This is a genomic window from Rhodococcus sp. USK10 (assembly GCF_019378875.1).
GTDB lineage: Bacteria > Actinomycetota > Actinomycetes > Mycobacteriales > Mycobacteriaceae > Rhodococcus_F > Rhodococcus_F pseudokoreensis.
Genome location: NZ_CP076048.1, coordinates 965,001 through 1,078,459, shown reverse-complemented (window position 1 = coordinate 1,078,459; position 113,459 = coordinate 965,001). Strand labels below are relative to the sequence as shown.

General features: G+C 68.6%; 113 protein-coding genes and 1 tRNA gene (1 of these 114 only partly in view). 77 read left to right on the top strand and 37 right to left on the bottom strand.

What is annotated here, in order from left to right; all coding sequences use genetic code 11:
- Window positions 1-393, top strand: partial view of an 8-amino-7-oxononanoate synthase gene (locus I1A62_RS11885; RefSeq protein ID WP_219458767.1) — the 3' portion only. It extends 762 nt beyond the left edge of the window; 393 of the gene's 1,155 nt are visible here — the last part of the coding sequence; its start codon lies off the left edge, out of view; it ends in the stop codon at window positions 391-393.
- Entirely contained in the window at window positions 390-1,085 is a 696-nt protein-coding gene (gene bioD / locus I1A62_RS11880) for a dethiobiotin synthase (protein WP_219458766.1), read from the top strand. Before I1A62_RS11885 ends, bioD begins: the two co-directional genes overlap by 4 nt.
- A gap of 9 nt (window positions 1,086-1,094) precedes the next feature.
- On the opposite strand, the gene I1A62_RS11875 is transcribed toward bioD, so the two are convergent.
- Together I1A62_RS11875 and I1A62_RS11870 are read right to left on the bottom strand one after the other, a co-directional pair.
- On the bottom strand, window positions 1,095-1,469 hold the full coding sequence (locus tag I1A62_RS11875; RefSeq protein ID WP_219458765.1) for a VOC family protein: 375 nt from the start codon (window positions 1,467-1,469) through the stop codon (window positions 1,095-1,097).
- A gap of 30 nt (window positions 1,470-1,499) precedes the next feature.
- A complete protein-coding gene (locus tag I1A62_RS11870; protein ID WP_219458764.1) occupies window positions 1,500-1,886 on the bottom strand; it encodes a VOC family protein in 387 nt (128 codons plus the stop codon).
- A 172-nt stretch (window positions 1,887-2,058) separates the two neighbouring features.
- Between I1A62_RS11870 and I1A62_RS11865 the strand changes: the two genes are divergently transcribed.
- From I1A62_RS11865 to I1A62_RS11850, 4 genes are read left to right on the top strand one after another with little or no spacing between them, the layout of a single operon-like run.
- Complete coding sequence (locus I1A62_RS11865; protein ID WP_219458763.1) at window positions 2,059-2,343, top strand: hypothetical protein; 285 nt, start codon at window positions 2,059-2,061, stop codon at window positions 2,341-2,343.
- The gene (locus tag I1A62_RS11860) at window positions 2,340-3,164 is read left to right on the top strand and encodes a hypothetical protein (RefSeq protein WP_219458762.1); all 825 of its coding nucleotides are present in this window, start codon (window positions 2,340-2,342) and stop codon (window positions 3,162-3,164) included. The genes I1A62_RS11865 and I1A62_RS11860 overlap by 4 nt, the downstream gene beginning before the upstream one ends.
- A 21-nt stretch (window positions 3,165-3,185) precedes the next feature.
- On the top strand, window positions 3,186-5,120 hold the full coding sequence (locus tag I1A62_RS11855; RefSeq protein ID WP_219458761.1) for a fumarate reductase/succinate dehydrogenase flavoprotein subunit: 1,935 nt from the start codon (window positions 3,186-3,188) through the stop codon (window positions 5,118-5,120).
- Window position 5,121: 1 nt separating this feature from the next.
- Window positions 5,122-5,874 carry a succinate dehydrogenase/fumarate reductase iron-sulfur subunit gene (locus I1A62_RS11850; RefSeq protein ID WP_087556274.1) on the top strand — a complete coding sequence of 251 codons (753 nt, stop codon included), beginning with the start codon at window positions 5,122-5,124 and terminating at the stop codon, window positions 5,872-5,874.
- Window positions 5,875-5,917: 43 nt separating this feature from the next.
- On the opposite strand, the gene I1A62_RS11845 is transcribed toward I1A62_RS11850, so the two are convergent.
- The 4 genes from I1A62_RS11845 to I1A62_RS11830 all read right to left on the bottom strand — a co-directional run bounded on the left by I1A62_RS11845 (window position 5,918) and on the right by I1A62_RS11830 (window position 9,216).
- Window positions 5,918-6,589, bottom strand: a complete 672-nt coding sequence (locus tag I1A62_RS11845; protein WP_124390000.1) for a sterol desaturase family protein — start codon at window positions 6,587-6,589, stop codon at window positions 5,918-5,920.
- A complete protein-coding gene (locus tag I1A62_RS11840; RefSeq protein WP_124390001.1) occupies window positions 6,586-7,323 on the bottom strand; it encodes a FadR/GntR family transcriptional regulator in 738 nt (245 codons plus the stop codon). Before I1A62_RS11840 ends, I1A62_RS11845 begins: the two co-directional genes overlap by 4 nt.
- Window positions 7,324-7,378: 55 nt before the next feature.
- Complete coding sequence (locus I1A62_RS11835) at window positions 7,379-8,509, bottom strand: lipase family protein (protein WP_219458760.1); 1,131 nt, start codon at window positions 8,507-8,509, stop codon at window positions 7,379-7,381.
- A gap of 77 nt (window positions 8,510-8,586) precedes the next feature.
- The gene (locus I1A62_RS11830; RefSeq protein WP_206010866.1) at window positions 8,587-9,216 is read right to left on the bottom strand and encodes a TetR/AcrR family transcriptional regulator C-terminal domain-containing protein; all 630 of its coding nucleotides are present in this window, start codon (window positions 9,214-9,216) and stop codon (window positions 8,587-8,589) included.
- A gap of 154 nt (window positions 9,217-9,370) precedes the next feature.
- On the opposite strand from I1A62_RS11830, the gene bioB reads away from it, so the two are divergent.
- From bioB to I1A62_RS11815, 3 genes are read left to right on the top strand one after another with little or no spacing between them, the layout of a single operon-like run.
- On the top strand, window positions 9,371-10,384 hold the full coding sequence (bioB, locus tag I1A62_RS11825; RefSeq protein WP_087556279.1) for a biotin synthase BioB: 1,014 nt from the start codon (window positions 9,371-9,373) through the stop codon (window positions 10,382-10,384).
- Window positions 10,385-10,389: 5 nt separating this feature from the next.
- Window positions 10,390-10,629, top strand: coding sequence for a hypothetical protein (locus tag I1A62_RS11820; protein WP_095865328.1), 240 nt, complete (start codon window positions 10,390-10,392; stop codon window positions 10,627-10,629).
- A gap of 10 nt (window positions 10,630-10,639) precedes the next feature.
- Window positions 10,640-11,197, top strand: a complete 558-nt coding sequence (locus I1A62_RS11815) for a DUF2567 domain-containing protein (RefSeq protein WP_206010868.1) — start codon at window positions 10,640-10,642, stop codon at window positions 11,195-11,197.
- Here I1A62_RS11815 and I1A62_RS11810 read toward each other — a convergent pair.
- Complete coding sequence (locus tag I1A62_RS11810) at window positions 11,187-11,999, bottom strand: SDR family oxidoreductase (RefSeq protein ID WP_219458759.1); 813 nt, start codon at window positions 11,997-11,999, stop codon at window positions 11,187-11,189. The two genes, I1A62_RS11815 and I1A62_RS11810, sit on opposite strands and share 11 nt — an antisense overlap.
- Window positions 12,000-12,082: 83 nt before the next feature.
- Here I1A62_RS11810 and I1A62_RS11805 point away from each other — a divergent pair, with 83 nt between their 5' ends.
- Together I1A62_RS11805 and I1A62_RS11800 are read left to right on the top strand one after the other, a co-directional pair.
- A complete protein-coding gene (locus I1A62_RS11805) occupies window positions 12,083-12,682 on the top strand; it encodes a TetR/AcrR family transcriptional regulator (RefSeq protein WP_124390007.1) in 600 nt (199 codons plus the stop codon).
- 71 nt (window positions 12,683-12,753) lie between these two features.
- Complete coding sequence (locus tag I1A62_RS11800) at window positions 12,754-13,122, top strand: SDR family NAD(P)-dependent oxidoreductase (protein ID WP_124390008.1); 369 nt, start codon at window positions 12,754-12,756, stop codon at window positions 13,120-13,122.
- Between the two features lie 9 nt (window positions 13,123-13,131).
- Here the strand turns inward: I1A62_RS11800 and I1A62_RS11795 are convergent, their stop codons facing one another.
- Window positions 13,132-13,866, bottom strand: a complete 735-nt coding sequence (locus tag I1A62_RS11795) for an NUDIX domain-containing protein (protein WP_124390009.1) — start codon at window positions 13,864-13,866, stop codon at window positions 13,132-13,134.
- Between the two features lie 78 nt (window positions 13,867-13,944).
- On the opposite strand from I1A62_RS11795, the gene nadA reads away from it, so the two are divergent.
- Genes nadA through nadC form a run of 3 tightly spaced genes read left to right on the top strand, consistent with a single transcriptional unit; the run spans window position 13,945 to window position 17,416 of the window.
- Window positions 13,945-14,982 carry a quinolinate synthase NadA gene (nadA, locus tag I1A62_RS11790; protein ID WP_219458758.1) on the top strand — a complete coding sequence of 346 codons (1,038 nt, stop codon included), beginning with the start codon at window positions 13,945-13,947 and terminating at the stop codon, window positions 14,980-14,982.
- Window positions 14,979-16,547 (top strand): L-aspartate oxidase, encoded by a 1,569-nt coding sequence (locus tag I1A62_RS11785; protein ID WP_219458757.1) that lies wholly within the window; start codon window positions 14,979-14,981, stop codon window positions 16,545-16,547. Before nadA ends, I1A62_RS11785 begins: the two co-directional genes overlap by 4 nt.
- Window positions 16,547-17,416, top strand: a complete 870-nt coding sequence (gene nadC, locus I1A62_RS11780; protein ID WP_124390012.1) for a carboxylating nicotinate-nucleotide diphosphorylase — start codon at window positions 16,547-16,549, stop codon at window positions 17,414-17,416. Before I1A62_RS11785 ends, nadC begins: the two co-directional genes overlap by 1 nt.
- A gap of 51 nt (window positions 17,417-17,467) precedes the next feature.
- On the opposite strand, the gene I1A62_RS11775 is transcribed toward nadC, so the two are convergent.
- Together I1A62_RS11775 and I1A62_RS11770 are read right to left on the bottom strand one after the other, a co-directional pair.
- Entirely contained in the window at window positions 17,468-18,097 is a 630-nt protein-coding gene (locus I1A62_RS11775; protein WP_219458756.1) for a LysE family transporter, read from the bottom strand.
- A 35-nt stretch (window positions 18,098-18,132) separates the two neighbouring features.
- Window positions 18,133-19,410, bottom strand: coding sequence for a glycoside hydrolase family 1 protein (locus tag I1A62_RS11770; protein ID WP_219458755.1), 1,278 nt, complete (start codon window positions 19,408-19,410; stop codon window positions 18,133-18,135).
- An 87-nt stretch (window positions 19,411-19,497) separates the two neighbouring features.
- Between I1A62_RS11770 and I1A62_RS11765 the strand changes: the two genes are divergently transcribed.
- From I1A62_RS11765 to I1A62_RS11705, 13 genes are all read left to right on the top strand, one after another.
- Entirely contained in the window at window positions 19,498-21,441 is a 1,944-nt protein-coding gene (locus tag I1A62_RS11765) for an acyl-CoA dehydrogenase family protein (RefSeq protein ID WP_124390014.1), read from the top strand.
- 228 nt (window positions 21,442-21,669) lie between these two features.
- Window positions 21,670-22,998, top strand: coding sequence for a histidinol dehydrogenase (gene hisD, locus I1A62_RS11760; RefSeq protein ID WP_124390015.1), 1,329 nt, complete (start codon window positions 21,670-21,672; stop codon window positions 22,996-22,998).
- Entirely contained in the window at window positions 22,995-24,137 is a 1,143-nt protein-coding gene (locus I1A62_RS11755; protein WP_124390016.1) for a histidinol-phosphate transaminase, read from the top strand. The genes hisD and I1A62_RS11755 overlap by 4 nt, the downstream gene beginning before the upstream one ends.
- Window positions 24,134-24,748, top strand: a complete 615-nt coding sequence (gene hisB, locus I1A62_RS11750; protein ID WP_005247522.1) for an imidazoleglycerol-phosphate dehydratase HisB — start codon at window positions 24,134-24,136, stop codon at window positions 24,746-24,748. Before I1A62_RS11755 ends, hisB begins: the two co-directional genes overlap by 4 nt.
- Before the next feature lie 13 nt (window positions 24,749-24,761).
- Complete coding sequence (locus I1A62_RS11745) at window positions 24,762-24,914, top strand: hypothetical protein (protein WP_007297398.1); 153 nt, start codon at window positions 24,762-24,764, stop codon at window positions 24,912-24,914.
- Window positions 24,914-26,095, top strand: a complete 1,182-nt coding sequence (locus I1A62_RS11740; RefSeq protein WP_219458754.1) for an MFS transporter — start codon at window positions 24,914-24,916, stop codon at window positions 26,093-26,095. The genes I1A62_RS11745 and I1A62_RS11740 overlap by 1 nt, the downstream gene beginning before the upstream one ends.
- A gap of 9 nt (window positions 26,096-26,104) precedes the next feature.
- Window positions 26,105-26,740 (top strand): imidazole glycerol phosphate synthase subunit HisH, encoded by a 636-nt coding sequence (hisH, locus tag I1A62_RS11735; protein WP_124390018.1) that lies wholly within the window; start codon window positions 26,105-26,107, stop codon window positions 26,738-26,740.
- On the top strand, window positions 26,737-26,994 hold the full coding sequence (locus I1A62_RS11730; RefSeq protein ID WP_124390019.1) for a hypothetical protein: 258 nt from the start codon (window positions 26,737-26,739) through the stop codon (window positions 26,992-26,994). Before hisH ends, I1A62_RS11730 begins: the two co-directional genes overlap by 4 nt.
- 19 nt (window positions 26,995-27,013) lie before the next feature.
- On the top strand, window positions 27,014-27,748 hold the full coding sequence (priA, locus tag I1A62_RS11725; protein WP_219458753.1) for a bifunctional 1-(5-phosphoribosyl)-5-((5-phosphoribosylamino)methylideneamino)imidazole-4-carboxamide isomerase/phosphoribosylanthranilate isomerase PriA: 735 nt from the start codon (window positions 27,014-27,016) through the stop codon (window positions 27,746-27,748).
- Between the two features lie 9 nt (window positions 27,749-27,757).
- The gene (locus tag I1A62_RS11720) at window positions 27,758-28,591 is read left to right on the top strand and encodes an inositol monophosphatase family protein (protein ID WP_087556295.1); all 834 of its coding nucleotides are present in this window, start codon (window positions 27,758-27,760) and stop codon (window positions 28,589-28,591) included.
- Window positions 28,588-29,361: an imidazole glycerol phosphate synthase subunit HisF gene (hisF, locus tag I1A62_RS11715; protein WP_072945236.1), complete on the top strand. Its 774-nt coding sequence runs from the start codon at window positions 28,588-28,590 to the stop codon at window positions 29,359-29,361. Before I1A62_RS11720 ends, hisF begins: the two co-directional genes overlap by 4 nt.
- Complete coding sequence (gene hisI, locus I1A62_RS11710; protein WP_087556296.1) at window positions 29,358-29,702, top strand: phosphoribosyl-AMP cyclohydrolase; 345 nt, start codon at window positions 29,358-29,360, stop codon at window positions 29,700-29,702. Before hisF ends, hisI begins: the two co-directional genes overlap by 4 nt.
- A gap of 52 nt (window positions 29,703-29,754) precedes the next feature.
- Window positions 29,755-29,934, top strand: coding sequence for a 2-hydroxymuconate tautomerase family protein (locus I1A62_RS11705; RefSeq protein WP_005247502.1), 180 nt, complete (start codon window positions 29,755-29,757; stop codon window positions 29,932-29,934).
- Window positions 29,935-29,941: 7 nt separating this feature from the next.
- Here the strand turns inward: I1A62_RS11705 and I1A62_RS11700 are convergent, their stop codons facing one another.
- Window positions 29,942-30,451: a MarR family winged helix-turn-helix transcriptional regulator gene (locus I1A62_RS11700; protein WP_219458752.1), complete on the bottom strand. Its 510-nt coding sequence runs from the start codon at window positions 30,449-30,451 to the stop codon at window positions 29,942-29,944.
- 203 nt (window positions 30,452-30,654) lie between these two features.
- Between I1A62_RS11700 and I1A62_RS11695 the strand changes: the two genes are divergently transcribed.
- Window positions 30,655-31,434, top strand: a complete 780-nt coding sequence (locus tag I1A62_RS11695; protein WP_124390023.1) for a dioxygenase — start codon at window positions 30,655-30,657, stop codon at window positions 31,432-31,434.
- Here the strand turns inward: I1A62_RS11695 and I1A62_RS11690 are convergent.
- Window positions 31,422-31,886 carry a peroxiredoxin gene (locus I1A62_RS11690; RefSeq protein ID WP_219458751.1) on the bottom strand — a complete coding sequence of 155 codons (465 nt, stop codon included), beginning with the start codon at window positions 31,884-31,886 and terminating at the stop codon, window positions 31,422-31,424. The two genes, I1A62_RS11695 and I1A62_RS11690, sit on opposite strands and share 13 nt — an antisense overlap.
- 59 nt (window positions 31,887-31,945) lie before the next feature.
- On the opposite strand from I1A62_RS11690, the gene I1A62_RS11685 reads away from it, so the two are divergent.
- The 13 genes from I1A62_RS11685 to I1A62_RS11625 all read left to right on the top strand — a co-directional run bounded on the left by I1A62_RS11685 (window position 31,946) and on the right by I1A62_RS11625 (window position 50,223).
- Window positions 31,946-33,532, top strand: a complete 1,587-nt coding sequence (locus I1A62_RS11685; RefSeq protein WP_192581724.1) for an anthranilate synthase component I — start codon at window positions 31,946-31,948, stop codon at window positions 33,530-33,532.
- Window positions 33,529-34,233 carry a TIGR02234 family membrane protein gene (locus tag I1A62_RS11680; protein WP_219458750.1) on the top strand — a complete coding sequence of 235 codons (705 nt, stop codon included), beginning with the start codon at window positions 33,529-33,531 and terminating at the stop codon, window positions 34,231-34,233. Before I1A62_RS11685 ends, I1A62_RS11680 begins: the two co-directional genes overlap by 4 nt.
- 86 nt (window positions 34,234-34,319) lie before the next feature.
- Window positions 34,320-35,129, top strand: coding sequence for an indole-3-glycerol phosphate synthase TrpC (gene trpC / locus I1A62_RS11675; RefSeq protein ID WP_124390027.1), 810 nt, complete (start codon window positions 34,320-34,322; stop codon window positions 35,127-35,129).
- Between the two features lie 62 nt (window positions 35,130-35,191).
- Entirely contained in the window at window positions 35,192-36,511 is a 1,320-nt protein-coding gene (trpB, locus tag I1A62_RS11670; RefSeq protein WP_124390028.1) for a tryptophan synthase subunit beta, read from the top strand.
- Complete coding sequence (trpA, locus tag I1A62_RS11665; RefSeq protein ID WP_124390029.1) at window positions 36,508-37,311, top strand: tryptophan synthase subunit alpha; 804 nt, start codon at window positions 36,508-36,510, stop codon at window positions 37,309-37,311. The genes trpB and trpA overlap by 4 nt, the downstream gene beginning before the upstream one ends.
- The gene (gene lgt / locus I1A62_RS11660) at window positions 37,308-38,366 is read left to right on the top strand and encodes a prolipoprotein diacylglyceryl transferase (RefSeq protein WP_124390030.1); all 1,059 of its coding nucleotides are present in this window, start codon (window positions 37,308-37,310) and stop codon (window positions 38,364-38,366) included. The genes trpA and lgt overlap by 4 nt, the downstream gene beginning before the upstream one ends.
- Window positions 38,359-39,198 (top strand): TM2 domain-containing protein, encoded by an 840-nt coding sequence (locus I1A62_RS11655; RefSeq protein ID WP_219458749.1) that lies wholly within the window; start codon window positions 38,359-38,361, stop codon window positions 39,196-39,198. The genes lgt and I1A62_RS11655 overlap by 8 nt, the downstream gene beginning before the upstream one ends.
- Before the next feature lie 274 nt (window positions 39,199-39,472).
- On the top strand, window positions 39,473-44,056 hold the full coding sequence (gltB, locus tag I1A62_RS11650) for a glutamate synthase large subunit (protein ID WP_219458748.1): 4,584 nt from the start codon (window positions 39,473-39,475) through the stop codon (window positions 44,054-44,056).
- Window positions 44,049-45,551, top strand: coding sequence for a glutamate synthase subunit beta (locus tag I1A62_RS11645; protein ID WP_219458747.1), 1,503 nt, complete (start codon window positions 44,049-44,051; stop codon window positions 45,549-45,551). Before gltB ends, I1A62_RS11645 begins: the two co-directional genes overlap by 8 nt.
- Window positions 45,552-45,588: 37 nt before the next feature.
- Window positions 45,589-47,007: a pyruvate kinase gene (gene pyk / locus I1A62_RS11640; RefSeq protein WP_074933926.1), complete on the top strand. Its 1,419-nt coding sequence runs from the start codon at window positions 45,589-45,591 to the stop codon at window positions 47,005-47,007.
- Window positions 47,008-47,886 carry an acyl-CoA thioesterase II gene (locus I1A62_RS11635; protein WP_124394331.1) on the top strand — a complete coding sequence of 293 codons (879 nt, stop codon included), beginning with the start codon at window positions 47,008-47,010 and terminating at the stop codon, window positions 47,884-47,886.
- A 105-nt stretch (window positions 47,887-47,991) separates the two neighbouring features.
- Window positions 47,992-48,237 carry a hypothetical protein gene (locus tag I1A62_RS11630; protein WP_124394332.1) on the top strand — a complete coding sequence of 82 codons (246 nt, stop codon included), beginning with the start codon at window positions 47,992-47,994 and terminating at the stop codon, window positions 48,235-48,237.
- A gap of 198 nt (window positions 48,238-48,435) precedes the next feature.
- A complete protein-coding gene (locus I1A62_RS11625) occupies window positions 48,436-50,223 on the top strand; it encodes an ABC transporter ATP-binding protein/permease (protein ID WP_124394333.1) in 1,788 nt (595 codons plus the stop codon).
- Here I1A62_RS11625 and I1A62_RS11620 read toward each other — a convergent pair.
- The 3 genes from I1A62_RS11620 to I1A62_RS11610 all read right to left on the bottom strand — a co-directional run bounded on the left by I1A62_RS11620 (window position 50,150) and on the right by I1A62_RS11610 (window position 52,773).
- On the bottom strand, window positions 50,150-51,247 hold the full coding sequence (locus tag I1A62_RS11620) for a DUF4185 domain-containing protein (RefSeq protein ID WP_219458746.1): 1,098 nt from the start codon (window positions 51,245-51,247) through the stop codon (window positions 50,150-50,152). The genes I1A62_RS11625 and I1A62_RS11620 overlap by 74 nt on opposite strands.
- A gap of 42 nt (window positions 51,248-51,289) precedes the next feature.
- Entirely contained in the window at window positions 51,290-51,793 is a 504-nt protein-coding gene (locus I1A62_RS11615; protein WP_124394335.1) for an SRPBCC family protein, read from the bottom strand.
- Between the two features lie 104 nt (window positions 51,794-51,897).
- On the bottom strand, window positions 51,898-52,773 hold the full coding sequence (locus I1A62_RS11610; RefSeq protein ID WP_124394336.1) for a sigma-70 family RNA polymerase sigma factor: 876 nt from the start codon (window positions 52,771-52,773) through the stop codon (window positions 51,898-51,900).
- Between the two features lie 129 nt (window positions 52,774-52,902).
- Here I1A62_RS11610 and I1A62_RS11605 point away from each other — a divergent pair, with 129 nt between their 5' ends.
- Complete coding sequence (locus tag I1A62_RS11605; protein WP_124394337.1) at window positions 52,903-53,358, top strand: carboxymuconolactone decarboxylase family protein; 456 nt, start codon at window positions 52,903-52,905, stop codon at window positions 53,356-53,358.
- 82 nt (window positions 53,359-53,440) lie between these two features.
- Here I1A62_RS11605 and I1A62_RS11600 read toward each other — a convergent pair.
- A tRNA-Leu gene (locus I1A62_RS11600) sits at window positions 53,441-53,514 on the bottom strand.
- 100 nt (window positions 53,515-53,614) lie between these two features.
- On the opposite strand from I1A62_RS11600, the gene I1A62_RS11595 reads away from it, so the two are divergent.
- On the top strand, window positions 53,615-54,244 hold the full coding sequence (locus tag I1A62_RS11595) for an ANTAR domain-containing response regulator (protein ID WP_206010895.1): 630 nt from the start codon (window positions 53,615-53,617) through the stop codon (window positions 54,242-54,244).
- A gap of 45 nt (window positions 54,245-54,289) precedes the next feature.
- Here the strand turns inward: I1A62_RS11595 and I1A62_RS11590 are convergent, their stop codons facing one another.
- Entirely contained in the window at window positions 54,290-55,138 is an 849-nt protein-coding gene (locus I1A62_RS11590) for an oxidoreductase (protein WP_219458745.1), read from the bottom strand.
- Between the two features lie 108 nt (window positions 55,139-55,246).
- Between I1A62_RS11590 and I1A62_RS11585 the strand changes: the two genes are divergently transcribed.
- Both I1A62_RS11585 and I1A62_RS11580 read left to right on the top strand, forming a co-directional pair.
- Window positions 55,247-55,807, top strand: coding sequence for a TetR family transcriptional regulator (locus I1A62_RS11585; protein ID WP_219458744.1), 561 nt, complete (start codon window positions 55,247-55,249; stop codon window positions 55,805-55,807).
- Window positions 55,808-55,973: 166 nt separating this feature from the next.
- Window positions 55,974-57,296, top strand: a complete 1,323-nt coding sequence (locus I1A62_RS11580) for an ABC transporter substrate-binding protein (RefSeq protein ID WP_124394341.1) — start codon at window positions 55,974-55,976, stop codon at window positions 57,294-57,296.
- A 69-nt stretch (window positions 57,297-57,365) separates the two neighbouring features.
- Here the strand turns inward: I1A62_RS11580 and I1A62_RS11575 are convergent, their stop codons facing one another.
- The 4 genes from I1A62_RS11575 to I1A62_RS11560 are packed head-to-tail and all read right to left on the bottom strand — an operon-like array spanning window position 57,366 to window position 61,530.
- A complete protein-coding gene (locus I1A62_RS11575; protein WP_124394342.1) occupies window positions 57,366-58,160 on the bottom strand; it encodes an ABC transporter ATP-binding protein in 795 nt (264 codons plus the stop codon).
- Complete coding sequence (locus I1A62_RS11570) at window positions 58,157-59,176, bottom strand: ABC transporter ATP-binding protein (RefSeq protein ID WP_124394343.1); 1,020 nt, start codon at window positions 59,174-59,176, stop codon at window positions 58,157-58,159. Before I1A62_RS11570 ends, I1A62_RS11575 begins: the two co-directional genes overlap by 4 nt.
- Window positions 59,169-60,158, bottom strand: coding sequence for a branched-chain amino acid ABC transporter permease (locus I1A62_RS11565; protein ID WP_124394344.1), 990 nt, complete (start codon window positions 60,156-60,158; stop codon window positions 59,169-59,171). Before I1A62_RS11565 ends, I1A62_RS11570 begins: the two co-directional genes overlap by 8 nt.
- A 4-nt stretch (window positions 60,159-60,162) precedes the next feature.
- The gene (locus I1A62_RS11560; protein WP_124394345.1) at window positions 60,163-61,530 is read right to left on the bottom strand and encodes a branched-chain amino acid ABC transporter permease; all 1,368 of its coding nucleotides are present in this window, start codon (window positions 61,528-61,530) and stop codon (window positions 60,163-60,165) included.
- 225 nt (window positions 61,531-61,755) lie between these two features.
- Here I1A62_RS11560 and polA point away from each other — a divergent pair, with 225 nt between their 5' ends.
- A complete protein-coding gene (polA, locus tag I1A62_RS11555; RefSeq protein ID WP_219458743.1) occupies window positions 61,756-64,500 on the top strand; it encodes a DNA polymerase I in 2,745 nt (914 codons plus the stop codon).
- Window positions 64,501-64,541: 41 nt separating this feature from the next.
- Here the strand turns inward: polA and trxA are convergent, their stop codons facing one another.
- Together trxA and I1A62_RS11545 are read right to left on the bottom strand one after the other, a co-directional pair.
- Window positions 64,542-64,910, bottom strand: coding sequence for a thioredoxin (gene trxA / locus I1A62_RS11550; protein ID WP_005247443.1), 369 nt, complete (start codon window positions 64,908-64,910; stop codon window positions 64,542-64,544).
- A gap of 70 nt (window positions 64,911-64,980) precedes the next feature.
- Window positions 64,981-65,979 carry a helix-turn-helix domain-containing protein gene (locus I1A62_RS11545; RefSeq protein ID WP_219458742.1) on the bottom strand — a complete coding sequence of 333 codons (999 nt, stop codon included), beginning with the start codon at window positions 65,977-65,979 and terminating at the stop codon, window positions 64,981-64,983.
- A gap of 194 nt (window positions 65,980-66,173) precedes the next feature.
- On the opposite strand from I1A62_RS11545, the gene I1A62_RS11540 reads away from it, so the two are divergent.
- On the top strand, window positions 66,174-67,079 hold the full coding sequence (locus I1A62_RS11540) for a DMT family transporter (protein WP_124394348.1): 906 nt from the start codon (window positions 66,174-66,176) through the stop codon (window positions 67,077-67,079).
- Here the strand turns inward: I1A62_RS11540 and I1A62_RS11535 are convergent, their stop codons facing one another.
- A complete protein-coding gene (locus tag I1A62_RS11535; RefSeq protein ID WP_124394349.1) occupies window positions 67,080-67,601 on the bottom strand; it encodes a 2'-5' RNA ligase family protein in 522 nt (173 codons plus the stop codon).
- 19 nt (window positions 67,602-67,620) lie between these two features.
- Between I1A62_RS11535 and I1A62_RS11530 the strand changes: the two genes are divergently transcribed.
- The 4 genes from I1A62_RS11530 to I1A62_RS11515 all read left to right on the top strand — a co-directional run bounded on the left by I1A62_RS11530 (window position 67,621) and on the right by I1A62_RS11515 (window position 71,557).
- Window positions 67,621-68,718, top strand: coding sequence for an isocitrate/isopropylmalate dehydrogenase family protein (locus tag I1A62_RS11530; protein ID WP_219458741.1), 1,098 nt, complete (start codon window positions 67,621-67,623; stop codon window positions 68,716-68,718).
- Window positions 68,719-68,865: 147 nt separating this feature from the next.
- A complete protein-coding gene (locus I1A62_RS11525) occupies window positions 68,866-69,795 on the top strand; it encodes an ABC transporter substrate-binding protein (protein WP_087556330.1) in 930 nt (309 codons plus the stop codon).
- A 20-nt stretch (window positions 69,796-69,815) separates the two neighbouring features.
- Entirely contained in the window at window positions 69,816-70,799 is a 984-nt protein-coding gene (locus I1A62_RS11520; RefSeq protein ID WP_124394382.1) for an amino acid ABC transporter permease, read from the top strand.
- On the top strand, window positions 70,796-71,557 hold the full coding sequence (locus tag I1A62_RS11515) for an amino acid ABC transporter ATP-binding protein (protein WP_124394351.1): 762 nt from the start codon (window positions 70,796-70,798) through the stop codon (window positions 71,555-71,557). The genes I1A62_RS11520 and I1A62_RS11515 overlap by 4 nt, the downstream gene beginning before the upstream one ends.
- A gap of 50 nt (window positions 71,558-71,607) precedes the next feature.
- Here I1A62_RS11515 and I1A62_RS11510 read toward each other — a convergent pair whose 3' ends face one another.
- Complete coding sequence (locus tag I1A62_RS11510) at window positions 71,608-72,489, bottom strand: class I SAM-dependent methyltransferase (RefSeq protein WP_124394352.1); 882 nt, start codon at window positions 72,487-72,489, stop codon at window positions 71,608-71,610.
- A 250-nt stretch (window positions 72,490-72,739) separates the two neighbouring features.
- Between I1A62_RS11510 and rpsA the strand changes: the two genes are divergently transcribed.
- A complete protein-coding gene (gene rpsA / locus I1A62_RS11505; protein ID WP_012687956.1) occupies window positions 72,740-74,224 on the top strand; it encodes a 30S ribosomal protein S1 in 1,485 nt (494 codons plus the stop codon).
- Between the two features lie 152 nt (window positions 74,225-74,376).
- Here the strand turns inward: rpsA and I1A62_RS11500 are convergent, their stop codons facing one another.
- Window positions 74,377-74,595: a hypothetical protein gene (locus tag I1A62_RS11500; protein ID WP_124394353.1), complete on the bottom strand. Its 219-nt coding sequence runs from the start codon at window positions 74,593-74,595 to the stop codon at window positions 74,377-74,379.
- Window positions 74,596-74,764: 169 nt separating this feature from the next.
- Between I1A62_RS11500 and coaE the strand changes: the two genes are divergently transcribed.
- Window positions 74,765-75,979, top strand: a complete 1,215-nt coding sequence (gene coaE, locus I1A62_RS11495; protein ID WP_219458740.1) for a dephospho-CoA kinase — start codon at window positions 74,765-74,767, stop codon at window positions 75,977-75,979.
- A 1-nt stretch (window position 75,980) separates the two neighbouring features.
- Here the strand turns inward: coaE and I1A62_RS11490 are convergent, their stop codons facing one another.
- Entirely contained in the window at window positions 75,981-76,499 is a 519-nt protein-coding gene (locus I1A62_RS11490; RefSeq protein WP_219458739.1) for a DUF402 domain-containing protein, read from the bottom strand.
- A gap of 79 nt (window positions 76,500-76,578) precedes the next feature.
- Here I1A62_RS11490 and uvrB point away from each other — a divergent pair, with 79 nt between their 5' ends.
- From uvrB to I1A62_RS11475, 3 genes are all read left to right on the top strand, one after another.
- Entirely contained in the window at window positions 76,579-78,741 is a 2,163-nt protein-coding gene (gene uvrB, locus I1A62_RS11485) for an excinuclease ABC subunit UvrB (protein WP_206010905.1), read from the top strand.
- 46 nt (window positions 78,742-78,787) lie between these two features.
- The gene (locus tag I1A62_RS11480; protein ID WP_124394356.1) at window positions 78,788-79,660 is read left to right on the top strand and encodes a hypothetical protein; all 873 of its coding nucleotides are present in this window, start codon (window positions 78,788-78,790) and stop codon (window positions 79,658-79,660) included.
- A gap of 188 nt (window positions 79,661-79,848) precedes the next feature.
- Complete coding sequence (locus tag I1A62_RS11475) at window positions 79,849-80,301, top strand: universal stress protein (RefSeq protein ID WP_005247414.1); 453 nt, start codon at window positions 79,849-79,851, stop codon at window positions 80,299-80,301.
- 11 nt (window positions 80,302-80,312) lie between these two features.
- Here I1A62_RS11475 and I1A62_RS11470 read toward each other — a convergent pair whose 3' ends face one another.
- From I1A62_RS11470 to I1A62_RS11455, 4 genes are all read right to left on the bottom strand, one after another.
- Entirely contained in the window at window positions 80,313-80,699 is a 387-nt protein-coding gene (locus I1A62_RS11470) for a DUF732 domain-containing protein (RefSeq protein ID WP_124394357.1), read from the bottom strand.
- On the bottom strand, window positions 80,696-82,978 hold the full coding sequence (locus I1A62_RS11465) for an ATP-binding domain-containing protein (RefSeq protein ID WP_219458738.1): 2,283 nt from the start codon (window positions 82,976-82,978) through the stop codon (window positions 80,696-80,698). Before I1A62_RS11465 ends, I1A62_RS11470 begins: the two co-directional genes overlap by 4 nt.
- 146 nt (window positions 82,979-83,124) lie before the next feature.
- Complete coding sequence (locus tag I1A62_RS11460) at window positions 83,125-84,054, bottom strand: DoxX family protein (RefSeq protein ID WP_072949293.1); 930 nt, start codon at window positions 84,052-84,054, stop codon at window positions 83,125-83,127.
- Window positions 84,055-84,222: 168 nt separating this feature from the next.
- Complete coding sequence (locus I1A62_RS11455; RefSeq protein WP_219458737.1) at window positions 84,223-84,912, bottom strand: MBL fold metallo-hydrolase; 690 nt, start codon at window positions 84,910-84,912, stop codon at window positions 84,223-84,225.
- Window positions 84,913-85,063: 151 nt separating this feature from the next.
- Between I1A62_RS11455 and uvrA the strand changes: the two genes are divergently transcribed.
- Entirely contained in the window at window positions 85,064-88,057 is a 2,994-nt protein-coding gene (gene uvrA / locus I1A62_RS11450) for an excinuclease ABC subunit UvrA (protein WP_206010911.1), read from the top strand.
- A gap of 6 nt (window positions 88,058-88,063) precedes the next feature.
- On the opposite strand, the gene I1A62_RS11445 is transcribed toward uvrA, so the two are convergent.
- Window positions 88,064-88,810 (bottom strand): alpha/beta fold hydrolase, encoded by a 747-nt coding sequence (locus I1A62_RS11445; protein ID WP_219458736.1) that lies wholly within the window; start codon window positions 88,808-88,810, stop codon window positions 88,064-88,066.
- 120 nt (window positions 88,811-88,930) lie between these two features.
- Between I1A62_RS11445 and I1A62_RS11440 the strand changes: the two genes are divergently transcribed.
- Window positions 88,931-89,632, top strand: a complete 702-nt coding sequence (locus I1A62_RS11440) for a YafY family protein (protein ID WP_219458735.1) — start codon at window positions 88,931-88,933, stop codon at window positions 89,630-89,632.
- A 6-nt stretch (window positions 89,633-89,638) separates the two neighbouring features.
- Here the strand turns inward: I1A62_RS11440 and I1A62_RS11435 are convergent, their stop codons facing one another.
- Together I1A62_RS11435 and I1A62_RS11430 are read right to left on the bottom strand one after the other, a co-directional pair.
- Window positions 89,639-90,052 (bottom strand): DUF1801 domain-containing protein, encoded by a 414-nt coding sequence (locus I1A62_RS11435; RefSeq protein ID WP_124394363.1) that lies wholly within the window; start codon window positions 90,050-90,052, stop codon window positions 89,639-89,641.
- A 34-nt stretch (window positions 90,053-90,086) separates the two neighbouring features.
- Window positions 90,087-90,470: a DUF1844 domain-containing protein gene (locus I1A62_RS11430; RefSeq protein ID WP_192582014.1), complete on the bottom strand. Its 384-nt coding sequence runs from the start codon at window positions 90,468-90,470 to the stop codon at window positions 90,087-90,089.
- Between the two features lie 342 nt (window positions 90,471-90,812).
- Here I1A62_RS11430 and infC point away from each other — a divergent pair, with 342 nt between their 5' ends.
- From infC to I1A62_RS11345, 17 genes are all read left to right on the top strand, one after another.
- Window positions 90,813-91,520, top strand: a complete 708-nt coding sequence (infC, locus tag I1A62_RS11425; protein ID WP_124394384.1) for a translation initiation factor IF-3 — start codon at window positions 90,813-90,815, stop codon at window positions 91,518-91,520.
- Window positions 91,521-91,578: 58 nt separating this feature from the next.
- Complete coding sequence (gene rpmI, locus I1A62_RS11420) at window positions 91,579-91,773, top strand: 50S ribosomal protein L35 (RefSeq protein ID WP_005247390.1); 195 nt, start codon at window positions 91,579-91,581, stop codon at window positions 91,771-91,773.
- Between the two features lie 64 nt (window positions 91,774-91,837).
- A complete protein-coding gene (gene rplT / locus I1A62_RS11415; protein ID WP_005247385.1) occupies window positions 91,838-92,227 on the top strand; it encodes a 50S ribosomal protein L20 in 390 nt (129 codons plus the stop codon).
- A 53-nt stretch (window positions 92,228-92,280) separates the two neighbouring features.
- The gene (locus I1A62_RS11410; protein ID WP_219458734.1) at window positions 92,281-93,090 is read left to right on the top strand and encodes an RNA methyltransferase; all 810 of its coding nucleotides are present in this window, start codon (window positions 92,281-92,283) and stop codon (window positions 93,088-93,090) included.
- Window positions 93,091-93,184: 94 nt separating this feature from the next.
- Window positions 93,185-94,270 (top strand): phenylalanine--tRNA ligase subunit alpha, encoded by a 1,086-nt coding sequence (pheS, locus tag I1A62_RS11405; RefSeq protein ID WP_219458733.1) that lies wholly within the window; start codon window positions 93,185-93,187, stop codon window positions 94,268-94,270.
- A 67-nt stretch (window positions 94,271-94,337) separates the two neighbouring features.
- On the top strand, window positions 94,338-96,824 hold the full coding sequence (pheT, locus tag I1A62_RS11400) for a phenylalanine--tRNA ligase subunit beta (RefSeq protein WP_219458732.1): 2,487 nt from the start codon (window positions 94,338-94,340) through the stop codon (window positions 96,822-96,824).
- A gap of 43 nt (window positions 96,825-96,867) precedes the next feature.
- Window positions 96,868-97,266, top strand: coding sequence for a hypothetical protein (locus tag I1A62_RS11395; RefSeq protein WP_219458731.1), 399 nt, complete (start codon window positions 96,868-96,870; stop codon window positions 97,264-97,266).
- A 68-nt stretch (window positions 97,267-97,334) separates the two neighbouring features.
- A complete protein-coding gene (gene argC, locus I1A62_RS11390; protein ID WP_124394368.1) occupies window positions 97,335-98,390 on the top strand; it encodes an N-acetyl-gamma-glutamyl-phosphate reductase in 1,056 nt (351 codons plus the stop codon).
- On the top strand, window positions 98,387-99,631 hold the full coding sequence (argJ, locus tag I1A62_RS11385; protein WP_072949272.1) for a bifunctional glutamate N-acetyltransferase/amino-acid acetyltransferase ArgJ: 1,245 nt from the start codon (window positions 98,387-98,389) through the stop codon (window positions 99,629-99,631). Before argC ends, argJ begins: the two co-directional genes overlap by 4 nt.
- Entirely contained in the window at window positions 99,628-100,554 is a 927-nt protein-coding gene (gene argB, locus I1A62_RS11380) for an acetylglutamate kinase (RefSeq protein ID WP_219458730.1), read from the top strand. The genes argJ and argB overlap by 4 nt, the downstream gene beginning before the upstream one ends.
- Window positions 100,551-101,750 carry an acetylornithine transaminase gene (locus I1A62_RS11375; protein WP_206010923.1) on the top strand — a complete coding sequence of 400 codons (1,200 nt, stop codon included), beginning with the start codon at window positions 100,551-100,553 and terminating at the stop codon, window positions 101,748-101,750. Before argB ends, I1A62_RS11375 begins: the two co-directional genes overlap by 4 nt.
- Window positions 101,747-102,694, top strand: a complete 948-nt coding sequence (gene argF, locus I1A62_RS11370; protein ID WP_219458729.1) for an ornithine carbamoyltransferase — start codon at window positions 101,747-101,749, stop codon at window positions 102,692-102,694. The genes I1A62_RS11375 and argF overlap by 4 nt, the downstream gene beginning before the upstream one ends.
- Window positions 102,691-103,203 (top strand): arginine repressor, encoded by a 513-nt coding sequence (locus I1A62_RS11365; RefSeq protein WP_124394373.1) that lies wholly within the window; start codon window positions 102,691-102,693, stop codon window positions 103,201-103,203. Before argF ends, I1A62_RS11365 begins: the two co-directional genes overlap by 4 nt.
- Window positions 103,204-103,250: 47 nt before the next feature.
- A complete protein-coding gene (locus I1A62_RS11360; protein WP_005247359.1) occupies window positions 103,251-104,450 on the top strand; it encodes an argininosuccinate synthase in 1,200 nt (399 codons plus the stop codon).
- 2 nt (window positions 104,451-104,452) lie between these two features.
- A complete protein-coding gene (gene argH, locus I1A62_RS11355) occupies window positions 104,453-105,901 on the top strand; it encodes an argininosuccinate lyase (protein WP_124394374.1) in 1,449 nt (482 codons plus the stop codon).
- A gap of 106 nt (window positions 105,902-106,007) precedes the next feature.
- On the top strand, window positions 106,008-108,998 hold the full coding sequence (locus I1A62_RS11350) for an acyl-CoA synthetase (RefSeq protein WP_124394375.1): 2,991 nt from the start codon (window positions 106,008-106,010) through the stop codon (window positions 108,996-108,998).
- A 38-nt stretch (window positions 108,999-109,036) separates the two neighbouring features.
- Window positions 109,037-109,249, top strand: coding sequence for a Trm112 family protein (locus I1A62_RS11345; RefSeq protein ID WP_124394376.1), 213 nt, complete (start codon window positions 109,037-109,039; stop codon window positions 109,247-109,249).
- Here the strand turns inward: I1A62_RS11345 and I1A62_RS11340 are convergent, their stop codons facing one another.
- From I1A62_RS11340 to I1A62_RS11330, 3 genes are read right to left on the bottom strand one after another with little or no spacing between them, the layout of a single operon-like run.
- On the bottom strand, window positions 109,250-109,876 hold the full coding sequence (locus I1A62_RS11340; RefSeq protein ID WP_124394377.1) for a TetR/AcrR family transcriptional regulator: 627 nt from the start codon (window positions 109,874-109,876) through the stop codon (window positions 109,250-109,252).
- Entirely contained in the window at window positions 109,873-110,628 is a 756-nt protein-coding gene (locus I1A62_RS11335) for an ABC transporter permease (RefSeq protein ID WP_124394378.1), read from the bottom strand. Before I1A62_RS11335 ends, I1A62_RS11340 begins: the two co-directional genes overlap by 4 nt.
- Window positions 110,628-111,359 (bottom strand): ABC transporter ATP-binding protein, encoded by a 732-nt coding sequence (locus I1A62_RS11330; RefSeq protein WP_124394379.1) that lies wholly within the window; start codon window positions 111,357-111,359, stop codon window positions 110,628-110,630. Before I1A62_RS11330 ends, I1A62_RS11335 begins: the two co-directional genes overlap by 1 nt.
- A 39-nt stretch (window positions 111,360-111,398) precedes the next feature.
- Between I1A62_RS11330 and I1A62_RS11325 the strand changes: the two genes are divergently transcribed.
- Both I1A62_RS11325 and tyrS read left to right on the top strand, forming a co-directional pair.
- Window positions 111,399-112,070, top strand: coding sequence for a DNA-3-methyladenine glycosylase (locus I1A62_RS11325; RefSeq protein ID WP_124394380.1), 672 nt, complete (start codon window positions 111,399-111,401; stop codon window positions 112,068-112,070).
- Between the two features lie 8 nt (window positions 112,071-112,078).
- Window positions 112,079-113,356 carry a tyrosine--tRNA ligase gene (gene tyrS / locus I1A62_RS11320; RefSeq protein WP_219458728.1) on the top strand — a complete coding sequence of 426 codons (1,278 nt, stop codon included), beginning with the start codon at window positions 112,079-112,081 and terminating at the stop codon, window positions 113,354-113,356.
- Window positions 113,357-113,459 lie beyond the last annotated feature (103 nt).

Here is a 113,459-nt window from a genome sequence, read left to right as displayed (position 1 = left end):
GCACATCTCGTCGACGCCGCGCGCACGTTCATCTTCGACACCGGACTGGCCCCGGCGGCCGTCGGTGCGGCCCGGGCCGCCCTCGCCGTTCTGCGGCGTGAACCGCACCGCGCCGACTCCGTCCTGGACCGCGCCCGGGATCTCGCGCGGTTCACCGGTGCCGCGGCACCCGAGTCCGCCGTGGTCTCGGTGATCCTCGGGGACCCGCAACGCGCCTTCGACGCCGCGGCCGCCTGCCGCGAGCAGGGGCTGCACGTCGGCTGCTTCCGGCCCCCGTCGGTGCCCGAGGGCACGTCGCGATTGCGGCTCACCGCCCGCGCGACGCTCGATCCGGACGAGCTGGCCCGGATCGAGTCCGTGCTCACCGACGTCCTGGCGGGGGCGTCGGCATGAGCATCCTGATGGTCACCGGAACGTCGACGGACGTCGGCAAGACGGTGGTGACGGCGGCACTCGCGGCGGCCGCGCGCGAAGCCGGTCTGTCCGTCGCGGTGTGCAAGCCCGCGCAGACCGGCGTCGCGCCGGGAGAACCGGGCGATCTTGCGGAGGTGACCCGGCTGTCCGGCGTCACCGCGGTGGTGGAACTCGCCCGCTACCCCGAACCGCTGGCCCCCGACACCGCCGCACGCCGCAGCGGTCTGCCGATGCTGCGGTGCGACGACGTCGTCGAGGCGGTCCGCGCGCTCGCCGACCGGCACGATCTGGTCCTCGTCGAGGGTGCGGGCGGGTTGCTGGTGCGGATGGGCGCCGAGGGCTTCACGCTCGTCGATCTCGCGCTCGCTCTCGGCGCACCGGCTGTCGTGGTCGCGGCGGCCGGACTCGGCACGCTCAACCACACCGAACTCACGACCCGGGCGCTGGCGGCGGCCGGCGTCGCCTGTGCAGGCACGGTGATCGGGTCGTGGCCGGACGAGCCCGGGCTCGCCGAGCGGTGCAATCTGGACGACCTGCCCGCCGTGACGGGTGTCGACCTGGCCGGCTCGATCCCGGCGGGCAGCGGCCGCCTCGACCCGGCGTCGTTCGCCGCGGCCGCGTCCACGTGGTTCGACGGCACCTGGCTGAAGGCGACGGTCACGGCCGGCTGACCCGGTCGGTCAGGATTCCGCGAGCACCGACAGCACGTTGCCTGCCGGGTCGGTGAACCACGCGATGTCCGGCCCGTTGCCGCGCATGATTCCCTTGTCGTCCTGCTCGAAACCGTCGTACCGCAGGAACCGGATCCCGCGTTCGGTGAGCGCGTCGACGGCCTTCTCGACGTCGTCGACCGCGAAGTTCAGGATCGTGAACGTCGCAGGCGTGTGGTCGGGTTTCGGGTAGATCAGCACCACGGGACCCTGGGGGAGATGCAGGCCCAGCAGGCCCATCTCCTCCTCGGTGACCTCGAGACCCAGGGTGTCGGTGTAGAAGGACTTGGCCGCGGCGATGTCGTCGACGGCGAATCCGCTGAATGCTCTCGCGTTGTTCAACATGGCTCTGTCTCTTTCCTGCCGGTGGGTGGGTCAGGACATCTCGGCCCGCGCCTGCGCGCTGAGCTGGATGATCTGAACGAAATTGCCGTCGGGGTCGACGGCGGTGCCGAACCAGCTGCCGTCGCGATCCTCGAGCGGGGACAGCCACGTGGCCCCGAGGTCGTCGAGGCGACCGGCCGCGGCGCGGGCGTCGGCGACCTCGAAATTGAGGAGGACACGCCCGGGTTCGGGATTCGTGTCGCCGACGTCGTCGCGCCGGTCGAGCATGATGTAGAAACCGTCGAAATCGAGGACGTCGTAGCCCGGTTCGCCGGGCGTGCGGTCGACCTTCGGCGAGAACGCGGCCGTGTACCAGTCCCGCAATCGTTCGGGGTGTGTGCTGGCGAGCAGGATGCTTCCGATCGTGGCGTCGGCCATGATTTCCTCCCGGTGAGGGTTCGGTTTCGGTGGTCCTACAGGTATCGACTCGGCCGCCCGGCGAAATTCATCGCCCCCGGTTTTCCGCGGGCCGAAAGCTGCCCCGGTTCCCCGGAATATCGGTAGTGTGATTCAGGTCACGGCTACATCCGGCTGGGTTGGGAGGGGTCACATGTCGACCTCCGAAATGCTCGAATTGAATCGCACCATCGACCGCCTTCGGCGCGCTGTCGGTTCGTTGCGAACGATGTACGGCGACGCCGCGTCCGTGCGGCGACTGAGCAATGATCTGGAGCGCCTCGAGATCGACGCGCGCGACCTCGACTCCTCGCCACCGAACGTCGTCCATCGCGAACCGGTGGAACGAATCAAGGTGTCGGACACCCCGTACGACGCGTCGATGTGGCTCGGTGTCGATGACGAGGGGCTGGGCGGGCTCCACTACGAGCGCGGATGAGCGCGCCGCCGAAGAATTCCGAAAGTGCCGGTGTGGGGGCGCCGACGCGTGCCCGGATCGTGGAACGCACGCTCCGCACCGACCGGTGGTGGCTGGCGCCGCTGCTGACGGTGCTCGGCCTGTCCGTCTTCGTGGTGTACGCATCGGTCCGGTCGTGGGTCCGCACGGCGTACTTCGTCGAGGACTACCACTACCTGACCCCGTTCTACTCGCCGTGCCTGAGCGATTCGTGTGTGCCCGGTTCGAGCGACTTCGGGACACCCATCGGCGAGTTGCCGATGATCATCCCCCTCGGATTCCTGGTGCTGCCGTTCCTGCTCGGCTTCCGCCTCACGTGCTACTACTACCGCAAGGCCTACTACCGGTCGGTGTGGTTCTCGCCGCCCGCGTGCGCGGTCGCGGAACCGCACGGCAAGTACACGGGGGAGACGCGGCTCCCGCTGATCGTCCAGAACGCGCACCGCTACTTCTTCTACGTAGCCCTCGTCGTGTCGCTGATCAACACGTACGACGCGATCCGCGCGTTCCACGGCGCCGACGGCGGGTTCGGGATCGGGCTCGGCACCCTCATCATGGTCGGCAACGTGATCCTGCTCTGGGCGTACACCGTGTCCTGCCATTCCTGCCGGCACGTCACGGGCGGCAGGCTCACCCACTTCTCCCGGCACCCGATCCGATACCGGCTCTGGACCGGGGTCAGCAAACTGAATACTCGGCACATGCAGCTCGCCTGGACCACGCTCGCCACACTGATCGTCACCGACTTCTACGTGATGCTCGTGGCCAGCGGCACCATCTCCGACCTGCGCCTGATCAACTGACTTCACCGAAGAGGGAGTGGAATGACGGAAGTCGAACGGCACCAGTACGACGTCGTGGTCATCGGTGCCGGGGGCGCCGGACTGCGAGCCGTCATCGAGGCCCGGGAGCAGGGCCTGTCCGTGGCCGTCGTCTGCAAGTCGCTGTTCGGCAAGGCGCACACCGTCATGGCGGAGGGCGGTTGCGCCGCCGCGATGGGAAACGCCAACGAGAAGGACACGTGGCAGACCCATTTCCAGGACACGATGCGCGGCGGCAAGTTCCTCAACAACTGGCGGATGGCCGAACTGCACGCCCGGGAGGCCCCCGACCGGGTGTGGGAACTCGAAACGTACGGCGCCCTGTTCGACCGGACCCCCGACGGCCGGATCAGTCAGCGCAACTTCGGCGGTCACACCTATCCGCGGCTCGCGCACGTCGGTGACCGCACCGGACTCGAACTGATCCGCACCATGCAGCAGAAGATCGTGTCGCTGCAGCAGGAAGACTTCGCCGCCACCGGCGACTACGAGGCCCGCATCAAGATCTTCGCCGAGTGCACCGTCTCCGAACTCACCAAGGACGGCGACCGGATCTCGGGCGCCTTCGGATACTGGCGCGAGAGTGGACGATTCGTCCTGTTCGAGGCGCCCGCCGTGGTGATGGCCACGGGGGGAATCGGCAAATCGTTCAAGGTGACGTCGAACTCGTGGGAATACACCGGCGACGGGCACGCCCTCGCCCTCCGCGCGGGCGCGAACCTCATCAACATGGAATTCGTGCAGTTCCACCCCACCGGGATGGTGTGGCCGCCCAGCGTCAAGGGGATCCTCGTGACCGAGGGTGTCCGCGGCGACGGCGGGGTCCTGAAGAACTCCGAGGGCGAGCGGTTCATGTTCTCGTACATCCCGCCGGTCTTCAAAGGCCAGTACGCGGAGACCGAGGATGAGGCCGACGGCTGGTACAAGGATTCCGACAACAACCGCCGCACACCGGACCTGCTGCCCCGCGACGAGGTGGCCCGCGCCATCAACTCCGAGGTCAAGGCGGGACGGCAGACCCCGCACGGCGGCGTGTACCTCGACATCGCCTCGCGGATGCCCGCCGACGAGATCGTCCGGCGCCTGCCGTCGATGTACCACCAGTTCAAGGAACTCGCGGACGTCGACATCACGAAGGAGCAGATGGAGGTCGGACCCACCTGCCACTACGTGATGGGAGGCATCGAGGTCGACCCCGACACCGGATCGTCCAGCGTCGCCGGTCTGTTCGCCGCGGGGGAGTGCTCGGGCGGAATGCACGGCTCCAACCGGCTCGGCGGCAACTCGCTGTCCGACCTCCTCGTGTTCGGCCGTCGCGCGGGACTCGGCGCCGCGGAATACGTGAAGTCGCTGCGGGAGCGGCCGGTCGTCTCCGCCGACGCGGTGGACGCGGCGGCCCGGATGTTGTTGTCGCCGTTCGATCCGGCGGTCGGGGAGGGCGGCATCACCGAGAATCCGTACACGCTCCACACCGAACTGCAGCAGACCATGAACGACCTCGTCGGCATCATCCGGAAGGAAGACGAGATCGCGCGCGCCCTGGAGAAACTCACCGAGATCAAGGGCCGGATCGGGGGTGTCGAGGTGGAGGGGCACCGCCAGTTCAACCCGGGCTGGCACCTCGCCGTGGATCTGCGGAACATGGTGCTGGTCAGCGAATGTGTCGCGCAGGCGGCCCTGCTGCGCACCGAAAGTCGCGGCGGGCACACGCGCGACGACCACCCGAGCATGGAGGCGGAGTGGCGCAACACCCTGCTGGTGTGCAGCGTCGTCGGCGACATGTCCACGCACCCCGATTCCGTGGTCCCCGACGTCACGGTCACCCGCGAGCCCCAGCTCCCGATGCGACCGGAACTGCTGGAGCTGTTCGACATCGACGAACTGGCCAAGTACTACACCGACGCCGAACTCGCGGAACATCCGGGAAGGAAGGCCTGAGATGGGATACGACGCGCAGTTCCGGGTATGGCGCGGCGACGCCGACGGCGGCGCCCTCGAGGACTACTCCATCCCCGTCAACGAGGGTGAGGTGGTGCTCGACATCATCCACCGGTTGCAGGCGACGCAGACTCCGGACCTCGCGGTGCGATGGAACTGCAAGGCGGGCAAGTGCGGGTCGTGCTCCGCGGAGATCAACGGCCAGCCGCGGCTGATGTGCATGACCCGGATGTCGACGTTCACGGAGGACGAGGTGGTGACGGTGACGCCGCTGCGGGCGTTCCCCGTCATCCGCGACCTCGTCACCGATGTGTCGTTCAACTACCAGAAGGCCAGGGAGATCCCGTCGTTCACCCCGCCGCCGGGACTCGGGCCGGGTGAGTACCGGATGCAGCAGATCGACGTCGAACGGTCGCAGGAATTCCGTAAGTGCATCGAATGCTTCCTCTGCCAGAACACGTGCCACGTCATCCGTGATCACGACGACAACAAGCCGGCGTTCTCCGGGCCCCGATTCTTCATCCGCGTCGCCGAACTGGAGATGCATCCACTCGACACGGCGGACCGTCGTGACGCGGCGCAGGAAGACTTCGGTCTCGGACTGTGCAACATCACCAAGTGCTGCACCGAGGTGTGCCCCGAGGGGATCAAGATCACCGACAACGCCATCATTCCGATGAAGGAGCGGGTGGTCGACCGGCGGTACGACCCGATCGTCTGGTTGGGCAACAAGCTGCGGCGTCGCCGCCCGTGAGTACTTGTTAACCGCGGGCGGTTAAGAAGTACTCACGGGTGCGTCAGTGCACGGCGTGCAGGTTGCGGGCGGTCGGCGACTTCTCGACCGACTCGGGGTCCGGGTCGGTGCCGAGGATCCGGTCGGCGGTTCCCGAGGTGGTGACGGTGAACCAGTAGTGCTCGTTCTTGTAGTGGTGATGGCGGTGGTTGCGCCAGATCGCGCGGTAGAGGCGGGAGTTCGGCTTGTAGTCGCTGTGGATGAGGTAGTGCGTCCATTCGTAGAGGACGCCCAGGACGCTCAGCACCACGAGGAACGTCAGCCCGAGCCCGGTGCGGGGGAACGTGAACACTGCGAGCGCCACGAGAACCGGGATCAGCCACATCAGGGTCTGCCACGGAATGAAGACGAGCGGCACGTCGCGGGGATCGACGTGGTGCTCGCGATGCTTCCGGGCGAGGAGCGAATCGACGGTCAGGCCCAGGACCTTCCGGGGCTTCCAGTGCAGGATGCAGACGTGGATGACCCATTCGGCGAACGGGAACACCGCCAGCATCACCAGCGGCACGACGGCATCGGTGACCTGCCAGTCGCCGACGACGACGCGGGCGACCGCTGCAGCGGCGAGCATGCCGCCGATCATCCACGGTGACGGGTGGCGGCGGAACTGGTCCGCGGCGTCGCGGAGGGTGATCGACCTGCGTTGGCGGCGATCTGCGGGAGGTGTCGTGGTCATGTGTCCTTCTCCGAATCGTGGTGTTGCAGTGTGTCGATCACGGCGGTCACGGCCGCCGTCCCGAGGTCGAGCAGGGTGGTGGCGGTGTGCGCCGCGAGGTCTTCGTCGTGTGCGGAGATGGCGTCCGCAAGCCGGTGGTACAGGTCGGCGCGGCCGACCTCCGCGACCATCACGGCGGCCATCGCGGTCATGGTCGGTTCGTACGCGTTGCGGAGGCTGTTGAAGATGAGCCGGAACGCGATGGAATCGGCGGTGTCGACGACGCGCTCCCAGAACGCCAGCGCGCCGACCTGCTGCGCGACCGGATCGCTCTCGGCAGCAAGGTGATCCACGGCCTCGCGGAGAGCTGCGGCCGACTTCTCGGTCGCCCGGTCCGCGGCGAGCCGGGCGACCTGCACGCCGATCATCCGCCGCGCCTCGAGGATGCTCCGGACCACCGCCCAGTCGGGTTCACCGCCGCGGATCAGCAGCTGGGACAGCAGTTCGGGCCCGCCGTGCTGCCGGAAGTCGCGGACCGAGGTGGCGTCGCCCTGCCGGACCTCGACGAGCCCGGCCTGGGCGAGTTTCTGGATCGCTTCCCGGACCGCGGGCCGGGACACCCCGAACGCCTCGGCCAGGCGCCGCTCGCTGGGCAGGGCCTCGCCGGCGGCGAGGTCGCCGCCGAGTACGCGCGCGGTGATCTGGTCGAAGACTTCGGTGGAGGCGGATTTCCGCGCGATCGGCTCGAACATCATGACCCGACACTAGAACGGCTACAGGTAAGAGGTCAAGTGGTCTTACCAGTGATTGTCAGTCGAACAAGCTCCGGACGAACGCGGTGGTGTCGGGCAGGGACGCGGGCATGGTGGTGAGGTGGCCGGTCGGATACGTCCGGAAGAGGAACTGCTGCCCGTTCGCGGTGAGGTCGGCGGTGAACTTCCAGGTGAGAGGGATGGGGACGACGTCGTCGAACAGTCCCTGTCCGATGAACAACGGCCGGTCGTAACCCCGGACGGGGACCCCGAGCGTGGTGCGCAGTGCCGCCAGGATCGCCGGATCGTCGAGGGGGCGCGACATCAACTGTCCGATGGAGATGCCCGCGAGTTGCGGGGCCGCCTCCTCGTAGCAGAGCGACTCGACGCGATTGAGGACGTCCAGGCCGAGCGGGGTGAGGTAGCTGTCGACGTCCAGGTCGGGCCGCGACGCGCGCAGTCCCGCGAGCGCGTACGCCACGAATACCGTGCTCCCGGTGAGGGGGATCTGCGGGAAACCAGGGCCGACGAGCGGCGCGAGGTTCTCGAGATTGGACGGGGCGCCGGTGGCGACGGTGCCGCGGAAGTCGAGATCGGGTGCGTAGGCGGTGGCCATCGAGGCGGCGACGAGTGCGGCGTGACCGCCCTGCGATTGACCGATCGCGACCCACCGGTTCGACAGGGACGGCGTGACGGCCCGCGCCGCGCGCACCATGTCGATCACACTGTGCGCCTCGGTGGGACCGTCCAGGTACGGGTGCACGCCGGGTGTGCCGAGACCGACGTAATCCGTTGCGACGATGGCGTACCCCTGATCGAGCCAGGCCTGAACGTACGGTCCGGCGATTTTCCCCGTCACCGTCGGCGCGCACGCGTCCGCGATGCCGACCGTTCCGTGGGCCCAGGACACCACGGGCCACCCGCCGGGCGGCGCGTCACCGGGTGGCAGCAGGACTGCGCCGGTGCTGAGCGCGGGTTCGTTCATCGGCCCCGTCGTCCAGTACGTGATGTAGGTGGCCTCGGTGACGCCCGGCGGCCGCGCGTCCGGCGCCACTGGCGTCACGGCGACGACGACACCGGGATCGCCCTCCGCGGTCTGCGCGGGCGCCGGAGTGGGCGCACCGAAGAGCGACAGTGCGAGTGCCGCCGCGAGGACCGTTCCGGCGCGGCGGCCGAGCGAAGACGTCATCGCGTCCGTCCCTGGGCCGTCGGAGGCGCCGCGCTGTCCGCGAGTGGCCGGCGCGGCGTCCACTCAATTGTGCCCGCTCAGGGGTGGTGGGCGGAGTCTTTCAGTCGCGCGCGAATTCCGTCCACGAACAGCGACAACCCGAAGTCGAACCGGACCGCCGGATCGCCGTCGAGAAGATCCTCGTCGTACGCCGCGATCTGCGACTGCGGCGCGTCGGGGGAGAGCGCGGCGCGGGTGAGGGCGCCCGCCGATTCCATCTGCGCCCGCGACTGCTCGTCGACCGTGTGGCCGAGGACGTAGTACAGCAGCGAATAGGACGACAGCTCGGCGTGTTCGCGGGACAGCCCGGATCGCAGACCCACCGCCGCGAAGCTTTCCCGGACCCGGGAGTTGGTCATGCGTGACGCGTAGGTGGCGGAGACCAATTCGGCGCCGTCGCGGTGGGCGAGCAGCGCGGTGCGCAGCCGGTGCGCCAGTTCGGTGAACTCCGCGTCCCAGCCGGGCGCCGTGACCGGGGCGTCGACGTCTTCGAGGATCTTGTCGGCGAGGGCCCCGAGCAGCGTCTGCTTGTTGGGGAAATGCCAGTACAGGGCGCCGGGCTGCACGCCGAGGGCCGTTGCGAGTCTGCGCATCGTGAGGTCGGCGAGGCCGAACTCGTCGAGGATGGCCATTGCGCCGTCGAGTACGTCGCCGCGTCGCAATTGCACTGTGTGATCTCCCAATCTCGTCGAAAAGCTTGCTCCGGCTTTGACAGTATTCCATCACGGATCTAACGTGAACACCGTTCAACTTGTACGGTGTTCAATTTTTCGGTTCCGTCGACTCACGGCACGTGATCGGCCCGTTTTCCAGGAGATGCGTGTGACCTCGGCCCCGGTACAGACAGACATCCTCGCCCTCGCGCGTGAGCAGGTTCTCGAGCGCGGCGAAGCGCTGAACGAGAGCCAGGTGCTCGAAGTCCTGCAACTTCCCGACGACCGGCTCGAGGACCTGCTCGCCCTCGCGCACGACGTGCGGATGAAGTGGTGCGGCCCCGAGGTCGAGGTCGAGGGCATCATCAGCCTCAAGACCGGCGGCTGCCCCGAGGACTGCCACTTCTGCTCGCAGTCCGGGCTGTTCCAGTCGCCGGTGCGCGCGGCATGGCTCGACATCCCCTCGCTCGTCGAGGCCGCCAAGCAGACCGCCAAGTCCGGCGCCAGCGAATTCTGCATCGTCGCCGCCGTCCGCGGGCCCGACGAGCGGTTGCTCGCCCAGGTCGCCGCCGGAATCGAGGCGATCCGCAACGAGGTCGACATCCAGATCGCGTGCTCGCTGGGCATGCTCACCCAGGAGCAGGTCGACCAGCTCGCCGCGATGGGGGTGCACCGCTACAACCACAACCTCGAGACCTCGAAGTCCCACTTCCCGAACGTCGTCACCACCCACACGTGGGACGAACGCTGGAACACTCTCCGCATGGTCCGCGAGGCCGGCATGGAGGTGTGCTGCGGCGGCATCCTCGGCATGGGTGAGAGCCTCGAGCAGCGCGCCGAGTTCGCCGCCAACCTGGCGGAACTCGAACCCGACGAGGTCCCGCTCAACTTCCTCAACCCGCGTCCGGGAACCCCGTTCGGCGACCTCGAGGTGCTGCCGGCGAGCGAGGCCCTCAAGTCGGTGGCCGCCTTCCGGCTCGCGCTGCCCCGCACCATCCTCCGCTTCGCAGGGGGCCGCGAGATCACCCTCGGCGACCTCGGGGCCAAGCAGGGCATCCTCGGCGGCATCAACGCCGTCATCGTCGGCAACTACCTGACGACCCTCGGCCGCCCGGCCGAACAGGACCTCGACCTGCTCGTCGATCTGCAGATGCCGATCAAGGCCCTGAACGACACCCTGTGACGACCATGGAGACGACCGCGGGCGACGCCGACGGTCTGGAGGAGCGCTACAACCCGTACACCGGCCGCCGCGTGGTGGCCGGTGTGGACGACGCCGTCCCCACCGCCGCGCAGCTCGGGCTGGAACCGCCCCGCTTCTGCGAGGCGTGCGGCCGCCGGATGGTGGTGCAGATCAGCCCCGACGGCTGGTGGGCGAAATGTTCCCGCCACGGTGTGTTCGACTCGATCTGCCGCGGACGGCGGTAGCGTCGAACGCGTGACCACGCTCCCGCGCTTCAGGCTTCGATCTGCCGCCGGAATCTTCTGCGGGACGGTGGTGGCGAGCGCGCTCGCCGGGGTGCTGTGGGGACTCCTGGCACCACCCGAACATCTGCTGGTGGTGTCCCCCGACCGCGGGGTGTCGCTGACCGGGGAGAGCGTGCACCGGTTCGACGCGATCGGGATGTTCGCGTGTGCCGGCCTGGTGGTCGGCATCCTCACCGCGGTCGCGGCGTGGACGGCGCGGAAAAGTCGCGGTCCCGTGGCGCTGGGCGCCGTACTCTCCGGCAGCGTGGTCGGGGCCTGCGTGATGGCCCTCGGCGGCATCGGCGTGGCGGCCCTGCGCTTCCCCGACCCCGACACCTCGACCGCCGGCGCCGTCGTCGCGGTCGCGCCGGGGATCGGGACCCCGCTGGTGCTGATCTTCCAGCCGCTCGTCGCGTGCGTCGTGACGTTGGTGCTCGCCGCGCTCAACCCGTACGACGATCTCGGTGTCGGCGATGGGCCGGTCGAACTCGACGAGCCGGAAGAGCGCGACGCGACCGTTACTTCGTGACCGAGGCTCGCATTCGCACGTCGCCGAGCAGGCGACCGCTGGCGAGAGCGCCGATGCGGCGGGTCGCGAAGCGAGTGCTGACCGACGACACCCAGTTCATCAGCCCGGAGACGACGCTCGGCGGTGTGCTGCGCCGGTCCAGCGCCCGCAGCGCCGTCGCGACCACCTGGTCCGCGGTCTGCAAGCGGCCGACGGCGGCGTCCTCGGAGCCGACGACGTCGAAGAACTCGGTGCGGGTGGGGCCCGGGCAGACGGCGAGCACGGTGAGGCCGGTGCCTCTCGCCTCCGCCCACAACGCCTCCGTGAAGTTCAGGACGAACGCCTTCGTCGCCCCGTAGACGGCCATACCCGGGGTCGGCTGGAACGCCGCGGTGCTCGCCACGTTGACGAGTGCGCCGCGCCCGCGGAGCAGGTCGGGCAGAAACGTGTGCGACAACTCGACGAGGGTGGTGACGTTGAGCTGGATCTCGGAGGTCAACCGGTCCAGGTCGGCGGACGCGAAATCTCCGTGCGTCCCGAATCCGGCGTTGTTGATGAGCGAGTCGACGCGGATGTCGCGCGCGGCGAGTTCGCTGCGCAACCGCGCGCCTGCGCCGGGTGCCGCGAGGTCGAACGGGAGCACGGTGACCGTCACGTGGTGTGCGGCGCGGAGTTCGGCGGCGAGTTGTTCGAGCCGGTCGGCGCGCCGCGCGACGAGGACGAGGTCGGCGCCGCGCCCGGCGAAGCGACGGGCGAATTCGGCACCGAGGCCCGCGCTCGCGCCGGTGATGAGGACGGTGGTTCCGGATGCGTCGAAAGGCATGTCTGCTCCTAGCGGTGGGGTGATTCCGAATGTAGTCAGTGCCATCTATGTAGTCAATGACAACATTTTGCTAGGCTTGCGCCGTGTCCGCCGCCGAACAGCCCTACCACCACGGGAGTCTTCGTCAGGTGCTGCTCGCACGCGCGGAGAGCACCCTCGAGCGGGACGGCGTCGACGGCCTGTCCCTGCGACAGCTCGCCCGTGAGGCCGGGGTCAGTCACGCCGCACCGAGCAAGCACTTCCGCGACCGTCAGGCGCTGCTCGACGCGCTCGCCGAATCCGGTTTCCGGCGGCTCACCGCCGCTCTCGAACGCGCGGTCGACCTCGCCGAACCCCACGCCCGGGCCCGCTTCGCGGCGCTCGCCGACGCGTACGTGACCTTCGCGCTCGCGCACCGGGAGTTACTCGCCCTGATGTACGGCAACAAGCACGCGCCCGGGGCCGCCTCCCAGGTCGTGGAGGCCGGTCACGCCTCGATGGACCTGACGGTCCGGATCGTCACCGAGGCCCAGGCCGCGGGCGACATCGGGCCCGGGGACGCGTCGCGCATCGCCCTCGTCGCGTTCGCCACGTTCCACGGGATCGCGACCCTCGCCGCCGGCGGGATGCTCGACGACGCGCCGGTGGACGAAGTGGTCACCGCCGCATCCGACACGTTCTGGCGGGGTCTCGCCCGGGCGTGACACGTCTCCCGGCGATCTCACAGCGCACTCCCGCCGCAGTCTCGAGTACCGGCGCTTACCTGGAATCGGAAATGTCGATCCCCCAGGAGGCGAAGATGATGCGTACCGGCGAATCCGGCTCGGCCCGTGGTGTCGTGGTGGTGACTGCCGCCGGCAGCGAGCAGGGCAGGCGCACCGCGCAGGAGTTGCTCGATTCGGGCTGGTGCGTCGCGGTCACCGCACGCACGGTCGCGGAACTGGCCCGGATCATGCCGGGCATGTCCGGTCACCGGCTGCTCGCGGTTGCCGCCGATCCGTCCGACCCCCGCCAGGTCGGGCAGCTGCTCGACCGCGTTTTCGGCCGCTTCGGCCGCATCGATTCGGTGCTCGGCGCGGAATCGTCGGTCGCGGCGGCGTGGCGGCGGCGCACCTCGCAGGAGGGTGAAATCGCGGCCGCCTGACGGCCGGATTCAGCTCGGCGGCCGGAGCGCCGCGAACTCGTCCGTCACCCGCAGGGTGGAGTCGGTGAACCGGTAGAGGGCGGCCGGGCGACCGCCGGTGCGGCCGGACGGTGCCGTGTTGCCGGTGGGGGTCAGCACCCCGCGGCGTCCGAGGACGCGCTGGAGGTTGGTCGCATCCACCTGGTAACCGAGTGCGGCGCAGTAGATCTCGCGCAGCGTCGACATGGAGAACTCGTCGGGCGCCAGCCCGAACGCGATGTTGGTGTAGGAGAGCTTGGCGGCGAGGCGGGTCCGGGCGTGCCGGACGACGGTGCCGTGGTCGAACGCCATCTCGGGCAGCGCCGACACTGGATGCCACGCGGTGTCCGGCGGCAGCTGCGGGTCGGCGGGGAGGGGGACGAGCCCGAGGAACGTCGACGCGATGGTGCGCGGTCCGGGCACCCGCCGCGGATCGCTGAACACCGAGAGCTGCTCGAGGTGGGAGACCTCCTGCACGTCCACCTTCTCGGCCAGCTGGCGTCGCGCGGACGTCGTGAGGTCCTCGTCCTCGCGGAGGAGTCCGCCGGGCAGCGACCATGCGCCGGCCTGCGGATCGAGGGCCCGTTGCCACAGCAGCACGGCGAGCTCTCCGGTGCCCCCCGCGTGACGCATATCACCGCTGTGACCTGCGTCGATATAGCCGGGGAAGTGGCGAACCTGGAACACCGCGGTAAGCACTTCATGCGTGGTGTTACTATTGGGCATGTTTTCGATCCTAAGTCGAAAACCTCGATTTCGGAAATTCGGGCCAGCCCGCCCGAGTTCACGGTGAAGGAGCAAGCCATGACGACCACGACGTTGTGGGCGGGTACCAACCCGCAGATTCAGGACGGTACCGGCGGTTACGCGGGCGTCGAGGCGAGCGAAGAGTGGGCTGCCGAGATCAAACGGCTGGCACGCGAGCGGGGAGCGACCCTCCTCGCGCACAACTACCAATTGCCCGCCATCCAGGACGTGGCCGACCACGTCGGCGACTCCCTGGCACTCTCGCGCATCGCGGCGGAGGCCCCCGAGGACACCATCGTGTTCTGCGGCGTGCACTTCATGGCCGAGACCGCGAAGATCCTCAGCCCCGCCAAGACGGTGCTGATCCCGGACGAGCGCGCGGGCTGCTCGCTGGCCGACTCGATCACCGCCGATCAGCTGCGCGAGTGGAAGGCCGAGTTCCCCGACGCCGTCGTCGTGTCGTACGTCAACACCACCGCCGAGGTGAAGGGTCTGACGGACATCTGCTGCACGTCGTCCAACGCCGTCGACGTGGTCGCGTCGATCGACCCCGACCGCGAGGTCCTGTTCCTGCCCGACCAGTTCCTCGGCGCCCACGTCAAGCGCGTCACCGGTCGCAAGAACATGCAGATCTGGGCCGGCGAGTGCCACGTCCACGCCGGCATCAACGGCGACGAGCTCACCGCGCAGGCCAAGGCGCACCCCGGTGCCGAACTGTTCGTCCACCCCGAATGCGGTTGCGCCACCTCGGCGCTCTACCTCGCAGGCGAGGGATTCGTGCCCGAGGACAAGGTGAAGATCCTGTCGACGGGCGGCATGCTCGACGCCGCCCGCGCCACCGGGGCCAAGCAGGTTCTCGTGGCCACCGAGGTCGGGATGCTGCACCAGCTGCGCAAGGCGGCGCCGGAGGTCGACTTCCAGGCCGTCAACGACCGCGCGTCCTGCCCGTACATGAAGATGATCACCCCCGCCGCCCTGCTCCGCTGCCTGCTCGAGGGCAAGGACGAGGTTCACGTCGATCTCGCGACCGCCGAGCGTGCCCGCAAGTCGGTGCAGCGGATGATCGAGATCGGAAACCCGGGCGGCGGCGAGTGAGCAGCCCGGCCCGGGGGATTTCCTGGGAAGAGCACGCCGACCTCGTTGTGGTGGGCGGGGGTGTGGCCGGACTGACGGCCGCACGCACCGCCTCGCTGCGCGGGCTGACCGTGCTCACCGTCAGCAAGGGTGGGGCGACGGACACCGCGACGCAGTACGCGCAGGGCGGCATCGCCGTGGTCGGTGACGCCGTCACCGATTCGGTGGATTCGCACGTGGCCGACACGTGTGAGGCCGGCGTCGGCCTGTGCGACGAAAACGCCGTGCGGTCGATCGTGGCCGGCGGCCGCGACGCCGTGGCCGCGCTGACCGATCTGGGCGCGGTGTTCGACCGCGGCCGGGACGGCGCCGTGTCACGCACCCGCGAGGGCGGGCACAGCACTCGGCGGATCATCCACGCAGGCGGCGACGCCACCGGTGCGGAGGTCCAGCGCGCACTGGGTGCGGCCGGGCTTCCGGTCCTGTTCGACAGTTCCGCCGTCCGCGTGCTCACCGATGCGCGCGGCGTCACCGGGGTTCTCGTCGACTCCCCGCGCGGACTCGGCGTGATCCACACACCCGCCGTCCTCCTGGCGACCGGCGGACTCGGGCAGCTGTACGCCTGCAGCACCAACCCGCCCGGCGCCACCGCCGACGGCATCGCGCTCGCACTCGACGCAGGCGCGGCCGTCGCCGATCTCGAGTTCGTGCAGTTCCACCCGACCGTGCTGTTCACCCCCGGCGGTCTCGGCCGGCGCCCGCTGATCAGCGAGGCTGTCCGCGGCGAGGGCGCGATCCTCGTCGACGCCAACGGCGATTCGGTGACCGCCGGCGTGCATCCGCGCGGCGACCTGGCACCCCGCGACGTCGTGTCGCGGGCCATCGCGTCGCGGCTGCGGGAACTCGGACACGACCACGTCTACCTCGATGCCCGTCGGCTGCCCGGGTTTGCGCAGCGGTTCCCGACCGTGACGGCGTCCTGCCTGGAAGCCGGGATCGACCCGCGCGAACAGCTGATTCCGGTCGCCCCTGCCGCCCACTACTCGTGCGGCGGCGTGGTCACCGACGTCGACGGACGCACCTCGGTCCCCGGCCTCTACGCGGCGGGGGAGGTGGCCCGCACCGGGCTGCACGGCGCGAACCGGCTGGCCTCCAACAGCCTCCTCGAAGGCCTGGTGGTCGGCGAACGGGCCGGCGCCGCGGCCGTCGAACGCGCCGATCTGCGCGTCGAGGCGGCCGACGCCGAGCGACGCGCACTGCCGTCCGCGCCGCGGGAACTGGTGCAGCAGTTGATGACCGGCAACGCCTCCGTCGTCCGCGACGGCGCAGGTCTCGAGGCGGTCGCCGCCGCCCTCGCCGCCGCGCCGCGCACGGTGCCCGAGGGGCAGACCGCGCTCGAAGACGCCGCGCTGACCCTGACGGCGGCAGCGCTCGTGCTCGCCGCAGGCGCGCGCACCGAAAGTCGTGGATGCCACACCCGCAGCGACTACCCGGAGACGTCCGGCGAGTGGCGCCGCAGCACGCACGTGCGCCTGCGCGACGGCGAACTCGAGCTTCTCCAACCCCAACTGACAGGAGTGCTGTGATGGCCGACCACGTCCTTCCCGACGGTCTGGACGCGGACGAGGTCCGCACGCTCGTGCGCCTCGCCCTGGACGAGGACCTGCGGTACGGACCCGACGTGACGTCCGCGTCCACGGTTCCGGCCGACGCGGTCGCCAAGGCATCCGTGGTCTCCCGCGCGCACGGCACCGTCGCCGGCCTCGACGTGGGACTACTCGTGCTCGACGAGGTGATCGGGGCGGGCCGCTACGAGGTCCTCGACCGGGTCGCCGACGGCACGCGGATCGTGCCCGGCCAGGCCGTGCTGACGGTGTCCGCGCCCACGCAGGGGCTGCTCACCGCGGAACGGACGATGCTCAACCTGGTCTGCCACCTGTCCGGCATCGCCACCGCGACGTCCGCGTGGGTGGATGCGGTCGAGGGCACCGCGGCGAAGATCCGCGACAGCCGCAAGACGCTGCCGGGACTGCGGTCGCTGCAGAAGTACGCCGTCCGGGTGGGCGGCGGCGTCAACCACCGCATGGGACTCGGCGACGCCGCGCTGATCAAGGACAACCACGTCGCCGCCGCCGGTTCGGTGGTGGCGGCGCTGCGGGCCGTCCGCGCCGCCGCACCGGACATCGAATGCGAGGTGGAGGTCGACAGCCTCGCGCAACTCGACGAGGTACTCGCCGAGAACGTGGAACTGGTGCTCCTCGACAACTTCCCGCTGTGGCAGACCCAGATCGCGGTGCAGCGCCGCGACGCGAACGCCCCCGCCACCAAGCTCGAATCGTCGGGCGGTCTCACGCTGGACGTCGCGGCCGAGTACGCCGCGACCGGGGTCGACTACCTCGCGGTCGGTGCGCTCACCCATTCGGTGACCGTGCTGGATCTCGGCCTCGACATGTGACCCCACCTGTGAGTACTTATTAACCGCCGGCGGTTAATAAGTACTCACAGGTCAGACGGCACGGCGAATCGTCGCCAGGAACGTGGCCGCGACGAAGAACAACCCGGAGAACGTCCGGTTGGTGGCCCGCTGCTGGCGCGGTGAGCGCATCAGCCGCAGGACTTTCGACGCGAGCCCGGTGTAGCCGGTCATGACGGCGACGTCGACCGCGACCATGGTGGCGGCGATGATCAGGTACTGGGGGAGCAGCGGCGCCGACGGGGTGATGAACTGCGGGAGCACCGCCAGCATGAAGACGACGGCCTTGGGGTTGCTGGCGTTGACGAGGAAACCGCGCAGCGTCATCGCCGGTCCGCTGGTCTCGGCGACATCGCCGCCGACCCCGGACACGTCGGTCGCGCTCGCCCGCCACTGCCGGACGCCGAGATACACCAGGTAGGCGACGCCGAACCACTTGATCACCGTGAACGCGAGGGTCGAGTTCGCGAGCAGCGCCCCGAGCCCCGCGGCGACCACCGCGATCTGCAGCAGCAACCCCAGCTGGAGACCGGCGATGTTCCAGTAGCCGCGCCGCAACCCGAATCGCATTCCGGTGGCCATCGACGCGATCGCGCCTGCACCCGGCGACAAACTGATCACGCAGGACGCCCCGAGCACTGCACACCACATCTGCCACGACACGAGGTGATCGTACGTCGCGTCCCGCGGTGTTCCCGTTACGGGGGATTCGTGCAGCTGAGGGGCGGATCGACGAGGGAACAGACCCCGGCGCGACGGCGGGGTTCGTAGCCGGGTGGGAGCCCGTTCGCGACGACGTCCCGGTAGGTCGCCACCGCATCGGTCGGCCGCCGGGAGAGGGTGGGATCGGTCAGCGCGTCGACGGTGAACAGGCCGAACCGGGGACGGAACGTGCCCCACTCGTAGTTGTCGGTGATCGACCAGTAGTTGTATCCGATCACCGGTGCGCCGTCGGCCCGCGCCCGCTCCATCCAGTAGACGTGGTCGCGGAGATGATCGGACCGGGTGTAGCCGTCCGGGCGCGGCTTCCCGTCGTCGGTGGGCATGCCGTTCTCCACGACGTACAGCGGCAGTCCCGGGAACTTACGGGTGTACCGCATCAGGGCGTGGTAGATGCCGTCCGGCTGGGGACTGACGTCGTAGAACGCGTCGGTGACCGCGTTCACCGCGGTGAGGTTGTCGAGGGAGAGGCCGTAGTAGTAGTCGACGCCGAGGAAGTCGACTTTGTCGCGGACGCGGTCGACGAACGTAGCGTCGAGCGCGTCCATGGCGGCCGGCACGTAGGCGAGGTTGCTGCTGACCCGGGCGCCCGGATCGATCCCGTGGATCAGGTCGTACGCGCGGCGGTGGACCTCGACGAGCCGGTCGAGCATCTGCGGCGCCCGGTCGGGGCCGATGCCGCCGAACGTCAGCTCCTTCTGCACGTACACGGTCGGCTCGTTGATCGTGATCCAGATCGCGCCCACACCGGCATAGCGCTCGACCACTTTCTGCGCGTTCGCGAGCCAGTCGTCGACGATCTCCGGGTTCGCCCACCCGCCCCGGTCCGCGACCCACCCCGGGTACACCCAGTGGTCGAGCGTGATCATCGGGGTCATGCCGTGGCCGGTGATCTCGCGGACGACGTCGTCGTAGTACCGCAGCTCGGTCTCGTCCCACACGCCCGGCGCGGGCTGCAGTCGTGCCCACTCGACGCCGAACCGGAAGACGTCGACACCCAGGTCTGCCGCGCGGGTGATGTCCTCGGTGTACCGGTGCCGGAAGTCGACGGAGTTGCCGATCGCGTCGTGGGTGCGGCCGGAGTCGGAATACCGCCGCCAGTTGCTGTCGGGGGAGGAACCCTCCGACTGGAACCCGGACGTCGCCACGCCCCACAGGAAGTCGCCGGGGAGAGGGTCGGCGTGCACCGCGGCGGCGGGGCTCAGCAAGCACAGTAGAACCGCGCCGGCACCCAGAAGTCGCGAGGGAGTCCGCACCGGCCGAACAGTAGCGGAAACGCTGTCCCGAGTGCGCACATTGGGGGATACTGGCGAGTAGGACTACCCGCCAGTAGGAGGCGCGTCATGGTCGACACCTCAGCTCCGAAGGTCACCGAAGAAGAAGCACGAGCAGTCGCGGAGGAGGCGAGGGAATCCGGATGGGACAAACCCTCCTTCGCGAAAGAACTGTTTCTCGGACGGTTCCGGCTGGATCTGGTTCATCCCTTCCCACGGCCGGCTGCCGACGACGCCGCCAAGGCCGAAGAATTCCTCGTCCGCCTCCGCGCCTACTGCGAGGAGATGGACGGCAGCGTCATCGAAACGCAGTCCCGCATTCCCGACGAATACGTCCGCGGCCTCGCCGACCTCGGGTGCTTCGGCCTGAAGATCTCGGAGGAGTACGGCGGCCTCGGACTCTCCCAGGTCGCATACAACCGGGCGCTGATGCTCGTCGCGTCGGTGCACCCGAGCCTCGGCGCGCTGCTGTCGGCCCATCAGTCGATCGGCGTCCCCGAACCGCTCAAGCTGGCAGGCACCCCCGAGCAGAAGCGCGAGTTCCTGCCGCGATGTGCCCGCGGCGCCATCTCCGCCTTCCTCCTCACCGAACCCGACGTCGGGTCCGACCCGGCGCGGCTGGCGTCGTCGGCGGTACCCATCGAGGGCGGTGCCGCCTACGAATTGGACGGCGTGAAGCTGTGGACGACCAACGGCGTCGTCGCGGAACTGCTCGTCGTCATGGCGCGGGTGCCGAAGAGCGAGGGCCATCGCGGCGGTATTTCCGCCTTCGTCGTCGAGGCCGACACACCGGGCATCACCGTGGAACGGCGCAACGCGTTCATGGGACTGCACGGGATCGAGAACGGCGTCACTCGCATGTACAAGGTGCGCGTTCCGCGGGAGAACCTGATCGGCCGGGAGGGCGACGGACTCAAGATCGCACTCACCACCCTCAACGCCGGCCGGCTTGCGATTCCGGCGATGTGCGCGGGCGCAGGCAAGTGGTCGCTGAAGATCGCCCGCGAATGGTCCGGCGTGCGCGTCCAGTGGGGCAAAGCCATCGCCGAGCATGCGGCCGTCGCCAACAAGTTGTCGTTCATGGCCGCGACCACGTACGCGCTCGAGGCGGTGGTGGACCTGTCGGCGCAGATGAACGACGAGGGTCGCAACGACATCCGGATCGAGGCGGCGCTCGCCAAGCTGTGGTCGTCCGAGATGGCCTGCGTCATCTCCGACGAGCTGATCCAGGTCCGCGGAGGTCGCGGATACGAGACGGCGGCGTCGCTGGCCGCCCGCGGTGAACGGGCGGTGCCGGTGGAACAGCTGGACCGCGATCTGCGCATCAACCGGATCTTCGAGGGGTCGAGCGAAATCATGCGACTGCTGGTCGCGCGCGAGGCCGTGGACGCCCACCTCACGGCGGCGGGCGATCTCGCCGACCCGCACGCCGACACCGGTGCGAAGGCCCGGGCGGCGGCGAAGGCGAGCGGCTTCTACGCGAAGTGGCTGCCGCAACTCGTGGCGGGTAAGGGGCAGGTGCCGACGTCGTTCGGCGAATTCGGCGTCCTGGCCAAGCACCTGCGTTTCGTCGAACGGCACTCCCGGAAGCTGGCCCGCTCCACGTTCTACGGGATGGCCCGGTGGCAGGCCGCACTGGAGAAGCAGCAGGGCTTCCTCGGCCGGGTCGTGGATATCGGCGCCGAACTGTTCGCGATGTCCGCCACCTGCGTCAAGGCGGAGATGCAGCGGCAGGAGAACGAGGCCGAGGGCGACGCGGCCTACGAACTCGCCGACGTGTTCTGCCGTCAGGCGGCGCTGCGTGTCGAGAAGTTGTTCGACGGTCTGTGGCACAACACCGACGACGCCGACAAGCAGGTCGCGCACTCGATCCTCGAGGGACGGTACGCGTGGCTGGAGCGGGGCGTGGTCGACCCGAGCGAAGGCACCGGTCCGTGGATCACCGAGTGGACGCCCGGCGCGTCGACCGAGGAGAACCTGGCGAGGCGGTTCCTGCACTCGACCCGGCTCTAGGCCGCCGGGTTCCCTCGCGGCCGGGGCAGCACAACGCGGCACCCGCCGGCGTCACGGCGCCGGCGGGTGCCTGTGTGTGCACGGCGGCCCCGGCCGAAACCCGGTCGGCCGCCGACCGGTGAAAACGGGGTGCGCCTATCCTGGATAATCGGTGTCGAGCCCTGTTCTCCGCAGAACAGTCCGCTCGTCCGAGACACCGTGTCCCGACAGTCGCAGAGAGGACCTCTCATGCTCGCCCGCACCGACCTTCGTGGTCGTACCCCTTCCACGGCCGAACTTCGCGCCGCACTTCCTCGAGGTGGAGTGGATGTGGACGCGGTCCTGCATCAGGTTCGCCCCGTCGTCGAGGCGGTCCGCGAGCGCGGCGCCGACGCGGCCCTCGAGTTCAGTGAGAAGTTCGACGGCGTCCGCCCCGCGCAGGTGCGGGTGCCGCAGGCCGAGTTGGACCGCGCCCTCCGCGAACTGGACCCCGCAGTCCGCGCCGCCCTCGAGGTCGCGATCGAACGCACCCGCAAGGTGCACGCCGACCAGCGCCGCACGGACACCACCACCGAGGTCGTCCCGGGCGGCACCGTCACCGAACGGTGGGTGCCCGTCGACCGCGTCGGGCTGTACGTTCCGGGCGGCAACGCCGTCTACCCGTCCAGCGTCGTGATGAACGTGGTGCCCGCGCAGGCCGCCGGCGTCCGCTCGCTCGTGGTGGCGTCGCCTCCGCAATCCGAGTTCGGCGGTCTGCCGCACCCGACCATCCTTGCCGCGGCCGCCCTGCTGGGTGTCGAAGAGGTGTGGGCCGTCGGCGGCGGTCAGGCCGTCGCGCTGCTCACCTACGGCGGTAACGACGTCACCCCGGACGGTGCCGAACTCACCCCCGTCGACCTCATCACCGGTCCCGGCAACATCTACGTCACCGCCGCCAAGCGCCTCTGCCGCGGCCTCGTCGGCATCGACGCGGAGGCGGGCCCCACCGAGATCGCGATCCTCGCCGACCACACCGCCGACCCGGTGCACGTCGCCGCCGACATGATCAGCCAGGCCGAGCACGACGTGATGGCCGCGAGCGTCCTCGTCACGTCCAGCGTCGAACTCGCCGACGCCGTCGACACCGCGCTGGCCGCGCAGCTCGAGATCACCAAGCACCGCGAGCGCGTCACCGCCGCGCTGTCCGGCACCCAGTCGGGCACCGTCCTGGTCTCCGACGTCGAGGCCGGCCTGCGAGTGGTCAACGCGTACGCCGCCGAGCACCTCGAGATCCAGACCGAGAACGCCACCGCCGTCGCCGCGAAGGTGACCAGTGCGGGCGCGGTGTTCGTCGGCCCGTGGGCGCCGGTCAGCCTCGGCGACTACTGCGCCGGGTCCAACCACGTCCTGCCCACTGCGGGCTGCGCCCGGCACTCCTCGGGGCTGAGCGTGCAGACGTTCCTGCGCGGTATCCACGTGGTCGACTACTCGGAATCCGCGCTGAAGGAGGTCTCCGGCCACGTCATCACCCTCGCGAACGCCGAGGACCTGCCCGCACACGGTGAGGCCGTGCGGCTGCGGTTCGAGGCGCTTCGGTGACCGCCGCGAACGTGCCCGGTTCGTCGATCAGGGTCGACGCCCTGCCGATCCGGGAGAATCTGCGTGGCAAGTCGGCGTACGGGGCGCCGCAGCTGACGGTCCCCGTTCAGCTGAACACCAACGAGAACCCGCACCCGCCGACGAAGGCGCTCGTCGACGACGTCGCGGAGTCCGTGCGGGAGGCCGCACGCGAACTGCACCGCTACCCGGACCGCGACGCGGTGGCCCTGCGCACCGACCTCGCCGCGTACCTCGTCCGTCAGACCGGGGTGCCGGTCACGGTCGACAACGTGTGGGCGGCCAACGGGTCCAACGAGATCCTGCAGCAGCTGCTGCAGGCGTTCGGCGGTCCCGGTCGCAGCGCGATGGGCTTCGTGCCGTCGTACTCGATGCACCCGATCATCGCGGACGGTACCGAGACCGAGTGGCTGCCGATCTTCCGGCGCGCCGACTTCGCGCTCGACGTGGACGCCGCGACCGCGGCGATCGCCGAACGCAGGCCTGACGTCGTGTTCGTCACCAGCCCCAACAACCCGACCGGGCACAGCGTCGGCATCGCGGAACTGCGCCGGGTCCTCGACGCCGCGCCGGGCATCGTGATCGTCGACGAGGCGTACGCCGAATTCTCCGACGCACCGAGCGCCTTGACGCTGATCGACGAGTACCCGTCCAAGCTGGTGGTGTCGCGGACGATGAGCAAGGCGTTCGCGTTCGCCGGCGGCAGGCTCGGATACCTCGCGGCCGCACCGGCATTCATCGAGGCGCTGCTCCTGGTCCGGTTGCCGTACCACCTGTCGGTGGTTACGCAGGCCGCTGCCCGCGCGGCGCTGCGGCACGCGAACGAGACGCTCGGCAGCGTGCACGCCCTCGCCGCGGAGCGGGTGCGGGTGTCGAAGGCATTGGAGGACACGGGGTTCCACGTCATTCCCAGCGACGCGAACTTCATCCTGTTCGGTGAGTTCACCGACAGTGCCCGCGCCTGGCAGGCCTACCTCGACCGCGGAGTGCTGATCCGGGACGTCGGGATCCCCGGATTCCTGCGCGCCACCGTCGGGCTGGCCTCCGAGAACGACGCCTTCATCGTGGCGAGCGACGAGATCGCCGCCACCGAACTCACCAGCTCAGGAGACCGAGGATGACCGACCGCATCGCCCGCGTGGAACGCACCACCAAGGAATCGAGCATCACCGTCGAACTGAACCTCGACGGCACCGGGATCGTCGACGTCTCCACCGGGGTTCCGTTCTTCGACCACATGCTGACCGCGCTCGGCTCCCACGCGAGTTTCGACCTCACCGTCCACGCGAAGGGCGACATCGAGATCGAGGCGCACCACACGGTCGAGGACACGTCGATCGTGCTCGGCCAGGCACTCGGTCAGGCCCTCGGCGACAAGAAGGGCATCCGCCGGTTCGGTGACGCGTTCATCCCGATGGACGAGACGCTCGCCCACGCGTCGGTCGACGTGTCCGGGCGCCCGTACTGCGTCCACACCGGCGAACCGGAACACCTGCTGCACGCCGTCATCGGCGGGTACCCGGGGGTGCCGTACGCGACCGTGATCAACCGGCACGTGTTCGAGTCGATCGCACTCAACGCGCGCATCGCCCTGCACGTGCGCGTGCTCTACGGGCGCGATCAGCACCACATCACCGAGGCCGAGTTCAAGGCCGTGGCCCGCGCACTGCGCGAGGCCGTCGAACCCGACCCCCGCGTCACGGGTGTGCCGTCCACCAAGGGCAGCCTGTGAACCGGACGCACTCGTGAGCGTCGTCCTCGTCTACGTCCTGTTCATCGCCGCGGGTATCGCGGCGGGCGGCGCGTACTCCATGTGGAAGTTCAACAAACTGGCCTCGGGCGTGCTGCTGGCACTGGCGGTGCTGGCAGCCGTGGCGGGCGTTCTCAGGTTGATGTAGTGCCGGTCGCAGTGGGGGAGCGCCGCGGCCTGCTCCGCACCCGCGGTCTGCCCACCGCGATGGTGATGGGCGCCGCGGCGTTCGGCGGCTGGGCGGTGCTGTTGCCGGTGGTCCCGCTGATCGTCTCGCTGTCCGGCGGTTCGGACACGCTCGCCGGCAGCGTGACGGCCGTGTTCATGGCCGCGACCGTCGCCACCCAACTCGGCGTGCCCCGGCTCCTGCGCAGATGGGGGCACCGCTGGGTGCTCGCCGCGGGCTGCATGCTGCTGGGGCCGCCGTCGCTGCTCCTCCTGCTCTCCACCGAGGCGATCCCGGTGCTCGCGGTGTCGGCCGTCCGCGGATCGGGCTTCGGCATGCTCACCGTCGCGAGCAGTGCGCTTGTCGCCGAACTCGTTCCGCGGCAGATGCTCGGCCGCGCAACGGGCGCGCAGGGAATCGCGGTGGCCGCCGCGCAGATGGTCGGGCTGCCGGCGGGCCTCGCGATCATGCAGCACTGGTCCGCGACCCCCGTCTTCGTGATCGGCGCTCTCATTCCCGCGCTCGCGGTCGTCGCGGTCACGCGGCTCCCCGCGATCGACGCCCCCGCGGATCGCGCGTCGCACGGCCGCATCCCGCTCGCCGCCGTGCTGACCCCGTGGCTGTCGATCGCGATCGTGGCGGCCGCGTTCGGCGGTCTGTCCAGCCTGCTGCCGATCGCGATCTCGGAGCGGGCGTCGCTCGCCGGGGTGATCCTCGCCGTGTCGAGCGGGGCGACACTGTTCGGGCGGTACGCCGCGGGATCGTTCTCCGACCGGCTCGGGGTGGGCCGTGCCCTGATTCCCGCCCTGACGTTCGTGTGCCTCGGCCTGGTCCTGTTCGCTGTCGCCGCGGCGACAGCGGCGCCCGTGCCGCTCCTGGTGTGCGCGGCGCCGGCATTCGGATTCGGGTTCGGCGCGGTGCAGAACGAGTCGCTCGTCATGATCTTCACCGCCGCGGGGCCGACCCGATTCGGCTCGGCGAGCGCCGGATGGAACATCGGGTTCGACGCGGGCACCGGGTTCGGTTCCCTCGCACTCGGAGCCGTCGCGTCGGCGGCCGGGTATTCCTGGGTGTTCGGGGTCGCGGCGACAGCGGTCGCGGTGGTCCCGGCCGCCGGAACGGTCGTCGGCCGCGCCCTCCGGCCTCGTTCGGCCGCCGGATAAGGTTGTGTCATGACCGTCTCCACGATTGCCGTCCTCGACTACGGCTCCGGCAACCTGCATTCGGCCACCCGCGCTCTGGCCCGGACCGGCGCGCGCGTCGAGGTCACGTCCGATCACAAGGTCGCACTCGCGGCCGACGGTCTCGTCGTTCCCGGCGTCGGCGCCTTCGCGGCGTGCATGGAGGGGCTCCGCGCGGTGCGGGGGGAACGGATCATCGGCCAGCGTCTGGCCGGCGGCCGGCCGGTCCTCGGGATCTGCGTCGGCATGCAGATCCTCTTCGAACGCGGCGTCGAGTTCGGCGTCGAGGCGGAAGGCTGCGGCGAATGGCCCGGCACCGTCGAACGCCTGCAGGCCGATGTGCTGCCGCACATGGGGTGGAACACCGTCGAGGCGCCGGCCAACAGCACGCTGTTCGCCGGTATCGACCCCGACACCCGGTTCTACTTCGTCCACTCGTACGCGGCCCAGACCTGGGAGCTGCCGACGCCGGAGCGGCTCGCGCCGCCCGCCCTGACCTGGGCCGACCACGGCGGCAAATTCCTCGCCGCCGTCGAGAACGGCGCGCTGTCCGCCACCCAGTTCCACCCCGAGAAGTCCGGCGACGCGGGCGCGGAACTGCTCCGCAACTGGGTTCGCAGTCTGTGACCGAACCCGGGGACGGGCGCGGCGACCTGTCGATCGGCAGGCTCGCCGTGTACGCGATGGGCGCCGCCACCGCGGTCCTGGTCCTCGCGACCGCGATCATTCTGGTGCTGAAACCGGGCCCCGTCCTCGGGCTGATCGTCGGGCTGCTCGGCGTCGTCGGTGCTATCGCCGCCATGGGTTACGTGTCGAAACGCATGACCCGCAACGCCTACGGCCGCGACCGCGAGGACCCGAAGCCGGGTTCCGACCGCTGAGCGACTAGGGTTGTCGCACGTGAGCCTGGTCCTTTTGCCTGCTGTAGATGTCGTCAACGGTGAAGCTGTTCGCCTCGTCCGGGGGGAGGCAGGAAGCGAGACCGGTTACGGCTCGCCTCGTGATGCCGCCCTCGCATGGCAGAACGACGGTGCCGAGTGGGTCCACATCGTCGACCTCGACGCCGCATTCGGTCGCGGCTCGAACCGTGAACTCCTCGCCGACGTGGTGGGGGAACTCGACGTCCAGGTGGAACTGTCCGGCGGAATCCGCGACGACGCGTCGCTCGAGGCCGCACTGGCCACCGGCTGCGGTCGCGTCAACCTCGGCACCGCCGCCATCGAGAACCCGGAGTGGTGTGCCCGCGCCATCGCCAAGTACGGCGAGAAGATCGCCGTCGGTCTCGACGTGCGCCTCGTCGACGGTGAGTACCAGCTCCGCGGTCGCGGCTGGGTCACCGAGGGCGGAAACCTGTGGGAGACCCTCGCCCGGCTCGACAGGGACGGCTGCTCCCGCTACGTCGTCACCGACGTGAGCAAGGACGGCACCCTCACCGGCCCCAATCTCGAACTCCTCGCGCAGGTCTGCGCGGCCACCGACGCCCCCGTCGTGGCCTCGGGGGGCGTGTCCACCATCGACGACCTCCGGGCGATCGCCGGACTCGTCGACCGGGGCGTCGAGGGATCCATCGTCGGCAAGGCGCTGTACGCGGGGCGGTTCACCCTCCCCGAGGCGCTCGCCGCGGTCTCGGGCTGAGTTCCCGCCATGGCCCTGTCCCGCGATCCCCGGGAACTCCTCGCCGTCGCCAGTGAGCTGCTCGACGGAGTGCACGACCGGTTCGTCTCGGGGGTGGGTGCGCCCAGCGCCGTCCACAAGGGCCCCGACGATTTCGCGACCGCCGTCGACCTCGAACTCGAGAAGCGGCTGACCGGCGAACTTCGTGACCGGACCGGCATCGACGTCCACGGCGAGGAGTTCGGCGGACCCGACCTCGACAGCGGACCCGTCTGGGTGCTCGACCCCATCGACGGCACCTTCAACTATTCGGCCGGTCTGCCCACCGCGGGCACGCTGCTCGCGCTCCTCGACGACGGGGTTCCCGTTCTCGGTCTGACCTGGCTGCCGCTCGTCGGGCGGCGCTACGCGGCCGTCGCGGACGGCCCGCTGCTCGAGGGCGGTCAGCCGCTGCCGAGGCTCGGCCGCACGTCGCTGGCGTCGTCGATCGTGGGCTTGGGGGCGCTGAACATCGACAGTCGCGGGCGTATCCCCGGCGCGTACCGGCTGCAGGTCCTCGCGCAGCTCAGCCGGGTGTCCTCGCGGATCCGGATCCACGGGTCCACCGGTGTCGACCTCGCGTTCACCGCGGCCGGAATACTCGGCGGTGCGGTGGTGTTCGGCCACAATGCGTGGGACAACGCGGCCGGTGTGGCGCTGGTGCGCGCCGCGGGCGGTGTGGTGACCGATCTGGGCGGCAAGCCCTGGACGGTGACGTCCGATTCGGTGCTCGCCGGAGCGCCCGGGGTGCACGGCGAAATTCTCGATATCCTCGGATCACTGGGTGATCCCCGTTCCGAGCCTTCAGGAGGGCGTACGCAATGACTCTGGCGGTTCGAGTGATCCCGTGTCTGGACGTCGATGCCGGACGCGTCGTCAAGGGCGTCAACTTCGAGAACCTGCGGGACGCGGGCGACCCCGTCGAGTTGGCGGCCGCATACGACGCCCAGGGCGCCGACGAGCTCACGTTCCTCGACGTCACCGCGTCGACCGCAGACCGCGGCACCATGCTCGACGTGGTCAGCCGCACGGCGGAACAGGTGTTCATCCCGCTCACGGTCGGCGGGGGTGTCCGCACCGTCGAGGACGTCGACCGGTTGCTGCGTGCCGGCGCCGACAAGGTGAGCGTCAACACCGCCGCGATCGCGCGGCCCGAGTTGCTCCGCGAACTGAGCGAACGTTTCGGCTCCCAGTGCATCGTGCTGTCGGTGGACGCGCGCACCGTGCCACAGGGGCAGCCGGACACCCCGTCGGGGTGGGAGGTCACGACCCACGGCGGCAAGCGCAGCACCGGCATCGATGCGGTCGAGTGGGCGGTCCGCGGCGCCGAACTGGGTGTCGGGGAGATCCTGCTCAACTCGATGGACGCGGACGGCACGAAGGCCGGTTTCGACCTGCCGATGATCCGCGCGGTCCGCGCCGCCGTGCACGTGCCGGTGATCGCCAGCGGGGGAGCGGGCGCCGTCGAGCACTTCGCACCCGCCGTCGGGGCAGGCGCGGACGCCGTCCTCGCGGCCAGTGTCTTCCACTTCGGTGACATGACGATCGGCGACGTCAAGAAGTCCATGCGTGCAGAAGGGATCACCGTCCGATGAGTCTCGATCCGGCCATCGCGTCACGGCTCAAGCGCAACGAGGCGGGACTGTTCAGCGCCGTCGCGCAGGAACGGTCGACGGGCAATGTCCTGATGGTGGCGTGGATGGACGACGAGGCCCTCGCGCGCACCCTCGACACCCGTAAGGGCACGTACTACTCCCGTTCCCGTCAGCAGTACTGGGTGAAGGGCGAGACGTCCGGTCACACGCAGTATGTCCACGAGGTGCGGCTCGACTGCGACGGCGACACCGTGCTGCTCGTCGTCGACCAGGAGGGGGCGGCGTGCCACACGGGCACGCACACCTGCTTCGACTCGGACGTGCTGCTCGCCGCCGACTAGCGCAGCGGCCCTCACGGCGTGATGTCAGCATGCACTCGGGCAGGATGTCCGCATGCCACTCATTCAGATCAGTCAGACGCCGGGGCTCACGGCGGAGCAGAAGCGCGCCACGATCGAGGCCGTCACGAAGGCCTACGCCGACGCGACGGGCAAGGATCCCGCGAAGGTGTGGGTGACGATCACTGAGGTGCCGCGCGACAGCTGGGGTGTCGGCGGGACGCCGCTCGGATAGGGGCCGGTCAGGCCTTGCCGGTTCCCGCGGCGATGCTCTTGTCGAGCTGGGTGAGCATGGCGCCGGACAGTTCGGACAGTTGACGGACCTGGTCGGCGGAGAGGCCGTCGAAGATCAGTGATCGCACGGATTCGACGTGCGGCGGCGCGGCCTCGACGACCTTGGCCATGCCTTCGTCGGTGAGGACGGCGTCTGAGCCGCGGCTGCCGCGGATGCTTTCGCGGCGCACCCAGCCGGCTTTCTCCATTTTGGTGACGACGTGGGACAGCCGCGACAGCGACGCGTTGGCGCGTTGCGCGAGCAGGGACAGCTGCAGGCGCTGGTTCGCTTCGCCGGAGAGCGAGGCGAGGACGAAGTACTCGAAGTGGGTGAGTGCGGAGTCGCGTTGGAGTTGGGTGTCGAGCGCGGCGGGGAGCCGGGTGACCAGTGCGATGAGGGTGAGCCAGGCCTCCTGCTGCTCTGCGTCGAGCCATCGGGTGCCGGGCTCTGCCGACGTGCCCTCGTCGTTACCACTCATCGGTGGAGTCCTCCCATCCGTACGTCGCCCCACGCGTGTGCAGCGTGTCCTCCATAGTTAGCACGCCGCGGGGCCGATTCGTGCCCGGGGAATAGTTGCCGCGCCCGCATGTTGACTCCTATACTAACTTGAAGGTTCAACATTGCGGTGGGTGACGAATTCGCTTCTTCGCCGATGCGGGACCTCGATCCGAAGGAGTCGCGATGACCAACCCCATGCCCGCCCTGTTCCTCAGCCATGGTGCGCCACCGCTGGTGGACAGCGACCTGTGGGTGTCGCAGCTGGCGAAGTGGGCGGGCGACCTTCCGCGGCCCAAGGCCATTCTCATGGTGTCGGCGCATTGGGAATCGGCGCCGCTCACCATCGGATCCACCACCACCGGCACCCCCCTCGTCTACGACTTCGGGGGCTTTCCCGAGCGTTTCTACCGGACCAGGTACGAGTCGCCCGGCGCCCCCGAACTCGCGGCGCAGGTCGTGTCCCTGATGCCGGACGACGAGACCGTGTCGCACCAGCCGCAGCGCGGCCTCGACCACGGCGCCTACGTGCCGTTGACGGTCATGTACCCCGACGCCGACATCCCGGTCCTCCAGATCTCGCTGCCGACGCTCGACCCGCAGCGGTTGCTGCACCTCGGTGAGCGGCTGCGTCCCCTGCGCGAGCAGGGCGTGCTGATCGTCGGTTCCGGATTCACCACCCACGGCCTGCCGTTCCTGCGCGACCCGTCACCCGACGCGAAGGCGCCGGGCTGGTCGTCGGAGTTCGACGCCTGGGCGGACGAGCGTCTCGCCGCGGGTGACGTGGATTCGCTGATCGATTTCCGCTCGCTCGCGCCGGGCATGCCGTACGCACACCCGACGATCGAGCACTTCGCGCCGCTCTTCGTCACGCTCGGCGCGTCGAGCGACCCCGAGCAGATTCCCCGGCAGGTGATCGACGGTTTCTGGATGGGACTGGCCAAGCGGTCGATTCAGGTGGCCTGACGCGTCCTGAGGAAGGCCAGCGCCTGATCGCCGTGCGTGTTGGCGCGGAACTCGCTCGAGATGACCTCGAGCACGGTGTGGTCGGTGTCGATGACGAACGTCGACCGCTTGACCGGGGCGAGTTTGCCGAGCAGTCCGCGGCGGACGCCGAACTCCTCCGCGACGGCTCCGTCGGCGTCCGACAACAGTGGGTAGTCGAAGGACTGCGCCTGCGCGAACGACGCCTGCTTCGCCACCGCGTCGGTGCTGATCCCGGCGCGGGACGCTCCCACCGCGGAGAACTCCGTTCCGAGGTCCCGGAAATGGCAGGCCTCGGCGGTGCAGACCGGCGTCGACGCCGCGGGGTAGAAGAACAGCACGAGGGGGCCGTCCTCGAGGAGGCTCGACAGCGATCGTTCGATGCCGTCCTGATCGGGCAGGGTGAATTCCGGTGCGAGCTGACCTGGCTTCATGGGAGCCGAGGCTACCCGCGCACGCAGACGAGACGAGTGCGCCTGGGATGATGGTTCGCATGCACGGCGAGCCCACCACGATTCCCGCACCCGAGTCCGCCGCCACCCCGGCCGACGGCGGGTCCGACTCGACCACCACACGTGAGCAGTTCCACGCTCTCGCCGCCGAACACCGGGTCGTCCCGGTGACGCGCAAGGTGCTGGCAGACGCGGAAACTCCGCTGTCCGCCTACACCAAGCTGGCGGCGAACCGGCCCGGCACCTTCCTGCTCGAGTCGGCGGAGAACGGCCGATCGTGGTCGCGATGGTCGTTCATCGGCGCGGGCAGTCCCGCCGCGCTGACCGTCGTCGACGGTGAAGCCGCCTGGTACGGCAACGTTCCCGCGGGCGCACCGTCCGGCGGCGATCCGATCGCGGCGCTCGGCCAGACCCTCGAATTGCTGCGCAGCGAACGGCTGCCCGACCTGCCGCCGCTGACCGGCGGCATGGTCGGCTTCCTCGGATACGACGCGGTGCGGCGCATCGAGCGCATCGGCGAGCACGCCACCGACGACCTGCAGATCCCCGAGATGGTGATGCTGCTGGCGACGGATCTCGCGGCCGTCGACCACCACGAGGGCGCCATCACCCTCATCGCCAACGCCGTCAACTGGGACGGAACCGACGAACGCGTCGACGAGGCCTACGACTCCGCGGTCGAGCGGCTGGACCGGATGACGCGCGCCCTGTCGGCCCCGGCGTCGTCGACCGTGTCCACGTTCGCGAAACCCGCCCCCGACTACCGCCGTCAGCGCACCACCGAGGGGTTCGGCGCCGACGTGCAGAAACTCGTCGGCGACATCGAGGCAGGCGAGGCCTTCCAGGTGGTGCTGTCGCAGCGCTTCGAGATCGACTGCACCGCCGACCCGATCGACGTCTACCGGATGCTGCGCGCCTCCAACCCCAGCCCCTACATGTACCTCCTCAACGTGCCGAACGGCGACGACGAGACCGCGTTCTCGATCGTCGGATCGAGCCCGGAGGCGCTGGTGACCGTATCGGAAGGCGTCGCCACCACGCACCCGATCGCGGGCACCCGGTGGCGCGGGCACACCGAGGAGGAGGACATCCTGCTCGAGAAGGACCTGCTCGCCGACGAGAAGGAGAACGCGGAGCACCTGATGCTCGTGGACCTGGGCCGCAACGACCTCGGGCGCGTGTGCGAACCGGGCACGGTGAAGGTCCACGACTACCGCCACATCGAGCGGTACAGCCACGTGATGCATCTCGTCTCCACCGTCACCGGTCACCTCGCCGAGGGCAAGCAGGCCCTCGACGCCGTCACCGCCTGCTTCCCGGCGGGCACCCTGTCGGGCGCGCCGAAGGTCCGGGCGATGCAGTTGATCGAGGAACTCGAACCCACTCGCCGCGGCATCTACGGCGGCATCATCGGGTACCTCGACTTCGCCGGCGACGCCGACACGGCGATCGCGATCCGGACGGCGCTGATCAAGGACGGCGTCGGGTACGTCCAGGCGGGCGCGGGCGTCGTCGCCGACTCGAACCCCGAGTACGAGGACACCGAGGCGCGGAACAAGGCGATGGCGGTGCTCAGCGCGATCGCGGCGGCACACACGCTGAAGACCCTGGGAGGCGACACGCAGTGAGCGACGCGTCGGAGCCGGCCCGGGACCCCGCGCGGGCGGGGCGTCGCCGGTCGATGATCGCGGTGCTGCTCCTCGCGGCCGCCGCCGTGTGCCTGTGGGGCGCCTCACGGATGACGTGGGTGGAGGTCACCTCCTCCGACGGACTCGGCGAGGAACGCACGTCGGTGCTCGTGGGCGGCACGTGGGCGGCGGCTCTCACACCGCTGGCGCTGACCCTCGTCGCCGCGATCGCCGCGTCGTTCGCCGTGAAGGGCTGGGCCCTGCGCGTGCTGGGTGTGCTCGTCGCGGTGGTGGCCGTTGCGGCCGCGGTCCCGGCGGTGGGGTTGCTCGTGTCCGGCGCCTCCGACGACGAGGCGGCGCGGCTGGCCGAGTTGCCCGGGCGGGCGGACGTCCAGACGGTGTCCGTGCACGCCGGACCCGCTGTTCTCGTGCTGGTGGGGGCCCTGGCGGCACTCACCGCCGCGGTGGAACTGATTCGCAGACCGCGGGTGCGGGCTGGGCTGTCCTCCAAGTACGACAGCCCCGGTGCGCGACGCGACGCGGCGAAGAAGGCCGGTGCGGATTCCGCCGACGGTCCCGTCACCCAGCGCATGCTCTGGGACGCCCTGGATGCGGGGGAGGACCCCACGGTGGAAGACAGGAAAGCCGGACCTGTCGACCAAGTTGACGGTTCGGACGAAGACCCGGGTACCCGGACGTAAACACAATCAGAGTGCCATCTAGGCTGGCTTCACCCCTGATGATGTTCCTCACATCGGGTTTCTGCCCAGAAAGGACTCGGGCCACGATGACCGTTCTCGACTCGATTCTCGACGGGGTGCGCGCCGACGTCGCCGCCCGCGAAGCCGTCCTTGACTTCGCCGCAGTCAAGGCTGCCGCCGCCGCCGCACCGCCGGCCCTCGACGCCGCGGCCGCCCTGCTCGAGCCGGGCATCGGAGTCATCGCCGAGGTCAAGCGCGCCAGCCCTTCGAAGGGTGCGCTCGCCGACATCGCCGATCCCGCCGAACTGGCCGCCGCCTACCAGGCCGGTGGCGCCCGCGTGATCAGCGTGCTCACCGAGGAGCGCCGGTTCCAGGGGTCCCTCGCGGACCTCGACGCCGTCCGCCGCGCGGTGAGCATCCCGATCCTCCGCAAGGACTTCATCGTCGGGCCGTACCAGATCCACGAGGCCCGCGCGCACGGCGCCGACATGGTGCTGCTCATCGTCGCCGCCCTCGAGCAGGACGCGCTCGCGTCGCTGATCGATCGGACGGAGTCGCTGGGCATGACGGCCCTCGTCGAGGTCCACACCGAGGAAGAAGCGAACCGGGCGATCGAGGCGGGCGCCAAGGTCATCGGGGTCAACGCACGTAACCTCAAGACGCTCGAGGTCGACAAGAACACGTTCGGCGAGATCGCTCCCGGACTGCCCACCCAGATCATCAAGATCGCGGAGTCCGGGGTGCGCGGCACGGCCGACCTGCTGGCGTACGCCGGTGCGGGAGCCGACGCGGTGCTGGTCGGCGAAGGCCTCGTCACCAGCGGTGATCCGCGCAAGGCGGTGGCCGATCTGGTCAACGCCGGCGCGCACCCGTCCTGCCCCAAGCCGTCGCGCTGACCCCGCCCCGGCGGACCTGACCCGGACGGCGGCGGAACCCGGCCTCGAGGCAGACTGGACCTGTGACTTCACGTAATCAGGAAACCGTCTTCAAGGGTGGCAATCTGCCGACTGCCAGCGCCGGAATCGCCGAGCGTACGACGCACGACCCCGATGCCGGAGGGCACTTCGGCGTGTACGGCGGACGGCACGTGCCGGAGGCCCTGATGGCGGTGATCGAGGAGGTCACCGCCGAGTACGAGAAGGCGCGCGGCGACGAGTCGTTCCTGAACGAACTCGACCGACTCCAGCGCGACTACACCGGTCGTCCGTCCCCGATCTTCGAGGCGACGCGGATGAGCGAGTTCGCCGGTGGGGCGCGGCTTATCCTCAAGCGCGAAGACCTCAACCACACCGGCTCGCACAAGATCAACAACGTGCTCGGGCAGGTGCTGCTCGCCAAGCGCATGGGCAAGACCCGCATCATCGCGGAAACCGGCGCCGGTCAGCACGGTGTGGCCACCGCCACCGCCTGCGCGCTCCTCGGTCTGGAATGCATCATCTACATGGGCGCAGTCGACACCGAGCGGCAGGCGCTGAACGTCGCCCGCATGCGGCTGCTCGGATCGGCGGTCGTGTCCGTCGAGTCGGGGTCGAGGACCCTGAAGGACGCGATCAACGAGGCGCTCCGCGATTGGGTCACCAACGCCCACAACACCTACTACTGCTTCGGCACCGCCGCCGGACCGCACCCGTTCCCGACCATCGTCCGCGACTTCCAGCGCGTCGTCGGTCTGGAGACCCGGGTCCAGGTGCAGGCGCTGACCGGCAGGCTCCCCGACGCCGTAACGGCGTGCGTCGGCGGCGGATCCAACGCCATCGGCATCTTCCACGCCTTCCTCGACGATCCCTCCGTGCGGCTGGTCGGGTACGAGGCCGCCGGTGACGGCGTCGAGACCGGAAGGCACGCCGCGACGTTCGCGGGTGGCACCCCGGGCGCGTTCCAGGGCGCGTACTCGTACCTGCTGCAGGACGAGGACGGCCAGACCATCGAGTCGCACTCGATCTCCGCGGGCCTCGACTACCCCGGAGTCGGCCCGGAACACGCACTGCTCAAGGACACCGGCCGCGCCACCTACGAGCCGGTCACCGACTCGGAGGCCATGGACGCGCTCCGACTGCTGTCCGAGCGTGAGGGCATCATCCCGGCCATCGAGTCTGCCCACGCCGTCGCCGGTGCGCTGCGGCTGGGCCGCGAACTGGGGGAGGGCGCGATCATCGTCGTCAGCCTGTCCGGGCGCGGCGACAAGGACATGGACACGGCCGCCAAGTGGTTCGGACTGTTCGATCCGGACGACTCGACGGAGACCACCACGACTGACAAGGAAGGTTCGGCCAAGTGAGCGAACGACTCTCGCGCCTCGCCCCGACGTTCGCGCAGTGCCGCGAGGAGAAGCGCGCCGCGCTCGTCGGGTACCTCCCGGCCGGGTTCCCGACCGTGCAGGAATCCATCGACGTGTTCAAGGCGATGGTCGAATCCGGTTGCGACATCGTCGAGGTCGGCATCGCCTACTCCGACCCGGTGATGGACGGACCCACCATTCAGGCGGCGGCCGAGACGGCGCTGCAGAACGGTGTCCGGGTGCGCGACGTGTTCACGGTCGTCGAGGCGATCGCGTCCGTCGGCGGCAAGGCCGTCGTGATGACGTACTGGAACCCGGTTCTGCAGTACGGGGTCGACAAGTTCGCCCGCGATCTGGCGAGCGCAGGCGGCCTCGGCCTGATCACCCCCAACCTCATCCCCGAGGAAGCCGGCGAGTGGATCGCCGCGTCGAAGGAACACGACCTCGACCGGATCTTCCTCGTCGCGCCGTCGTCGACCGAGGAGCGTCTCGCGATCACCCTCGACGCCAGCAGCGGGTTCGTCTACGCCGCGTCCACGATGGGTGTCACCGGCGCGCGTGACGCCGTGTCGTCGATGGCACCCGAACTGACAGCCCGCATCCGCGCCCACTCGGACATTCCGGTGGGTGTCGGACTGGGTGTCCGCTCCGGCGCGCAGGCCGCCGAGATCGCCGCCTACGCCGACGCGGTCATCGTCGGATCCGCGCTGGTCACCGCGGCGGAGAGCGGTCTGGACGCGGTGCGCTCGCTGACGGAGGAACTTGCCGAGGGCGTTCGCTCCGCTACCGTGGCGTCGTGACTTCCACTGTGGACGTACTGGCCTACATTCCGAGTCCGCCCCAAGGTGTCTGGTATGTCGGACCGGTGGCCCTGCGCGCGTACGCGCTGTTCATCATCGTCGGGATCGTCGTCGCGATCGTGTGGGGCGACCGTCGCTGGGTCGCCCGCGGCGGCGAGAAGGGCACCGTCCTCGACATCGCCATCTGGGCGGTGCCGTTCGGCCTGATCGGCGGCCGCCTCTACCACGTGATGACCGACTGGCCGACGTACTTCGGGGAGGGCGGCGATCCCGTCGACGCCCTGAAGGTGTGGCAGGGCGGCCTCGGCATCTGGGGCGCCGTGGCGCTCGGCGGGGTCGGCGCCTGGATCGGTTGCCGGCGCCGCGGCATCCCGCTGCCGGCGCTGGGCGACGCGGTCGCGCCGGCCATCCTGCTCGCGCAGGCGATCGGACGGCTCGGAAACTACTTCAACCAGGAACTCTACGGTCGTGAGACGGACGTTCCGTGGGGGCTCGAGATCTTCGAGCGCCGCAACGACGTCGGCCAGGTGTCTCCGCAGTTGATCGACGGGGTGTCCACCGGCGAGGTCGCGTTCGTGGTGCATCCGACGTTCCTGTACGAGGCGCTGTGGAACGTGCTGATCGTGATCCTGCTCGTCTGGGTCGATCGCCGATTCCGCATCGGGCACGGCCGCCTCTTCGCCCTGTACGTGGCCGGGTACTGCGCCGGGCGCTTCTGGATCGAACTGATGCGCAGCGACCACGCGAGCCTCATCGCCGGTGTCCGCGTGAACTCGTTCACCTCCGCCCTGGTGTTCGTCGCGGCCGTCGTGTACTTCTTCGCCGCCACGAAAGGGCGCGAGGATCCGGCGGAACTGCGGCCTGCCGCCGGCGAGCCGGTCGCGGACGAGACGGCACCGGCGGAGGGGGAGAAGAAGGTCGAGGGCACGGACGAGGACGGGAAGGCGTCCGCATCGGAGTCGGTATCGGACGACAAGGCCGCGAGCACTGCGAGTGCCGGCGGCGATGCGGGCACGAAGACCATCGACAGCAAGAAGGATGACGCGAATGACTGAACCGGGGAAAGCATCCGACGATTCCGGCACGGGTGCGTCCGACGACGCACACAAGGTCGACCTGGGCAAGAGCGCGGACGGCACCGAGAACAGCAGCGACAAGGGCGTGCCGCCCGAATTCGGCTCCCCCTTCGACTACGACGCCACCGCCGAGGCCTCGCTGTCCCAGCCGCCCGCCACGTCCGACGCGACGCCGTCGCCGGGTTCGTCCGGGACGGGACCGGGCTGGGACACGTATTCGGGTGTCGGCAACGGCCCGGGCTGGGGGTCGACGCCCACCTACCCGTCGCCGGGCGGAACCGAGCCGACGGCCCCGTTCCCGAACGTGGGCGAGCCGGCTTCTCCGACCGCGCCGTACTCCGGGTACGAGAAGCCCCAGCAGCCGGACGGTCCGACCTACGGGGCACCGGATCCGAATTACGGCGCGCAGTACGGGGCAGCTCCGCAATCGCCGCAGGACTACCAGCAGCCCGGGTATCAGCAGCCGGGGTACGGACAGCAGCAGGGTTACCCCCAGCAGGGGTACCCGCCGCCCGGGTACGCCCCCGGCTACAACGCGTACGCCGATCCGTCGGCGCCGTTCGGCAGGCACCCGCTGACGGGTGAGCCGTACTCGGACAAGTCGAAGTTGACCGCCGGACTGCTGCAGATCTTCCTCGGGGCGTTCGGCGTGGGACGGTTCTACCTGAACCAGCCCGGCATCGCCGTGGCGCAGATCGCCGTCACGTGGCTCACGTGTGGAATCGGCGGCATCTGGCCGCTGGTCGACGGCATCATGATGCTGACCGGCAGCGTGAAGGACCAGTACGGGCGGCCCCTGCGGGACCAGTGACGATCCCCGGAAAACGTGTGGCCCGTGTTGCTGATGCGACACGGGCCACCGTCCGTTCCGGGCCCGATTCGGCATATCTTGCCGGGTATCGGTCCTGGTAAGCTGAGCGCGCCGGGTGTATGTCCGGTAACAACCTTCACGGGCCGATGCTGTCCCGGTAGACCCCCGAAAAGCAGTTAGCGCCCGTCGTGGCGACCCCGCTAGCGGAGGCCGCCGACAGCACGTGCGGAGCGCACACACTGGTGGTCTTCCCGGCCGATGTGGAGGTATATCGGTGCTGTTCTCTCAGTTGCCCGGTCCCCAGGGCTTGTACGACCCGGACCAGGAAGTCGATTCCTGCGGTGTCGCCATGGTCGCGGACGTGCACGGCCGTCGCTCCCACTCCATCGTCTCGGACGGACTCCTCGCTCTCGAGAATCTCGAGCATCGCGGCGCGGCGGGATCCGAACCGAACAGCGGCGACGGCGCCGGCATCCTGCTCCAGCTCCCCACCGAATTCTTCGGGGCTCTCGCGCCGTTCGACCTCCCCGCGCCCCTGGACGACGGCAGCAGCACGTACGCGGCGGGCATCTGTTTCCTCCCGCAGGACCCGCAGGCGCGGGCGGCCGCGCAACGGCGCGTGTCCGACCTCGCGGACGAGGAGGGACTCCAGATCCTCGGCTGGCGTCCGGTGCCCGTCGACCCGGACGGGGCGGACGTCGGCGCCACCGCACGCGCCTGCGCACCGCACATGAGCCAGTTGTTCGTCGCCGCACCCGCCGTCGGCGGGATCCGACCCGGTGGGCTCGCCCTCGACCGACTCGTCTACCCGCTGCGCAAGCGGGCCGAACAGGTCACCCCCGACATCGAGTCGGAGGGCAGCGGCGTGTACTTCCCGTCCCTGTCGAGCCGGACGGTCGTCTACAAGGGAATGCTGACGACGTCCCAGTTGGCGCGGTACTTCCCGGACCTGCGCGACCCGCGGATGGCGAGTGCGATCGCGATCGTGCACAGCCGGTTCTCGACCAACACGTTCCCGTCCTGGCCGCTGGCGCACCCGTTCCGGTTCGTAGCGCACAACGGGGAGATCAACACCGTCCGCGGCAACCGGAACCGCATGCGGGCCCGCGAGGCGCTGCTGTCCAGTGCGGTGATCCCCGGCGATCTGCGCAGAGTGTACCCGATCTGCACCCCCGACGCGTCGGATTCGGCATCGTTCGACGAGGTGCTCGAACTGCTGCACCTCGCCGGCCGCAGCGTGCCGCACGTGGTGATGATGATGGTGCCGGAGGCGTGGGAGAACGACACGTCGATGTGCCCCGATCGGCGGGCGTTCTACCAGTTCCACGCGTCGCTGATGGAGGCGTGGGACGGGCCCGCGTGTGTGACGTTCACCGACGGGACCGTCGTCGGCGCCGTGCTGGACCGCAACGGCCTGCGCCCGGGACGCTGGTGGCAGACCGTCGACGGGCGGGTGATCCTCGCGAGTGAGAGCGGCGTCCTCGACGTCCCGCAGTCGGAGGTCGTGGCCAAGGGCCGCCTCGAGCCGGGGCAGATGTTCCTCGTCGACACGTCCGAGGGCCGCATCGTGCCCGACGAGGAGATCAAGACGCGGCTCGCGGCGGAGCGGCCGTACGCCGAGTGGCTGTACGCCGGTCTGCTCGAACTGAAGACGCTGCCGGATCGTCCGCACGCGCAGCACAACCACGAGTCGGTGGTGCGGCGGCAGGTGGCGTTCGGGTACACCGAGGAGGATCTGCGCATCCTGCTCGCTCCGATGGCCACGTCCGGCGGCGAGCCCCTCGGCTCGATGGGGACGGACACGCCGATCGCCGTCATGTCGCAGCGGTCGCGGCTGCTCTACGACTACTTCGTCGAACTGTTCGCGCAGGTCACGAACCCGCCGCTCGACGCGATCCGCGAGGAGATCGTGACGTCGCTGTCGCGGGTCATGGGCCCGGAGCAGAATCTGCTCGAGCCGACCGCGGCGTCGTGCAGGCAGATCGTGCTGCCGTGGCCGGTGCTCGACAACGAAGAGCTGAACAAGATCATCCACGTGAACGCGGACGGCAACCATCCCGGGCTCGCCGCGGCGGTGCTGCGCGCGCTGTACGACGTGGAGCGCGGCGGTGCGGGGATGGCCGAGGCGATCGAGGAGTTGCGGGCGCAGGCGAGCGCCGCGATCGCGGACGGCTACCGGACGCTGGTGATCTCGGACCGCGACTCCGACCACACGAGGGCGCCGATCCCGTCGCTTCTCGCGGTGGCCGCGGTGCACCATCATCTGGTGCGGACCAAGGAACGCACCAAGGTGGCGCTGGTCGTCGAATCCGGTGACGCCCGCGAGGTCCACCACCTGGCGTTGCTCATCGGATACGGCGCTGCCGCCGTCAACCCCTACCTTGCGATGGAGTCGATCGAGGACCTCGTGTCGGAGGGCGAACTGACCGGGGTCGAGCACACGATCGCCGTCCGGAACTACCTCACCGCGCTCGGCAAGGGTGTGCTCAAGGTGATGTCGAAGATGGGCATCTCCACCGTCGGCTCGTATACCGCGGCGCAGGTGTTCGAGGCGATCGGTCTGGACCGCGACCTCGTCGACGAGTACTTCAAGGGGACGGTCAGCAAACTGGGCGGCGCCGGTCTCGACGAGATCGCCCGCGAGGTCACCGTCCGCCACCGGCAGGCGTACCCGGACAACCCGGCCGAGTTCGCCCACCGGCGGCTCGAGGACGGCGGCGAGTACCAGTTCCGCCGCGACGGCGAACTGCACCTGTTCACCCCGGAGACGGTGTTCCTGCTACAGCACGCCACCCGCACCGGTCGGCACGAGGTGTTCGCCCAGTACAGCGACGAAGTGAACCGGCTCGCCGAGGCCGGTGGCGCCCTGCGCGGCCTGTTCACGTTCCGTGAGGGTGTGCGGCCGCCGGTGCCGCTGGACGAGGTGGAACCGGTCGAGCGGATCGTCACCCGGTTCAACACGGGCGCGATGAGCTACGGTTCCATCTCCGCCGAGGCCCACGAGACGATGGCAGTCGCGATGAACAATCTCGGCGGGCGCTCCAACTCCGGGGAGGGCGGCGAGAACGTCGACCGGCTCTACGATCCGTCGCGGCGCAGCGCCGTCAAGCAGGTGGCGAGCGGGCGGTTCGGCGTCACCAGCGACTACCTGATCAACGCCAGCGACATCCAGATCAAGATGGCGCAGGGCGCCAAGCCCGGTGAGGGCGGCCAGTTGCCGGCGTACAAGGTGTATCCGTGGGTCGCGGAGACACGGCACTCGACGCCGGGGGTCGGGCTGATCTCCCCGCCGCCGCACCACGACATCTACTCGATCGAGGATCTCGCGCAGCTGATCCACGACCTGAAGAACGCCAACGACCGGGCCCGGGTCCACGTGAAGCTGGTCAGCTCGGTCGGGGTGGGAACCGTCGCCGCAGGCGTCAGCAAGGCGCACGCCGACGTGGTCCTCATCTCCGGCAACGACGGCGGAACCGGCGCCACCCCGCTGACGTCGATGAAGCATGCCGGGGCGCCGTGGGAGATCGGGCTGGCCGACGCCCAGCAGACGCTCGTGCTCAACGGTCTCCGCGACCGCATCACCGTCCAGTGCGACGGCGGGATGCGCACCGGACGGGACGTCGTGGTCGCGGCGCTGCTGGGTGCGGAGGAGTTCGGGTTCTCCACGGCCCCGCTGATCGTGGCGGGCTGCATCATGATGCGGGTGTGCCACCTCGACACCTGCCCGGTCGGTGTCGCCACCCAGAACCCGGAGCTGCGCAAGCGGTACACCGGCAAACCGGAGTTCGTGGAGGAGTTCTTCCGGTTCGTCGCCGAGGACGTGCGCCGGTACCTCGCCGACCTCGGATTCCGTAGCATCGACGAGGCCGTCGGTCACGCCGACGTCCTCGAGACCGCGCAGGGCATCGCGCACTGGAAGAACCGCGGACTCGACCTCACCCCGATCTTCGCCGTGCCCACCGGGCCCGGCGGGGAGCCGCTGTCGCAGCGGCGCCGGGACCGCGATCAGGACCATGGACTGGACCGGGCACTGGACCGCACGCTGATCCAGTTGGCGGAGGGCGCCCTCGAGGACGCGCACGCCGTGGAGATCGAGATGCCGGTGCGCAACGTCAACCGGACCGTCGGCACGCTGCTCGGCGCGGAGGTCACCCGCCGCTACGGCGCCGCCGGGCTGCCGGACGACACGATCCGGCTCACGTTCACCGGTTCGGCCGGGCAGTCCCTCGGCGCGTTCCTGCCGCCGGGCATCACCATCGACCTGACCGGGGACGCCAACGACTACGTCGGCAAGGGGTTGTCCGGTGGGCGGATCGTGGTCCGTCCCGCCGCCGACGTCCTGTTCGTCCCGGAGACGCAGGTGATCGCGGGCAACACCCTGCTCTACGGCGCCACGTCTGGGGAGGTCTATCTCCGGGGGCGCGTCGGGGAACGCTTCTCGGTGCGCAATTCCGGTGCGTCGGCCGTCGTGGAGGGTGTCGGCGACCACGCCTGCGAGTACATGACGGGCGGGCGGGTCGTGATCCTCGGGCCGACGGGACGGAACATGGCGGCCGGCATGTCCGGCGGCATCGGGTACGTCCTCGACCTGGACCCGGAGGACGTGAACCCGGCGATGGTGAAGCTGATGCAACCCGACCCGGACGATCTGGACTGGTTGCGCGGCGCCGTCACCCGGCACCACCGGTGGACGGGTTCCGCGGTCGCGGCGTCCGTGCTCGCCGACTGGCCCCGGCGGTCCGCGCTGTTCACCAAGGTGATGCCGGTGGACTACCAGCGGGTGCTGGACGCGACCCGGATGGCCAAGGCGGAGGGACTCGACGTCGACACTGCGATCATGGAGGCGGCACGTGGCTGATCCCCAGGGCTTTCTGCACATCGTGAAGAAGGAGGCGCGCAAGCGCCCGGTCGCCGAGCGGGTGCACGACTGGAACGAGGTGTACGCGCCGCAGAGTTCCGCGGAGCGGGCCGCCGAGGTGTCCGAGCAGGCGGCGCGGTGCATGGACTGCGGAATCCCGTTCTGCCACTCGGGAAGTGCGGGCTGCCCGCTGGGCAATCTGATCCCGGAGTGGAACGACCTCGTGCGGCGCGGCCGCTGGTCGGCGGCCAGCGAGCGGCTGCACGCCACCAACAACTTCCCGGAGTTCACGGGGCGGGTGTGCCCGGCGCCGTGCGAGTCGGCGTGCGTGCTCTCGCTCGCCGACACGCACACGACGGGCAGTGTCACGATCAAACGGATCGAACAGGCCATCGCGGACGTCGCGTGGGACTCCGGCACGGTGGTCCCCAAGCCCCCGATGATCGCCACGGGACGGAAGGTCGCGGTGGTCGGATCCGGCCCGGCCGGTCTGGCGGCGGCTCAGCAACTGACCCGGGCGGGGCACGACGTCACCGTCTACGAGCGCGACGACCGGCTCGGGGGACTGCTGCGGTACGGCATCCCGGAATTCAAGATGGAGAAGGCCATTCTCGATCAGCGTCTGATGCAGATGCGCGCCGAGGGAACCCACTTCGTCACCGACTGCGAGGTCGGCGTCGACCTCACCGTGGAGCAGATGAGCGGGAACTTCGACGCGGTCGTGCTCGCGATCGGTGCGTTGCGGGCCCGCGACAACACCACCGTCGAGGGGCGCGAGCTGAACGGGATCCATCTCGCGATGGAACATCTCGTCACCTCCAACAAGGAATGCGAAGGCGACGGTCCCGCGGACATCACCGCCAAGGGCAAACACGTCGTCATCATCGGCGGCGGCGACACCGGTGCCGACTGTCTCGGAACGGCGCACCGCCAGGGCGCGCTGTCGGTGACCCTGCTGGACTACAACCCGGAGTTGCCGACCGAACGGGACGAGGAGGCGACGCCGTGGCCGGCGTGGCCGATGGTGCTGCGCACGTCGCCCGCGCACGCCGAGGGCGGTGTCCGCCGGTATCAGGTCGCGGTGCAGCGGTTCCTCGGCGACGCGAACGGGAACGTCCGGTCCATGGTGCTCGCCGAGGTCGAGGTCACCCGCGAGGACGGCAAACGCATCATCACGCCGGTCGGCGAGGAGATCGAATTGCCGTGCGAACTGGCACTTTTCGCGATCGGTTTCGAGGGCGTCGATCTCGGTCCGCTGCTCGACGACTACGGGTTGTCGCCGACCCGGCGCGGAGCGCTCTCCTGCGGACCGGACTGGCAGACCACCGCACCCGGGGTCTTCGTCTGCGGGGACGCGCACCGCGGCGCGTCGCTCGTCGTGTGGGCGATCGCGGAGGGCCGATCCGCGGCGCACGCCGTCGACGTGTACCTGACCGGGGCGTCGGACCTCCCGTCGCCGGTGCATCCGACGGCGCTTCCGCTGGCAGTCGTCTAAATGGAGAAGGGCGCGCGGGACGACTAGGCTCGAGGCCGTGAACCGACGCACGAAGATCGTATGCACACTTGGACCTGCTACCGCCACCGGTGACCGTATTCGCGAGCTCGTCGAAAGCGGTATGGACGTGGCGCGGCTGAATTTCAGCCACGGCGAGCACGCCGACCACGAGGAGAACTACAAACGTGTTCGGGCGGCCTCGGACGCGACGGGTAAGGCGGTCGGTGTCCTGGCCGATCTGCAGGGCCCGAAGATCCGGTTGGGCCGGTTCGCGGAGGGTCGCACCACGTGGGCCAACGGTGAGGAGGTGCGGATCACCGTCGACGAGTGCGAGGGCACCCACGACCGGGTCTCGACCACGTACAAGCAGTTGGCGGAGGACGCCAAGCCGGGTGACCGGCTGCTGGTGGACGACGGCAAGGTCGGTCTCGTCGTCTCCGGTGTCGAGGGCAACGACGTGATCTGCCGGGTCACCGAGGGCGGCCCGGTCAGCAATAACAAGGGTGTGTCGCTGCCGGGGATGAACGTGTCGGTTCCGGCGTTGTCGGAGAAGGACATCGCCGATCTGGAGTTCGCGCTCGGGTTGGGCGTCGACTTCATCGCGTTGTCGTTCGTGCGGTCGCCGGCGGATGTGGAGTTGGTGCACGCGGTGATGGACCGGGTGGGGCGGCGGATCCCGGTGATCGCGAAGCTGGAGAAGCCGGAGGCGATCGACAACCTCGAGGCGATCGTGCTGGCGTTCGACGCGGTGATGGTCGCGCGTGGTGATCTGGGGGTGGAGCTGCCGCTCGAGCAGGTGCCGCTGGTGCAGAAGCGGGCGATTCAGATCGCGCGGGAGAACGCGAAGCCGGTGATCGTGGCGACGCAGATGCTGGAGTCGATGATCGAGAACTCGCGGCCGACCCGCGCGGAGGCGTCGGATGTGGCGAACGCGGTCCTCGACGGTGCGGATGCGGTGATGCTCTCCGGTGAGACGTCGGTGGGTAAGTACGTGATGGAGACGGTGCGGACGATGGCGCGGATCGTGGAGGCGGTGGAGAACGAGTCCACGCAGGTGCCGCCGTTGACGCATGTGCCGCGCACCAAGCGGGGTGTGATTTCGTACGCGGCCCGTGATATCGGGGAGCGGTTGGATGCGAAGGCGTTGGTGGCGTTCACGCAGTCCGGGGACACGGTGCGGCGGTTGGCGCGGTTGCATACGCCGTTGCCGTTGCTGGCGTTCACGCCGTTGCCGGAGGTGCGCAGCCAGTTGTCGTTGACGTGGGGGACGGAGACGTTCATCGTCGATCCGGTGGACAGTACGGATGCGATGGTGCGGCAGGTCGACAATGCGTTGCTGGGGTTGGGTCGGTATCAGAAGGGTGAGTTGGTGGTGATCGTGGCGGGGTCGCCGCCCGGCACCGTAGGCTCGACCAACCTGATCCACGTCCACAGAATCGGCGAAGAGGACCACTAGGTGAGCGAAGTCGCGGCGAAGACCGATCTCCAGACCCTGCTCGAACTTCTCGATCTCGAGAAGACCGGCGAGGACACGTACCGAGGTCGGCATCCCGCGCAGGTGGGTAGTCGGACGTTCGGCGGCCAGTTGATCTCCCAGGCACTGGTCGCCGCCGGCCGCACCGTCAGCGGCGAGCGCGCCGTGCACGCGGTCAACGCCCACTTCATCCGCGGCGGAAACGTCAAGGAACCCATCGAATACCGCGTCGAGCGGCACCGCGACGGCCGGGCATTCGCGAATCGCCAGGTCACGGCGCTGCAGAACGGTCAGGAACTGTTCGTCATGCTGGCGGCGTTCCAGGACTGGGGCAAGGGTCTCGAGCACGCGGTCGAGGTGCCCGACGTCCCGTTCCCGGACACGCTGCCGCCGCTCGGCGACCACTTCCAGGGTTACGAAGACCGGTTGAAGATGTTCGTCGACGCGCTCAAGCCGATCGACATGCGGTACGCGAACGACCCGTCGTGGATCATGAAGGGCACGGGGGAGAAACTCACCCACAACCGGGTCTGGATGAAATCGGACGGCGACCTCCCGGACGACCCACTCATTCACGTGGCGGTCATGGGCTACTCGTCGGACACCACGGTCCTGGACTCCATCATCACCACGCACGGACTGTCATGGGGGCTGGACCGGATCGTCGCGGCCACCGTCAACCATTCCATCTGGTTCCACCGGCCGTTCCGCTTCGACGACTGGACGCTGTACGCCACCGAGTCGCCGGTCGCGGCAGGTTCCCGCGGTCTCGCGACGGGGCGCTTCTTCTCCCTCGAAGGGGAGTTGCTGGCGACCGTGGTCCAGGAAGGGCTCATCCGGCACTTCCCGCCGCGGCAATAGCGGCGCTGCCATTGCGTTGCCACCGAACGGCTTTGAACGGTAGTTCAACCCGTGGCCGCGGCGTATGGTCGGTCTGGAATCTCCGAAACGGAACGGACGTGCACCATGAGCGCAGACGAACCCGCCAAGAAGACCGACCGGCCCGCCGAGAGCGAAGTTCCCGTGCCCGACGACGAGGCGCTCGCCGAAGCCCGGAAGAAGGTGGAGGAGATCGACGCCCGCTACGAACCGGGGGCCCGCGAGACGGTCGTCCTGCCCGGCTCCGACGGCACGGTGTCGGGAACCGCCTTCGACGACTACGTCGACAACGACGGCAATCTGAAAGAGCCTGAACCCGAGAAGGACTCGTAGCACCCACTGTCGCCTGGGCCCGTTCGCCTTGCCCGATGTTCCACCCTGTGGTCGAAACCGCGCAAATGGGACATCGGGCGATCTGTGCCCCCGAGTCGGCGCGTGTCCTGCGCGGATCTCTCGCCCATCACCGACCTCCGGGGTTAGACTTCGCCATCTTTTCTGGTGAGTTTCACCTCGTGATCGGGGATATGGGTCGTGGACTGGAACAACGTCGTATGGGACAGCTCGATGTGGCTGCTCAAGGCCTACGTCATGACTGTCGTCGCGTTCGTCGTCGTGGTGATACTGCTCGCGCGGTTCACCAAATGGGGTAGGCAGTTCTGGCGCTTCGCCGCGCCCTACTTCGATCCGCGGCGCAGCCTCAAGCCGTTGACCATCCTGGCGGTGCTGTTGCTGTCGACGGTCTTCGCGGTGCGGATGACGGTGCTGTTCTCCTACTGGTACAATGACTTCTACGATTCGATCCAGAACCTGGACGAGACGGCGTTCTGGCACTTCCTCCGCGTGTTCGCCATTTTGGCGACCGTCCACGTGGTCCGTGCCCTCGTCGAGTACCTGATCGGGCAGACCCTCGACATCGACTGGCGGACCTGGCTCAACCACCATCTCGTCGACGACTGGCTCGACAGCCGCGCCTACTACCGCGACCGGTTCCTCGGCGACGCGATCGACAACCCGGATCAGCGCATCCAGGCCGACATCACCAACTTCGTCACCACGTCCCGCTCGCTGTCGATGGGCGCGGTGACCGCGGTGCTGTCGATCGTGTCGTTCACCGGAATCCTGTGGGACCTGTCCGGCCCGATGACCGTGTTCGGCGTCGAGATCTCCCGCGCGATGATCTTCCTCGTCTACATCTACGTGCTGGTGACCACAGCGGTGGCGTTCTGGATCGGCAAGCCCCTCATCAAGCTGAACTTCCTCAACGAGAAACTCGGCGCCAACTTCCGTTACGCCCTCATCCGGGTGCGGGAGTACGGCGAGAGCATCGCGTTCTACCGCGGCGAGAACGTCGAGCGGCGCACCCTCGCCGGACGGTTCGCGGACGTCATCCGGAACATGTGGCAGATCGTCTTCCGGACGTTGAAGTTCAGCGGCTGGAACCTCACCGTCAACCAGACGGCCGTCATCTTCCCGTTCCTGGTGCAGGGTCCGCGACTGTTCACCGGCCAGGTATCGCTCGGTGACGTGATGCAGACGTCGCAGGCCTTCGGGCAGGTCCACGACTCGCTGTCGTTCTTCCGCGAGTCGTACGCCGACTTCGCCAGTTTCCGCGCGACCCTCATCCGACTCAACGGTCTCGCCAACGACAACCTGCATGCCGCCGAACTTCCGGTCCTGAAGACCGGCAAGTCGGGCGACGATCTGCAGGTCGAAAAGCTGGACGTGCGCATCCCGACGGGGGAGACCCTCATCGAGGGCCTCGCGCTCACCGTGACTCCCGGGCAGTCGCTGCTGGTCAAGGGGCCGTCCGGCTCGGGGAAGACCACGTTGCTCCGCACCCTCGCGGACCTGTGGCCGTACGCCGACGGCACGGTGTCGCGGCCCTCGGGGGAGGCCATCTTCCTGTCCCAGCGCCCGTACCTGCCGCTCGGGTCGCTGCGCACCGCGCTGGCCTATCCGAAGGAGCCGACGGCGTCCGACGACGTCGTGCGTGGTGCGCTGTCGAGGGTGTCGCTCGGCAACCTGGGTGATCGGCTCGACGAGACCGCCGACTGGACACGGATCCTGTCGCCGGGCGAGCAGCAGCGTCTCGCGTTTGCGCGGGTGCTGATCGCCCGTCCCGCGGTGATATTCCTCGACGAGGCCACGTCGGCGATCGACGAGGGCCTCGAGCACACCCTCTACACGCTGCTCAGGACCGAACTTCCCGACAGCATCGTGGTCAGTGTCGGGCACCGGAGCACCCTCAACCAGTTCCATTCCCGTGGTGTGGAACTCGAAGGGGAAGGGCGGTGGACGGAGTCGGAGCTCGTGAAGTGACCGGCACGTCCAGCCGGGTGACGAACTGCAGCACGCGATAGGGATCCCCGGTCGTCGTGTTCCATTGCGACACAAGCAGGTGCAGCTCGTCCAGCGTGGACGCCGGATGGATGTAACCGCCGTAGATCTGCGCCCACGTGCCGTCCGCGGCCCCCCAATCGCCGCCGGCGACCTGCACCGTCGGTTCCGACCACAGTCCGTCGATGTGCTGCGTCGTGCGGGTGACGATCGCGTAGGCGGTGGGGTCGAAGTAGGCGAGGACCCAGGTTCCGTCGATCCGCCGCAGGCACATCTCCCCGACGGGTCCCGGCAGGATCGGGGTCGCGGGCTGTCCCCACGCCCATCCGGTGCCGCGGGCCCAGCCCCAGTCTTCGTAGGCTCCGGGGTCGAGGATGCGCGCTTCGGGGACTCGGCGCAGGATCATTCCACCCGGATTAATGCGGTCGAACGCGCTCGAGACGACGTAGACGTAGCCGTCGTGCCGTTCCATGGTCCACAGTTGGTCGAGCGACCCGCCGCGGTTGTCCCAGCGGGCCGGTGTCCGGTGCCAGTGCTCACCGCCGTCGTCGGACCAGGCGAGATACGTGAAGTTCGTCGGCCACGCCTGCGACGCCCAGGAGTGCACACTGACGACGGACAGATAGGTCCGGTCGCCGAGGGTGACGGCGTCCGCGGGAACGACGGTGAACTCGCTGCCCGCCGATTCCGGGTCGGGTGATTCGCGGACGTCATGCGCGTTCGGGAGGATCTCCCTCGCCGTCCGGCCGCCTGCCGCAGAGTCGAATTCGATGCCGCCGCGGAGATCGGTTGTGGTGGAGCGCAACATCACGGGACTGCGCCACCCCCGGCCGCTCCGGCCGCGGGAGCTGAACGTGTCGCCGAAGAAGAACGCGACCCGGCCGTCGGCCAGGCGCACCGGACAACCGAGGTCGGTGCCGCGCACACCCCATCGCCGCGTCGCCTCGCCGGTGACCTCCTGCACGAAGGTCGCTGCCGGTGTGGTGGTGCTGCCCGGGATACGCACTCCCTGCTGTCGGTGAATTCGGGGGTCGGGGAAGTCGGTTGGTCAGGACGTCTTGCGGTAGGACTCGGCGAGTTCGTCGGCCCGATCCCACAGCGACCAGTCGACTTCGCGGCCGTCCAGTTGCGCTTCGACGACCTCGAGCCCTGCGTGCCAGCCTGCGGCGTGCGCGTAGGCGGATTCTTCTTCTTCCACGGTGTGGGTGAGCGTCAGCCAGCAGCCGCCGCTGCCGTCGGGAACGAGTTCCCAGTGCAGCGTCTCGGCGTCCCACAGGTATTCGAGGATGTGCGCGGGATGCACCGAGATGACCGTTCCGGTGGTGGTCTGATCTGCGGGCAGACCGAATCGGCGCACCTGCTCCGGTGTCACTCGGAAGACGAGGTCGGCGCCCGGGGTGAGGTCGAAGTCGACGTCGGCGGGAAACCAGGCCTTCAGGTACTGCGGGTCGGTGAGAACACGCCACACCTTCTCCGGCGAGTGCGAGAGCGCTTGCTGGAATCGAAGGGCTACCCGCCCGTCGTAGGTGAAAGTGACGGTGCCGAGCTCCATGGGTGACCTCCGTGCTCGAGGGCGTACCTGTCCCACCATGGTACTGGCAGGACGCCGCAGATCCCCAGGATCGGGCACAAAAAACCGCCGCTACCTGCGGGTCGTCAGGCGTCGCCGGGGGAGATGCCCAGACGCTGCAGGCGGACCGGGTCGGCCAGGATGTCGATCCGGACGATCTTCCCGCCCGCGACGGTGAACGCCATGACCGAGAACGTCTTCCCGTCGGGTGCGGTCACCACCCCGGGCGTGCCGTTCACCAGGGCGAGCCGGCCGAAAGGAGCGAAACGCGAGAACGTGAGGGCCTGCTCGCCGACTGCGCGGGCTCCGCGCACCATGTCGAACCCGTCGGCGCCGCGGTCGGCCCGCAGAACGATGTCCGGGTCGAGCAGGGCGAGGAGGTCGTCGAACCTGCCGCCCCTCGAGGCGGTCATGAACGCCTCGACCACCTCGCGCTGCCGGGTCGGGTCGGTCTCCGGGGCGGGCCCCGATCCCTGGACTCGCCGGCGCGCCCGGCTCGCGAGTTGCCGGGTCGCGGCGGGCGTGCGGTCGGCGATCGGGGCGATCTCGTCGAAGGACAGGGCGAACATGTCGTGCAGCACGAACGCGAGCCGCTCGGCGGGTGTCAGCGTGTCGAGAATCACCAGCAGCGCGAGACCGACGGAGTCGCCGAGCACCGCCTCGTGCTCGGGATCGGTCCCGTCCACCTCGCGCACGATCGGATCCGGAACATGGACCTCCAGGGGATCCTCGCGCCGCGCCTTGCGGGATCGGAGCACGTCGAGGCAGACCCGCCCGACGACCGTCGTCAGCCAACCGCGCAAGTTCTGCACCTCGGACGTCTCGGCACGGCTGAGCCGCAGCCAGCCCTCCTGTACGGCGTCCTCCGCCTCGCTGATCGAGCCGAGCATCCGGTACGCGACCGCCGACAGATGCGTCCGGTTCTCCTCGAAGCGGTGCGCCAGAACTTCGTTGTCGTTCATCTGTCACATTCTCCCGTCGCGGTTCGTCATGTCAGTGAGAAGGAAAAACAGGAGAAACAAAACCAGCCCGGTGTGACATCACATCACCCGAATACCCCACCATCCGAACAACCTTGGAGGCAGGCAATCATGAAAGCCCGGATGACCAACCCCGCGATGATCGTTCCCGACGCCATGAAGTCTCTGCTGGCGCTGGGGAAGGCCACGGCGAAGGCGAACGTGCCGCCGGTGACCCACGCCCTCGTGCACCTGCGGTCGAGCCAGATCAACGGCTGCAGCGTGTGCGTGGACATGCACGCGCGTGAACTGGAGAAGGAAGGCGAAACCAATCAGCGGATCTTCGCGGTGGCGGCGTGGCGGGAGGCCCCGTACTTCAGCGACGCCGAACGTGCGGCGCTCGCGCTGGCCGAGTCGATGACCCGGCTGAGCGATCGACCGGACCCGGTGCCGGACGAGGTGTGGCACGAGGCCGCCCGGCACTACGACGAGGAGCAACTCGCGTCGCTGGTGCTGTCGATCGCGGGCGTGAACCTGTGGAACCGCATCAACGCCGCCACCCGGCAGGTCGCGGGCGGGCAGTGGTGAGGCACATGCCGTAACGGGGGTGAAATGCGAATCGCAGGTCAGAGAATGCATCTGACCTGCGATCGCGGGATGATCCCGGCGGTGCCCTCGGTGAGACTCGAACTCACACTGGACGGGTTTTGAATCCGTTTCCTCTGCCAATTGGGATACGAGGGCGTGTTGCGCTGTACCACTGTAGAAGATCGCCGTCGGGAGTCAACCACCGGTACCCTTCTAACGTTCGCTCCCCGCGCCGGGGTCGTCCGAGCAGAGGAGAATGGTGGCCATGAATGCTCCCCAGCAGCAAGGTGTGCCGTCGCAGCCGCGACGGGTCGTGGTGGCCGAGGACGAGGCGCTGATCAGGCTCGATCTGGTCGAGATGCTGCGGGAAGAGGGCTACGACGTGGTCGGTGAGGCGGGGGACGGGCAGGCCGCCGTCGACCTGGCGGTGGAGCTGAAACCCGACCTCGTGATCATGGACGTGAAGATGCCCCGCCGCGACGGGATCGATGCGGCCTCGGAGATCGCGGCGAAACGTATTGCGCCCGTGGTCATTCTCACAGCGTTCAGTCAGCGCGAGCTGGTGGAGCGGGCCCGCGACGCCGGGGCGATGGCCTATCTCGTCAAGCCGTTCTCCTCGGCAGACCTGGTGCCCGCGGTCGAGTTGGCAGCCAGCCGGTTCAAGGAGGTGACCGCGCTCGAGCGGGAGATCTCCGATCTGTCCGAGCGGCTGGAGACCCGCAAGATCGTCGAGCGAGCCAAGGGCGTGCTGATGGACAAGCAGTCCTTGACCGAGCCCGAAGCGTTCAAGTGGATCCAGCGGGCCGCGATGGACCGCCGATCGACGATGAAGGCGGTCGCGCAGGTGGTGCTCGAGACCCTCGGCGGCGAAGCCCCCACGATCTGACCCCGCGAGATCGGCGGCAGCCGGCACGTTTTCGCGTCTTTCACCTTAAGGAAGGCAGCCGCCGGCGGGGAAGTCCGCGGAGCGGCTGACGTCGGCCCACGCGAGGGCCTCGGCGGCGCGTTCGCGGGACGACTTCTCGGCCATCTCGACGGCGCCGGCCCCGAGCAGCAGGCGCAGGGGGGCGTCCTCGGCGGCAACCACATCCATGATGATCCGAGCGGCCCGCGCCGGATCTCCCGGCTGGGTGCCGTCGGAGTCCTCCCGGTAGCGGTTCATCGCGCCGACCGTCGCCTCGTAGTCGGGTCCGACGGAACTGCGCCGCATCGACGAGCCCTGCCAGTCGGTGCGAAACGCCCCGGGTTCCACGATGAGCACCTTCACCCCGAACGGACTCACCTCGGCCGCCAGCACTTCGGAGAACCCCTCGACGGCGAACTTCGCGGCCTGGTACGCGCTCAGCCCGGGTGTGCCGCCGACGCGGCCCCCGACGGAGGAGAACTGCACGAAGCAGCCGCTGCGCTGCTCGCGCAGGATCGGCAGTGCGGCCCGGGTGACGTTGACGACGCCGAAGAAGTTGGCGTCGACCTGCTGCCGGAAGTCGTCGTCGGTCATCTCTTCGATCGGGACGCTGTTGGCGTAGCCGGCGTTGTTCACCACGACGTCGAGGCGGCCGAATTCGGCGACCGCGGTCGCGACGGCCGTGCGGGCGGCCGCGGCGTCGGTTACGTCGAGGGCGACCGTCCGAACCCGGTCGCCGTACGCGTCGAGTAGGTCGGCCAGCTGTTCGGGCTTGCGGGCGGTGGCGACGACGTTGTCGCCACCGCGCAGGACCGCGGTCGCGAGTTCCCGGCCGAAACCGCGTGAACTACCGGTGATGAGCCAGGTCTTGGCCATGAGAGTTCCCGTTTCTGCTTGCAACTGACTGGTTGGATACTTACGGGATCCATGAAACACCCGCGCGGCGAAGCTGTCAACCAACTGGTTAGTTGATAGTCTGGGCGCATGGTCCGTGATGCAGAGGCAACGAAGAAACGACTACTCGACGCGGCGGCGGCCGAGTTCGCCGAATTCGGTATCGCCGGGGCGCGGGTCGACCGCATCGCCCGCGCCGCGAAGGCGAACAAGTCGATGATCTACGCGTACTTCGGTGACAAGGGGCAACTGTTCGACGCCGTCTTCGCCGCCCACGTGGTGGCGTTCACCGAGCAGGTGCGCTTCGACGCCACCGACCTCCCCGGCTACGCGGGACGCTCGTTCGACCTGTACGAGGACAACCCGGCGACGCTGCGGCTCGCCACCTGGTACCAACTGGAGCGGCCCGACGGTGAACCGCTCCAGGTGGTGGTCGCATCCAACCGGTCGAAGCTCGCCGACATCGAGCGGGCGCAGAAAAGTGGTGTGCTGCCAACCCGATTCGCGCCGGTGGAGTTGCTCGCCGTCATCCGGTCCGTCGCGATGTCCTGGCACACGCAGACCCCGGAACTCGGCGCGTCGGCGCCCGGGGACCGGGCCCGCAGGCGTCAGGTGGTGGTCGAGTCCGTGCGCCTTCTCGTCGGCGCCTGACGCCCGCCACGCTACGGCCGCGTAAACACTCGTCGTATTCAGATCACAGTAAGGTCACGAGCCTTTCCGGACCGATCGCGAAAGCCGCCGGACCGCTAGCGTCTGATCCCACAGCGGACGCCAACTCGGGTGGCGCCCGTACACAGGTGATCTAAGGAGAGTTTGGATGGCTAAACGGACCCTCGTGCGGGCGGCCGCGGTTCTCGGCGCGGCATCTCTCGCACTGGCAGGTTGTAGTTCGGACAGTGGCGACGACTCCGCGAGCGGGAGTGGCAGCTCTGCCTCGGCCACCACTGTTTCCACCGACTGCACCCCCGAAAAAGCGGCGGCAGCCGGTGCCCCGTCCACGGCGCCGCTGAAGATCGGCACCCTGCTCCCCGACACGGGGAGCCTCTCCTTCCTCGGACCGCCGATGGTGGCGGGTACCCAGCTCGGCGTCAACGACGTCAACGCGGCTGGCGGGGTTCTCGGCCAGCCCGTCCAGCTGATTCCCGGCGACTCGGGCGACACCACCACCGACACCGCGAACACCACCGTGGACCGGGAACTGGCCGCGGGCACCCAGGTGATCATCGGTGCGGCGTCGTCGTCGGTGTCGCTGAAGGTCATCGACAAGGTGTCCAGCGCCGGCGTCGTGATGTTCTCGCCGGCCAACACGTCCGACCAGTTCGTCTGCTACCCGGACAAGGGGCAGTACTTCCGCACCGCCCCCACCGACGTGCTGCAGGCTCAGGCTGTGTCGCAACTCATCTCGGACGACGGCGGTCAGCGCGTGTCCATCCTGGCCCTGAACGACCCGTACGGCACCGGGCTCGCCGATAACATCCAGAAGAACCTCGTCGACGCGGGCATCCCCGAGGACCAGATCCAGAAGATCATCTACGACCCCAACGCGCAGTCGTTCAACTCCGAGGTCGACCAGGTCAAGGACTTCGCCCCGGACGCCGTCGCGGTGGTCGGATTCGAGGAGTCGGCCAAGATCATCACCCGTATGCACGAGGTCGGCATCGGCCCGTCCGACGGCATGAAGGTCTACGGCGTGGACGGCAACATGGGTAACGCACTCGGCGAGTCGGTGGCGGCGCCGCTGCTCGACGGGATGCAGGGCACCACACCGCTCACCGACGTCGGCCCGGCCTTCCAGGATCGCCTCAAGGCCATCAACCCGGGGTTGATCGACTTCAACTACGCCGGTGAGTCCTATGACGCTGTCGTCATTTCCGCGCTCGCGGCGGAAGCGGGGAAGTCGACGGCGGGCCGCGACATCGCCGCGAACATCAACAACGTCACCGAGGGCGGCACGCCGTGCACGTCGTACCAGGAATGCCTGCCGCTCGTGCAGGCCGGAACGGACATCGATTACAACGGCATCACCGGCAAGCTCGATTTCGCCGCCGCAGGCGAGCCGTCCATCGGTTCGTACGGCAAGCTGAAGTTCGGTGCCGACAACAAGCTGACGACGGACGGGTACATCGTCGTCGGCGGGTGATCGCACTGCTCTGAAACGGACTGTGGGCCAGGGAAACCTGGCCCACAGTCGTGTCCGGAACCGCTCGGACTACTTCTTCTCCTGGCTGCCCGCGAGCGTGCCGAGGTACAACTCGATCACCTTCGGGTCGTGCATCAGGTTGGGTCCCGAGTCGGTGTAGGCGTTGCGCCCCTGGTCGAGGACGTAGCCGCGGTCGCAGATCTGCAGGCACCGCCGGGCGTTCTGTTCCACCATGATCACCGAGACACCTGCCGCGTTGATCCTCTTGCAGCGGATGAACACCTCGTCCTGGAACATCGGGGAGAGGCCGGCGGACGGCTCGTCGAGCAGCAGCACAGACGGATCCATCATCAGCGCCCGGCCCATGGCGACCATCTGCCGCTCACCGCCGGACAGGGCGCCCGCCTTCACCTTCTTCCGCTCGACGAGCAGCGGGAACAGGTCGCCGACGACCGCGAACCTCTCCGCGAAGAGTTTGGGGCGCAGATACATCCCCATCTCTAGGTTTTCCTCGATGGTGAGCGAGGGAAAGACGTTCTGCGTCTGCGGGACGTAGCCGACGCCCTTCTGCACGAGGACGTGGGCGGGTTTGGACGTGATGTCCTCACCGCGCAGGGTCACCGAGCCCTCACGCACCGGGATCAACCCGAACAACGACTTCAGGAGCGTGGACTTTCCGGCGCCGTTGGGGCCGATGATGCCGACGATCTCACCCTCGCGCAGGAAGAAATTGCATTCGCGGAGGATGTTGACGCCGGGGATGTAGCCGGCCACCACACCGTCCGCGCGGACGAGGGCACCCTCGGCGAGCCGGGCGTGCTCCTCGGGTGTGGCCGCGAATTCTGCTGGGGTCGGTTCGGTCATGGGTTCTCACGCCTCAGGTCGGTGATGTCGGGTTCGGAGAGGTCGCCGCCGGTCTCGAGGGTTTCGGCCTCGGCGCTCTCGAGTGCCTCGGCCAGAGCGGCCGTCGCGCCCACCGGATTCCCTTCGTCGTCGAATTCGAGTGCCTGATCGTGGTGGCTGCCGAGGTACGCGTCGACCACCGCGGTGTTGGACGAGAGGTGTTCCGGGGTGGATTCGGCGATCACACTGCCCTGCGCCATTACCACCACCCAGTCGCTGATGTCGCGGATGACGTCCATGTCGTGTTCGACGAACACGACGGTCATCCCCTCGTCCCGAAGCGATTTGATGTGGCCCAGCAGACTCTGGGTGAGCGCCGGGTTCACGCCGGCCATCGGCTCGTCGAGCATCACCACGGTCGGCTCGGTCATCAGCGCCCGCGCCATCTCGAGCAGCTTGCGCTGACCGCCGGACAGCGAACCGGCGAGATCGTCGGACTTGGTGTCGAGTTTGAACCGCGCGAGCAGTTCGTTGGCCCGTTCGGTGACGGCGCGTTCCTGCGCCTTCCACGTCCACGGCAGCAGCGTGTTGAAGATCCGCTCGCCGCGTTGCCCGGTGGCGCCGAGTCGCACGTTGTCGAGCACCGTCAGCTTCGACAACGCCTTCGTCAGCTGGAACGTGCGGACGACGCCGCGGCGGGCCACCTGGTGCGGATACATCCGGCCGAGGGACTGACCGTCCATCGACCACGTGCCGCTGTCCGGCCGGTCGAAACCGGTGAGCAGGTTGAACAAGGTGGTCTTGCCCGCCCCGTTCGGACCGATCAGTCCGGTGATGCAGCCGCGCTGGATCTCCAGATGCGCCACGTCGACGGCCTTGAGCCCGCCGAATGTCCGGGACACGTTGTCGACGAGGAGGATCGGGTCGGGTTTGGGTGCGCCGGGGGAGTGCGGGACGTCGGTGAAGATCGAGGCCCGTTCCTCGGCGGTGAGCACGGTATCGGTCTGCAGATGATCCGGCAGTCTGTGGTCAGGCATTGAGCTGCACCTCCCGCTTGTTGCCCAGTATGCCCTGCGGCCGGAAGACCATCAGCACCGCGATCATGATGCCGAGCAGGACGAACCGCATGGCCCCGACCTGCTGTTCCGTCAGCGGCAGCAGCGGCTCCGGGCCGGAGATGGCCTGACGCAGCAGTGCGTCCGGGATGGCCAGCAGGAACCAGAACAGCATCGCTCCGACCACCGGTCCGAAGACGGTGGCCGCGCCGCCGAGGATGAGGGCGCCGAACGCGAAGAACGTCTGGGCGGTGGAGTAGAAGTCGGGGTTGATCGACTTGGTCTGCAGTGCGTTGAACACACCGCCGAGCCCGCCGATCATGCCGCCGAGGACCAGCGCCTGCATCTTGTAGACGAAGACGTTCTTGCCGAGGGCGCGCGCGGCGTCCTCGTCCTCGCGGACGGCCTTGAGGACGCGGCCCCACGGGCTGTGCGTGAGGAGGTACACGAATCCGCACAGCACCAGGACGAGAGTCCAGCCGACGACCATCGACCACAGGTCGTCGCCGTAGAACTTCACGCCGAGGAAGTTGTACTGCTTGCCGGAGTCGAACGGGCTGAGCGTGGTGAACGGATCGGCGAAGCCGAACAGGCCGTTGGTGGATCCGGTGATCGAATCCGACGCGGTGGAGCGGAATATCAGCCGCAGGATCTCGGACGCGGCGATCGTGACGATGGCGAGGTAGTCGGCCCGCAACCGCAGCGTCGGGATACCGAGGACGACGGCCAGCAACCCGGCGGCGGCGAGACCGACGAGGATGCCGACCCACAGCGGCTGCTGGTAGGTGACGGTCATGATCCCGACGCCGTAGCCGCCGAGGAGTGCGAAACCGATCTGACCGAAGTTCAGCAGCCCGGCGTAACCGAAGTGCAGGTTGAGGCCGATCGCCAGCAGCGCGTAGAAGATCGCGGACGGGCCGATCAGCTGGGCGAGCGAGACCTGGAGTGCTCCTGTGATGTCCATGCCCTCACCCGATCCTTTGCCGGCTGCCGAGAATGCCCTGAGGCCGGACGACCAGGATGACGATCAAGATGAGCAGTCCTCCGATGTACTTGAGGTCGGGGTTGATCACCAGCGTCGACAGCTGGACGAGCAGACCGACGATCACGCAGCCGAGCAGCGCGCCGTAGGCGGTGCCGAGTCCGCCCAGCGTGATGCCGGCGAACATCAGCAGCAGGAGTTTGAAACCCATCTCCCACTGCACGCGGCCGCCGAGTTCGGAGATGCCGAACAGGACGCCGCCGAGCGCGGCGAGGCCGCCGCCGAGCCCCCACACGAAGCGGATCACCCGTTCGACGTCGATGCCGGAGGACGCGGCCAGGTCGCGGTTGTCGGAGACGGCGCGCATGGCCTTGCCGATGCGCGTCTTCTGCAGCAACAGGGCAACTCCGACGAGGACGACGAGACTGATCGCGATGCACACGAGGTTGGCGTCGGTGATCGCGATCGGCCCCCAGTGCCGTTCCACTTGCGCCTGGTAGTCGACGAACGGCTCCGCGCGATCGGAAAAGAAGATCAGGATCAGGTAGCGCAGGGAGATCGCGAGTCCGATCGACACCACCAGCTGGGCGATCAGACCGGTCTTGCGTTTTCGCAGCGGTTTCCAGATCGCGGCGTTGTTCAGCAGGCCGATCAGGATCCCCACGAAGACCGCGAGGATGGTGGCCGGGATCAGCTGCACACCGAACGTCACGTTGATCACCCACGCCGCGACCGCGCCGAGGGTGACGAGTTCGCCGTGCGCGAAGTTCGTCAGGCCGGTGGTGCCGTAGATCAGGCTCAGCCCGACACCGGCGATGGCGATGACGAGACCGAACCGGAGTCCGTCGATGGTCTGGCGAATCACTTTCTCGTAGAACGGGACCGCGGAACCGGTTCGGGCCTCGCCGAACGAGAAGATCACCGTGTTGGTGCGACCGGCCACCACTTCACGCTCCACCGTGCCCTGCACGCTGACGTCGTCGGGAAGGGAGTCCGCGACGATCTCGAACGTGTACGTGCCGGGCGCGAGCTGGAGTTCCCAGCGGCCGTTCGACTCCGACGTCGCCTTCGCCACCTCGGTGCCCGAGGCGTCGAGGGCGCGCACGTCGACGTCCGCGAGCCGTTCGCCTGCGTTGTTGAGATTGCCGCTGACCCGCACCGCGTTCGCCGGCGGCGCCGGTTGCGCACTGCTCGTGGTCGGTGGGGGCGGCGTGGGTTCCTGCGCCGCCGCGGGACCGCCGAAGGCGATCGCCGCGACGAGGCCGAGTAGGACGAGGACGAACGCACGGCCGAGTTGCCGGGTGACCGGACCTCGTCTCGTGTGTTTCCTCGCGGATGTCGGTCGCGTCCTCACTGCTGGGAGTCGCTTCCTCACGGTTGGGGCCACGCAGGTCCTCCGGGGACGTGTAGTCGGTCAGGAACGTGCGGCGACGGGCAGGGCTACCGCCCGTGCCGCAATTTCCGGACTCTAACGGCTCCAGTCGCGCGAAATGGGGTTCTCGGATTTCCGGCACGTTTCGGTTGGGTATCGAACCATCCGGCTGATCGGTGTCGTATCCGCTCCCTAGACTGGGCAACCGTGAGCCCTGCAACCACCCCCCGGTCCACCACGTCCCCCGCGTCCGGCGCAGTCGCGCCGTCCGACGATCGCCCCACCCTGATGCTGCTCGACGGCCATTCGCTGGCCTTCCGTGCGTTCTACGCCCTGCCCGCCGAGAACTTCAAGACACACAGTGGTCAGGTCACCAACGCCGTCTACGGGTTCACGTCGATGTTGATCAACCTGCTGCGCGACGAACAGCCCACCCATGTGGCGGCGGCGTTCGACGTGTCCCGGCAGACGTTCCGGGCGGAGAAGTTCCCCGAGTACAAGGCCAATCGCAGCAAGGCCCCGGACGAGTTCAAGGGGCAGGTCGAGATCACCAAGGACGTCCTCGGGGCCCTCGGCATCCCGGTGATGGCGGAGGAGGGCTTCGAGGCCGACGACATCATCGCCACGCTCACTACCCAGGCGGAGGCGCTCGGGTACCGCGTCCTCGTGGTGACCGGCGACCGGGACTCGCTCCAGCTGGTCACCGACGGGGTGACGGTGCTCTACCCGAAGAAGGGCGTCTCGGACCTCACCCGGTTCACGCCGGCGGCGGTCGAGGAGAAGTACGGGCTCACACCTGCGCAGTACCCCGACTTCGCGGCCCTGCGCGGCGACCCGAGCGACAACCTGCCGGGCATTCCGGGTGTGGGGGAGAAGACCGCCACCAAGTGGATCAAGGAGTACGGCGATCTCGTCGGCCTGGTCGACAACGTCGACAAGGTGCGCGGCAAGGTCGGTGACGCGTTGCGGGAGAACCTGCCGAACGTGCTGCTCAACCGGGAGCTCACCGAGATGGTGCGGGACGTCCCGCTGCCGTACACCCCGGACCAGCTGATGCTTGCGCAGTGGGATCGGGAGAAGATCCACGCGCTGTTCGACGACCTCGAGTTCAAGGTGCTGCGCGACCGGCTGTTCGCGACGCTGGCACCGGTCGAAGCGGAGGCGGAGGAGGGCTTCGAGGTGCGCGGCAGTGCGCTCGACCCCGGTGCGGTCGCGGACTGGCTGTCGGCGCACGCGTCGACGGGCGAGCGGTCCGGTGTGTCGGTGGTCGGCACCCGCACCCCGTACGGCGGCGATGTGACGGCGATCGCCGTCGCGGCCGCCGACGGCGAGGGCGCGTACATCGCCACCGCGTCCGCCACCCCGGAAGACGAGAAGGCGCTCGGCGACTGGCTAGCGGACGCGGATCAGCCGAAGGCCCTGCACGAGGCCAAGTGGGCGATGCATGCGCTGCGCGGACGCGGCTGGGTGCTCGGCGGTCTCACCAGCGACACCGCGCTGGCGGCGTACCTGGTGCGACCCGGGCAGCGGACGTTCAACCTCGACGATCTGTCGCTGCGCTACCTGCACAGGGAACTGCGGGTGGAGGAGACGGGGCAGGAGCAGCTGTCGCTGCTCGACGACGCCGATCAGCTCGACGCCGAAGCCGCCGAGACCGAGATCCTCAGTGCCCGCGCCGTCCTCGACCTCGCGGCCGCGCTCGACACGGAACTCGAGAACATCGAGTCGACGGCCCTGCTGTCCGAGATGGAGTTGCCGCTGCTGGCGGTGCTGGCCGACATCGAGGCGTCCGGTATCGCCGTCGACGGCGACCACCTGCACGACCTGCAGAGCCGGTTCGCGGCGGAGGTGTCCGCGGCGGCGGAGGCGGCCTACGGGGTCATCGGCAAGCAGATCAACCTCGGGTCACCCAAACAGCTGCAGGTCGTGCTGTTCGACGAGCTGGAGATGCCCAAGACGAAGAAGACGAAGACCGGCTACACCACGGACGCCGAGGCGCTGCAGAACCTGTTCGAGAAGACGTCGCACCCGTTCCTCGAGCACCTCCTGGCGCACCGCGACGCGACGCGCCTGAAGGTGACCGTCGACGGTCTGCTGAAGACGGTCGCCGACGACGGGCGGATCCACACGACGTTCAACCAGACGGTCGCCGCCACCGGCCGGCTGTCGTCCACCGAGCCCAATCTGCAGAACATCCCGGTGCGCACGGACGCGGGCCGTCAGATCCGCGACGGGTTCGTCGTCGGGGAGGGCTTCGACTCGCTGCTCACCGCCGACTACAGCCAGATCGAGATGCGGATCATGGCGCACGTGTCCGGCGACGAGGGCCTGATCGAGGCGTTCAACACCGGCGAGGATCTGCACAGCTTCGTCGGTGCCCGGGCGTTCGGCGTGCCGATCGAAGAGGTCACCCCCGAGCTGCGCCGCCGCGTGAAGGCGATGTCGTACGGGCTGGCATACGGGCTCAGCGCGTTCGGTCTGGCGGCGCAGCTCAAGATCTCGACCGAAGAGGCCAAATCGCAGATGGAGGCGTACTTCGCCCGGTTCGGCGGAGTGCGGGACTACCTGCACGAGGTCGTGGAACAGGCCCGCAAGGACGGCTACACGTCGACGCTGTACGGGCGCCGCCGCTACCTGCCCGACCTCACCAGCGACAACCGGCAGCGTCGGGAGGTTGCCGAGCGCGCCGCGCTCAACGCCCCCATCCAGGGCACGGCCGCCGACATCATCAAGGTCGCGATGATCGACGTGCAGCGCTCACTGCGTGAGGCGGGATTGAAGTCGCGCATGCTGTTGCAGGTGCACGACGAACTGGTACTCGAGGTCGTCGAAGCGGAACGGGACCGGGTGGAACAACTGGTCCGCGACAAGATGGCCTCCGCCATCGAACTGTCGGTGCCGCTCGACGTGTCCGTCGGCACGGGCCGCAGTTGGGACGCCGCCGCACACTAGGCGGCGGCGGCCCGTCACACTGTTCGGCCGGGGCCCTCGCCCTATTCGGCGGGGGCCTGCTCGGCGATCTGCTTGCGCACCTCGTCCATGTCGAGGGCTTTGACCTGCGTGACCAGATCCTCGAGCGCTGCAGGCGGCAGCGCACCCGGCTGGCTGAACACCAGGACACCCTCGCGGAACGCCATGATGGTCGGGATCGAGCGGATGTTCGCGGCGGCGGCGATGCCCTGCTCCGCCTCGGTGTCGACCTTGGCGTGCACGACGTCCGGGTGCTGCTCCGACGAGGCCTCGAACGTGGGGGCGAAGGAGCGGCACGGTCCGCACCACGATGCCCAGAAGTCGACCAGAACGACGTCGTTGCCGGTCACGGTCTCGTCGAAGTTCTGCTGAGTCAGAGTCTTGGTGGCCACGAGGGTCCTTTCGATCGGTGGGTCTGCCTGTGCAACGCCGCGTCGCCGTCGATTCTTCCCTGCCGGTTCCTCAGCCGGTGCGCTCAGTGTCCCGGAACGTGCGGCGGTACGCCTGCGGGGTGGTGTGGCGTAGCCGCAGGAAATGCTGCCGTAGCACCGCGCCACCGCCGAAGCCGACGCGTTCGGCGATCACGTCGACCGAGAGGTCCGAGTTCTCGAGCAGGTGCTGTGCGGCCAGCACCCGCTGGTCGCTGAGCCAGCGTGCCGGCGTGGTCCCGGTCTCGGCCTGGAAGCGTCGCGCGAACGTCCGCGGCGACATGTTGGCCTTGGCGGCCACCGCGGTCACCGTGAGGTCCAGGGCGAGGTGCTCGGTCATCCAGTCGAGCAGCGGCCCGAGCGTGTCGATCGTCGTCGACGGCAGCGGCATCGCCACGTACTGCGCCTGGCCGCCGTCGCGGTGCGGCGGGACGACCATGCGCCGGGCGATCACGTTGGCCACCTTGCTGCCCTGTTCCTTGCGCACGATGTGCAGGCACAGGTCGATGCCGGCGGCGGTGCCCGCGCTGGTCAGGACGGGATCGTCGTCGACGTAGAGGACGTTGGGGTCGACGGTGGCCGCCGGGTGGAGTTCGGCGAGCCGCCGGGCGTGCCGCCAGTGGGTGGTGCACTTGCGTCCGTCCAGCAGTCCGGCGGCGCCGAGCACGAACGCGCCGCTGCAGAGGCTGGCGACCTTGGCGCCGCGGTCCACCGCCGCCCGGAGTTTGCCGAGGAGCGGATCCATGTGCGAGGCGGGCTCCTTCGCGCACAGGTAGGAGCCGTCCCCCTCGGCGTAGGTGCCGCCCGCGGGAACGACGATGAGGTCGGCGTCGTCGAGCCGGTCGAGGTCGTACGGGACGTCGATGCCGTATCCGAATCGGGTGCGGATGGGTTCCGGTGAGCCGGCGACGAGGGAGAAGTCGTAGGTGGGCAGGCCGTCGTCGGAACGGTCGAAACCGAACACCTCGCAGGCGACGCCGAGTTCGAACGCCTCGGTGAGCGGCATCAATGGCACGACGACCTTTTTCAGCACGAACCCAGTATGGCAGGAAAACGATCAACTATGTCGTTTCTGCCACTTTTGCTCGGCGGTCGAGGGAACCAGGCTGAAGGCATGACAATCCTGGTCGTGGTACTCCTCGTGTTCCTGGCGCTCGCTGCGCTGGCGCTCGCCGGCCGCACGCCCGACACGCACAACGAAGTCATCCAGCACGGAGACTTCCGGTTTTGAGAGGGAATCCGGCGGTCCAGTACGCGAGCACGGCGCTCGCCTGGGGCGCGAGTTTCCTCTTTATCAAGGTCGGCCTCGAAGGCCTGTCCTTCACCCAGGTCGTGCTGTGGCGACTCGTGTTCGGGGCGGTGACCCTCGGTGCCGTCCTCGGAATCACCCGGACGCGGTTGCCGCGCGAAGCGGCGACCTGGGCGCACCTGTCGGTGCTGGCTTTCGCGCAGTGCCTGCTGCCGTGGCTGCTGTTCAGCTGGGCCGAGCAGAGCATCAGTTCGGGCCTTGCCAGCATCTACAACGCGACCACACCGCTGATGACGATGTCGGTGGCCCTGGCGTTTCTGCCGGGGGAGAAGCTCACGGACGCAAAGCTGTTCGGCCTCCTGCTCGGATTCACGGGTGTCGTCGTGGTGCTGGCGCCGTGGCAGTCGGGGATTCTCGGCAGTGTCCCCGCCCAGCTCGCGTGCCTCGGCGCCACCGCGTCGTACGGCGTCGCGCTGGTCTACCTGAGGCGGTTCATCCTCCCGCGCGGCGTGGGCACCCCGACGATCGCGTTCATGCAGGTGTCGATCGCCGCAGCCGTCATGGTGCTCGCGACCCCGTGGGTCGCGAGCACGCCGATGCACCTGACCCCCGCGATCGTCGCGTCGATGATCGGCCTCGGGGCGTTCGGCACGGGACTGGCATTCGTGTGGAACACGAACGTCGTGCGTGGCTGGGGACCCACCGCGGCGTCCACCGTCACCTACCTGACGCCGGTGGTCGGCGTGGTGCTCGGCGCGGTCGCACTCGACGAGCACATCTCCTGGAACCAGCCGGTCGGGGCGCTGGCGGTGATCGCGGGAATCGTCGTCACCCAACGGTCTTCGCGCAGGGCCGCCGCGACGATCGCCGCGCACACACCGTGATCACGGGGGTGCCGTGACCACCCACTCGCGTTTGGCCTCCCCGTCCCACCGGCGCACCACCGACGCCCGGCCGACGATGTCGCCGCCGTCGAGCAGCCGCGCGGCTTCCGCGATCTGATCCGCCGGGAGCCGCCGCGCAAGGGTCACGTGCGGCGTCCACTCGCCGGGGCGGATGTGCGGCGTGACCTCCGTGGCGTGCTCCGCGAGATCGAACACGCTGCGGTGCAGAGACAGCAGGGCCTTCGACGGCACAACCAACCGGGACAGCGTGACGTGCCTGCCGCCGAACATCACGAGCCCGCCCAGCCGGATGTGGAACGAGGGCGTCGCGATCCGGCGGCCCAGCAGTTCGTCGATCTCGGGTGGGATGTGGCGTGCCACGAACAGGGTGATGTGGGGCCGATTCGATTCGGCGCGAACCCGGGTGCGGCTGGGCATCCCCGCATCCCACAGGCGTTGCCACTCGGCGCGCACGGCAACGTCGGTCGCTTCGTCGAACAGCAGTTCCACCGACTGGACCATGGTAGGCAATGATGGCCTCATGAGCGGTGCTACGGCAAACATTTCCGATACCCGGATCGGGGTGCTCCTCGGCGACGGCATCGGCCACGAGATCGTTCCGGCGACTCAGCGGGTGCTATCGGCCGCGGTGACCGCGGCGGGAGGCGGTGACGTCGACTGGGTGGAACTGCCCCTCGGCCTCGGTGCCATCGAGTCGCACGGGACGCCGATCCCCGACTCCACACTCTCCGCGCTGGACGAACTCGACGCCTGGATCCTCGGTCCGCACGACAGCGCCGCCTACCCGGAGCCGTTCCGCGGCAGGCTGACCCCGGGCGGGGTGGTGCGCAAGCGTTACGACCTGTTCGCCAACATCCGCCCCGCGCGTTCGCTCGAGGGCGTCGCCTCGACGGTGCCGGACATGGACCTCGTGATCGTCCGGGAGAACACCGAAGGCCTGTATGCGGATCGGAACATGTTCGCCGGCAGCGGCGAGTTCATGCCGACTCCGGATGTGGCGCTGGCCGTCGGCGTCGTGACGAGGCGGGCGTGTGAGCGCATCGCGCACACCGCATTCGAGCTGGCGCGTACGCGGAGTCGCCACGTCACGATCGTGCACAAGGCCAATGTGCTGTCGATGACCACCGGACTGTTCCGCGACGTCTGCCGGGAGGTGGGGGAGCGCCACTACCCGGACGTGCGGATCGACGACGAGCACGTCGACGCCATGACCGCGCACCTCGTTCGCAGGGGGCGCGACTTCGACGTCGTGGTGACGGAGAACATGTTCGGCGACATCCTGTCGGACCTGACGGGCGAGCTGTCCGGCTCGCTCGGCACGGCGCCGTCGATCAACACTTCCGAGACCAAGGTGATGGCGCAGGCGGCGCACGGGGCCGCCCCCGACATCGCGGGACGCAACCGGGCCAATCCGACGGCCCTGATGCTGTCGGCGGCGATGATGCTCGAGTGGCTCGGGGACCGGCGCGCCGACCGGCATCTGGGCGGCGCGGCCCACCGTATCCGCGACGCGGTCCGTGCCACGATCGCTTCCGGGGTCGCCACGGCTGACCTGGGTGGACTCGCGTCGACCAGCGAGTTCACCGAGACGGTCCTCGCCCGGACACTGCGTCGCTGAAACCGCCGCCACGGGCCGGGTCAGGCCGTTAATGTTCGGGTAACGACGTCCGCAGTCGCGGGTGTCGTGACCTACCGTTCGACTGGTCGGAGTTCGAGAGTTCTCCGTCGCCGTAGCTCGCCCGGTGCACCACGATTCTTGGAGGACATGCCAGTGTCTGGTCGATCCGTCTTCGCGCGAGGCCGAGTGGCCCGCACCATCTGTGCACTGGCGGGTGGCAGTGCTCTGCTGCTCGCCGGCTGCGCCAGCAACACCGAGGGCGGCGGCTCGCCGTCCGGAGAAGACACCGTCGCCGTGGAAGTCGACAAGGTGGATGCCATCGCGGCGACACTGCCGGAGAAGATCGCCTCGTCCGGCAAGATCATCGTCGGCGTCAACATTCCTTACTCGCCCAACGAGTTCAAGGATCCGAGCGGCAAGATCGTCGGCTTCGACGTCGATCTCGTGGACGCCGTGGGCAAGGTGCTCGGCGTGACACCGCAGTACACCGAGGCGGACTTCGACAAGATCATCCCGTCGATCCAGGCCGGCAGCTACGACATGGGTATGTCGTCGTTCACCGACACCAAGGAACGCGAGCAGTCGGTCGACTTCACCACCTACTTCAGCGCCGGGGTGCAGTGGGCGCAGCCCGCCGGGAAGTCCGTCGACCCCACCAACGCGTGCGGCCTCCGGGTGGGTGTGCAGACGACCACCATCGAGGACCTCGAGGAGGTGCCCGCCAAGAGCGCCGCGTGCGTCGCCGCCGGTAAGCCGCCCATCGACATCGTGAAGTTCGACAGCCAGGACGACGCGGCCAATGCCGTCGCCCTCGGCAAGGTCGACGCGATGTCCGCCGACTCGCCCGTCACCGCGTACGCGATCAAGCAGAGCGACGGCAAGATCGAGGCCGCGGGCGAGGTCTTCGACGCCGCGCCGTACGGCTGGCCCGTCGCGAAGGGCTCGCCGCTCGCACAGACCCTGCAGCAGGCGCTGCAGCACCTCATCGACGACGGCACCTACCGGACGATCGCGGAGAACTGGGGTGTCGAGGCGGGCGTCATCACCACGTCGCAGATCAACGGCGCCACGAGCTGAGCGGTTGACGAGTGTCTGACGTGGAGAAGGCTCCGGACCGGACGGGCACCGAGACGGGGCAGGAACCGGAACCCATCAAGGCGATCCCGCTGCGGCGGCCCGGCCGGTGGATCGCCGCGATCGTCGTCGGCCTGCTGCTGGCGCTGTTCGTCAACGGTGCGCGCACCAACGAGGCGTACCGCTGGGACGTCTACGCGCAGTATCTGTTCGACGCCCGGATCTCGGCCGCGGCGTGGAACACCATCCAGCTGACCATCCTGTCGATGGTCATCGCCATCGCGCTCGGTGTCGTGCTCGCGGTCATGCGGCTGTCGCCGAACCCGGTTCTGAAGGCGGCGTCGTGGGGGTACCTGTGGATCTTCCGCGGGACCCCGGTCTACGTGCAGTTGGTGTTCTGGGGGCTGTTCCCGTCCATCTACAAGCAGCTGGATCTGGGGATCCCGTTCGTCCACCAGTTCGTGCACATCGACCTGCAGGGCATCAACGCGGCGTTCCTGTTCGCGGTGATCGGGCTGGGGCTCAACGAGGCCGCGTACATGGCCGAGATCGTCCGCGCCGGCGTGAACTCGGTCGCCGAGGGGCAGTCCGAGGCGTCGGTGGCGCTCGGCATGACGTGGTCGCAGACGATGCGCCGCACGGTTCTGCCGCAGGCCATGCGGGTGATCATCCCGCCCACCGGCAACGAGCTGATCAGCATGCTGAAGACGACGTCGCTGGTCACGGCGGTGCCGTACAGCCTGGAGTTGTACGGACGTGCCAGAGACATCTCGGGCGCGAACTTCCAGCCCATCCCGCTGCTGATGGTGGCGGCCACCTGGTACCTCGCCATCACGAGCCTGCTCATGATCGGCCAGTTCTACCTGGAGCGGTACTACTCGAAGGGGGCGTCCCGCAAGCTCACCGCGCGGCAACTGCAGGCGCTCGCCGACGCGCAGGGCAAGCCGCTGGTCATCGAACCCGGTCCCGAGACCCTGCCCGACACACCCGGAGGGGAGCGAAAATGACGCCGATGGTCAAGGCGGACCGGGTCTGCAAGAACTTCGGGGCGCTGAAGGTGCTGAAGGGTGTGTCGCTGGAGATCGGCGCCGGCCAGGTCCTGTGCCTGGTCGGGCCGTCCGGGTCGGGCAAGTCGACGTTCCTGCGGTGCATCAATCACCTCGAGCAGGTCAACGCGGGCCGGCTGTACGTCGACGGCGAGATCGTCGGGTACTCCGAGCGAAACGGCAAGCTCTACGAACTCCACCCCCGGGCGGCGGCGAAGCAGCGCCGGGACATCGGGATGGTCTTCCAGCACTTCAACCTCTTCCCGCACCGCACCGCGCTCGAGAACATCATCGAGGCGCCCATCCAGGTGAAGAAACTGAGCAAGAAGAAGGCGCTCGAACGGGCGCGGGATCTCCTCGACCAGGTGGGGCTGAGCGAGAAGGCCGACGCGTACCCCGCGCAACTGTCGGGTGGTCAGCAGCAGCGCGTCGCCATCGCCCGCGCGCTGGCGATGGACCCCAAGCTGATGCTGTTCGACGAGCCGACGTCCGCCCTCGACCCAGAGTTGGTCGGGGAGGTGCTCACCGTGATGAAGGATCTCGCGGCCGGCGGAATGACGATGGTCGTCGTCACCCACGAGATGGGTTTCGCCCGCGAGGTGGCGGACCAGCTGGTGTTCATGGACGCGGGCGTCGTCGTCGAATCGGGCGATCCCCGCGGGCTGCTGGCCAATCCGCAGCACGACCGCACCAAGGCGTTCTTGTCGAAATTGCTCTAGTGGCCTCCGGCCCCGTGAGTACTTGTTAACCGCCGGCGGTTAATAAGTACTCACGGCTTGCGGCAGCTGAAGATGGCGGTGCCGGGGAAGATCTGCCCCCGCAGCGGGCTCCACTGCCCCCATTCCCGGTCGAGCCACTCGGGCCACTCCGGCTCGATGATGTCCCGCACCTCCAGCCCGGCCGCGACGATCTCGCGGACCCGGTCGCCGATGGTCCGGTGGTGCTCGACATAGGTGGGGACGCCGTCGCCGTCGACCTCGACGTAGGGCGTGCGGTCGAAGTAGGGGAGTGATGCGGTGAGACCGCGCGGGCCCGGATCGTCCGGGAAGATCCAGCGAATCGGGTGGTTGACGGCGAACACCCACAGCCCGCCGGGGCGAAGGACCCGGGCGACCTCACTCATCACCTGCTGTGAGTCCGCCACGAACGGAACTGCACCAAAAGCCGAACAGGCGATGTCGAAGCTCGCGTCGGCGAAAGGGAGGTGCTCGGCTCCCGCGTGAACGAGCGGCACGGCCGGGCCGCCCGCCCGCATGGCCTCGACCCCGCGGGTCAGCATCGACATGGAAAGATCGAGCCCGACGGCCCGGGCGCCTTGGCCGGCCAGCCACCGCGCACAGGGTGCGGAACCGCAGCCCACCTCGAGGACGTCCTTGCCTGCCACGTCACCCAGCAGGTGGTAGTCGCCCTCGTGTAGCCCCTCCGGGCACCAGACGAACTCGCCTCGGGACGAGTCGACGCCCAGGAACTCGCCGTGCGTGCGGTGATAGTCGTCCGCGTCGGCGTCCCACCAGGCCCGGCTCGCGCGTTCGCTGGACTCCGAGTCGACGCGGACGCGGCTCACCCCCGACGTTCCGAGGACGCTGTTGGCGGTGCCGTGGCGGTCGTCTTCCGCGGACAGGGGAGAATCGGACGGGCGAGGATCGGGCATGGGCAACAGCGTAGAGCGTGGGAACGTACCCGGGTTTGCCCAGCTTGCCCACGGGCGCGTAGCCTATTCCACGCGAGTGTCTATGTGTGCGGCATCGGATTCGGTTCAGTTCGAGTTTGTTCGGTTCCAGTCGGGTGTCGTTCCTTGCGCTTGCGGTGATCTGATTCGGCGGGAATGTTTCGTCGGGTCGGGTTGCTTGTCCGACAGAACACCATCAACCGACCACAACCCGTCCGGAGCAACTCAACACATGCCCTCCACCACCGTGACCTCGCCGCAGGTAGCCGTAAACGACATCGGCTCCGCCGAGGACTTCCTCGCCGCCATCGACGCAACGATCAAGTACTTCAACGATGGCGACATCGTCGAAGGCACCATCGTCAAGGTCGATCGTGACGAGGTCCTGCTCGACATCGGTTACAAGACCGAAGGCGTCATCCCTTCCCGTGAGCTCTCCATCAAGCACGACGTCGACCCCAATGAGGTCGTCTCCGTGGGCGATGAGGTCGAAGCTCTCGTTCTCACCAAGGAGGACAAGGAAGGCCGACTGATCCTGTCGAAGAAGCGCGCTCAGTACGAGCGTGCCTGGGGCACCATCGAGGAGCTCAAGGAGAAGGACGAGGCCGTCAAGGGCACCGTCATCGAGGTCGTCAAGGGCGGCCTGATCCTCGACATCGGCCTGCGTGGCTTCCTTCCCGCTTCGCTCGTCGAGATGCGCCGTGTCCGCGATCTGCAGCCGTACGTCGGCAAGGAGATCGAGGCCAAGATCATCGAGCTCGACAAGAACCGCAACAACGTCGTCCTCTCGCGCCGCGCATGGCTCGAGCAGACGCAGTCCGAGGTTCGCAGCGAGTTCCTGCACCAGCTGCAGAAGGGCCAGGTCCGCAAGGGCGTCGTGTCCTCCATCGTCAACTTCGGTGCCTTCGTGGACCTGGGCGGCGTCGACGGCCTGGTGCACGTGTCCGAGCTGTCCTGGAAGCACATCGACCACCCGTCCGAGGTTGTCGAGGTCGGCACCGAGGTCACCGTCGAGGTTCTCGACGTCGACCTGGACCGCGAGCGCGTCTCCCTGTCGCTCAAGGCCACCCAGGAAGACCCGTGGCGTCAGTTCGCCCGCACGCACGCCATCGGCCAGATCGTGCCCGGCAAGGTCACGAAGCTGGTTCCGTTCGGTGCCTTCGTGCGCGTCGAAGAGGGAATCGAAGGCCTCGTCCACATCTCCGAGCTGGCCGAGCGCCACGTGGAGGTTCCGGACCAGGTTGTCGGCGTCAACGACGATGCACTCGTCAAGGTCATCGACATCGACCTCGAACGTCGTCGCATCTCGCTGTCGCTGAAGCAGGCCAACGAGGACTACAACGCCGAGTTCGATCCGTCCAAATACGGCATGGCGGACAGCTACGACGAGCAGGGCAACTACATCTTCCCCGAGGGCTTCGATCCCGAGACCAACGAATGGCTCGAGGGCTTCGACAAGCAGCGTGAAGAGTGGGAGAACCGCTACGCAGAGGCTGAGCGTCGTCACAAGATGCACACCGCTCAGATGGAGAAGACCGCTGCAGACGAGGCCGCCGAGGCTGCCACCGCTGCTGCCGGCTACTCCTCCGAGTCGGGTGCCGGCGACGCCGACGCCGCTTCGTCCTCCAGCTCCTCGTCGTCCGAGTCTGCCGGTGGATCGCTGGCCAGCGACGCACAGCTCGCCGCTCTGCGCGAGAAGCTGTCGGGCAACGCCTAGCAAGTCCGCCTGACTCGTCAGGCACAGTCGAAAACCCCGCTCCTGCACTGCAGGGGCGGGGTTTCGTCGTTTCTGGACTTCCGCGGGCAGAGGTGCTGAATACGACTGTGGCCCAACCTCTTCGGAGGTCGGGCCACAGCGTGTGGGGGCGCTCAGTTCGCGGTTGCGGGAATCCAGTAACCGGGCGAGGACTGCACCTCGGCGCGCTTGCGCATTGTCGCGAAGCTGTGCCTGCCCTGGCTGATGAGCGCGGTGAGCCAGGTCCGGCGATGCTCGGCGAGCGCGGAGGCGACCTCGGGAATCTCGATGCAATGCACCCCGCCTGCAATGCCGAGGCGGTGCCGACCGAACTGGTTGCGGTGATCGCGCATGGCGTTCCTCTTCTTCGAGAAGGTGCAGGTCGGTGCGTTCGCTCGAACATAACCGAACGTGTCGGACTTCTGTGGTATTTGGGGCAGGTGAGTCTGCTGAGCGGGAAGAGGGTGGTGATCTGCGAGGGACGTGTGTCGTCGCTTCGGAACGGGTGCAACACTGGGGGGCGTGTTGAGAATCGGCCTCACTGGAGGCATAGGAGCCGGTAAGTCCACCGTGTCGAAGGTCCTCGCCGAACTCGGGGCGGTGATCGTCGACGCCGATCTGATCGCGCGGGAGGTCGTCGAACCCGGTACGCCCGGCCTCGCTGCCCTCGTCGACCGGTTCGGCGAGGAGATTCTGACGGCGGACGGCGCGCTCGACCGGCCCGCCCTGGCAGCGCGTGCCTTCGCCGACGAGGAGTCGCGGCTGGCGCTGAATTCCATCGTCCACCCGCTCGTCGGGGCGCGCACCGCGGAGACCATCGAGTCGGCGCCGGAGGACGCGGTGCTCGTCCAGGACATTCCGCTGCTGGTCGAGGGCGGAATGGGTGCCGCGTTCCATCTGGTCGTCGTCGTGTTCGTCGACGCCGAGGAGCGGGTGCAGCGGCTTGTCGGATCGCGGGGGATGCCCGAGACCGACGCGCGGGCGCGGATCGCCGCCCAGGCGGACGACGATCAACGGCGGGCGGCGGCCGACGTCCGGCTCGACAACAGCGGTGCCGCGGGCGCGCTCGAGCCGGAGATCAGGGCACTGTGGTCGGAGCGTCTCGTACCCTTCGAGTCGAACATCCGCACGCGGACCGTCGTCCGGGTGCTGCCCGTACTCGCCGCGCCGAATCCGCAGTGGCCTGCCCAGGCGGACCGGTTGATCGCCCGGTTGCGCCTGGTGTGCGGCGACCGCGCCGTCCGGATCGACCACATCGGGTCGACGGCCGTGGAGGGGTTGCCTGCCAAGGACGTCATCGATGTCCAGGTGACGGTCGCGAGCCTCGACACCGCGGACGAGCTCGCAGAATCACTCGCCGGCGCCGGGTTCCCCCGCATCGAGCACATCACCGCCGACGACCCGAAGCCGTCCTATCAGGGCGGCGAGACCGATCCGGCGCTGTGGGGCAAGCGAATCCACGGCGGTGCCGATCCGGGGCGGCCCGTGAACATCCACCTCCGGGTCGACGGGTGGCCGGGACAGCAGTTCGCGCTCGTGTTCCGGGACTGGCTCCGCGCCGACACCGATGCCCGCGCCGAGTACCTCGCGGTCAAGGAGGCCGCGGCGGAGAAGGCGGCCGGTCACACCGACTATCAGGACGCGATCACCGCCTACGTCGACGCGAAGACCCCGTGGTTCGACCGCGCGTATCACCGGGCGTGGGAGTGGGCCGAGCGAACAGGCTGGAGCGCGTAGGTCACCGCCAGTCGATCGGCATGCCGATCGAGGCCAGCCAGCCGCCGAGGTCGTGGCCGTGTGCGGCGATTCCGTCGATCGCCGTGGTGGCGGTGAGGATCGCTCGCTCGGCTGTCGCCGCGTCGAGCAGGCCGGCGCGGTGCGCCTCCATCAGTTCGTCGACGTCGAGGAGTTCGGTGTCGCGACCGGTGCGGATGACCAGATCCAGGTAGTGGTCCTCCGACTTCCACACGTTCTCACCGCGCGTGAACGTGCCGATGTCGACGTAGTGGTCCTGATCGCGCTGGTGGTACGGGTGGTAGTGGAAGATCGACGCGCGCAGGCCCAGGTCGGGGAGCAGCCACGACTCCAGGTAGTGGAACTGCCGGTGGTCGGCGGTGCGCGCCATGTACAGCCCCCACGGTTCGACGCGGTAGTGGTCGACGTGACGGACGAAACCCTTGGGGTCGGTGTTGGTGTGATCGCGGAGGTCGAAGTATTCGACCTTCGGTGGGTGGATGTCGTGCGTCGCGCCTGCCATGGCAGGGAACCTACCGGGATTTTTCAGCCGACGGAGATCGCCCGGGAAGTTTGTCGGTCCCTCGGCCTACCCTGGTTGCATGGCGTTTGCATCCGAGCACCCCGTGGTGGCACATTCCGAGTTCCGTCCCATCGGGGAGATCGAGCGGTCGGAGGCGCGTTTCGAGGTCGTCAGCGACCACAAACCGGCAGGCGACCAGCCGACGGCGATCGCGGATCTGGAACGCCGCATCAACGCAGGTGAGAAGGACGTGGTCCTGCTCGGCGCCACTGGTACCGGTAAATCGGCGACCACGGCGTGGCTGATCGAGAAGGTGCAGCGACCCACGTTGGTGATGGCGCCCAACAAGACGCTCGCCGCGCAGTTGGCCAACGAGTTGCGCGACATGCTGCCCAACAACTCCGTCGAGTACTTCGTCTCGTACTACGACTACTACCAGCCCGAGGCGTACATCGCGCAGACCGACACCTATATCGAGAAGGACTCGTCGATCAACGACGACGTCGAGCGGCTGCGGCACTCCGCGACGTCGAGCCTGCTCTCGCGGCGGGACGTGGTCGTGGTGGCGTCCGTGTCGTGCATCTACGGCCTCGGCACCCCGCAGTCGTACCTCGACCGCTCGGTGCAGCTCGAGGTCGGTGTGGAGGTTCCGCGCGACGCCCTCCTGAGGCTGCTGGTCGACGTGCAGTACACCCGTAACGACCTGGCGTTCACCCGGGGGTCCTTCCGGGTGCGGGGTGACACGGTCGAGATCATTCCCTCGTACGAGGAACTGGCGGTGCGGATCGAGTTCTTCGGCGACGAGATCGAGGCGCTGTACTACCTGCACCCGCTCACCGGGGACATCGTGCGGAAGGTCGACTCGGTACGCATCTTCCCGGCCACGCACTACGTCGCGGGTCCGGAGCGGATGGAACGTGCCGTCAAAGACATCGAAGCCGAGCTCGAGGAGCGGCTCGCCGACCTCGAGAACAAGGGCAAGCTGCTCGAGGCGCAGCGGCTCCGGATGCGCACCCAGTACGACCTCGAGATGATCAAGCAGGTCGGGTTCTGCTCCGGCATCGAGAACTACTCGCGGCACATCGACGGTCGTGGAGCGGGCACCGCGCCCGCAACGCTGATCGACTACTTCCCGGAGGATTTCCTCCTCGTCATCGACGAGTCTCACGTGACGGTCCCGCAGATCGGTGCGATGTACGAGGGTGACATGTCGCGCAAGCGGAACCTCGTCGAGTTCGGGTTCCGGTTGCCGTCTGCCACCGACAACCGCCCGCTGACGTGGGAGGAGTTCACTCAGCGCATCGGGCAGACGGTGTACCTGTCGGCCACACCCGGCAAGTACGAGCTGGGGCAGGCCGGGGGCGAGTTCGTCGAGCAAGTCATCCGCCCGACCGGTCTCGTCGACCCCCAGGTGGTCGTCAAACCGACCAAGGGGCAGATCGACGACCTGGTGCACGAGATCCGTGAACGCGCGGACCGCGACGAGCGTGTCCTCGTCACCACGTTGACGAAGAAGATGTCGGAAGACCTCACCGACTACCTCCTCGAGCTCGGTATCCGGGTGCGGTACCTGCACTCGGACATCGACACGTTGCGACGCGTCGAACTGCTCCGGCAGCTGCGGCTGGGGGAGTACGACGTTCTGGTGGGCATCAACCTGCTGCGTGAGGGCCTCGACCTGCCCGAGGTGTCGCTGGTGGCCATCCTCGACGCCGACAAGGAAGGCTTCCTGCGGAGCTCGACCAGCCTCATCCAGACGATCGGCCGGGCGGCTCGTAACGTCTCCGGTCAGGTGCACATGTACGCCGACAAGATCACCGACTCGATGCAGCACGCGATCGAGGAGACCGAGCGGCGTCGTGAGAAGCAGATCGCCTACAACGAGAAGATGGGCGTCGATCCGCAGCCGCTGCGGAAGAAGATCGCCGACATCCTCGACCAGGTCTACGAGGAGGCCGAGGACACGGCCAGTGGCGTCGACGTCGGCGGTTCCGGACGCAACGCGACCCGGGGGCGTCGTGCACAGGGCGAGGCGGGACGCTCGGTCAGTGCCGGCGTGTACGAGGGCCGCGACACGAAGTCGATGCCCAGGGCGGAGTTGGCCGACCTGGTCAAGGAATTGACCGATCAGATGATGAACGCCGCCCGTGATCTGCAGTTCGAACTCGCCGGGCGACTGCGCGACGAGATCGCCGATCTGAAGAAGGAGTTGCGCGGCATGGATGCCGCGGGCCTGAAATAGCGAGGGCGCCGAGGCAGTACGGTCGCGCAGCAGTACGGTCGCACATATGGATGCACACAACGCAGGTCGCACCGCCCGGTCCCTGGAATTGCTTCACTCTCTCAGCTATTTCGTTCCCGAGGTCGAGGAACGCCTGGTCGAGACGGGGCTCGAACCGGGTCGGATGACCTATTTCGCCGGACGTTCCGCGCCGATGGGTGCGGTCGGCGCGGGCGTGGTCACGGCCACGTTCTTCAACTTCAGTCCCGCCGCGGTCGCGTCGATCATTCCGCGTGCCTGGAGTCTGGCCACGCCCGCGGCAATCGTCGAGGCGCGGTACCGGGCGGTCGGCGAGGCGTATGTGCGACTGCTCGGTGAATCGGTGACGACGTCACCGGAGATGGCCGAGGCGGCCGAACTGGCGTCCATTGCGGCGCGGGGTGTCCCAGGTGTCGAGGGCAGGCCGCTCTGTGCGGGCTACACGGAGGTCGAGTGGCCGGACTCACCGCATCTCGCGTTCTGGCATGCCCTCACGGTGCTGCGGGAGTACCGCGGCGACGGTCACATCGCCGCACTGCAGACCGCAGGTCTGAGCGGACTCGAATCGCTGATCACCCACACCGCCACCGGGTATGGGTTCCAGAAGAAGTTCGCAATCACCCGCCGCGCCTGGACCCAGGAGCAGTGGGACTCCGCATGCGACAGTCTGCGTGACCGGGAAATCCTGGACGCCCGGGGCGAACTCACTGCCGAAGGCAAGGAACTGCGGCAACTGGTCGAGGATCTCACCGACGATCTCGCGCTGGCCCCGTGGGCGGCACTGGGCGAGGACGGGGCGGCCCGTCTCGTCGAACTCGCGACCCCGTGGCGGGACGCGATCGTCGAGGCGGGAGTGTTCCCGGCCGGCGTGTTCGGGCCCAAGGTCGCCGTGTCCCGCTGACACCGATCACAGTCCGCGCGCACGCAAAATGTGATCCGTCATGCACCGGGGATATCCCCTGTGGCATGTGTTGCAAATGCACCTATGAGGGCACCGGGACGGCTAGGGTCAGCGCAGTGGCTGCTGGGTCCAGGCATGACGTGTGTCCGGACCCCGGCCAATCGACCACCGCAGACATGGAGGAATGAATGAGCGCCTACCGGACCGTTGTCGTCGGAACCGATGGCTCCGAGTCGTCGTTTCTGGCCGTCGAGAAGGCTGCCGCCATCGCGGGGGACGCCGGTGCCAAGCTGATCATCGCCTGCGCGTACTACCCGGCCGATCCCAAGGACGTCGGGCAGGCCGCCGATGCACTCGGTGACGAGGCCTACCAGATCACCGGCTCGGCCCCGACGTACGAGATCCTGCGCACCGCGAAGGAGCGCGCACACGCCGCCGGCGCCAAGGAGGTCGTCGAACGCGCCGTCGTCGGCGCCCCCGTCGAGTCGCTGCTCAACCTGGTCGACGAGGTCGAGGCCGGTCTCCTGGTGATCGGTAACCGTGGACTCAACACCCTCACCGGGCGGCTTCTCGGGTCGGTTCCGTCCGATGCCGCACGCAAGTCGACGTCCGACGTCCTCATCGTCCACACGGTGCGCTGACACCGGACCGATCAGCAGTAATTCGCCTCGGCGGCATCGAGATACACCTGCGCCACCTGTTCGGTGGTGAGGCCCGAATCCGACGTCGCCGAGGCGAACTGCGCGATCGGGGTGAGGTGCGCGAGGATCGTCGGCTCGTCCGTCCCCTCGGACAGCTGACCGCAGATCCCGTTGGCGAGCGCCAGGACCGTGTCGTCGGGCGGCGCCGGAATTCCCGCCGCGACCAGCGCCTCCTTGTAGCGCAGGCCACGGGCATCCAGGTGTGATGCGGCGGTGGTGGATGCCACCGAGGTGGTGCGCGGCGGGTCGGAGGCGGTGGCCTCCGAGCACGCGGTCAGCGCAATCGTGGTGAGGACGAGCCCACACCCGATCCGCCGACCGCGACCGCCCGGGGTCACGACAGGATCCCGACCTCTGCCGGGCCGAGTTCGGACAGCACAGTGGGCAACGCCTTCGTGTGCACCACACCGAGTCGTTGCGTCGCCCGGGTCAGGGCGACGTAGAGGTCGTTCATGCCGCGCGGCGACTCGTCGAGGATGTCCTGGGGCTCGGCGATGAGCACCGAGTCGAATTCCAGTCCCTTGACGTCTCGCACCGTGAGGACGCTGACCGTGTCCGACCGCAGGTCGGCGAGTGCGGCGACCAGGTCGTGGCCGCCGATCACGACGGTGGTTCCCGGTCCGGTTTCCCGGGACACGCAGGTGCGCACGGTGTCTGCCAGTTCGGCCTCGGACACCTGCAGGGCCCACGGCGCGAAACCGGATTCGCGCACCGACCGCGGCACGGTCTGCTCGGCGTCGATCTCGGCGAGAACCCGCCGGGCCGACGTCATGATCTCCGCCGGTGTGCGGTAATTGACGGTCAGTTCCGTCAGCTTCCACCGCTTGGCGACGTACGGTTCGAGGATCCGCTGCCACGACGACGTTCCCGCCGGGTCGCCGGTCTGCGCGGTGTCGCCGACCAACGTCATCCAGCGATTCGGTATGCGCCGCATCAGCATTCGCCAGGCCATTTCCGAGAGCTCCTGCGCCTCGTCGACGATCACGTGACCGTAGGTCCACGTTCGGTCGCCGGCGGCGCGTTCCGCGGTGGTCTGGTGCTGCCCGACGTCGTGGCGTTCCGCGAGCTGGCTGGCGTCGATCAGGTCGTAGGCCATCAGGATTTCCGGGTCCAGTTCGTCCTCGAGATCCTGCGGCGCCGATCCGGTCAGGATGTCCAGGGCGCCCTGGGCGTCCGCGATCTGCGCCCGCCACTGGCGACGGGCGCGCTCCCGCTCGGCGGCGTCGTCGACGCCGAGGAGTTCCGCCAGTTCGTCGAGGAGTGGGGCGTCGGCGGCGCTGAAGCCGCGCATTCCGGGACGGTGCAGCGAGACGCGTTGCGCCTCCGTCAGATTCGGCGCCGCATCGGCCAGCCGCTTCGGTGAGGCGTACAGCTCGGCGAGCACCTGCTGCGGCGACAGTTCCGGCCACAGCGCGCTGATCGCCGTCATGATGTCCGGGTCCTCACGCATCTCGTCGCGCATGTCGGCGATGTCGTCCCGGCTCAGCAGGTTCCCGCCGTCGACGACGTTGGCGCCGAGGGTGTCCGCGAGTTGCTGCGCGAGCGCCTCGATGACCGAGGAGACGAAGATGGGGCGGGCCAGGTTGTGCGGGCGCCTGGACGACCTCGCCCGGCCACGAGCGCGGGTGACGACCTTGCGGTCGAGGGTGATCCGGTAGGTGTCGAACGTCAGCTCCACGGGCCGCGACGGCACTTCCTGCCGGTCCCGGACCGCCTTCTTGAGAACCTCCAGCATGTCGAGAGAGCCCTTGATCTCGCCGGCGTCGAGGCCGTCCTCGACGGTGGCGCGGACACCGGGGTAGAGGTCGCCGATGGTGGAGAGCAGCACACCGGTCTCGCCGAGCGACGGCAGCACCTGGCCGATGTAGTCGAGGAACGTGGCGTTGGGGCCGATGATGAGGACGCCGGCCTTCGCGAGCTGCTGGCGATACGTGTAGAGCAGATAGGCGGCGCGGTGCAGAGCGACCGCGGTCTTGCCGGTTCCGGGACCACCCTGGACCACGAGCACGCTCTTGTGCTCCGACCGGATGATGGCGTCCTGCTCGCCCTGAATGGTCTCGACGATGTCGTTCATCTGCCCGGTGCGGGCCGCGTTCAACGCCGCGAGCAGCGCGCTCTCACCGGCGACGCCGTCCGAGCCGGTGACAGTGCCTGCGGCCTCCGCGGCCGCCAGGTCCAGGTATTCGTCGTTGACGGCGGTCACCCGGCGGCTCCGCGACCGGATGTGCCGTCGGCGGGTGACCCCGTCGGGGGCCGCGGGCGTCGCGAGATAGAACGGGCGGGCAAGGGGCGCACGCCAATCGAGGAGCATCGTCTCGTAGTCGTTCTCCTCGTCGAGGATGCCGAGGCGGCCGACGTAGCGGTGCTCGCCGTCGAGGTCGATCCGGCCGAAGCACAGTCCGTTCTCGGCGGCGTCGTACTTGGCGAGGTCTTCGGTGTAGAGCTGATTGAAGGACTCGCGCTCGCTCCGCGCCTGCGGGGTGCCGCCGGTTTCGAGCAGCACACGGCTCAGCCGGTTCGCCGCGTACTGGCGAAGGCCGTCCAGTCGGGTGTAGAGCATCGTCACGTACTGCTGCTCGAGCTCGCGCTCGTCGCGTGACGTGTCCTCGTCGGGCAAGAGGTCTCCTTGACTGGTTCGGCTGCAACCGGATCGGCTGCAAAAGTGCCTGGACAGTCTAGTCGGCCCCGGAGGTGTGTCGCTGACTTCGCAGGTCAGCGGCGGTCTCCGGGGCCGATCAGATCGAATATCCGGCGCGGGCCGGGTCAGTGGGACAGTTCGTCCCGCTTCGCCCTGGCCTTCTCGAGCGCGGTTTCCGCTTGCTTGCGGGCCCGCTTGCTCAGCACCTCACCGCGTTCTGCAGCGGTGCCTGCCCATTCGCCGCCCTTCTCGCGGGCGACCTCGGCCAGTTCCGGGCCGTGCTCCTTCGCCGCCTCGACGAGTTCCGCGCCGCGTTCGCGGGCGACGTCCGCCCACTCGGCGCCGTGTTCTTTCGCGACCTCTGCCCATTCTGCGCCGTGTTCCTTCGCGACCTCCGCCCATTCGGCGCCGCGATCCGCCGCGACCTTCGCGAGTTCGGTGCCACGGTCTTTCGCGACCTCGAGGAGGCCGGACCCACGCTCGGCGGCCTCACCGGACAGGATGCGGGCGCGCTCCGACGCCGCGGCCAGGGCCTCTCCGATCTCGGGGCCGTGATGGTCGTGACCGGAGCCGAGGGGCAGGGCCGCGGCCACGGTCTCCTGTGCGTGCCGGGCGGCGCGGCGTCCACGCCAGCCCAGTGAGGGCTTGCCCTCGGTGTCGACGGCGGCGATGAGCAGTCCGCCGAGCAGGCTGACGTTCTTGAGGAACTGAGTGCGCTGAGCCGCCTTCTTCGCGGGGTCGGTCTCGTTCCAGAAGTCGTGCCCCACAACGGTAGTGGGCACGAGGCTGCCTGCGAGCGCGAGTGACGCGAGGCGCGGTGCCTTCCCGGTGGCGAGGAGCACTCCGCCGCCGATCTGCACGGCGGCGTTGATCTTGACCAACGTCTCCGGGTCGGACGGGATCTTCTGCGTGACGGACCCGGGAAGCGCCTCGGTGGACTTGTCGATCAGTGGTGCGGCGGCCTGTGCTTTCTGCGCCGGATTTCGAAGTGCATCGATCCCTCCGCTGATGAAGATCGCGGACAGCAGTGGGCGAGCGATACGACGGACGAGCATTCCTGGCCTCCCAATCTCGAGTTCTCCCGTCTCACACTAACGAGAGTTCTGGGCAGTCGTCGGCGTACGACTGTGTTGCCGAACCGACGGTCCGCCCATTCACCAGTACCCAGGGAGGCCGATCGCCAATCGCGGACCATGCGGTGCGCGATCGGCGATCGGTTGCGGTCACCAGCCGCGTTCGCGCCACTCCCCGAGGTGGGGGCGCTCGGCGCCGAGGGTGGTGTCGTCACCGTGGCCGGGGTAGACGACGGTGTCGTCGCCGTAGCGGCCGAAGAGCTTGGTTTCGACGTCGGTGAGCAGTGATGCGAACTTGCCCGCGTCGGCGGTCTTGCCGACGCCGCCGGGGAAGAGGGAGTCGCCGGTGAACAGGTGGGTGCGTCCGCCGCCTGCTTCGGTGAGTGCGAGCGCGACGGAGCCGGGGGTGTGGCCGGCGAGGTGAATCACGTCGAGGGTGACCTCGCCGACGGTGACTGTGTCGCCGTCCTCGAGGAGGCGGTCGGGCCGGACGGGCAGTGCATCGGCGTCGAGTGGATGGGCGGCGGTGTGCACGCGGGTGGCCGCCGCGACGTCTTCGAGCGCCAGCCAGTGGTCGCCGTGCTGGTGCGTGGTGACGATCAGGTCGAGCGACGGCGCGTGTTCGCCGATAAGTTGGTTGACGCGGTCCGCCTCGTTGGCGGCGTCGATGAGGACGGATTTTCCGGTTGCGGAACAGACGACCAGGTACACGTTGTTGTCCATGGGGCCGACGGACATCTTCGTGATCGTGGCTCCCGGAACCGTGCGGCGCTGCGGCGCCGAACCGGGGGAGACGTGGCCGGTGTACGAGTCTTCTATCACCATGGGCTGCTCGGTCATGATGGGGAGGCTACCGTCGAATACAGGCAGGTGAGTGGCAGGGCGGCCATCCGTCCCCGAGAACGTGTCGGTGCCCCGGCTTACCATGGCACGGCCAGAGGGCTGAGCGTCCACGTGCGTCCTCGGCTGTCGAACAATGAAGGGACTTGGAGTGGCGGATCGCCTTATCGTGCGGGGTGCCCGTGAGCACAATCTGCGAGGGGTCGATCTCGATCTGCCCCGCGACAGCCTGATCGTGTTCACCGGGTTGTCGGGCTCGGGCAAGTCGAGTCTGGCGTTCGACACGATCTTCGCCGAGGGCCAGCGACGCTACGTCGAGTCGCTGTCGGCGTACGCGCGCCAGTTCCTCGGTCAGATGGACAAGCCCGACGTCGACTTCATCGAAGGTCTGTCGCCGGCGGTGTCCATCGACCAGAAGTCGACCAACCGGAACCCACGGTCGACGGTCGGCACCATCACCGAGGTCTACGACTACCTCCGTCTGCTCTATGCCCGGGCCGGCACCGCACACTGCCCGGTCTGTGGGGAGCAGATCGCGCGGCAGACGCCGCAGCAGATCGTCGACCAGGTTCTGGAGATGGAGGAAGGCACCCGCTTCCAGGTGCTCGCCCCCGTCGTGCGTACCCGCAAGGGTGAATTCGTCGACCTGTTCGACCAGCTCAACATGCAGGGCTACTCACGTGTGCGGGTCGACGGCGTGGTGTATCCGCTGTCCGAACCGCCCAAGCTCAAGAAGCAGGAAAAGCACGACATCGAGGTGGTCGTCGACCGTCTCACCGTCAAGGCCGGTTCCAAGCAGCGGCTCACCGATTCCGTCGAGACCGCGCTGCGACTGGCGGAGGGCATCGTCGTCCTCGACTTCGTCGACCGCGAGGAGAACGCCGCCGACCGGGAGCGACGGTTCTCGGAGAAGCTGGCGTGCCCCAACGGCCACGCCCTGTCCATCGACGACCTCGAGCCGCGGTCGTTCTCGTTCAACTCCCCGTACGGCGCGTGCCCCGAGTGCACCGGTCTCGGAATCCGCAAGGAGGTCGACCCGGACCTCGTCGTCCCGGACCCCGAGTTGTCGCTGGAGGACGGGGCCATCGCGCCGTGGTCGATGGGGCAGAGTTCCGAATACTTCGGTCGCCTGCTGTCCGGCCTCGGCGACATCCTCGGCTTCGACATGAAGACGCCGTGGAACAAGCTCCCGGCGAAGGCGCGCCGGGCGATCCTCGAGGGCAGTGAGGAGCAGGTCCACGTCCGCTACAAGAACCGGTACGGGCGTACCCGTTCCTACTACGCCGAGTTCGAGGGCGTCATGCCGTTCCTGCACCGCAGGCTAGAGCAGACCGAGTCCGACCAGATGAAGGAACGCTACGACGGCTACATGCGGGACACCCCCTGTCCCGCGTGCGGTGGTGCGCGACTGCGCCCCGAGATCCTGTCGGTCACGATCGCGAACGAGAAGTTCGGGATGAAATCGATCGCCGAGGTCTGTGAACTGTCGATCTCCGATTGCGCCGACTTCCTGAACAGCCTCACGCTGGGCAGCCGCGAGGAGGCCATCGCCGGTCAGGTGCTCAAAGAGGTTCAGGCGCGCCTCGGTTTCCTCCTCGACGTCGGCCTCGAGTACCTCTCCCTCGCCCGCGCCGCCGGCACCCTGTCCGGTGGTGAGGCGCAGCGCATCCGTCTCGCAACCCAGATCGGCTCGGGTCTGGTGGGCGTGCTGTACGTGCTCGACGAGCCGTCGATCGGTCTGCACCAGCGCGACAACCGGCGCCTCATCGAGACCCTGACGCGCCTGCGCGACCTCGGGAACACGCTGATCGTGGTCGAACACGACGAAGACACCATCCGCACGTCCGACTGGGTGGTCGACATCGGACCGCTCGCCGGCGAGCACGGCGGCAAGGTCGTCCACAGCGGGCCGTACCAGGAACTGCTCGACTGCGAGGAGTCCCTCACCGGCGCCTACCTGTCGGGCCGCAGTCACATCGAGATTCCCGCCATCCGCCGGCCGGTCGACCGCAAGCGGCAGGTCACGGTCGTCGGCGCGCGCGAACACAACCTCGGCGGCATCGACGTCAGCTTCCCGCTGGGCGTGCTCACGTCGGTCACAGGTGTGTCCGGGTCCGGTAAGTCGACGCTCGTCAACGACATCCTCGCGACGGTCATGGCGAACAAGCTCAACGGCGCTCGTCAGGTGCCCGGCAGGCACACCCGCATCAACGGGCTCGACCAGCTGGACAAGCTCGTGCAGGTCGACCAGTCGCCGATCGGCCGCACCCCGCGGTCCAACGCGGCCACCTACACCGGGGTGTTCGACAAGATCCGGACCCTGTTCGCCGCCACCACCGAGTCGAAGGTGCGCGGCTACCAGCCGGGCCGGTTCTCGTTCAACGTCAAGGGCGGCCGGTGCGAGGCCTGCTCCGGCGACGGCACGCTGAAGATCGAGATGAACTTCCTGCCCGACGTGTACGTACCGTGCGAGGTCTGCCACGGTGCCCGGTACAACCGCGAGACGCTCGAGGTCCACTACAAGGGCAAGACCATCGCCGAGGTCCTGGACATGCCGATCGAGGAGGCCGCGGAATTCTTCGAGCCCATCACCTCGATCCACCGCTACCTCAAGACCCTCGTCGAGGTCGGTCTCGGGTACGTGCGGCTCGGTCAGCCCGCGCCCACGCTGTCCGGTGGTGAGGCGCAGCGGGTGAAGCTCGCCGCCGAACTGCAGAAACGTTCGACGGGCCGCACGGTGTACATCCTCGACGAGCCCACGACGGGTCTGCACTTCGAGGACATCCGCAAGCTGCTCGGGGTCGTCAACGGTCTGGTCGACAAGGGCAACACGGTGATCGTGATCGAGCACAACCTCGACGTGATCAAGACGTCCGACTGGGTGGTCGACATGGGGCCCGAGGGCGGGTCCGGCGGCGGAACCGTCGTCGCGCAGGGAACCCCTGAGGACATCGCGCAGGTTCCGGAGAGTTACACGGGCCGGTTCCTCGAGAATGTTCTCTCGGTGCCGGCGCCCGTTCCGGCGAAGTCGAAGGCAGCCAAGTCCTCGCCGACGCGGAAGTCCGCGTCGGCGAAGAAGACTGCCGCGGCCGCCACGGCGACACCGCGTAAGCGGGCGCCGAAGAAGGCCGCAGCAGTCAGCTGAATCCGGTCAGTCCCTCGCGGCCGCGTCGATCGCGGTCGCGAGGTCTGCGGGCCGCGACCACATCGGCCAGTGCCCGGTCGGTAGATCGACGTAGTCGACTTTCGCGATCTGCGCGAGTTCGGCCGCCATCGGGTGGCCCGCTGCGGCCATCTGCTGGATGACCTCCGACGGGAAACTGGTGCAGATCACCGTGGTCGGCACGTCCAGTCGCCTGCTGTCGGCGAGTTCGACCGTGTCCCTCGCCGGTCCGGCCGGCATGGGCACCGCCCGGTCGCGGAACGTCTCGAGCATGTCGTCGTCGAGTCCGTCGAGACTGTTGCCTTCGGCCTCGAGTTCGGACCAGGACGGCAGCGGAATCTCGACGTCCGCCGGGTCGAGATCGTCGCGCAGCGCGGTTCCGCTCTGCAATGGTCCCGAGTCGACGTAGACGATGCGGGCGAGTCGGTCGGGCACCCGATCGCTCGCCGCGTAGGCCACCGGCCCCGCACCGCTGTGTGCCACGACCACCACCCGCTCCGACGACGGTGTGTTCGCGACGGCCTCCGTGATCGCGGCGATGTGGTCGTCCAGCCGGACGCCGGCGCGGTCGCTGACGGTGGAGTCGAGTCCCGGCAACGTCACCGCGGTGACGCGATGTCCCTGCCGGGTCAGGCCGGATTCCACTGCCGCCCAGGCCCATGCGCCGAGCCAGAATCCGGGGACCAGAATGATGTGAGTGCCTGTGCTGCCGTGTACTTCGCTTGTCTGAGTCATGGGACAAGAGTGAACCCGCAAGGGTGACATCAGCGTGTCACCGTATTCGTCACAGTCTCATAACGGAACCGGCCCGACGAGAATCGGGACTTTGCCGCGGACGTTCGGCAGACTGCTCTCATGGACCGTCCCGCCCGCCTTCACGCCCTGACGGAAGAACTGCGCCGCGCGGGTGACCGGGGCCGGACCGCGGAGCAGTTGGCGGCGCAGTTCGAGGTGACGCCCCGCACGATCAAGCGGGACATCGCCGTACTGCAGTCCTCGGGCGCCGCGATCCGGGCCACTGCCGGACCGGGTGGGGGATACGGGATCATCGGGAACGGCACGTTGCCGCCGGTGAATTTCACTCCCGCTCAGGCGGTCTCGGTGGCGCTCGCCCTCACGGCCTTTCGCGATGCGCCGTTCGCGACGGACGGGCGGGCCGCGCTCGCCAAGTTGCTCGACGTGATGGACACGGAGTCGAGGGAGCGGGTGGAGCGACTCGGCGCGAAGGTGTGGATCCGGCGAGACACCACCGGAGGCAGCGCGGAACCCCGCATCCGCCGCGTCGTCGAAGACGGATTGCAGCGGGAACTGATGGTTTCCCTGCGGTACGTCGACCGGGACGGCGGACGCACCGAGCGGGTTGTCGAACCGCACCTTCTCGCACACACGCGGGGGTCGTGGTTCCTCGTCGCGTGGTGCCTGAGCCGGGCGGGTGTGCGCTGGTTCCGGTTGGACTGGGTCTCCGACGCCACCCTCACCGGCCGGTCGTTCGTCCCGCGCGATCCGGACCTCTTCGGCGAACCGCCCGCCGACGCGCGCACCGTGTTCGACCGGTGAGGGCGATCAGAGCGCGCGGGCGGCCGCCACGGATCGGTTCACCAGCGAGACGAGAACCGACTCGTCGACGTCGGCGAGTTTCTTGACGTAGAGGCAGCCCTTGCCGACCTTGTGCTTGCCGAGCGCGGCGAGTTCGTCCTCGTGCTCGGTGAAGTCGAGGGAGAGATACAGGGTGAGTGCCGCTGCCCGCGGCGAGAATCCGATGAGGGCGGTGTCGCCCTCGTGGCCGCTGGCATACCGATAGTGGCGAGAGCCGAATCCGACGATGCTGGTTCCCCACATCGCGGCGGGCTCTCCCGTCGCGGCGGTGAGCAGTTCCACCAGCCGTGCGCTGTCGGCGCGCTTCACCGGGTCGGCGATCGTGTCCAGGAACTCGTCGACACCGGCCGACGTGTGCTCGGTCTTGTTGCGGCTCGCCATCTCAGTACCCCGCCATCTCGGTGCTCGCCGTTTCTCAGTACACCGGTCCGGTGTACTTCTCACCCGGACCCTTGCCGGGCTCGTCCGGGTGCGAAGACGCTTCGCGGAACGCGCGCTGCAGCGCCTGCAGGCCTTCGCGGATCGGCCCCGCGTGCGGTCCGAGGTACTCGATGGACGCGGTCACCAGTCCGGCGAGGGCGGTAATGACCCGCCGGGCCTCGTCGAGGTCGCGGTGGGGGCTGGAGTCGGGGTCGGCGTCGGACAGGCCGAGTTTCTCGGCTGCCGAACTCATGAGCATGACCGCGGCGCGGCTGATGACCTCGACCGAGGGAACGTCGGCCAGTTCCCGGACGTCGGTATTCTGGTCACCGCCGTTCACGGTGCCGTCGTTCGGGGTGTCATCGATGTTGTCCGTCATGCCTTAGAGGATTCCACCAGCGGCCGGTGACCTGGCGGCCAGGTGGCCGTGGGACGCAACGTCCCGGTATCGATTAGCTCACGACGTGCGCAAATGTTACTCTTGGTCCAACGACCGCCTTCGGATTTGTCGGGGGCAGCAAGTGGAGTCCGACTCCCACCTCTGCGCGGCAGGTAAAACTGCAGCTCAGTGGTCCGGTCGCTCGGTCCGAGGCTACTCGGCTCGAGTTCCTCGAGTGTGAGGAGATGAGGGAGCGGCGTGAGCCGTGAGTTCGTCTGATCGGTCGACATCGGGCCCCGCATGGTGAGAGTCATTCACCGCAGCGGGGCTTTTTTGTTGGGAATCCCGGGCGTACGGGCTGCTGGCGGTCTCGAGACAAGACCGTTCAACCTAGGAGGCCCCATCAGCACTGAGACCCGCATCAACGATCGCATCCGAGTTCCCGAGGTCCGCCTCGTCGGACCCGGAGGTGAACAGGTTGGCATCGTGCGTGTTGAAGATGCACTCCGCTTGGCCCTCGAGGCCGATCTCGACCTGGTCGAGGTGGCCCCCGACGCTCGCCCGCCGGTCTGCAAGATCATGGACTACGGCAAGTTCAAGTACGAGGCCGCGCAGAAGGCTCGTGAGTCGCGCAAGAACCAGCAACTCACGGTCATCAAGGAGCAGAAGCTCCGCCCCAAGATCGACGATCACGACTACGAGACCAAGAAGCGCAATGTCGTGCGCTTCCTCGAGGCCGGATCCAAGGTCAAGGTCACGATCATGTTCCGCGGACGTGAGCAGTCGCGTCCGGAGCTCGGTTTCCGGCTGCTGCAGCGTCTCGGTGCAGACGTCGCGGATCTCGGGTTCGTGGAGACGTCCGCCAAGCAGGACGGTCGAAACATGACGATGGTGCTCGCTCCGCACAAGGGCGCGAAGACCCGTGTCAAGGCGCAGGAAAGCGCCGCCGCGCCGCCGGCGCAGCGGGCAACTCCCGCACCGGCACAGGCTCCGGCGACACCTGCGGAGCAGGCGGGCGGCACTACGCCCGGCGAAGCGCCGACCAGCTAGTCCGACTACACCAGCACGACCCGGATCATGGTCCGGATACCAGAGAACTGAGGACTCCATGCCCAAGTCGAAGACCCACAGCGGCACCGCGAAGCGATTCAAGGTGTCCGGCAGCGGAAAGATCCTGCGCCAGAAGGCCGGTCGCCGCCACCTGCTCGAGCACAAGGCCACCAAGGTGACCCGTCGCCTCGATGGCGTGGCTGTCGTCAGCAAGGCTGACACTCCTCGCATCAAGCGCCTGCTCGACATCTGAGTCGACACCCCTTTTACTGACCACCCGGGGCAGCTCACCGCCCCAAGATTGACAGGATTTTTCAGTGGCACGCGTAAAGAGGGCGGTAAACGCCCAGAAGAAGCGTCGTTCGATTCTCGAAGCCTCCAGCGGCTACCGCGGACAGCGCTCGCGCCTGTACCGCAAGGCCAAGGAACAGCAGCTCCACTCGCTGACCTACGCCTACCGTGACCGCCGTGCGCGCAAGGGCGACTTCCGCAAGCTGTGGATCACGCGTATCAACGCCGCTGCACGGGCGAACGACATCACGTACAACCGCCTGATCCAGGGTCTGCGTCTGGCCGAGATCGAGGTCGACCGCAAGAACCTGGCCGAGCTGGCCGTGTCCGACGCCGCGGCATTCGCCGGCCTCGTGGCCCTCGCCAAGGCAGCTCTCCCGGCTGACGTGAACGCTCCGGCCGGAGAAGCAGCCTGAGTCTCGTACCCGGGCCTTTCGAGCCCCGGCCTTTCGAGCCTCGGAAACGACCCGTGGACCCGCTCACCGAGCGCACCCCACGGGTCGTTTCTGCTGTCAAGCTGCTGCGCACCGCGGAACGCCGCAAGGTCGGGCGCTTCCTGGTCGAGGGGGAGAACTCCGTCGGCGAGGCACTCGCCACCCACCCGGTGCACGACGTCTTCTACACCGCGGACGCGGAGCAGCGGTACTCGACGCTGATCGACCGGGCGCACGCCGCGGGTGTCCGCACGTCGCTGGTGACGGACCGGGCGGTCCGGGCGCTCAGCGACACGGTGACCCCGCCGGGTCTCGTCGCGGTGTGTGATCTCCTCGACGTTCCACTGGCCGAGGCGATGCGTCCCGGAACCCGCCTGCTGGCTGTTCCGGTCGCGGTCGCGGAGCCGGGCAACGCCGGCACCGTCATCCGGGTCGCGGACGCGGTGGGCGCGGACGCGGCGATTCTCGCCGGCGACAGCGTCGACCCGCACAACGGAAAATGTGTCCGGGCGTCCGCCGGAAGTCTCTTCCACCTTCCGGTGGTGCGTGAACGGGACACGGCCGCGGTTCTCGACAGCATCAGCGCGGCGGGCATTCAGTTGCTCGCCACGGCGGCGGACGGCGAAGTCGATCTGGACGACGCCGACGAACTCCTGGTCCGCCCCACGGCGTGGCTGTTCGGCAACGAGGCCCACGGTCTCGACGCGGCCACCGCGGCGCGAGCGGACCACCGGGTGCGGATCCCGATCCACGGTCGAGCCGAGAGCCTCAACCTGGCGACGGCGGCGTCGATCTGCCTGTATTCGAGCGCGCGGGTCCAGAACCGCAAGCGAACCGACAGCTGAAACGGCGAAAATCGGATCGCATAGGATTTGACGGCGAGCTGTTTCGGTTTCGTCGAGAGTGTTGACTGAACGAACTTAAGGAGTGGCACCGGTCGTGGCTAAAAAAGAGGGCGCTGCCTCCACGGGGGTCGAAGGCGGCGCGGTCGATTCGAGTGCGCTCACCGAGGACGCCCTGACTGCGGCGGCGGAGAGCGCCGAGAAGGCGTTCGCGTCGGTGGCGGATCTCGACGACCTCGCGAAGGCCAAGGTCGAGCACATGGGTGACAAGTCGCCGATCGCCCTCGCCCGCCGCGGACTGGGAGCCCTCCCGGGCAAGGAGAAGGCCGACGCGGGCAAGCGCGTGAACGTCGCCCGCACCCGGATCAGTGCGGCGTTCGACGAGCGCCGCGCGGTGCTGCTCGCCGAGCGCGACGCCGCCGTTCTCGTGGCCGAGGCCATCGACGTGACGCTGCCGTCGCAGCGTCAGCCGGTGGGTGCCCGCCATCCGATCAGCATCATCTCCGAGCAGGTCGAGGACGTGTTCGTGGCCATGGGCTGGGAGGTCGCCGAGGGGCCGGAGGTCGAGACCGAGCACTTCAACTTCGATGCCCTGAACTTCCTGCCCGATCACCCCGCGCGGACGATGCAGGACACGTTCCACATCGCGCCGGAGGGCTCGCGACAGGTGCTCCGCACGCACACGTCGCCGGTACAGGTGCGCACGATGCTCTCGCGCGAGGTGCCGATCTACGTGGTCTGCCCCGGACGGACGTTCCGCACCGACGAACTCGACGCGACGCACACCCCCGTCTTCTCCCAGGTGGAGGGGCTCGCGGTCGACAAGGGCCTCACCATGGCACATCTGCGCGGCACGCTCGACGCGTTCGCCCGCGCACTGTTCGGTCCCGAGACCCGCACCCGGATGCGCCCGAACTACTTCCCGTTCACGGAACCGTCCGCCGAGGTGGACGTGTGGTTCCCGAACAAGAAGGGCGGCGCGGGCTGGGTCGAGTGGGGCGGCTGCGGAATGGTCAACCCGAATGTGCTGCGCGCCTCCGGAATCGACCCCGACGTGTACACCGGGTTCGCGTTCGGCATGGGGCTCGAGCGCACACTCCAGTTCCGGAACGGGATCCCGGACATGCGCGACATCGTCGAGGGCGACGTGCGGTTCACGCTGCCCTTCGGTGTCCAGGGCTGACCCCGCGTCACCCGGATCCCGTCCACCACAGTCACGACATCTTCACGAACGAGAGAGCTGAGCAGACGTGCGAGTAGCGCAATCCTGGCTGACCGAGATCCTGCAGCGTGCCACCCCGGACTGGGACGTCACCGCCGAGGAACTCGACGCAGGTTTCGTCCGGGTCGGGCTCGAGGTCGAGGAAGTCGACCGGCTCGAGCCCGTCGACGGCCCCCTCGTGGTCGGCAAGGTTCTCGAGATCACCGAGCTCACCGAGTTCAAGAAACCGATCCGCTTCTGCAAGGTCGATGTGGGTGCGGCCGAGCCGCAGGGCATCGTGTGCGGCGCCCGGAACTTCGCCGAAGGCGACCTCGTGGTGGTCGCCCTGCCCGGTGCGGTCCTTCCCGGTGGTTTCGCCATCGCCTCCCGCAAGACGTACGGGCAGGTCTCCGACGGGATGATCTGCTCGGTGGCCGAACTGGGCATCGGTAAGGACCACTCGGGCATCCTCGTCCTCGAGCCGGGTACCGCGCTTCCGGGTGCGGACGCCAACGAGTTGATGGGTCTGCACGACACCGTCATCGAACTCAACATCACCCCGGACCGCGGCTACTGCTTCTCCGTTCGCGGGCTCACCCGCGAACTGGCGTGCGGGTTCGACCTGGACTTCGCCGACCCCGCGGCGGTGGCGCCGTCTCCGGCGGACGGGGACGCCTGGCCGATCCGCGTCGAACCCGAGTCGAAGGCAACGCGTTTCGCCGCCCGCCGGGTGACGGGTATCGATCCGAATGCGGTCAGCCCGTGGTGGCTGCAGCGCCGGTTGCTGCTGTCGGGTGTCCGCCCGATCTCGCCGGCCGTCGACGTCACCAACTACGTTCTGCTCGAACTGGGCCAGCCGCTGCACGCGTTCGACGCCGCGAAGATCAGCGGCGAACTCGTCGTGCGCCGCGCGGTGGCGGGGGAGAAGCTGACGACTCTCGACGAGACCGAGCGCGTCCTCGACCCCGAGGACGTCGTGATCGCCGACGATTCGGGAGTCCTGTCACTGGCAGGCATCATGGGTGGCGCATCCACCGAGGTCGGACCGGGAACCACCGACATCCTGCTCGAGGCGGCCACGTGGGATCCGCTCGCGGTGTTCAAGACCGCGCGCAGGCACAAGCTGACGAGCGAGGCAGGCAAGCGTTTCGAACGCGTCGTCGATCCCGAGATCCCCGTCGCGGCCCTCGACCGGGCGGCCGCGCTGCTCGTCGACATCGCCGGTGGACGGGTCGAGTCGGCGCTCACCGACATCGGTGCGGTCACTCCGCACCAGCCCATCCACATGGACATCGACCTCCCCGACCGCGTGGCGGGCGTCGAGTACCCCACCGGAACCTCGGCGCGCCGCCTGAAACAGATCGGCTGCACCGTCGAGGTCGGGGTCAGCGACAGCGGGCACGGCCAGCTCGTCGCGGCCCCACCGTCGTGGCGCCCCGACCTGGTGCAGCCCGCCGACCTGGTGGAGGAAGTGCTGCGCCTCGAGGGTCTCGAAAAGATTCCGTCGGTGCTGCCCGCGGCCCCCTCGGGTCGTGGGTTGACGCCGACGCAGCGCCGCAAGCGGGCCGTCGGCCGCGCCCTGGCGTTCTCGGGGTACGTCGAGATCCTCCCCCCCGTCTTCCTGCCCACCGCCGTCTTCGACACCTGGGGGCTGGATCCGGAGGATCCCCGCAGGAACACCTGCCGGGTGCTCAATCCGCTCGAATCGGATCGGCCCGAATTGGCCACCACGTTGCTTCCCGGACTGCTCGAGGTCCTCGCCCGCAACGTCTCCCGCGGCCAGCGCGACCTGTCGCTCTTCGGCATCGCGCAGGTCGTGCTGCCCGGCGCGGACACGAAGCCGGTCGCGGCGCTCCCGGTGGACCGTCGTCCGACCGACGAGCAGATCACGGCGCTGCTGCAGTCGCTGCCGGATCAGCCGGTGCACGTGGCGGCGGTGCTCACCGGGCAGCGTGAGCCGAGTGGTCCGTGGGGCGCGGGACGCGCAGCCGACGCCACCGACGCGTTCGCCGCAGCCCGCACGGTGGCCGCCGCGGCCGGTGTCGAGCTGGAGTTCCGCGCGACGCAGTACCTGCCGTGGCACCCGGGCCGGGGCGCGGAACTTCTCGTGAACGGCGTCGTCGTCGGACACGCGGGCGAGTTGCACCCCGCGGTGCTCGAGCGCGCCGGGCTTCCCCCGCGGACGAGTGCCGTGGAGATCGATCTGAGTGCCCTGCCGCTGGTGGAGAATCTGCCTGCGCCGAAGGTCTCGCCGTTCCCCGCCGTCCTTCAGGACGTGGCGGTCGTCGTCGACACCGCGGTTCCCGCCGCCGAGGTCCAGGCGGCCCTGCGGTCGGGTGGCGGGGAACTCCTCGAGGACATCCGGTTGTTCGACGTATTCGAGGGCGAGCAGGTCGGGGAGGGCCGAAAGTCGCTGGCATTCGCGCTGCGATTCCGGGGCGCCGACCGCACGCTGACCGAGGACGAGGCGAGCGCCGCCCGCGACGCTGCGGTCGCCGCGGCGACCGCAGCGGTGGGTGCCGAACTGCGCAGCTGACCCGTAGCCTGGGTGGAGGGCCCGAGGCGGTGAGGAGCAGGCGATGACCGAGGTGCGCGACGTCGTGGCGGCGGCCAGTCAGTTGACCGACGCCGAATTCGTCGAGGTGGTGCGTGCGGTGGCCGCCGGACGTCCGGGTCTCGGCGCGCTTCTCGCGGCCGTGGACGTGGGTGCGGCGATCCCGGCCGAGGATCCGGTGACCGCGGAGGTCGTGCCCCACGTCGTGCCGGGTGTGCCGGAGTCGGACTACACCCCGGGCGATGTCCCGACGTTCGACCGCGTACGTGAGCGGATCGAGGGACGGTTCGGCACGGCGATGGGCTCCTCGGAACTCGCGCACGACAGCCCGTCGGGGCAATCGCTGGAGGATGCGTGGGAGAAGCGGGAGAAGGCGGGTAAGGCCAAGCTCGACGAGATCCGGCGGTCGCTCGGCAAGCAGTGACCGCGGTTTCCGTCCCGCCGGGAGACCACGTTGTGTATTAGCTTGCATGATGATGCATAATCAATCGTATGACTGAGCACGCGGGAAAACCGATCAGGATTGCCGTCGCCGGCGCGAGCGGATACGCCGGTGGCGAAGTGCTGCGTCTGCTGCTGGGGCACCCGTCGTATGCGGACGGTTCGCTCGTCATCGGCGCGCTCACCGCCGGCGGCAACGCCGGCTCGACCCTGGGCTCACACCATCCGCATCTGCTTCCCCTCGCCGACCGAGTGCTGGAAGACACCACCGTCGACACGCTCTCCGGTCACGACGTGGTGTTCCTCGGTCTGCCGCACGGCAATTCGGCGCAGTACGCGAAGGACCTGCCGGAGTCCACGGTCATCATCGACTGCGGCGCGGACTTCCGGCTGACGAACGCCGAGGACTGGGAGCGGTACTACAAGAGCCCGCACGCAGGTAGCTGGCCGTACGGACTTCCGGAACTTCCCGGTGCCCGCGAGAAGTTGGCGGGCGCCACCCGCATCGCCGTCCCCGGGTGCTTCCCGACGGTGTCGAGCCTGGCGATGGCTCCCGCGGTCGCGGCGGGCGTCGTCGAACCGCGGGTCACGATCGTCGCGGTGACCGGCGCGTCCGGCGCGGGACGTGCCCCCAAGGCCGATCTGCTCGGCTCCGAGGTGATGGGTTCGGTCCGCGCGTACGGCGTCGGCGGCGTGCACCGCCACACACCGGAGATCATCCAGAATCTCTCCGAACTCGCCGGTGAGCGTGTCACCGTGTCGTTCACCCCCGTGCTGGCGCCCATGCCGCGCGGCATCCTCGCCACCTGCACCGCGGTCACCACGGCGACCGAGGACGAGGTGCGCGCGATCTACGAAAAGGCTTACGCGGACGAGCCGTTCGTGCACGTGCTGCCCCAGGGCGTGCTGCCGCAGACCGGGGCGGTCATCGGATCGAACGCGGTCCAGATCGCGGTGACGGTCGACGCCGACGCCGGACAGATCGTCGTGGTCGCGGTGATCGACAACCTTGCGAAGGGCACCGCCGGGGGAGCGGTGCAATCGATGAATCTTGCGCTTGGACTACCCGAGACCGCCGGTCTCTCGACAGTGGGAGTTGCCCCGTGAGCAGTGACAGCACGATCGATCCGCACCCGACCCGGGAAGTCGCCGGCGGCACCCTGGTCCGCAGCCAGGGGGTGTCGGGGCCCGCGGGCTTCCGCGCGTCCGGGATCAAGGCGGGTATCAAGGCGAGCGGAAACGCCGACCTGGCCCTCGTCCTCAACGAGGGGCCGGAACTCGCGGCGGCGGGCGTCTTCACCGCGAACAAGGTGAAGGCCGCCCCCGTGCTGTGGTCGCAGCAGGTGCTCACCACGGGCAGGCTGCGCGCCGTCGTGCTCAATTCGGGTGGTGCCAACGCGTGCACGGGTGCGGGCGGATTCCAGGACGCGCACAAGACGGCCGAGGAAGTGGCGTCGGCGCTGAGCAACTGGGGCACCGAGACCGGTGCCGTCGAGGTCGCGGTGTGCTCGACCGGTCTGATCGGCGACCGCCTGCCCATGGACAAGGTCCTGACCGGCGTCACGGAGGCCGTCCACGAACTCGCAGGCGGAATCTCGGGTGGCACCGACGCCGCGTACGCGATCATGACCACCGACACGGTGCCGAAGCAGGCCGCCCTGCATCATGCGGGCAAGTGGAACGTCGGCGGGATGGCGAAGGGCGCCGGCATGCTGGCGCCGGCGCTGGCGACGATGCTGTGCGTGGTGACGACAGACGCCGTCGCGACCGCCGCTCAACTCGACGCCGCGCTGCGGGCCGCCACCCGGCTGACGTTCGACCGACTGGACGTCGACGGTGCCACCTCGACCAACGACACCGTGCTGCTGCTCGCGTCCGGTGCGAGCAACGTGACACCCACCCAGGACGAACTGAACGCGGCCGTGACGGCCGTCTGCGACGATCTGGCCGAGCAGATGATGGCCGACGCGGAGGGCGTCACCAAGCGGGTGCAGGTCACCGTCAGCGGCGCGGTCAGCGAGCACGACGCGCTGATCGGGGCCCGGACGGTGGCGCGGGACAGCCTCGTCAAGACGGCGCTGTTCGGTTCCGACCCCAACTGGGGCCGGGTCCTCGCCGCGATCGGCATCGCGCCGATCGAACTGGACCCCGACAAGATCTCGGTGTCGTTCAACGGCGCCCCCGTCTGCATCGACGGCGTCGGCGCCCCGGGTGCGCGGGACGTGGACCTGAGCGACATCGACATCGCCCTCGACATCGACCTGGGTCTGGGCGAGCACGCGGTGACCATCCGGACCACCGACCTCTCGCACGCCTATGTCGAAGAGAATTCGGCGTATTCGTCATGACAGCGGCCAGCGAAGCGCTCACCGGCATCACCGATCACCAGAAGGCACACGTCCTGGCGGAGGCGCTGCCGTGGCTGCAGCAGTTCCGCGACAAGGTCGTCGTCGTGAAGTACGGCGGCAACGCCATGGTCGACGACGCGCTGAAGACGGCGTTCGCCGCCGACATGGCGTTCCTGCGGACGGTCGGAATTCAGCCGGTCGTCGTGCACGGCGGCGGCCCCCAGATCAATGCCATGCTCGGAAAGCTCGGCATGACAGGGGAATTCAAGGGCGGCTTCCGCGTCACCACCCCCGAGGTGATGGACGTCGTCCGGATGGTGCTGTTCGGTCAGGTCGGCCGTGAACTGGTCGGGCTGATCAACGCCCACGGCCCGTACGCCGTCGGGATCTCCGGCGAGGACGCACACCTGTTCACCGCCACCAAGCGCACCGTGATGGTCGAGGGCACGCCGACGGACATCGGACTCGTCGGCGACGTCACGACCGTGAATCCGGAGGCCGTTCTCGACCTCATCCGCGCGGGCCGCATTCCCGTGGTGTCCACCATCGCCCCCGACTCGGACGGTGTGGTGCACAACATCAACGCGGACACCGCCGCCGCTGCGCTCGCCGAGGCCATCGGCGCCGAAAAGCTCGTGGTCCTCACGGATGTCGAAGGGCTGTACACGAACTGGCCGGACCGCGATTCGCTGGCCACCGAGATCGACGTGGACGCGCTCGCACAACTGCTGCCGAGTCTCGACGCCGGCATGGTGCCCAAGATGGAGGCCTGCCTGCGCGCGGTCCGCGGCGGGGTACCCACCGCGCACGTCATCGACGGCCGCCTCGCGCATTCCGTTCTGCTCGAACTGTTCACCGGCGAGGGCATCGGCACGATGGTCACGCCCGCCCCGACTTCACCTACCGAGGGAGTTGCCTCATGACCGGAACCCCGGAACTCCAGCAGCGCTGGTCCGGCGCCCTGATGAACACCTACGGCGTCCCCCGGGTGGCTCTCACGCGCGGTCAGGGTGCGGTGCTCACCGACGCCGACGGCAAGGAGTACGTCGACTTCCTTGCCGGCATCGCCGTCAACATTCTCGGGCACGCGCACCCGGCGATTATCGAGGCCGTCACGGCGCAGTTGTCGACCCTCGGGCACGTGTCGAACCTGTACGCCAGCGAACCGGCGATCGAACTGGCCGAGAAGTTGCTGTCCCATCTGGGTGCTCCCGGACGTGTCTTCTTCTGCAATTCCGGCACCGAGGCCAACGAGGCGGCGTTCAAGCTCGCGCGGGCCACCGGACGATCGAAGATCATCGCGGCGGAGAACTCGTTCCACGGCCGCACGATGGGCGCCCTCGCGCTGACCGGGCAGGCCGCCAAGCGGACGCCGTTCGAGCCGATGCCCCCGGGTGTCGAGCACGTGCCGTACGGCGACCTCGACGCACTCGATCGCGCCGTCGACGCCGACACCGCAGCGGTCTTCCTGGAGCCGATGATGGGCGAGGGCGGAGTCGTCGTTCCGCCGGAGGGATACCTCGCCGGCGCACGGCAGATCACCGCCGATCGCGGCGCCCTGCTCGTACTCGACGAAGTGCAGACCGGCATCGGCCGCACCGGCTGGTTCTACGCCCACCAGGCGGTCGGCATCGTGCCCGACGTCATGACTCTCGCGAAGGGTCTCGGTGGCGGGATGCCGATCGGCGCGTGCATCGCCACCGGAGCGACCGCGGACCTGTTCGGGCCGGGCAAGCACGGCACGACGTTCGGCGGGAACCCCGTCTGCGCGGCGGCGGCGCTCGCCGTGCTGCGGACCATCGCCGAGGACGACCTCATCTCCCGCGCCGACACGCTCGGCAAGTCGCTGTCGGCAGGCATCGAAGGTCTCGGCCACCCGCTGATCGACCACGTCCGCGGCGCCGGACTGCTGCTCGGCATCGTCCTCACCCAGGACGTGGCCCCCGCGGTGGAGAACTCCGCCCGCGAGGCCGGGTACCTGATCAACGCCGCGCAGCCGGGCGTCGTCCGGCTCGCTCCGCCCCTCGTCCTCACGGACGAACAGGCCGAGGGTTTCGTCGCGGCGCTGCCCGCGATCCTCGACAACGCGCAATCGGCCGCTCAGCCGGGAAAGCAGTGACGACAGTGGTGAAACACTTTCTCCGGGACGACGACCTCACCCCCGAACAGCAGGCGGAGGTCCTCGAGCTCGCCGCCAGGCTGAAGAAGGCACCGTTCGCCGAGCGTCCGCTAGAGGGTCCCCGCGGGGTCGGCGTGATCTTCGAGAAGAACTCCACGCGCACCCGGTTCTCGTTCGAGATGGGCATCGCACAACTCGGCGGTCACGCGATCGTCGTCGACGGGCGCAGCACCCAACTCGGCCGCGAGGAAACCTTGCAGGACACCGGCCGCGTCCTGTCGCGGTACGTCGACGCCGTGGTGTGGCGCACGTTCGGGCAGAAGCGGCTCGAGGCGATGGCGTCCGGCGCCGACGTCCCGATCGTCAACGCCCTGTCCGACGAGTTCCACCCCTGCCAGGTGCTGGCCGACCTCCAGACCCTCGCGGAGCGGAAAGGCTCGCTGAAGGGCCTGAAACTCACCTACCTCGGCGACGGCGCCAACAACATGGCGCACTCACTGATGCTGGGTGGTGTCACCGCAGGTGTCGACGTGACCATCGCCAGCCCCGAGGGATTCGCACCCCTGCCCTGGGTGGTCGAGGCAGCCCGCGCGCGGGCCGCCGACACCGGCGCGACCATCACCCTCACCGAGGATCCGCAGGCGGCGGTCGTCGGAGCGGACGCACTCGTCACCGACACCTGGACGTCGATGGGCCAGGAGAACGACGGACTGGACCGGGTCGGCCCGTTCCGCCCGTTCCAGATCAACGAGGCGCTGCTCGCGAAAGCGGCCGCAGATGCGGTGGTCCTGCACTGCCTGCCCGCCCACCGCGGCGAGGAGATCACCGACGCCGTCCTCGACGGACCGCAGAGCGTCGTCTGGGACGAGGCCGAGAACCGACTGCACGCGCAGAAGGCACTGCTGGTGTGGCTGCTCGCGCAACGAACCGGAGACCGTCCGTGAATGCGGCACCGCCGCAGCGAGCCGCGAACGCGGCCACGGCACCGACCCGGGCGGGACGGCAGGCGCGCATCATCGCGATCCTGTCGAACAACCCGGTCCGCAGCCAGACCGAACTCGCGGCGCTGCTCGCGGCCGAAGGCATCGACGCCACCCAGGCGACGTTGTCGCGCGACCTCGAAGAACTCGGTGCCGTGAAACTCCGCGCAGCAGACGGCGGCGCCGGGGTGTACGTGGTGCCCGAGGACGGAAATCCCGTCCGCGGCGTGTCAGGCGGAACCGACCGGCTGTCGCGGTTGCTGGGGGAGCTACTGGTGTCGACCGATGCCAGTGGCAACATGGCGGTGCTGAGAACCCCCCCGGGGGCAGCGCACTATCTGGCGAGTGCACTCGATCGGGCATCATTACCTGACGTCGTGGGAACCATCGCGGGGGATGACACCATTCTCGTGGTGGCACGCGAGCCGCTGAGCGGGGCGGAACTCGCGGCCAAGATCGAATCCCTCGCCTGACAACTGAATCATCTCTACAGATCTTCAACCTAAGGAGCACAAGGACCATGGCCGATCGCGTCGTACTCGCCTACTCGGGCGGGCTGGACACCTCAGTCGCCATCAGCTGGATCGGCAAGGAGACCGGCAAGGAAGTTGTTGCTGTCGCCATCGATCTCGGCCAGGGCGGCGAGGACATGGAGGTCGTGCGCCAGCGTGCACTCGACTGCGGTGCGGTCGAATCGGTCGTGGTGGATGCGCGCGACGAATTCGCCGACGAATACTGCCTGCCGACCATCCAGGCCAACGCCCTCTACATGGACCGCTACCCGCTCGTGTCGGCCATCAGCCGCCCGCTGATCGTCAAGCATCTCGTCGAGGCCGCGCGTGCCCATGGCGGCACCACGGTCGCGCACGGCTGCACCGGCAAGGGCAACGACCAGGTCCGGTTCGAGGTGGGCTTCGGATCGCTCGCTCCCGACCTCGACGTGATCGCACCCGTCCGCGACTACGCCTGGACCCGGGAGAAGGCGATCGCGTTCGCCGAGGAGAACGAGATCCCGATCAACGTCTCCAAGAAGTCGCCGTTCTCGATCGACCAGAACGTGTGGGGCCGCGCCGTGGAGACCGGGTTCCTCGAGGACCTGTGGAACGCGCCGACCAAGGACGTCTACGACTACACGCAGGACCCGACGGTCAACTGGCAGGCCCCGGACGAGCTGATCATCAGCTTCGAGGCCGGACGCCCCGTCGCGATCGACGGCAAGCCGGTCAGCGTCCTCGAGGCGATCCAGGAACTCAACCGCCGCGCGGGCGCCCAGGGAGTCGGCCGCCTCGACGTCGTCGAGGACCGTCTCGTCGGCATCAAGAGCCGGGAGATCTACGAGGCTCCCGGTGCCATGGTGCTCATCAACGCGCACCAGGAACTCGAGCACGTCACGCAGGAACGCGAGCTGGGTCGCTACAAGCGTCAGACCGAGCAGCGCTGGAGCGAGCTGGTGTACGACGGCCTGTGGTTCTCCCCGCTGAAGGTCGCGCTGGATACGTTCATCGAGAAGACCCAGGAACGCGTCTCCGGCGACATCCGGCTGGTGCTGCACGGCGGTGCGATCATCGTCAACGGCCGCCGCAGCAACCAGTCACTGTACGACTTCAACCTGGCCACCTACGACGAGGGCGACACGTTCGACCAGTCCTACGCCAAGGGATTCGTGCAGATCCACGGACTGTCCTCGAAGGTCGCGGCGAAGCGCGATCTGGGCCTCTAGGTATGAGCGCCGACGGCACCAACGAAGGAGCCCCCCGTCAGGGTGCGACCGTGACCGGCGCGCTGTGGGGCGGCCGGTTCGAGTCCGGACCGGCCGCCGCCATGGCGGCGCTGAGCAAGTCCACCCACTTCGACTGGGTGCTCGCCCCGTACGACGTGCGCGCATCCCAGGCGCACGCCCGGGTGCTGCACAAGGCCGGCCTGCTCGGTGACGACGACTTGGCGACGATGCTCGACGGTCTCGGCAGGCTCGCGGACGACGTCGCGAGCGGCGAGTTCGTCCCGAGCGAATCCGACGAGGACGTGCACGGGGCGCTCGAGCGCGGTCTGATCGATCGGGTCGGTCCGGAGGTCGGGGGACGCCTGCGCGCCGGGCGTTCGCGCAACGATCAGGTGGCGACGCTGTTCCGGATGTGGCTGCGGGACGCGGTCCGCCGCGTCGCCGACGGTGTCCTCGACGTCGTCGACGCCCTCGCGACTCAGGCGGCGGCGCACCCGTCCGCGGTGATGCCGGGCAAGACCCATCTGCAGGCCGCGCAGCCGGTGCTGCTCGCGCACCACCTGCTGGCGCACACGCACCCGTTGCTCCGTGACGTTCAGCGGCTGCGGGACTTCGACGTGCGGGCGGCCGTGTCGCCGTACGGTTCCGGGGCGCTGGCCGGCTCCTCGCTCGGACTCGATCCGGAGGCGATCGCCGCGGAACTCGCGTTCGATTCGTCGGCGGAGAACTCGATCGACGCCACCTCGTCGCGGGATTTCGCGGCCGAGGCGGCGTTCGTGCTCGCGATGATCGGCGTCGACCTCTCGCGGATGGCCGAGGAGGTCATCCTGTGGAGCACTCCGGAATTCGGCTACATCACGCTCGCCGACGCCTGGTCGACCGGCTCGTCGATCATGCCGCAGAAGAAGAACCCCGACGTGTCCGAGCTGACCCGCGGCAAGTCGGGCCGGCTGATCGGCAACCTGACCGGGCTGCTGGCGACGCTGAAGGCGCAGCCGCTCGCGTACAACCGGGATCTGCAGGAGGACAAGGAGCCGGTCTTCGATTCGGTGGCGCAGCTCGAGTTGCTGCTCCCGGCAATCACCGGACTGGTCTCCACCCTCGAATTCCACACGGATCGAATGGCGGAACTGGCACCGGCGGGCTTCACGCTGGCCACCGACATCGCCGAGTGGCTCGTCCGTCAGGGCGTCCCGTTCCGTGTGGCGCACGAGGCTGCGGGGGCGTGTGTCCGCGTCGCCGAGGCGCGGGGCGCCGGACTCGAGGATCTCACCGACGACGAACTCGCCGGGGTCGATCCGGCTCTCACCCCGGACGTGCGGGAGGTGCTCACCGTCGAGGGCTCGATCGCCTCGCGTAACGCCCGCGGCGGTACGGCCGGTATCCGTGTGGCCGAACAGTTGGGCGGGGTCCGTCAGCTGTCCGAGTCGCTGCGCGAGTGGTGTCGATGACACCGGCGTCGGACGCCCCGGATTAGGGGCAGTGTGACGCGTCGAGCGCAGTAGGGTGAGGGCGGGCGGCAGCGAGACGTGCGTCACGGTTCGAGAGTCTGGGAGAGTGTTCGTGGGACTGAATACCGAAACGGTGATGGGCCCGATCCGTCGCGTGGTGGCGACGGCGCAGAACGGGTTGGAGGTGGTTCGTCTCGGCGGACTCGAGACGGACCTCACCACATCGCCGTTCGAGGTGGTCGAACGGGCACCGATGTATCGGCTCCGACGGTATTTCCCGGACACGGACCCGGCCGAGGCCGGACCCCCGATCGTCCTGGTCCCGCCGATGATGATGTCGGCCGACGTCTACGACGTGACCCGGGACCAGGGTGCGGTCGGCATCCTCCGCTCGATGGGAATCGACCCCTGGGTCGTCGACTTCGGATCGCCGGATTCCGAAGAGGGCGGCTGGGATCGGAATCTCGCCGACCACATCGTCGCGATCAGCGAGATCATCGACCAGGTGCGGTCGCACACCGGTCGTGACGTCTACCTGTCCGGATATTCGCAGGGCGGCATGTTCGCCTACCAGGCCGCCGCCTACCGCCGCAGCCGCAACATCGCCGGACTCGTGACGTTCGGCAGCCCGGTCGACACGCTCGCCGGGCTGCCGTTCGGGATCCCGGCAGGCTTCGCCACCGACGCCGCGGGCTTCCTCGCGGACCACGTCTTCAACCGGCTCGCGGTGTCGGGGTGGATGGCCCGCACCGGGTTTCAGCTCCTCGACCCCGTCAAGACACTGAAGTCGAGGTTGGATTTCCTCCGTCAGTTGCACGACAGGGAAGCGCTGTTGCCGCGGGAGCAGCAGCGACGGTTCCTCGCGACCGAGGGCTGGGTTGCATGGTCCGGTCCGGCCGTCGCCGAGTTGCTCAAGCAGTTCATCGTGCACAACCGGATGATGACCGGCGGGTTCGTGATCAAGGACCAGGTGGTGTCGCTCGCGGAGTTGACCTGCCCCGTCCTCGCGTTCGTGGGGGAGGTCGACGACATCGGTCAGCCGTTGGCGGTCCGCGGCATCCGCCGGGCCGCCCCACGCGCGAACGTGTACGAATCAACTTTGCGAGCAGGGCATTTCGGTCTCGTCGTCGGCTCGGCGGCGGCGACCCACACGTGGCCCACGACCGGCAAGTGGGTGCTGTGGAACGAGGGGCTGGGGCCGCGCCCCACCAACATCGAGCTCATGCGCTACGACGAGCATTTCGGTAGCGAATCCGGAGTGTCCATCAGCGACCGCATCATTCACACCGTGGCGTCGGTCGCCGAGGTGGGTGTCGGTGTCGGCAAGGGGATCAGCGACTTCGCGTCCGGCGCGTTGCGCGGCACGGTGGAACTGTCCGGCGAGGCCACGCGGGCGTTGCCCCGGCTGGCCCGGCTCGGCCAGATCCAGCCGCACACGCAGATCTCGCTCAGCCGGTTGCTGGCCGAGCAGCGTCGCAAGGCGCCGGGCGGCGAGTGCTTCCTCTTCGACAATCGCGTCCACACCTACGAGGCGGTCAATCAGCGCATCGACAACGTGGTCCGCGGTCTGATCCAGGCCGGTGTCCGTCCCGCCGCTCACGTCGGCGTCGTGATGCAGACGCGCCCGAGCGCGCTCGCCGCCATCGTCGCGCTGTCCCGCCTCGGCGCCGTCGCGGTCCTGCTGCCCCCGGGGCGGGAAGTCCACACCGCCCTCCGCATCGACGGTGTCGAGCGCATCGTCACCGACCCGGAGAATCTGGACGCCGCGATCGCCACCGGCATGCAGGTCCTCGTGCTCGGCGGCGGCGCCCAGCGCGACCTCGACGTGGATCCGTCGGCGAACGTCGTCGATCTCGAGAAGATCGATCCCGGCGCCGTGACGTTGCCGGGCTGGTACCGGCCCGATCCCGGCCTGGCCCGCGAGTTGGCGTTCATCATCTGCAGTGAGTCCAACGGGCACTGGGAGACCAAGCAGATCACGAACTACCGGTGGGCGCTGTCGGCGTTCGGAACGGCCTCGGCCGCTGATCTCGACCGCGGCGACACCGTGTACTGCCTTGCGCCTCTGCATCATTCGTCGAGCCTGCTGGCCGCGATCGGTGGTGCCGTGGCCGGCGGATCCCGGATCGCGCTCTCCCGCGGACTCGACCCCGAGCGGTTCGCCGAGGAGGTCCACCGCTACGGCGTGACGGTGGTCAGCTACACGTGGACGATGATGCGCGAGATCCTCGACGCCGAAAACCTCGCACTCGACGGAAGTCACCCCGTCCGGCTCTTCATCGGATCCGGAATGCCGCAGGGCTTGTGGCGCCGCACGACGGAACGGTTCGCACCCGCGAAGGTCCTCGAGTTCTACGCGTCCACGGAGGGCGACGTCGTTCTCGCGAACGTCGCCGGCGCGAAGGTCGGGGCGAAGGGTCGGCCCCTGCCCGGCAGCGCCGAGGTGCGGCTCGCGGCCTACGACCCGATCGCCGGCCGGCTGCTGGAGGACGAGCAGGGATTCATCCGCGAATGCGAGGACGACGAGGTCGGTCTGCTCCTCGGCAGGGCGGGCGTGCACGCCGAGATGTCCGGCGGCGCGATGCGCGGAATATTCGCCGCGGGCGACGCGTGGATTCCGACGGAGAACCTCTTCCGCCGCGACGCCGACGGCGACTACTGGCTCGTCGACCACAGGAAGACCGTGATCGCGACTCCCCGGGGCGCCGTGTTCACCCAGCCGATCGTCGACGCGCTCGGATCCGTCGATCGGGTCGACCTCGCGGTGGCCTACGGCGTGGCAGTCGGCGGCCGCACGCTGGCCGTTGCCGCGTTCACCCTCCGCGACGGGCGGCCGCCGAGACTGGCCGAGATCTCGGACGCGCTCGACGCGCTTGCGCCCGCGCTGCGGCCCGACATCATCCAGGTGGTGGAGGACATTCCGCTGGGGTCCTCGTACCGCCCGAACGCCGATGCACTGAGCGCCGCCGGCCTGCCCAAGCCGGGAACCCGTGTGTGGTACGCCGATCCGGAATCGCACCAGTACCGGCGGCTGACCAAGGCGGTGGCCGCCGAGTTCCAGGACGGCTCCGCCGGAGTGCCCGCCGGCGCGCGGTAGCCTGACACTGCTCACCCGAACGGTTGGAGAGGACTTCCGTGGTTATTGATCCGACGTTGCTCGGCATTCTCGCGTGCCCACAGGACAAGGGTCCTCTGCTGTTGGTCGGAGACGAGTTGCTCTACAACCCTCGCCTTCGGCGGGCGTATCCCATCGAGAACGGGATACCCGTCCTGCTGATCGACGAGGCCCGGGACGTCGACGCGGCCGAGCACGAGACGCTGCTCGCCCGGGCGTCCGGCGAGTCCTGATCACACCGGCAGATCGCCGGTGAGATAGCGCTGCAACGTCGGTGCGACGATCGCGACCAGGTCGTCGACGGGCAGCGACGCGAGTGGCTCGAATTCGAGGACGTACCGCGTCACCAGGACACCGGCCATCTGGGATGCCACCAATTGCATGCGCAGCATCCCGGTTCCGGGTGGTTCGTCGACGCGCGGTCCGAGGTCTCGGAGCACGACCTCGAGAAGGAACGTGCGGATGAGGGTCGGTTCGTTGCCCGCCATCGCGGACCGGAACGCCGCGACCACGGCGGGCTTGTGCGGCGATTCCCAGACGGAGAACACGGCCCGGGCAAGGCGGTCGCCGATCTCGTCCGGCGGGGTGTCGAGCACCGGCGCGATCACCTTCGTCGGATCCACCGGAATGTCCACCGACGCGAGGAACAGTTGTCTCTTGGTTCCGAAGTAGTGGTGGACCAGGGCGGAGTCGACGCCTGCCCCGGTGGCCACGGAGCGCACGCTGGTCTTGTCGAAGCCGTTCTGTGCAAACATTTTTCGGGCGGTAGTCAGGATTCGTGACCGCGTGTCCGGGTTGCCCGGGCGTCGTCCGGTGCGCAGCCCTGGGGTGGCGTCCGTGCGTGTCGCGGGGTCGGTCATGGTGTGCGGCGCCTCAGCGTTGCGGCGCCCAGCGACAGAGCGAGCAGGGCGAACGCGGCGACCACCGCGAGGTCGCGCCACATGAGGCCCGTCGCCCCGGGGTGGGTGGCGACCTGCTGCAACGCCTCGACGGCGTAGCTCAGCGGGAGGACGTTGCTTATCCACTCCAGCCAGGTGGGGAGCTGATCCCGCGGAACGAGGAGCCCGCACAGGAAGAGCTGGGGAACCACGACCACCGGCATGAACTGCACCGCCTGGAATTCGGTGCGCGCGAACGCGCTGCACAGCAGACCGAGGGCCACGCCGAGGATCGCGTTCAGCACGGCGATCAGCAGAACCCACGTCACGCTGCCCTCGGTGGTGAGGCCGAGGAATCCGAATGCCACCGCACACGCCAGCGCGGCCTGCGCCGCAGCGGCCGTGGAGAACGCCGCCGCGTAGCCGCCGAGCAGGTCGAGCTTGCCCATCGGCGTCGTGAGCAGGCGTTCGAGGGTGCCCGACGTCCGTTCGCGTTGCATAGCGATCGACGTGACGAGGAACATCACGACGAACGGGAGGATGCCCAGCATCGTGATAGCGACGCGCTCGAACAGCGATTGCTGACCGGGCGGCGCCGGAACGTTCTGGTACAGGAAGTACAGCAGCACCATCAGCAGGCTGGGCACCACCAGAATCATGGCGACGGTGCGGTGATCCGTCCGCAGTTGCGCGAGGATCCGGCCCGCCGTGGCCGCGAAGATCGTGACGTTCATCAGTTCTCACTCCCGACATGTGATGCGCGGATGAGGTTCAGGAAGGCGCCTTCGAGGCTCGTCTCGCCGGTCTGTTCGCGGAGTCCGCTGGGGGAGACCTGCGCGAGAAGGTAACCATCGCGCATGAGCAGGAGCGACGCGCAGTGTTCCGCCTCGTCCATGACGTGGCTCGATACCAGCAGGGTGGTTCCGGCGGCGGCGAGTTCCTCGAACCGCTCCCAGAGTTCGACGCGCAGGAGTGGATCCAGGCCGACGGTGGGTTCGTCGAGGACAAGGATCTCGGGGCGCGCCACCAGTGCGCAGGCGAGGCTGACCCGGCCCAGCTGTCCGCCCGACAGATCGGCCGCCTTCTGGGTTGCGAAGCGTGTGAGCCCCACCGCGTCGACGGCTTCGGTGACCGCGCTCGACGGCTGACCGTAGAGCGCGGCGAAGTAGGCGACGTTCTTCCTGACCGTGAGGTCGGCGTACACGCTGGGCGACTGGGTGACGTACCCGACGCGGCTTCGCAACGAGACCGAGCCTGCGGGGGATCCCAGCACGGTGACCGTCCCGGATTCCACGATCTGAGTGCCGACCACGCACCGCATCAGCGTGGTCTTTCCGCAGCCGGAGGGTCCGAGGAGGCCGGTGATGGATCCGCTCCGCACCTGGACGTCGATGCCGTGCAGCACCTCGTTCCTGCCTCGGCGCACGTGCAGATCACGAATGTCGATCGCTGCGCTGCCAATCATGGCCGGCCTCAATTCATCACTGGGTGAATTCATTGTGTGATGAATTATGCGACCGTCGAGGTGGCGTCGTCAACGGTTGTGGAGAATCGGGACGTGACCATCGATCGACTCGACCGGGCGGAACCCGTGGACGCCGCGCGCATCGTCCTCGGATCCACGCTGATCGTCGGCGACGTCCGCATCCGCATCGTCGAGGTGGAGGCGTACGGCGGGGAGAAGAGCGGCCCGTGGCCCGATCCGGCTTCGCACTCGTACCGGGGGAGGACCCCGCGCAACGAGGTGATGTTCGGCCCGGCCGGGCACCTGTACGTCTACCGCAGCTACGGGATGCACTTCTGCATGAACGTGTCCTACGGGCCGGTCGGCACCGCGGGCGGGGTGCTGCTGCGTGCGGGCGAAGTGCTCGACGGGTCCGCGACGGTCCGGGCACGCAGACCCCGCGTGACGAGACCGGCCGACTGGGCGCGCGGGCCCGGCAACCTGGGGTCCGCGACCGGCGTCACCCTCGCCGAGAACGGTGCGGCACTGTTCGAAACCGATTCGCCCGTTCGGCTGGAGGTTGCGGATTCGGACGGCTGGGTGAGCGGCCCGCGGGTCGGGGTCAGCACGGCCGCCGACCGTCCGTGGCGCCTCTGGATTCCGGAGTCGCCGGCGGTGTCCGCGTACCGGAGAAGCCCGCGTGCGACGCCCGCCGACGAGCGGATGGGATGATCGAACCCGTGACTGAGAACATCATCGATGAACTGACCTGGCGCGGGCTCATTGCCCAATCAACCGATCTGGACGCGCTGCGCCGTGATCTCGACGCCGGACCGGTCACGCTCTATGCCGGTTTCGATCCGACCGGACCGAGTTTGCACGCCGGCCATCTCGTGCCGCTGCTCGCGCTGAAGCGATTCCAGCGCGCGGGCAACCGGCCCATCGTGCTGGCTGGTGGCGCGACCGGTCTGATCGGCGATCCCCGCGATGTCGGTGAACGCACGATGAACTCCGCCGACACCGTGGCGGAATGGGCAGATCGGATCCGCGGTCAGCTCGAGCGATTCGTCGAGTTCGACGACTCGCCGAGCGGCGCCGTCATCGAGAACAACATGAACTGGACCGGCAAGCTGTCGGCCATCGACTTCCTCCGCGACGTGGGCAAGCACTTCTCCGTCAACGTGATGCTCGCGCGGGACACCGTGAAGCGTCGCCTCGAAACCGACGGCATGTCCTACACCGAGTTCAGCTACATGCTGCTCCAGGCCAACGACTACCTGCACCTGCGTCGCAGCCACGGGTGCTCGCTGCAGGTCGGCGGATCCGATCAGTGGGGCAACATCATCGCCGGCGTCGAGCTGAACCGGCGCGTCGACGCCGAATCGGTTCACGGTCTGACCGTCCCGCTCGTCACGTCGGCGGACGGCAAGAAGTTCGGAAAGTCGACCGGAGGCGGAAGCCTGTGGCTCGACCCGGAGATGACGAGCCCCTACGCGTGGTACCAGTACTTCGTGAACACCGGCGACGCCGACGTGATCAAGTACCTGAGGTGGTTCACGTTCCTCACCGCCGAGGAGCTGGCGGAACTGGAGACGGCGACCGCCGAGCGGCCGCATGCTCGCGAGGCCCAGCGCAGGCTCGCGGCCGAGATGACGACACTTGTGCACGGCGAGGCCAACACCCGTGCTGTGGAACTCGCGAGTCAGGCACTGTTCGGGCGCGCGGAACTGCAGGACCTGGACGAGCCGACGCTCGGCGCTGCCCTCCGGGAGGCGTCCGTCGCGGAACTTGCGCCGGGCCAGCCCTCCAGCATCGTCGACCTTCTCGTTCTCAGCGGCTTGTGCGAGAGCAAGGGTGCGGCCCGTCGCGCAGTGAAGGAAGGCGGCGCCTCCGTCAACAACCAGAAGATCGCCAATGAGGACTGGACTCCCGAATCGGGTGATCTGCTGCACGGGACGTGGCTCGTGGTTCGGCGCGGAAAGCGCAACTTCGCCGGCGTCAAAGTGCTGTCGAACTAGCGTGCGGCGGGTCACAGCGGCGTAATTCGGGCCGACTCCGTCCGGTGGCCCGCGCGCAGCGCGGGTCACCAGCGGATTTCACATGCCGGATGCCTGTGACCAG

What these genes read in the sequence shown, in the direction of transcription:
- I1A62_RS11810 (WP_219458759.1), bottom strand. Translation starts at nt 11,999, where the DNA reads ATGCCTTTCGACGCATCCGGAACCACCGTCCTCATCACCGGCGCGAGC.
- I1A62_RS11800 (WP_124390008.1), top strand. Translation starts at nt 12,754, where the DNA reads ATGTCGATCCCCCAGGAGGCGAAGATGATGCGTACCGGCGAATCCGGC.
- I1A62_RS11850 (WP_087556274.1), top strand. Translation starts at nt 5,122, where the DNA reads ATGGGATACGACGCGCAGTTCCGGGTATGGCGCGGCGACGCCGACGGC.
- I1A62_RS11595 (WP_206010895.1), top strand. Translation starts at nt 53,615, where the DNA reads ATGGTGGCCATGAATGCTCCCCAGCAGCAAGGTGTGCCGTCGCAGCCG.
- trpC (WP_124390027.1), top strand. Translation starts at nt 34,320, where the DNA reads ATGACCGTTCTCGACTCGATTCTCGACGGGGTGCGCGCCGACGTCGCC.
- I1A62_RS11480 (WP_124394356.1), top strand. Translation starts at nt 78,788, where the DNA reads ATGGATGCACACAACGCAGGTCGCACCGCCCGGTCCCTGGAATTGCTT.
- I1A62_RS11610 (WP_124394336.1), bottom strand. Translation starts at nt 52,773, where the DNA reads ATGAACGACAACGAAGTTCTGGCGCACCGCTTCGAGGAGAACCGGACG.
- I1A62_RS11865 (WP_219458763.1), top strand. Translation starts at nt 2,059, where the DNA reads ATGTCGACCTCCGAAATGCTCGAATTGAATCGCACCATCGACCGCCTT.
- I1A62_RS11325 (WP_124394380.1), top strand. Translation starts at nt 111,399, where the DNA reads ATGAATTATGCGACCGTCGAGGTGGCGTCGTCAACGGTTGTGGAGAAT.
- I1A62_RS11435 (WP_124394363.1), bottom strand. Translation starts at nt 90,052, where the DNA reads ATGGCGAGCCGCAACAAGACCGAGCACACGTCGGCCGGTGTCGACGAG.
- I1A62_RS11440 (WP_219458735.1), top strand. Translation starts at nt 88,931, where the DNA reads ATGGACCGTCCCGCCCGCCTTCACGCCCTGACGGAAGAACTGCGCCGC.
- I1A62_RS11490 (WP_219458739.1), bottom strand. Translation starts at nt 76,499, where the DNA reads ATGGCAGGCGCGACGCACGACATCCACCCACCGAAGGTCGAATACTTC.
- I1A62_RS11820 (WP_095865328.1), top strand. Translation starts at nt 10,390, where the DNA reads ATGGAGACGACCGCGGGCGACGCCGACGGTCTGGAGGAGCGCTACAAC.
- hisB (WP_005247522.1), top strand. Translation starts at nt 24,134, where the DNA reads ATGACCGACCGCATCGCCCGCGTGGAACGCACCACCAAGGAATCGAGC.
- I1A62_RS11700 (WP_219458752.1), bottom strand. Translation starts at nt 30,451, where the DNA reads ATGAGTGGTAACGACGAGGGCACGTCGGCAGAGCCCGGCACCCGATGG.
- I1A62_RS11360 (WP_005247359.1), top strand. Translation starts at nt 103,251, where the DNA reads ATGGCCGATCGCGTCGTACTCGCCTACTCGGGCGGGCTGGACACCTCA.
- I1A62_RS11845 (WP_124390000.1), bottom strand. Translation starts at nt 6,589, where the DNA reads ATGACCACGACACCTCCCGCAGATCGCCGCCAACGCAGGTCGATCACC.
- I1A62_RS11330 (WP_124394379.1), bottom strand. Translation starts at nt 111,359, where the DNA reads ATGATTGGCAGCGCAGCGATCGACATTCGTGATCTGCACGTGCGCCGA.
- I1A62_RS11525 (WP_087556330.1), top strand. Translation starts at nt 68,866, where the DNA reads ATGCCAGTGTCTGGTCGATCCGTCTTCGCGCGAGGCCGAGTGGCCCGC.
- I1A62_RS11855 (WP_219458761.1), top strand. Translation starts at nt 3,186, where the DNA reads ATGACGGAAGTCGAACGGCACCAGTACGACGTCGTGGTCATCGGTGCC.
- I1A62_RS11765 (WP_124390014.1), top strand. Translation starts at nt 19,498, where the DNA reads ATGGTCGACACCTCAGCTCCGAAGGTCACCGAAGAAGAAGCACGAGCA.
- I1A62_RS11510 (WP_124394352.1), bottom strand. Translation starts at nt 72,489, where the DNA reads ATGCCCGATCCTCGCCCGTCCGATTCTCCCCTGTCCGCGGAAGACGAC.
- I1A62_RS11860 (WP_219458762.1), top strand. Translation starts at nt 2,340, where the DNA reads ATGAGCGCGCCGCCGAAGAATTCCGAAAGTGCCGGTGTGGGGGCGCCG.
- hisD (WP_124390015.1), top strand. Translation starts at nt 21,670, where the DNA reads ATGCTCGCCCGCACCGACCTTCGTGGTCGTACCCCTTCCACGGCCGAA.
- I1A62_RS11500 (WP_124394353.1), bottom strand. Translation starts at nt 74,595, where the DNA reads ATGCGCGATCACCGCAACCAGTTCGGTCGGCACCGCCTCGGCATTGCA.
- I1A62_RS11515 (WP_124394351.1), top strand. Translation starts at nt 70,796, where the DNA reads ATGACGCCGATGGTCAAGGCGGACCGGGTCTGCAAGAACTTCGGGGCG.
- nadA (WP_219458758.1), top strand. Translation starts at nt 13,945, where the DNA reads ATGACGACCACGACGTTGTGGGCGGGTACCAACCCGCAGATTCAGGAC.
- I1A62_RS11705 (WP_005247502.1), top strand. Translation starts at nt 29,755, where the DNA reads ATGCCACTCATTCAGATCAGTCAGACGCCGGGGCTCACGGCGGAGCAG.
- I1A62_RS11835 (WP_219458760.1), bottom strand. Translation starts at nt 8,509, where the DNA reads ATGACGTCTTCGCTCGGCCGCCGCGCCGGAACGGTCCTCGCGGCGGCA.
- I1A62_RS11430 (WP_192582014.1), bottom strand. Translation starts at nt 90,470, where the DNA reads ATGACGGACAACATCGATGACACCCCGAACGACGGCACCGTGAACGGC.
- rpmI (WP_005247390.1), top strand. Translation starts at nt 91,579, where the DNA reads ATGCCCAAGTCGAAGACCCACAGCGGCACCGCGAAGCGATTCAAGGTG.
- I1A62_RS11875 (WP_219458765.1), bottom strand. Translation starts at nt 1,469, where the DNA reads ATGTTGAACAACGCGAGAGCATTCAGCGGATTCGCCGTCGACGACATC.
- I1A62_RS11530 (WP_219458741.1), top strand. Translation starts at nt 67,621, where the DNA reads ATGAGCGGTGCTACGGCAAACATTTCCGATACCCGGATCGGGGTGCTC.
- hisH (WP_124390018.1), top strand. Translation starts at nt 26,105, where the DNA reads ATGACCGTCTCCACGATTGCCGTCCTCGACTACGGCTCCGGCAACCTG.
- I1A62_RS11565 (WP_124394344.1), bottom strand. Translation starts at nt 60,158, where the DNA reads ATGGACATCACAGGAGCACTCCAGGTCTCGCTCGCCCAGCTGATCGGC.
- I1A62_RS11455 (WP_219458737.1), bottom strand. Translation starts at nt 84,912, where the DNA reads ATGACCGAGCAGCCCATGGTGATAGAAGACTCGTACACCGGCCACGTC.
- argC (WP_124394368.1), top strand. Translation starts at nt 97,335, where the DNA reads ATGACTGAGCACGCGGGAAAACCGATCAGGATTGCCGTCGCCGGCGCG.
- bioD (WP_219458766.1), top strand. Translation starts at nt 390, where the DNA reads ATGAGCATCCTGATGGTCACCGGAACGTCGACGGACGTCGGCAAGACG.
- hisF (WP_072945236.1), top strand. Translation starts at nt 28,588, where the DNA reads ATGACTCTGGCGGTTCGAGTGATCCCGTGTCTGGACGTCGATGCCGGA.
- I1A62_RS11690 (WP_219458751.1), bottom strand. Translation starts at nt 31,886, where the DNA reads ATGAAGCCAGGTCAGCTCGCACCGGAATTCACCCTGCCCGATCAGGAC.
- I1A62_RS11655 (WP_219458749.1), top strand. Translation starts at nt 38,359, where the DNA reads ATGACTGAACCGGGGAAAGCATCCGACGATTCCGGCACGGGTGCGTCC.
- rpsA (WP_012687956.1), top strand. Translation starts at nt 72,740, where the DNA reads ATGCCCTCCACCACCGTGACCTCGCCGCAGGTAGCCGTAAACGACATC.
- I1A62_RS11335 (WP_124394378.1), bottom strand. Translation starts at nt 110,628, where the DNA reads ATGAACGTCACGATCTTCGCGGCCACGGCGGGCCGGATCCTCGCGCAA.
- nadC (WP_124390012.1), top strand. Translation starts at nt 16,547, where the DNA reads ATGGCCGACCACGTCCTTCCCGACGGTCTGGACGCGGACGAGGTCCGC.
- I1A62_RS11375 (WP_206010923.1), top strand. Translation starts at nt 100,551, where the DNA reads ATGACCGGAACCCCGGAACTCCAGCAGCGCTGGTCCGGCGCCCTGATG.
- I1A62_RS11590 (WP_219458745.1), bottom strand. Translation starts at nt 55,138, where the DNA reads ATGGCCAAGACCTGGCTCATCACCGGTAGTTCACGCGGTTTCGGCCGG.
- I1A62_RS11840 (WP_124390001.1), bottom strand. Translation starts at nt 7,323, where the DNA reads ATGATGTTCGAGCCGATCGCGCGGAAATCCGCCTCCACCGAAGTCTTC.
- I1A62_RS11340 (WP_124394377.1), bottom strand. Translation starts at nt 109,876, where the DNA reads ATGACCGACCCCGCGACACGCACGGACGCCACCCCAGGGCTGCGCACC.
- I1A62_RS11575 (WP_124394342.1), bottom strand. Translation starts at nt 58,160, where the DNA reads ATGACCGAACCGACCCCAGCAGAATTCGCGGCCACACCCGAGGAGCAC.
- I1A62_RS11605 (WP_124394337.1), top strand. Translation starts at nt 52,903, where the DNA reads ATGAAAGCCCGGATGACCAACCCCGCGATGATCGTTCCCGACGCCATG.
- I1A62_RS11720 (WP_087556295.1), top strand. Translation starts at nt 27,758, where the DNA reads ATGGCCCTGTCCCGCGATCCCCGGGAACTCCTCGCCGTCGCCAGTGAG.
- I1A62_RS11685 (WP_192581724.1), top strand. Translation starts at nt 31,946, where the DNA reads ATGCACGGCGAGCCCACCACGATTCCCGCACCCGAGTCCGCCGCCACC.
- I1A62_RS11695 (WP_124390023.1), top strand. Translation starts at nt 30,655, where the DNA reads ATGACCAACCCCATGCCCGCCCTGTTCCTCAGCCATGGTGCGCCACCG.
- I1A62_RS11795 (WP_124390009.1), bottom strand. Translation starts at nt 13,866, where the DNA reads ATGCCCAATAGTAACACCACGCATGAAGTGCTTACCGCGGTGTTCCAG.
- I1A62_RS11870 (WP_219458764.1), bottom strand. Translation starts at nt 1,886, where the DNA reads ATGGCCGACGCCACGATCGGAAGCATCCTGCTCGCCAGCACACACCCC.
- argB (WP_219458730.1), top strand. Translation starts at nt 99,628, where the DNA reads ATGACAGCGGCCAGCGAAGCGCTCACCGGCATCACCGATCACCAGAAG.
- hisI (WP_087556296.1), top strand. Translation starts at nt 29,358, where the DNA reads ATGAGTCTCGATCCGGCCATCGCGTCACGGCTCAAGCGCAACGAGGCG.
- I1A62_RS11615 (WP_124394335.1), bottom strand. Translation starts at nt 51,793, where the DNA reads ATGGAGCTCGGCACCGTCACTTTCACCTACGACGGGCGGGTAGCCCTT.
- I1A62_RS11570 (WP_124394343.1), bottom strand. Translation starts at nt 59,176, where the DNA reads ATGCCTGACCACAGACTGCCGGATCATCTGCAGACCGATACCGTGCTC.
- uvrB (WP_206010905.1), top strand. Translation starts at nt 76,579, where the DNA reads ATGGCGTTTGCATCCGAGCACCCCGTGGTGGCACATTCCGAGTTCCGT.
- I1A62_RS11630 (WP_124394332.1), top strand. Translation starts at nt 47,992, where the DNA reads ATGAGCGCAGACGAACCCGCCAAGAAGACCGACCGGCCCGCCGAGAGC.
- I1A62_RS11585 (WP_219458744.1), top strand. Translation starts at nt 55,247, where the DNA reads ATGGTCCGTGATGCAGAGGCAACGAAGAAACGACTACTCGACGCGGCG.
- I1A62_RS11395 (WP_219458731.1), top strand. Translation starts at nt 96,868, where the DNA reads ATGACCGAGGTGCGCGACGTCGTGGCGGCGGCCAGTCAGTTGACCGAC.
- I1A62_RS11475 (WP_005247414.1), top strand. Translation starts at nt 79,849, where the DNA reads ATGAGCGCCTACCGGACCGTTGTCGTCGGAACCGATGGCTCCGAGTCG.
- I1A62_RS11445 (WP_219458736.1), bottom strand. Translation starts at nt 88,810, where the DNA reads ATGACTCAGACAAGCGAAGTACACGGCAGCACAGGCACTCACATCATT.
- I1A62_RS11535 (WP_124394349.1), bottom strand. Translation starts at nt 67,601, where the DNA reads ATGGTCCAGTCGGTGGAACTGCTGTTCGACGAAGCGACCGACGTTGCC.
- argH (WP_124394374.1), top strand. Translation starts at nt 104,453, where the DNA reads ATGAGCGCCGACGGCACCAACGAAGGAGCCCCCCGTCAGGGTGCGACC.
- I1A62_RS11460 (WP_072949293.1), bottom strand. Translation starts at nt 84,054, where the DNA reads ATGCTCGTCCGTCGTATCGCTCGCCCACTGCTGTCCGCGATCTTCATC.
- I1A62_RS11580 (WP_124394341.1), top strand. Translation starts at nt 55,974, where the DNA reads ATGGCTAAACGGACCCTCGTGCGGGCGGCCGCGGTTCTCGGCGCGGCA.